This is a genomic window from Enterococcus sp. E5-37 (assembly GCF_035726925.1).
Classification (GTDB): domain Bacteria; phylum Bacillota; class Bacilli; order Lactobacillales; family Enterococcaceae; genus Enterococcus_B; species Enterococcus_B faecium.
The window spans coordinates 115,343-198,383 of the sequence record NZ_JAPMLG010000006.1; the positions used below are offsets into that span (position 1 = coordinate 115,343).

Sequence of the window (83,041 nt, forward strand, 5' to 3'; positions counted from 1 at the left end):
AAGTATGTAAATAAACATTATCCACATGTTCGTATTATTATTTGGTATAGTAATCCTGTTTCAGTAGATACACCTATTGACTTCTTTGATGGACTAAATTGCGAAATCTGGTCATTTGATAAAAAAGACGTTGAACAGTTTTACTTAAATTATAATAATCAATTTATTGATACTAGTAGCTTAAAAGTCGTTTCACATGAGAAAAAATATAAGTCTGATTTGTGCTTTATAGGAATAGATAAAGGACGATTAACTTATTTAACAGAACTTCAAACTTTTTTCAAAGAAGTAGGTATAGATTCAATGATCTATATTGTAGATTCCAGTCGAAATTCTTCTTCAACTTATCAATACGAAAAGCCGTTAAGTTATCAAGAGGTAATCAACTATGAAGGAAATTCGAAAGCGATATTAGATATTGTTCAAGAAAATCAAACAGGACTGTCTCTTAGACCTATTGAGTCGATTTTTTTGGGAGTAAAATTAATAACCAATAATAATATGGTAAAATATCAGGATTTCTATAATGAGCAGAATTGTTTTTTACTAACAGAACGACCTTTATCTGAACTAAAACAATTTTTAAATACCCCATATGTTCCGGTACCAGATAAAATATTAGAAAAATACACTCTAAAGAATTGGATCAACAACTTTATACGATTTGATTCAGATAAATGATTATAGTTTTTTAGAAAGATGATGTGATAAAACTTGAACACGAAGGCAAAAATGGTTTTTCGTAACTTATATTATACGGTTGGAGCAAATTTCATAACATTAGCTATTTCCGTACTATTGAATTTATTTGTGCCTAAATTGCTTGGAGTAAGGGAATATAGTTATTGGCAACTGTATGTGTTTTATTCTTCTTATGTTGGTTTTTTGCATTTAGGATGGATAGATGGTATCTATTTAAAAATTGGCGGTGAAGAATATGAAAATCTAGATAAAGATAATCTAGGCTCGCAGTTTTGGTATTTATGCCTTTTTGAGACCCTATTATCTGTAGGTGTTATTATCTTTAGTCAGTTCTTCATGCCTCCATCGTATAAGAAAATGATTTTGACTTTAACAGCAGTAGTTTCTGTTATTACGATAATGAAAACATTTATATTATATGTATTACAATCAACAAACAGAATAAAAGAGTATGCTCAATTATCTCGTGGCGACAGATATTTATATGTAATAATGATAGGAATTTACTTTTTTATAGGCGGACGAAACTTTTTTTGGCTGATTATATTAGATATCATTTCAAAACTAATCATCACTTTATGGGGAATGATGCAAATTTCTGATATGGTTTGGCAAAGAAATATACTTAAATTTAAATCTGTTTTAAGAGAAATTGTTGATAATATCAATATTGGTAGTAAATTGATGTTATCAAGTATTGCAGGTATGCTTATTATTGGTTCAATTCGTTTTTTTGTAGAACAAAGATGGACAATTGAAATTTTTGGTAAACTATCTTTTACTTTGAGTATCTCTAATATGTTTTTGACGTTTATTAATGCAATAGGTATAGTAATGTTTCCACTGCTACGTCGTTCGAATAAAGAGAAACTTCCATGGTTATTTAAAACAATAAGAGACTTGTTTGTACCAATTACGTATAGTTTTTTAATTTTTTATGTTCCAGCTAGATATATTTTAAGCATGTGGTTACCAGAATATGCTGATAGTCTTCAATATATGGGAATTCTATTTCCTATTGTTATTTACGAAGGAAGAATGTCTTTATTGATAAATACCTATTTAAAAACAATACGTAAGGAAAAAACAATTTTGTTTGTAAATATACTTACTTTATCATTAACATTGTTGTTTGCTATAGTTATTATTTTCTTAGTTGGAAATATAATGCTTGCAGTAGGACTAATTTTATTTAGTTTAGCATTAAGATGTAATCTTGCAGAATTTTTCTTATGCAAATACTTAGATGTAAAAGTAGGAAGTAAAATTATATTAGAAACCGTATTAACAATCTTGTTTATTATTGGTAACATAGTATTCGACGGTGGGTTCTTAAGTATGGTTGTTTATTTAATTAGTTTCTTAGTATATATATTTATTATTAGAAAAAATTTGGTAAAAAGTGCTAAAGAATTTTGGCATCTAATGAAAGCCGATAATTAGTTTGATATTTAAGTTAATAGAAAATAAATATGTGCAATTGGAGTGAATTTGATGGATACTATATTGATTACTGGCGGAGCTGGTTTTATCGGCTCAACGCTAGCGAATTATTTAGGAAAAGAAAATAAAATCGTAGTAGTCGACGATTTGTCAATGGGAAAAAAAGAAAACTTGGATATGGAGAAACAAGTGATTTTCATTGAGGGGGATGTATCAGATCCTCAATTGATGGAAAGAATCATGAAAGAGTATCAGTTTGCCTATATTTTTCATTTAGCTGCTGTAGCTAGTGTGGCAGATTCTGTAGAACGTCCTCTAGAAACTCATCGTGTAAATTTTGACAGTGCGCTTTTATTGCTTGAATTGGCACGAAAATATCAATCTGGTTTAAAACGATTGGTATTTAGTTCATCAGCTGCAGTTTATGGCGATGAACCAACGTTGCCAAAAAAAGAAGAATCGGTCATCCGTCCTTTAACACCATATGCCATCGATAAGTTTGCAGCAGAACAATATGTTTTGGATTACTGTCATTTATATGATGTTCCGACTAGTGCTGTCCGATTTTTTAACGTTTATGGTCCAAATCAAAATCCTAACTCTCCATATAGCGGAGTTATTTCGATTCTAGTAGACCGATACAAAAAACAATTGGCAGGAGAAAAAGCAGAATTTACTTTATTTGGTGATGGTAGCCAATCTAGAGACTTCGTTTATATAGAAGATGTTATACAAGCACTTTTACTTGTTGCTAAGGAAGAAAAAGCATTAGGGCAACAATTCAATGTCGGTACAGGAAAAAGCACTACGCTACTTGAATTGATTCATTCAATTGATCAAATCCTAGGAACAGAGCTAGCACTTAAATATGAAGCGGAGCGTTCAGGGGATATTCGTGATTCTTTAGCGGATGTTTCAAAGATCCGTTCTTTAGGTTATCAACCCAAATTTGATATATTGAACGGAATGGAACGTTATTTAAAGACAGAAATCGATTAAAACAAAAAACCAGCAGGATGCTGGTTTTTTTGTTTCGACTTAGCTTTTTAAATTAACACCTTCCATCAGTTCGTAAATCTGATTTCTTAAATCAGTGGCCGGCAATTTGATGTTTTTATCAGATTGGATATTACTTTCCATGACGATTGCATCTTTTGTGTCTTTTTTCATCGCCGCTACTGCATGGAATCGATTGATATTTCCCTGAGCAAGGATATAATCATTTCCACTGTAAACACCGCCGCTATAAGGATGTTTATCACCATTATTTTGCCACAATGAGAAAAGTAGTTCTTTTGGTATAATATCGCCAGACAGAACACTGGTAAAGAATTTGTTCAAGTCATAAACAGACATACTTATATTTCCTGTGCCTAATTCATTTCGGATGTCTGTTTCAGGCTCGACCAATGCTTTTGAATAATCGTCAGTTGCAGACATTTGGTAAGATACAGCATGCTGAGGGGAATTTTTTACATTTTCATAAAAATCTGTATGTTTTAGATGGAGTGGCCGAATGATTTCTTTTTTTAAAAGAGTTTCATAAGGCTGTTTCGTTAGTTTGATCAATATCCCTGTAAGCAATGTATAATTTAATGGTTCATAATGATACGTATCATAATCAGTAAATTTCAAATGATGAAGGGCAAACTGAATGATCTCACTATCTGACATAGGTTTTTTTGGAGAAGCGGTTCGATGAAGACCAGAGCGCATGTAAAGCATATTTTTGATTGAGATTTGCTGACTTCCAGGAATCTGAGGATAAAATTCAGATAGCTTTGTGTCAAAAGTTATCTTGCCAGATTGAATTTGTTTTAGGATAAGTAAAGCAGTCATCGCTTTTTGGATCGAACCGATTTGATAGTAAAGAGAAGGAGAATTCGATTCTTTTATGCGTAGATTTGCGTACCCATATCCTTTTTCTAATATCACTCGATTATTTTTGCGTACATAAATCGAACCGATATAATCTGATTTTTGCAGTAATTGATCAATTTTGCTGGCAAGCATCTGCTCATTAGATGTTAAATTGGAAGCAAGTTGTGCGGGTTCCGTTTTATAAATTTGTGGTTGAGGTTGTTTTGTTAATTGCCATCCTGTAATGATGCCTGTTGAAAAGAAGCTGACAGCCAGCAACAAAACTGCGAGAAAAGAAAGAGAGATCTGCTGTTTTTTTTGATGTTTTCCTTTTGCCATGTTAATTCCTTTCTATCCATTTTTAACTATTTTTCATTGTAATCCTCAAAAAGAGCATTTGCCACTTACAATTTTGACATAATATTTGGTAAAATAATTCACGGCAGTAGAAATTTCATGTATAATAAACAGAGTTACGAAGATGATAGTAAGGAGGAGTTGTTTTGTCAGGAAACAAACAACACCCAAGCAAAGACAAAAAAGAAGCCAGTAAGGCAGCTACAGCAGATATAATCGACAAGCGGAGAAATCTGCGTAAAAAAGAAGATAAGATCGTGAGGAAGATCATTTTAGTGATCGCTCTTACATTATTGATTATTGGCGGATTTCTCGGGTTTACCGTATATCGTTATGTAGATAGCGGGTTGAAGCCTTTAGATAAATCGGACGACCAATTAGTCCAAGTGGAAATCCCAAGCGGCTCTTCTAATAAGCAGATTGGCGAGATTTTGGAGAAAGACAATATTATTAAAAGTGGGATTGTTTTCAATTATTATACAAAATTTAAAAACTTAACTGGCTTTCAAGCTGGTTATTATCAGTTAGCGCCTAATATGACTCTTGATGAGATTGGCAAGCAGTTGCAAGAAGGCGGTACATCTGAGCCAACAAAAGTTGCAGATGGGAAAATTGCCATTCCAGAAGGCTACGACATCGATCAGATTGCTGAGCGGGTAGCGAAGATAACTGGTAAAGACAAGAAGGAATTTTTAGATTTAGTAAATGATGAGACTTTCTTTAACGAGTTGTATCAAAAATTCCCAGAATTGTTGGAAAGTGCCTCTAAAGCTGAGAACACAAAATACCGTTTGGAAGGCTACTTATTCCCAGCTACTTATGATTACTACACGAGTACTTCGCTTAAGGATCTTGTGATTGAGATGGTGAACAAGACAAATACGGTCATGCAAAACTATTATTCAGCTATCAAACAGAAAAATTTGACTGTACAAGAAGTTTTAACTTTGGCTTCTCTAGTTGAAAAAGAAGGCGTAAAAGAAAATGATCGTAAAAATATTGCACAAGTCTTCTTTAACCGAATCAAGGCAAATATGCCACTTCAGTCAGATATCTCTGTTTTATATGCATTAGGAGAACATAAAGAATTGGTGACGTATGAAGATACAGCTGTAGATTCACCATACAATTTGTATACCAATACCGGCTATGGGCCTGGTCCTTTTGACAATCCAAGCGAAGAGGCAATCAAGGCAGTATTAGAACCAGCAGAAAATGACTATTATTATTTCGTAGCAGATACGAGCACTGGAAATGTTTATTTCGCTAAAACGTATGAAGAACATATGGAACTAGTGCAAAAATATGTAAATAATTCTTAGAAAAACAGGAGCTAGTCATTGATCATTTTTAGAAAAACATTTACATTTTAAGAAAAGCGTGGTAATCTTTTTTGGACTATATTCCTCAAAAGATTACCTTTTGCGGTATTTTATCGAAAAAAGGAGACGTTACACATGGTAGAGAAAGTTTATCCAATGACTCTAGAAGGTAAAGAAAAATTAGAAAAAGAATTAGAAGAACTAAAAACAGTCAAACGCGGAGAAATCATTGAACGAATCAAAATCGCTCGCGGTTTCGGAGATCTTTCCGAAAACTCCGAATACGAATCAGCTAAAGATGAACAAGCATTTGTTGAAGGAAGAATCACAACAATTGAAAATATGATCCGTTTTGCACAAATCATCGATAATGACGGCGTAGATGCAGATGAGGTATCGATCGGTAAAACAGTTACGTTCATCGAGTTGCCTGATGGAGATGAAGAAGAGTACACGATTGTCGGAAGTGCTGAAGCAGACCCGTTTTCTGGAAAGATTTCCAATGATTCTCCTATCGCGCAAGCATTGATTGGCAAACGTAAAAATGATGAAGTAACCATTGCTACACCAGGTGGCGATATGTTAGTTAAAATCGTCAAAGTAGAACAAGCGTAGTCTGACTGAAAGATCTAGAGAGTTCATCTTACTGATGACGCACTCTAGATCTTTTCTCTTTGAGTATTGCAGGTTTCACTGAACGATCTTACATCTAAAGTCCTATAGCCAACAGTCAAAAAAATAGGTATGATGAAATGAGAATGTGTCAGGAGGGAGAAAAAGCGATGAATAGTTCTTGGCGTTTTTTTGTGGTAGTCGAAGCACTGCTGCTGTTATTTGCTGTTTGGCAAATCGTAAACAATACTGGACTTTTGCTTTTAGTAATATTCGGTATTTTCAATATATATCTAGCTATGCGCAAATATCCTCGTACTAAATTTCAAAATTTTCAATTGATCTTAGGGAGCTTGGTCATTTTTTTTAGCTTAGTCAACAGTCCTGCTTTATGGATGATGGTTGTATTGGCCATTTTATTTATCGGACTGAAAGGTGTAGAGATTTCAGGAATAGATTTGACAAAAAATGCTTTTTGGCGAAAAAAACAGATCATGATGGTCCAAACAGAGCAATTAAAAACACATAATAATGAGCGTAAAAGACAGCAATTATTTGGTAACCAACGTATTGGAAACGACGTCTATGAATGGGATGATATCAACATTGCCATCATTTCTGGTGATACTATCATCGATTTGGGCAATACACTTTTGCCAAAAGATGATAATATTGTGATTGTAAGAAAAGGGATAGGCAGAACACGGATCTTAGTACCCCTGGGAGTGGCTATTCGATTAGAGCATGCGACATTAGTAGGAAATGTCTTGTTTGAAGAAGAGCAGTTTTCCTTAAAAAACGAACAGATCAAAATCTGCAGCAGTGATTATGATGAAAATCCTCGCAGATTGAAGATCATTACCAATACCTTGGTTGGAGATGTCGAGGTGATACGAATATGATGGGAAGAATTTCCAAAGCAATGCTAGCTGTTTATTCGGGGATTGCGGCTTTCCTTATTATTCTATTTTCACTTTTCACTTATTTTTATGCCAGTAACCAAAGTCATTGGTGGGGAGAATTGCTGCGTGCGCGTTTATTATACGTTCCGCTTATCTTCCATTTGATGGCCATTTCATTAGGTGTAGGATTGATCGTATTTCTATTGTTATCACTTATTCAAAAGGCAAAATACGGGAAAATCGAAGAAAAGCTTCGTGCACTTTCTTCTGGCAATTATGAATCCAAACTTTTGCATCAGCCGATCCCAAGCGCGTCGGATGATCTGTACATCAAAGATATTGATATAGAAATTACTAAAATAAAAGAAAAAATGATCGAAGTATCCAGTGAATTACAGATTATGACTAGCCGTCCTCAATATGTAGATGGACAAACCAAAGAAGAGATTTTAGAATTAGAAAGGCATCGATTAGCTCGTGAGCTTCATGATTCAGTTTCACAGCAATTATTTGCAGCGATGATGATGATGTCGGCATTGACGGAGCAAGCAGAAAAAAGTGAGACACCAGAAATGTTCCGTAAGCAGTTGAAAATGGTGGCAGAGATCATCAACGCTTCCCAGTCTGAGATGCGTGCGCTGCTTCTTCATCTGCGTCCAGTCAATTTAGAAGAAAAAAGTTTAAAACAAGGCATTGAGCAGTTATTGAAGGAATTGCAGAATAAAATCCAGATTTCGCTAAAATGGGATGTAGAAGATGTAAAATTAACTAGTTCCATTGAGGATCACTTGTTCCGAATCGTTCAAGAATTGTTATCAAACACATTAAGACATGCTAAGGCTAATGAATTAGAAGTCTATTTGCATAAAATAGATAACAATCTTTTATTACGTATCATTGACGACGGGACAGGATTTAATATGAATGAAACCAAAACGGGAAGTTATGGATTGAACAATATCAAAGAACGAGTAGCTGGTATTGGTGGAACAGTAAAAATCATTAGTTTTAAAGGGCAAGGTACGAGCGTGGAGATCAAGGTCCCTTTGATGAAGGAGGCATAGATAAAGATGATAAAAGTTTTATTAGTAGATGACCATGAAATGGTACGCTTAGGCGTCTCTTCTTATTTATCTATCCAAGAAGACATTGAAGTGATTGGAGAAGCTGAAAATGGACGTCAAGGCTATGAAAAGGCGATGGCACTTCGACCGGATGTCATTTTAATGGATCTAGTCATGGAAGAAATGGATGGCATCGAATCAACAAAAGCAATCTTAAAAGATTGGCCAAAAGCCAAAATCATTATCGTCACAAGTTTTATTGATGATGAAAAAGTTTATCCTGCAATTGAAGCAGGAGCAGCAGGATATTTGTTGAAGACGTCTACCGCACATGAAATAGCTGATGCTATAAGGGCTACGCAACGCGGCGAGCGAGTATTGGAACCTGAAGTGACAACAAAAATGATGGAAAAAATGAGTCGGCGAAATGATCCAGTATTGCATGAAGAATTAACGAATCGAGAAAATGAAATTTTGATGCTGATTTCTGAAGGGAAAAGTAATCAGGAAATCGCGGATGAATTGTTTATCACACTGAAAACAGTCAAAACGCATGTGTCGAATATATTAGCTAAGTTAGAGGTAGAAGACCGAACTCAAGCAGCTATCTATGCGTTTAAACATGGTTTGGTGAAATAAAAACGATGATAAAGAGGATAATCAAAAGCTGAGAAAATAACTATTATTTTTCTTGGCTTTTTTACAATAATGATGCTTGCTTTTGTTTTTGGAAAGGCTTTGTTATACTGAGAAAAGAAGATACTAAAGGAGGAAAATGGTGAAACAAAATTTTGCAATTGTAGGCCTTGGACGATTTGGCGGAAGCATCTGCCGTACACTGATCGAAGCTGGACAAGAAGTACTGGCTATTGACAGTAATGAAGATCGAGTCAATGAATATATGAATATAGCCACTCATGCTGTTGTGGCAAATGCACAGGATGAGATGACACTTCGTTCATTAGGTATAAGAAATTTCGATCATGTAATTGTCGCTATTGGAGAAGATATCCAAGCCAGTATCTTAGTTACTCTGATGGTAAAGGAAATGGGCGTACCGAATATTTTAGCAAAAGCCCAAAATGAGTACCATGCCCGTGTACTAGAGAAGATCGGAGCAGATCGTGTCGTACACCCTGAGCGAGACATGGGGATACGGATTGCACATAACTTAGTATCAAAGAATATTCTAGACTACTTAGAGCTGTCAGATAAATATTCTTTAGCAGAAATCCGAGTCTCCAATCCTAAATTTTTCAACAAAACATTAGCTGAATTAAATTTCAGGCAACGTTTTGACTTAACAGTAGTCGCCATACGAAGAGTAGATCAAACGGTTATCGCTTCTCCTGCAGCAGATGAATATGTTCGCGAAAATGATAATCTACTGGTGATTGGAGAGACAGGCGATGTGGATATTCTAGACGATAAGATGAATCAATAGAAAGAAAAGAGAAAGTAGGTTGTTGGGATGGAATTAACGGTAACGCCAAAAGCACAAAAGTGGTTTGACTCAGAAATTGATCTGCCAGAAACTTACGGAATACGTTTTTTTGGAAAAGTCTACGGCAAAACAGAGGTTCATGATGGTTTTTCGATTGGAATGTCAGTTGAACAGCCAGAACATCCTGTAAAGAAAGTGGAAATGGATGGGACACTTTTTTTTATCGAGGAAGCAGATGAATGGTTCTTTAAAGGATATGATTTACTTGTTGATTATGATCCCAACCTGGAGGAGCCAACCTATCACTTTAAAAAACAATAAAAAAAGAGAGGGTGACACAAGTTTTGTCACCTTCTCTTTTTTCTTTTGAAAATATTGTTTTCAGCTATTAATATCCTGCAGACAATTTTACTTGATTGGTTTGAAGCTCATGGGTGGCAAAGTAGCTTTTCAGATTGGTTAAAAAAATAGCCATTAATTTCTTTTGAAAATCAGGTGTCAAACCTGCAATGTGGGAAGTAATCAGTACATTGTCCATTTTCCAAAGAGGATGATCTTGTGGAAGAGGCTCTTCCTCAAAAACGTCTAATGCTGCAAAGGAAAGTTGCTGGTTATTTAAAGCCTGCACCAGATCTTGTGTCTTAACAGAAGCACCACGGCCAACATTGATGAATACAGATTTTGGATCAAAGTGTTCAAACATATGCTGATCAAAGAGCCCAGTTGTTTCCTCCGTTAGAGGTAAGATATTGACTACGAAATCTACTTCAGGAAGAACTTCCGTTAGTTGATTTAAAGAAAAAGTCTTTTCCATTCCTTCTGCTGGATGACCGGATGTATTGATTCCATAGCAGTTCATGTCTAATGCTTTGCATTTTTTTGCAATCATTTTTCCAATATGGCCAGTTCCAATGATTAGTATTTTTTTTCCTTGGATAGATTGGTAATGGACCGATGAACCTAACCATTTCATGTCACTCTGTGCCTTTTGTGCTTGAAAAAGACCACGAGAATACCCAAGGATGATTCCTAAGACATGCTCCGTAATCGATTCACTGTGGATGCCACTACCATTTGAAAGTAAAATATGTTTCTTTGAAAAAGTCTCAAGGGGTAGCTGATCAACACCAGCTGAGATAGATTGGACCCATTTCAAGGTAGAAGAGGCTAATAGTTTTTCTTGGTAGTCTGAGTTCCAGCCCAAACTGATCTCTACATTTTGTAGATCCTCTGGTTGTAATTCTGTTTTAAAGATATAACCAGGCGCTATAGTATGGATTTCTTCGATAAATTCATCACGAAATGGACGATCTGCATAAATGATTCTTTCTGACATAGTTAATTTCCCGCCTTTCTTTACTCTAAGTGTAGCGCATACAAGAAGAACTTTGAAGCGCCTTGCTTGTTTTTTGAGAAAGAAATATTTTTCAAATAAAAAAGGGGCTGTGACAAAAAAAATGTCACAACCTCTAAAAGGGTCTATTGAAGTAGAAATAACGAGTTGTCTTTATTTCTTAATTGATCGATATTTTTGCCCATCCTTTGACAGCTTGAGCAAAAATAAAGATTCCTGCAAAAGCAATGAAGGCGCTTGTGTCAAAAGAAGGAAGAAAGACCATCAAGATTGTTGCAATTATAGTAGGCAATGAAATTGAATAGATCAATGTTTTTAAACAATCAAGAAAAGTAGCTTTTGTTAGTCGAAAGCGTGCATAGAGAAAAGCAGCAATGTTGGTAAATAGCAAAGTGATCAGCAGATTCAGAAAACTAGGATAAATAGAAAATATAAATGTCAGGACTTTTATCCAAAGTGGTATAGATGCTTTACTTAAAAAAGAACGGAGCTGCTTACCTGTTAAGTTTTTTAAAGATTCATTGGTGTAGGGAAGTTCTAATTGGTTATTGTTCAACAAAGCAGAAGTCGTGCCTGTATTAGGAAGAGCTATGATAAGTTTGTTTTTTAACATCCCGACACTAACAAAATTCCCCATCAAATCAGTAGAGATGTCCTGTTCTGTTCGTTTTCCCTCTGGATCAAATGTGAAGATAATGGAGTTTGTTTGGTAAATGAATCCTTCTTTTTCTTCGGTTTGAAGCTGCCCGTTTTGGATTGTAAAATCAGGAATGCGAGTAGCAATCTTTTGCCCATCCAATTGAATGTTGTTTAAGACTTGAAAAACTTGAAAAGAGATTGGCAAAGCCATAATTATACTCAAAACTAAAAGATAGACAATGGCTTTCCAAAATGGGACATTTCTCGCCTCCTTTAGGTCTTTGAATCGTATAAAGGAACTGATAATTAATTGTTTTGTTGTCATAAGTACTCCTCATCTAGTAGTGTCATCACTTGCAATTCTAGCGAAGTATCAAGTGAAATACAAGTGCTTTAGGGAAACAGCTGAATGATTGGTGAAATATCAAAAAAATGTTATTCTTGTCTAAAGACTATCCAATATAAATAAAATGGAGGAAGGAATAGTGCCTACACAGCCACAGAGATCATCAAAAAAACTATTTGGAGTAGTGGTTTTGAATGCGGTGATCACTTTATCAGAATTTATTGGAGGGATTATGTCAGGGAGTTTGTCTCTTGTTTCAGATACTTTCCATAACCTTAGTGATACATTGGCAATTATTTTTTCTTACGGGGCACAAAAAATGGCCCGAAAAGAAGCAAATAAAAAACGTACGTATGGCTACCAGCGTTTAGAAATATTGAGTGCTTTCATCAACTCATTCATATTGATCATATTATCCTTGTTTTTAACCGTTGAAGCATTCAAGCGGTTCACTTCACCAGAAAAGATAAATAGTCATTTGATGCTAACAGTAGCAGTTATTGGATTGCTCGCGAATTTGTTCTCAGTATTATTATTACGACAAGAAGCAGATGAAAGTTTGAATATAAAATCTAGTTATTTGCATTTGTTAAGTGATACACTGTCTTCGGTAAGTGTGATTATCGGAGCAATTTTGATCCGTTTTTTCGATATCTACTGGATCGATCCAGTTATTACACTGATCATTTCGATATATATTGATAGAAGCGATAATGGTGATCAAAAAAGCTGCCGCTATTTTGATACAAAGTGCACCTGCTATCGACTATGAAAAAATGGAACAAGAAATTGAAGCAATCGATGGGGTAAAGGATGTTCATCATGTCCATATTTGGCAGTATAGCGAAAAGATAATTATTTTCGACGGACATATTGATTTTGAAGATCAGCTACTAAGCGAGATTGAAAAGATATATCCTCGTATAATTTCTTTATTAAAATTAAAATATGGTATTACACATGTGACGATCCAAGCAGAGACAAAGGCAAAGGATCAAAAAAATTAATTTTTTTAAATAAAGATGAAAGTTATTGAAATATAGAGTATGATAAATAAGAATTTTTAATAAGGTAGGTTGGCTCATGAAGCAGTATCGACAGTTAAAAGGATATTTAGAAGCAAAAGGATATTGGGAGATACTAGTCTATCTCTTTTTTGGTGGTTTGGCTACGATTGTAAATTTTGTTAGTTTTGCTCTCGCACGCCAATATTTTGATTTAAGTATGGCCTTATCCAATTCTATTTCGTGGTTTTGTTCTGTATTGTTTGCTTTTGTAACGAACAAACTTTGGGTATTCCATTCAAAATCACCGAATTTTACACATGCACTTATTGAATGCGGTAAGTTCTTCTTCTACCGTATCCTTTCTTACGGATTGGACATGGGGGCAATGGTATTGTTGATCAATGTTATGAACAGCAATGAGTATGTGGCGAAAATCATCACTCAAATTATTGTTATCCTAGCGAACTATATTTTCAGCAAGTTGTTTATTTTTAAAGAAACTGAGGTTTTTGAAGAAGAAGTAGGTCAAAGTGAAAAAGACGACTAGGCATAACAATTGAAGAATTTCCTTCTCTTTGTTACTCTTTGTAATGTAGACATTATTAAGAAAACATTGAGGAGGAATTTTTTTATGACTTACACATTACCAGATCTACCTTATGCATATGACGCATTGGAACCTTATATTGACGAAGAAACGATGCATCTGCATCATGATAAGCATCACAATACTTATGTGACGAATTTAAATGCAGCAATTGAGAAATACCCAGAATTAGGCGAAAAAACAATAGAAGAATTATTATCTGATATGGACGCTATTCCAACAGATATCAAGACAGCTGTACGTAACAATGGTGGCGGACATGCTAACCATTCATTTTTCTGGGAAATCATGGCACCAAATGCTGGTGGCGAACCTACAGGAGAAATAAAAGAAGCGATTAATGAAGCTTTTGGTGATTTTTCTTCTTTTAAAGAAGAATTCAAAAAAGCAGCCGCTGGACGATTTGGTTCTGGATGGGCTTGGCTTGTAATGGAAAATGGAAAATTAGCTATTACCTCTACTGCAAATCAAGATTCTCCATTGATGGAAGGAAAGACACCAATTCTAGGTTTGGACGTTTGGGAACATGCTTATTATTTGAAATATAAAAATGTCCGACCAGATTATATTGCAGCATTCTGGAATGTTATTAATTGGGATGAAGTAAACAAACGTTTCGAAGCAGCAAAATAACCATTTCCTCCGTCATATCAGTCTTAAAAATAATTTGGAAAATAAAAGAGCGAAAGCTTGCTAGCGTTTTCTAAATTGGGTATAATGTTCTTGCAAGGTTACTTGCAAGAACTTTTTTGGAGGCTATACATTTATGGAACACGGAACGGTTAAATGGTTCAACAATGAAAAAGGATTTGGGTTTATTACAGTAGACGGCGGAGATGACGTATTTGTTCATTTCTCAGCAATTCAAGGAGACGGCTTCAAGAGCCTAGAAGAAGGTCAAGAAGTAGAATTCACGATTGTTGAAGGTGCACGCGGACCTCAAGCTGCTGAAGTGACTAAATTATAATAATTTGTTGAATAAAGACACGACTTCTTAGAGAGTCGTGTCTTTTTGTCTATTTATGAAGTTTTTAGATTTTTTGGCTAAGTAAATGCATTTGTTCACTTGACATGTCCTAACTAATTATCAAGCAAGGAACATTTTCTTCGTTAGTAATGGATTTTAAAGAAATTTCAGTTTTTTGGATGTTGAATAAAAGACCATTTGTGAAACCACTAGTATACATACTCATTACCATGTCAATTCTATTACTTTAAAAGAAAATCGTTTTACTTTGAAGAGGAGCATATTTATCCATTAAAAGATGATGGTAATGCAATCACTAGTTCGAGTTATTTTAATAGCCATGCAGTGAGCTGGAAATAAAACGAATAGAAGATGGGTTTAACAAAAGGAACAGTCATAGGAAGAAATTTTCGTGAAATCGAATGATAATCTGAACGGTAGGCAAAGACTGTTAAAAAGATGAGAAAGGTATGTGCGATCATTTTACTGCACGATTATTTGGAAAATACCTTGTTGTTCGCTTTTTCTGGAAAAAATACATAAAAAAAGATAAAACGATTGCGAACTGCGTGTATTCGGTCTTTCGATCTTTTTCACGGTATGGTATGATAGTTAAGAATTTTGAGAAATTTTAAAAAATAATAATCGTTACACAAAAATGTTTTTTAAAGTTTTCTTATGATTAAAAAGTGAATTTGCTGATTGAACAGTTATATGAGACAATATTTTAGAAAATGTGAAACAGAGGTGTATTATGAAGCGATGGCAAAAAGTTCTATTAACCTTGTTAGGGGTATTCGTTTTGCTGATTGCCGGATTATCAGCATACGGAATCAGATTTATGGGAGAAGCGAGCCAAACAGTAAACAAAATTTCTAAAAACTCTAATCGAATATCCTCCAAACGTTCTGAGAGAGTAAGCATTGATGACAAAGAACCTTTTTCGGTTTTGCTATTAGGTTTAGATACCGGTGGATTAGGAAGAACGGAACAAGGACGTTCTGATACGATGATGGTAGTAACAGTTAATCCGAAACAAAAAAAATCAACGATCATCAGTTTGGACCGAGATATTTATACGAATATCGTAGGTTATGGAACGGTAGATAAATTAAATCATGCCTATGCATTTGGTGGTGTCGAAATGGCCATGGATTCAATTGAGCAACTGCTCGATATTCCTATTGATCATTATGTAACGATCAATTTGGATGGCATGGAAGATTTGATCAATGCGGTCGGTGGCATCAAAGTGAATAATAAAATTGACTTTACTTTGGATGGTGTCCATGTACCAGTAGGTGAACAAACATTGAATGGAGAAAAAGGTTTAGCCTATTCTCGAATGCGACACGAAGATCCAGAAGGCGATATCGGTCGACAACGTCGTCAGCGGGAAGTAGTGACGAAAATCGTCAATAAAGTTTTAAGTTTAGATGGCGTAAGCAATTATAGAAAAATTTTAAAAGCAGTTGAGAACAATGTGACGACGGACTTAGATTGGGATGACATGCTTGATGTAGCGACGAACTACACCCCGGCGTTTGAAACAATCAAACAAGACCAGTTGCAAGGCGAAGGACAAATGATCAATGATATCTACTATCAAATTTTAGGAAAAAATGATCTTCTTTCGATCCAAAATGAACTGAAGAAACAATTAAATATAAAAACAAGCGATACATTACCTAATTTGAAAAATGAGAATGCTTCAATGATGTTCTTTGATGATTCGGAAGATGGCGATTCGACAAACGGTGATGGATCGAATAGTGAAGGGTACACCGATTATTCTTCCTATTCAGAAAACACATATGATCAGTACCAAGATCCGAATACCTATTATCAGCAAACAGAAGATACAAGTCAGTACTATACACCAAGTCAAGATACTCAAAGTTATGATCCTTACGCTGGACAGGAACAAAATGGTTATGGTTATGACCAGAATAATGAGTATGGAACAACAAGTGGGTACTAGAAAAAATAGTTTGGTTAATAAAGAGTGCCACCTAAATTAGACAAAAAATCTAACTTAGGTGGCACTTTTTCTATGTGTTAAATTACAGGACGTCTCTTTTTAGCGCTTAGTTTAAAAAATAAATTGAATAATTCAATAGAGTTGCGAATAGTACCCATAAATAATAAGGAATCATGAGCCACATTGCCAGGCGATGATGCAGCCACAACTGATACATAAGCACTGACAAGAAAATAACTAAAAGTGTAATATCGATTGCTGCAATGAAAATATTTCTTAAATTAAAAAATAGAGCAGACCATATAAAATTAAAAATGAACTGAATCACAAAAAGACCGACAAGATTGTTTCGCTGTTTTTTGTTGTTGTGATTAAGTAACAAATAAAGAGAAATACCCATCAATATATACAGTAAGGTCCACATCGGCCCAAATATCCAGCTAGGTGGTGCAAATGGTGGAAGTTGCAAAGAATAGTAATATTCTCCGGGATTTCCGCTAAGCAGCCCTGATAAAAAGCCTAATATGACAATTCCTATAACACAAACCCAAAAACGAATATCTTTTATCATCTTCATTTTACTAACTCCTTTCTATAATATTAGTTTACCATGAAGGCTCACAGCAAGACCTGTATTTAGTTTGTGAAGTAAGAAAAAAATTGATGATTGTTGTTATTAAAAAGTTGAACATTTGTTTATATGAATGATGTTTTTGAAAAAGATCATATGATTTAATTCTCATGTTTTCTATTTGTACTTTTCTCGTCTACTTCTGTTATAATCTCCATCTTACTTTTTTCACCTTTTTTATTTCAACATAAAATTATAAAAGCATAATGTTTGTGTTAATGAAATAAAGCGTTTACAATGTGGTTATCAAATGAAGGAGGTTTCTACATGAAAAAGATTAGTACGTTATTGTTTATTGGGTTAGTTAGTTTAGGGTTGTTCGGTTTTAGCATTCCAGGTTTTGCGCATGGTTATATTACTTCTCCAGGAAGCCGTGCATACCTAGGAACATCAGCAGCAGGAAACTTAAATCAAAATGTCGGAAGAGCACAATGGGAACCGCAAAGTATCGAAGCTACCAAAAATACATTCATTGATGGAAAAATTGCTAGTGCAGGAGTCAGCGGCTTTGAGCCTTTAGATGAACAGACATCTAACAGATGGCATAAAAACATGGTTAATCCAGGAACATTAAATATTACTTGGAATTTAACAGCACAACATCGGACAAGTACTTGGGATTACTACATTACCAAACCAACTTGGAATCCTAATCAACCTTTGAAATTTAGTGATTTTGAATTGATCACAAAAATAGACGACAAAGCAACTGTTCCACCAAAAACAGTCAACCAAACGATCACACTTCCGCAGGATCGAAAAGGATATAATGTGATTTTAGCAGTATGGAATATCAGCGATACGACAAATGCATTTTATCAAGTGATAGACGTGAATATCCAATAATAATCAAAAAGGGCTGTGACAAAAACTATGTCACAACCCTTTTTTTAAATAAATAGTGCCCTCCTGTTAACTCTTCGGTCACAAGTACAGTATTCATAAAACATGAAGAGCTATTTTTGTTTGGCTGTTCTTATTACTTGATACAGGGCAGACTTTTTCACAACCTCTTTCATTTAGTCAGCGAGTCTCGTCATCTTCACGACAACTTCACAACGTGCAGTCTGAGGAAACATGTCGACAGACTGTAAATATTCAATCTTGAACTTTTTACTTAAATCAACCAGATCTCTGGCAAGTGTAGAAACATTACAGGAAATATAAACAAGTTTTTTTGGAGGGTATTTCAATAATGATTGGATCAATGCGTTATCCAAACCCGTACGTGGTGGATCTACGATGATACCATCAGGTTGAAAACCTTCATTCAACCATTTAGGCAGAACTTGCTCTGCTGTCCCGACTTCATATCGAGTGTTGTGATATCCTAATCTTTCCGCATTTTTTTTTGCATCAGCGATTGCTTGAGGAACGGTATCCATTCCCCGTACTTCTTTGGCTTGTTTTGCTACACTTAAGCCGATCGTCCCAACTCCGCAATAAGCATCCACGATCGTTTCATTAGGCTGGACATCTAATGCTTTAATTCCTTCGCCATAAAGCAATTCGGTCTGCTGAGGATTGAGTTGAAAGAAGGCACGAGGAGAAAGATCGAAAGTCACTTCATTGATTTGTTCTTCAATGGCTTCTTTTCCCCATAAGTGGATCGTTTCATCCCCCATCACGAGAGACGTTTTTTGTGCCTGGACATTTTGCATGATTGAAACAACTTCGGGCAGTCGTTCATTGATCTCACGGATCATTGCATTTTTTTGCGGGAATTTTTTACTGCGAGTAATAAAAACAACTTGTAACTCCCCAGTTTTGACACCGATTCTAACCATGATTGTGCGGAAGATTCCACTGTTTGTCCGTTCATCATAGATGGGTGCATCAAATTTATTCAATAGTTGAACAACAGTATTCATTACTTTTTGTGTTCGAGGTTCTTGAACCAAGCAGTCTGTTATAGGGACTAACTGATGAGAGTTTGCTTCGTATAAACCAGCTTCAATTTTTTGAGTCTGCTTATTTTTTCGTAACTGAAATTGTGCTTTGTTTCTATAATGCCAAGGCTCATCCATCCCGATCGTCGGCAAAAGTTGATAAGATCGAAAGCCTGCTGGTTTGAATTTTTCCAATGCTTGCAAAAGCAGATCCTTTTTAAAATCCAATTGGGCTTGATAAGCTAAGTGTTGTAATTGACAGCCACCGCATTCATAGTAAACAGGACATGGTGCCACTACCCGATCTTTGCTTGTTTTTTTGACTTTTATTAATTCTCCTTCTGCATAGCGAGGAGTTGCTTTCGTGATTTTCACTAGTACTTCTTCTTTTGGTAGTGCATATGGAACAAATATGATCAACCGTTTGAAATAACCGATTCCTTCACCATTTATGCCTAAACGCTTGATTTTCAAAGGAACCGTTTGTCCAGTTTTGACAATTGTTTCTGCCATAAGTATCTCCCTTTTTCTTTTTTCTGTGGTTTATTCTAACATATAATATCTGATTACGGGGATTTTCTGTGGTATGATAGAGAATATATGTTCGAGGAGGATGTTTATGTTAACCGTTACGAGAATCAGTAAAGGCAAAGGCCCTTTCTATCGCGTAGATTTATCTGAAGGAGAAGCTTTACAAGTATCTGAAGATGTATTAGTACGCTATCGATTATTAAAAGGACGGGAATTAGACGAAGAAACTATCCAAGAGATCAAGAAGAGTAGCGGAGCTGATTTCGGTTTTCACCTAGCAATGAATTACTTAAGTTATCAGTTGCGATCGGAAAAAGAAATCCGAACATACTTAAAAGAAAAGGAAATCCTTCAAGAAGATCGAAATAAAATCGTAGCCCGCTTAAAAGAATTGGACCTTGTCGATGATTTGGTCTATGGGGAAAGTTATGTGCGCACGAATATGCGCTTAAGTGACAAAGGACCAAAGAAATTAGCGCAGCAGATGCAGCAAAAAGGTTTGAAACCTGAAATCATTGAACAAGCGCTCAGCCAATATACATTTGAAGACCAAGTTCAAAATGCACATCAGACAGCCGAAAAAGCGTTTGGAAAAAATCACGGAAAAAGCCAAAAAGAATTATTGAGAAAAATCCAACAAACATTGATGACGAAAGGCTTTTCTCAAGAAGTGATCCAACAAGCGATGGCTGATCTTCCGCAAGAAGCAGATCAAGAAATAGAATATGATTATTTAGTCAAACAAGGAGATAAACTATGGCGAAGAAATTTAAGGTTTGAACCTAAAAAAAGAAATCTAAAAGTAAAGCAAAGCTTATATCAAAAAGGATTTGATTTGGATATGATCCAGCGATTCATTACGGAAAAGGAAGAGGAAAGTGAATAAAGAATGGGAAAAATGGACAGATAAAGAAACAAAAGAATTTCAAGATCAGTTCATTCAATGGTATGAACAAGAAAAAAGAAACCTGCCTTGGCGCTATAATCGTGATCCTTATCGTATCTGGATCTCTGAGATCATGCTTCAGCAAACCAGAGTAGACACAGTGATCGATTATTTTTATCGTTTCATGGAATGGTTTCCTACAATTGAAGAGCTAGCAAATGCTCCAGAAGAAAAGCTTTTAAAAGCATGGGAGGGCCTTGGTTATTACTCAAGAGCCCGGAACATCCAAGCTGCTGCTAAACAGATCATGTCAGAATTTGATGGGGAAATGCCGCAAACGCCTGAAGAAATTAGCTCATTGAAGGGAATAGGACCATATACGACAGGCGCGATTGCAAGTATCGCATTTGGACTTCCAGAACCCGCGGTTGACGGCAACGTGATGCGAGTAGTCAGCAGATTGTTTTGCATTGAAGCAGACATCGCAAAAGCTTCTAGCAGGAAAATCTTTGATGAAGCGATGCGGAAAATCATTGATGAAAAGCATCCAGGTGAATTCAACCAAGCAATGATGGATCTAGGTTCAGCTATCTGTACACCAACTTCTCCAAAGTGTGAGACTTGTCCGATCCAAGCCTTTTGTTTAGCTAACAAACGAGGAATCCAAACGAGTTTTCCTGTAAAAACAAAAAAAGCAAAGCCAAAAGACGTTTATTATATCAGTGCGGCTCTTCAAAATCATTCTGGAGCGTATTATTTTGAAGAAAGAGATAGCCAAAAATTGCTGGCGAATATGTGGACATTTCCAATGATGGAAGTGACACAAGAGGAGTATGAGCGATTGAAAAAAGAATGGGAAACAAAGCCAGAAATCGATCTGTTTGATGACCTAGTAGCAGAAGAAGAGCAAAATCTCCCATTTGAAAAGCAGGAACTCTTTGTTTGGCAGACACGACATTTAGGAGAAGTTACTCATATTTTTAGTCATCTGAAATGGCATGTTCTCCTTTTTTACGGACGGGCAACCGAGGGAGCAGAACAAGAATTTACCGAGAACAAAACTTCGAAGTGGTTGAAGCCTGATGCATTTGATTCGGTCGTTTTTCCTAAGGTCCAAATGAAACTGGTAGATCAGTTAGAGAAAAATCGAAACAATAGGAATCCTTTCTAGGCAAAGCTCATTTTTATTGATATAATAATTATGATGTCGGTGTAATGAACACCCAAACACAAAGCACAAAATGCTGCTTAAGGAAGGGTTGCTATGGGAGTTCCAAAAGAAGGAGAGTTTGTGACGATCCAAAGTTACAAGCACGACGGCAAATTGCATCGAACGTGGCGAGATACCATGGTATTAAAAACAAGCGAACACTCTATGATCGGCGTGAATGATCACACATTAGTCACTGAATCTGATGGACGCCGATGGGTAACGCGCGAACCAGCGATTGTTTATTTTCATAAAAAATACTGGTTCAATGTAATAGCAATGATCAGAGAAAAGGGGGTTTCCTATTATTGTAATCTAGCTTCACCTTTTTTGCTGGACGATGAGGCCTTGAAATATATCGACTATGACTTGGATATCAAGGTATTTCCTGACGGCGAGAAACGACTATTGGATGTCGATGAATATGAGATGCACAGCAAAATGATGAATTATCCGAACGATATTGACTTCATCCTAAAAGAAAATGTGAAGATTCTGGTTGACTGGATCAATAATGGAGATGGCCCGTTCTCGGAAGGCTATATTGATATTTGGTATAACCGTTACAAGCAATTGTCGCGTAAGTAAACACAAAAAAGAACAGTAAGCCAGTGAGAGATTTTTCTCAAAAGCTTGCTGTTTTTTGCTTTTTTCGAAATAAATTTTTATAAAGTCTTTTTCATATAAATATGAGGCATGCCAGCATCTTCAAAAGGATCGCCGTAAGCTGTATATCCTAGTTTTTCGTAAAAAGTTTCAGCTGTGGACTGTGCCCCTAATAAAATCGTATTATAGCCTTGATTCTTAGCAAAGTTTTCTGCTTCTTCAATCAATATTTTTCCTAACCCTTGGTGTCTGTATTCAGAAAGAATCGCCATCCGCTGTAATTTCATTTTTCCGTTTTCTAAAGGCAAAAGACGTACAGTTCCTTGCGGTTCTTTTTTATCTGAGTACAGGACGAAGTGGATACAATGGGCTTCATCTTTGTCTATTTCTCGAGACAAAGGCACACCCTGTTCGACTACAAAAACTTGATGCCTGATCCGTACAGCATCTAAGTAGATATTGCTCATTGTATCTTTTGTTTGTACAACTTTCATGGTCTAGCCACCTTCCTTTCGTATAGTATACTGGAAAATAAAACAAATAAAAAGTATGGCAAGTTTTCAAAAATAAAAAAAGAATAAAAGAATTTTTAACGAATATAATATATACTAGTAAGAAAGAAAGGAGGAAATCTATTGTTTGAAAAACTTAGACAGTCTAAACTAATGTTTTGGTCGCTTGAATTATTGATCATAGCTGCATTGATCATGATTTCATCAGAAATAAACTTTATTTTCGAACCGATCGGGACATTTTTTTCCACGTTATTTGCACCTGTACTGATTGCAGGCTTTCTTTACTATTTATTGAATCCTATTGTCAAGCTGTTGATGAAAGCAAAAATCAAAAGAATATGGGCTGTCGCAATTGTGCTGCTCCTTTTAGTTGCAGCAATTATTTGGATTTTACTTAGTGTCATCCCAAGTCTAGTACAGCAAATTTCCTCATTGGCATCTAATATGCCTGATTTCATCAAACAGGTAGAAAGCTGGTTAAAAGAGGTAGCCGAATTGCCTTTGTTCAAGGAAGTAGATATCAATAAATATTTTGAGCAATTAGACATTTCTTACGGGACAATCATTCAGCAATTCCTTAGTGGAGTATCCAATAGTTTAGGTTCGATCGTTGGAACGATCGCTTCGGCAACCGTAGTAATCATTACAGCACCATTCATCTTGTTCTATATGTTGAAAGACGGAGAAAAACTAGTGCCAAACATCCAACAGTTTTTCCCAGAAAAAAGAAGAAACCAAATTGTGGAGTTATTGGGGCAACTGAATAAAACATTGGCTAATTACATTAGCGGACAAGCAATCGAATGTTTATTCGTTGGTACCTTCACATTTTTAGGATATATGGTAATTGGTGTGGATTATGCTTTCTTATTTGGGGTCATTGCGGGATTGACAAACCTAATTCCATATTTAGGACCTTATCTAGGACTAGCACCTGCATTTCTAGTAACAGTCTTCAATGATCCGGTAAAAGCATTACTTTGTTGTGTGGTTGTGCTAATCGTCCAACAGTTGGATGGGAATATCATTTATCCTAATGTAATTGGGAAATCACTGAAAATCCATCCATTAACGATCATTATCGTTCTTCTAGTAGCTGGAAATATTGCCGGATTGCTTGGTATCTTCTTAGGTGTTCCTTTTTACGCAATCTGCAAGACGATCATTTCCTATATAATCAAAATCGTCAAAGAAGACAAGCAAAATGAAAACAAGAAGAAAATTGCTACGACCTCGTAGGTAGTTTTAGTACACTTGTTTTTATTGCAAAGAAAATTGCTTTGTGATACCATTTTAACGTGGCTATAGTGCCACGTTTTTTTCTATCGTAAACTAAAAATTAATTTTATAAGGAGAGAATGCGATTATGAATGCTGACCCTGAGAGTCAGTCGCTGTTAGCGCAGATTTTATTATTGATCGTTTTGACATTGATCAATGCTTTTTTAGCAGCTTCCGAAATTGCTGTTGTTTCGATCAATAAGAATCGAATCGAGCAAAAAGCTGATGAAGGAGATGTGAAATCTCAAAAGCTTTTAAAAATATTGCAGAATCCAAATAATTTCCTATCGACAATCCAAGTAGGAATCACTTTGGTCAACATTTTGTCTGGTGCTTCACTAGCTAATACTTTATCGGAACGGTTAGCTCCGGTATTAGGTGGCGGCACAGCGGCAAAAAATATTGCAAATATCATTGTGCTGGCTATTTTGACCTATGTATCGATTGTTTTTGGAGAATTGTACCCTAAACGTATTGCTTTAAATAAATCAGAAGAAGTCGCAAAGTTCACTTCAGGGCTGATACGCTTGATTGGTGTAGTAGCTAAGCCCTTCGTCTGGCTGCTTTCTGCTTCCACAAGTTTATTGGCGCGTATCACGCCGATGACCTTTGATGATGAAGATTCAAAAATGACCAGAGATGAAATGCGTTATATGCTTGAAAACGAAGGCGTATTGAATAATGAAGAATTAGAAATGCTCCAAGGGGTTTTTTCTCTTGATACGAAAGTTGCCCGAGAAGTCATGGTCCCACGAACGGATGCATTTATGATTGATATCAACGACACTGTGGAAGAAAATGTGAATGAAGTTTTATCCGAAAACTATTCAAGAATCCCTGTTTATAACGAAGACAAAGATAAAGTAGTCGGAATCCTTCATACAAAGAATTTACTAAAAGCTGCCCATAAATTCGGCTTTGATAATTTAGATATCAAGAAAATCATGCAGGAGCCTTTATTCGTTCCTGAAACGGTCTTTATTGATGATCTGTTATATGAAATGAAAAAGACGCAGAATCAGATGGCTATTTTATTAGATGAATATGGCGGCGTCGTTGGGTTAGCAACACTAGAAGACCTTTTAGAAGAAATCGTCGGAGAAATCGATGATGAATCAGATGAAGTTGAGAATCTTTATGAAAAAATCGATGAACACGAATATATCATCCAAGGACGTATGCTGATTGATGAGTTCAATGAAGCTTTTGACAGCGATCTGCATATGAGTGATGTAGATACGATGGCTGGTTATTTGATTACAGCATTAGGCATGATTCCGGATGAAGGCGAAAAGTTATCGTTTGATGTCGATAATATTACGCTGGTTTCTGAAGAAATGGAAGGTTCTCGAATCCTTAAAATCCGTGTCATTTTTCATGATCCGGAAGAAACAGAAGCGGAACCTGAAGAAGAACGAAGATACTTCAGAAAAGAATTCGAAGATGACGAGCCAAGAAGATAATTGGAAACTTGGTTATGAAAGACGTGTTGCTTGAATAAACAAGCAACACGTCTTTTCTTTTAGTCAGCTGACAAAAAAATATTTGACTCTTATGGTTTGGTGGCTTTTTCATTCGCTGAATCCATGCTATACTGATTCAGTTGTAGTAGTTGACAAAGGTTGTGAAAAAGCTATCCTGCATTAAGTAATAAGAGCAGCCAAGCAAAAACAGCTTCTCGTATTTTTGGCTTGGGTGGGCTTATTGCTGATAGGCTGTCTCTAGAACGCCGTTTACTCGGAAAAAGAGACTGCTACACGGCTTTTGTCACAGCCCTATATGAAATTGTCTTTCTTTAAGAGATCGGACAATCTGTGCCTAGAGAAAATATAAATAATTGAATGGAAGAAATGGAGTTAGGTTATGAATAATCCAGAATTAAAGCAACAAGTGGACAATCGCAGAACTTTTGCGATCATTTCCCATCCGGATGCTGGGAAAACAACGATTACAGAACAATTACTATTGTTTGGTGGGGCTATCCGTCAAGCCGGGACCGTAAAAGGCAAAAAAACAGGTAATTTTGCCAAATCAGACTGGATGGAAATCGAGAAACAACGTGGGATTTCTGTTACTAGTTCTGTTATGCAGTTTGATTATCAAGGGAAACGAGTAAATATCTTGGATACACCAGGACATGAAGATTTTTCTGAAGATACTTATCGTACTTTGATGGCCGTGGATAGTGCGGTTATGGTAATCGATAGTGCAAAAGGGATCGAAGCACAGACAAAGAAATTATTCCAAGTTGTAAAAAAACGTGGCATCCCGATATTTACTTTTATCAACAAACTAGATCGTGATGGTCGTGAACCATTGGAATTGTTAGAAGAATTAGAAGAGCTATTAGATATCGAATCTTATCCGATGAATTGGCCAATCGGTATGGGTAAAGGGCTAGAAGGTCTTTATGATATCTACCATAATCGTGTAGAGTTTTATCGTCCGGAAAATTATCAGGATGAACGATTAGTAGAATTGGATGAAGATGGACTGCTTCCCGAAAATCATCCTCTAACTGAAAATTCCTTATATGAACAAGTCTTAGAAGAAGTAGAACTAATCAAAGAGGCTGGAGATGCATTTAATCAAGAAAAAATTGCTCGTGGCGATCAGACACCAGTATTTTTTGGTTCTGCATTGACTAACTTCGGTGTACAGACTTTTTTAGAGACTTTCGTTGAATTGGCACCAGCTCCTTATGGACACAAAACACAAGATGATCAGATGGTAAGTCCTTATGAGGAAGAATTTTCAGGTTTCGTATTCAAGATCCAAGCAAATATGAATCCAGCCCATCGTGACCGAATCGCTTTTGTCCGAATCTGTTCTGGAACATTCGAACGAGGAATGGATGTCTGGTTGGAACGTACAAATAAAAAACTGAAATTAAGCAATGTCACACAATTTATGGCAGATTCGAGAGAAAACGTCGAAAAAGCAGTAGCAGGCGATATCATCGGTGTATATGATACAGGTAATTATCAGATTGGGGATACATTGTTCGAAGGAAAACTAAAAGTTGCTTATGAAGAACTCCCTTCATTTACTCCAGAGCTATTTATGAAAGTGACTGCAAAAAATGTCATGAAGCAAAAATCCTTCCACAAAGGAATCTATCAATTAGTTCAAGAAGGAGCGATTCAGCTTTATAAAACATATCTAACGGAAGAATATATCATTGGAGCTGTTGGTCAGCTACAATTCGAAGTATTCCAATATCGTATGTTAAATGAGTATAACGCCGAAGTAATCATGTCTCCAATGGGACACAAAATCGCTCGCTGGATCGATCCAGAAGATTTGGATGAGAAGATGAGTTCAAGCCGCAATATCTTGGCTCGTGACCGTTTCGACCAACCATTGTTCTTATTCGAGAACCAATTTGCAGAACGCTGGTTTGCGGATAAATATCCTAATGTAAAATTAAAAAGTTTGATGTAAAGAAGTCTTTACAAGCTGCCCTGCATCAAGTAATAAGAATAGCCAAACAAAAACAGCTTCTCATATTTTGTTTAGAGCCGTGACGGATTTTCCGTGACGGCTCTTTTTACTATTTAAAATCATAGAAATGTCTAATCAAAAAAATATAAAAATTATTTTGCGTACATATGATTAAAGAAAGGAGAGTGTGACACATGGAAACAGAATGGCAAAGACGTGAAAGAAAAAAACAGAAAAAAGAAGAGATGTTACAATTATGTCAATTATTAGATGTAAAAGACTGGGACAAAAACGAGCAGATTGCACAAAAAGTACGATCAATCATCCATAAAGAGGAAAAAGTTAAAAATAAAGACACGCGTAGAACTGAAAATGAAAAGAGAAAAGTACAAAAGAAAAGAGAAAAATCAAAAAGCTAGAAAGAAAAAGAGGCTGGGACAGAAGCGTTTAACTCCAAGAAATAAGAAGAAATTCACGAAAATTGCTTTTCAAATTTTTGTGAATTTCAGCTTATTTCCGAAGGAGTTGCTTCTGCTTCCGCCGTTTATACGTGTCTAGAGCGTGAGACAAAAGTGTTCTTTACTTTTGTCCCACGCTCTTTAATTATTATGTTCAAAATTTGTTTACACGGCTAATGTAGCGCCTAATTCATGTTTTGGAATCGAGATCTCAACAAGGCCTGCCAATTCGATTACTTTGATTTCATCCTCGTGGTAAACGGCGTCTTTGATTTTATCTAAGAAATAATTTTTAGCATCTTCGATTTCTTTCGGCTGGATTTTACGTTTGTCATTGATCAGCAGAATTTCATTATGTTCAGGGGCTTCAGTGTAGACAATAGTGGTATTTCCGGCTGTGTAGACCTTGACTAGATGGGCATCAGTGTTTTCAAGCTGGTTTAATACAAGACGGGAATGGCTGTTTGTTACATTTACCAATTTCATGGCGCTCACCTCTTTTATGTATTTTTAATTGCTTGTTTCTCTTATTATAATTTCTTTTTTATAAAATGAACAGTATTTTGACTTTTCTGAAAAAAGAATGAGACGGCATTTCTCAAAGAAATACCGCCTCACGCTATAAAACTGGATTTATTCAGCCGTTTCTTCGGCTGATTCTTTTGCCAAACGTTCTGGTTTAGAAGTAACGATGATTTTTCCATCTTTATCCAGTTTTGCTTTCAACTCATGGATAGAAGGGTGATCAAGATAAAATTCAGCGATACCATCTTCGATTTGTTCTTGGATCGTGCGTCGAAGAGGACGAGCACCCATAGATGGATCATAGCCTAAGTCAACTAATTTTTCTTTGACATTCGTAGGAACTTCGATGTGAAGTTGCTGTGCTGCCAGCATTTGGTTGACATCGTCTAGCATTAGTGTGACGATTGTCATCAAGTTTTCTTTTGATAATGCACTGAATTCGATGATCCCGTCAAAACGGTTCAGAAATTCTGGTGTAAAGTAGTTGTTTAATTGGTTCAATACAGAACGAGTAACACCTTCGCGTGCCGCACCAAAACCAACGTTTGCTTCTACTTTACCAGTTCCGGCATTACTTGTCATAATGATGATCGTATCTTTAAAGCTGACCGTTCTTCCTTGTGCATCTGTCAATCGACCATCATCTAAGATTTGCAAGAACATATGCAAAACATCTGGATGAGCTTTTTCTACTTCATCTAACAAGACAAGACTGTAAGGATTTCTCCGTACTTTTTCTGTTAATTGACCAGCTTCTTCGTATCCGACATAACCTGGAGGAGAACCAATCAATTTAGAGACACTATGTTTTTCCATATATTCAGACATATCGAAACGAATCATTGAATCTTGTGAACCGAATAGTTCGTAGGCAAGTTGTTTCGCAAGCTCTGTTTTACCTACACCAGTTGGTCCAACAAATAAGAAGGAGCCGATTGGACGATTCTGTTTGTTTAATCCAACACGGTTTCGGCGAATCGCTTTCGCTACTCGATCTACAGCGTTATCTTGTCCGATGACATGAGCTTTCAAGTCATCTGCTAAGTTTTTCAGTTGTGTCTGTTCTTTTTCTTTTAATTCACCCACTGGAATACCTGTCCGTTGTTCAACGATTTTTTCCATATCTTTTTCGGTAATCACAGGTGTTTCCTCTTCAGTGAGCTGACGTTCTTTCATTTTTTGAAGTTTATTGATCTGATCGCGATAATAAGCTGCTTTTTCGAAATCTTCTTCTCGAGAAGCTAAAACTTTTTGTTCTTCTGCTTCTTGCAGTTTTTTCTCGATTGTTTTAGGATCAACGATTTGGATCGTCAAGTTTTTCTTAGAACCTGTTTCATCTAGCAAATCGATGGCTTTATCCGGCAAGAAGCGATCTTGGACGTAACGATTGGATAAAGTTGCGGCTGCTTCGATGGCCTCATCAGTATATTTTACATGATGATAGTCTTCATAACGTTTTTGCAAACCTTTCAAAATACTGATCGTTTCTTCGACAGTTGGTTCATCTACCCGTACAGGTTGCATACGACGTTCTAAAGCAGCGTCTTTTTCGATGATGCGGTACTCGTTTAAGGTAGTAGCACCAACCATTTGCAATTCTCCTCGAGCTAAAGCTGGTTTTAAAATATTACCAGCATCCATATTTCCATCACCAGCAGAACCAGCACCGACGATTTCGTGAACTTCATCTATGAATAGGATCACATTTTCTGCTTGACGGATCTCTTCAATCAATTTTTGCATACGTTCTTCAAATTGTCCTCGTATACCAGTACCTTGGACTAAAGATACGACATCTAAACGAATGACTTCTTTGTCCATTAATTTTTGCGGTACATCACCATCTACGATTTTTTGTGCTAAACCTTCAACAACTGCTGTTTTACCAACACCTGGTTCTCCAATCAAGACAGGATTGTTCTTGGTTCGGCGATTTAAAATTTCAATGACTCGTTTGATTTCGTCATCGCGTCCGATCACAGGATCGATATCACCTTGTCGTGCTTGTTCTGTGATATTGATTCCGTATTCTCCCAATAAACCTTCTGTATTGCCTTGAGGTGGCTGACCACCATTGAAGTTGTTGTTTCCGCCAAATTGTGTTGGTGGTGTTTGCTCATAATTTCCTTGCTGTTGCATTTGGCGAGACATGGAACGGAAAAGATCGTCCAAACTGCCAAATCCAAATGGATCATTTTGGGCCATATTAGTCAGACCTCCATTTTGTTGATTTTTGATTTTTTGATAACAGCTCTGACAGTAATCGAGTTGTGTCCGCTGACCATTGACAGTGGCATACAAGTGAATCGTTGCCTCATTCTTGCCGCAGTTTTGACAAAGCATGAATCATTCACGTCCTTTCACAAAAATGGGTACATCCATATTTTACATCTCGTTTTTCATGAGGTAAAAGAATAACCCCTAGTTTTTTAAGAGATTTATGAGGTAGAAAAGGTGAAATCTCTATTGACCATTCCTGACCTTTGACTCTTATTATACTAAAAATAAAAAGGGAAGCAAGTAATTCGTTTCATATGAAAACAAAGAGGGTCAAAGGAAAGAATGATAAACGTCAGGAGAAGAGAAAGCGACAAGAAAAAGAAAATAAACACGTTTGTTATAAAATGTGAAGAAAAGGATGAAAAAGAATCTGGAATAATTTGAATACTTTTATCTGAAATTGAATGAAAACTGTTGTATCTAACGAAAAAAAATGTTAATCTTTACAGATGAAAGGGTGGCATTTGTTAGGATTCTCTGAATTACTAAAAAAGAAAACCCTCACATAAAAACAACACTCACTTAAAGGAGACCGATTAATATGGAAAAGAAAGAATTTCACGTAGTAGCAGAAACTGGGATCCACGCTCGTCCAGCTACACTATTAGTACAAACAGCAAGCAAATTTAACTCTGATGTAAACTTAGAGTATAAAGGTAAATCAGTAAACTTGAAATCAATCATGGGCGTTATGTCTTTAGGTGTAGGTCAAGGTTCTGATGTTACTATTACTGCAGAAGGTGCTGACGAAGCTGATGCAATGGCAGCAATCGTTGAAACAATGAAGAAAGAAGGCTTATCTGAATAATGGTTGAAATGCTAAAAGGGATTGCCGCTAGTGACGGTGTAGCCGTTGCAAAAGCTTACCTGCTAGTTCAACCGGATTTAACATTCAGTAAGGCAACAGTAGAAGATACTGCGGCTGAAGAAGCTCGTTTGGATGCTGCATTAGCTAAATCTACTGAAGAATTGCAGCAAATTCGTGAAAAAGCAGCGCAAAGCTTAGGTGAAGCAGAAGCGCAAGTATTTGATGCCCATTTGATGGTTCTTTCAGATCCAGAAATGGTAGGTCAAATCAAGCAAAATATTAAAGACAACAGCGTAAATGCTGAATCAGCGCTAAAAGAAGTAACGGATATGTATATCGGTATGTTCGAAGCAATGGAAGATAATGCTTATATGCAAGAGCGTGCTGCAGATATTCGTGACGTTGCTAAACGTATTTTAGCGCACTTATTAGGCGTTACTTTACCAAATCCATCAATGATCAACGAAGAAGTGGTCGTTGTTGCACATGACTTGACTCCAAGTGATACAGCACAATTAGATCGCAATTTTGTAAAAGCGTTTGTAACAGACATTGGTGGACGTACTTCACATTCTGCTATCATGGCACGTTCTTTAGAAATTCCAGCAATCGTTGGGACAAAAGAAATTACTGCTAAAGTCAAAGAAGGCGATATTTTGGCTGTCAACGGGATCGAAGGCGATGTAATCATCGATCCTACAGATGAACAAAAAGCTGAATTTGAAAAAGCAGGTGCAGATTACGCAGCACAAAAAGCAGAATGGGAAAAATTAAAAAATGCAGAAACTGTCACAGCTGACGGCAAGCATTTTGAATTAGCTGCAAACATCGGAACACCAAAAGATCTAGTTGGTGTCCATAATAATGGTGGAGAAGCAGTTGGTCTGTACCGTACTGAATTCTTGTATATGGATTCTCCAGACTTCCCAACAGAAGATGACCAATATGAAGCTTACAAAGCTGTATTAGAAGGTATGGAAGGAAAACCTGTAGTTGTTCGTACAATGGACATCGGTGGAGATAAAGAACTACCATATCTGCAATTACCTCATGAAATGAATCCATTCTTAGGATATCGTGCATTGCGTATCAGTTTATCTGAACAAGGCGACGAAATGTTCCGTACACAAATGCGTGCATTGCTTCGTGCATCTGTTCATGGTAATTTACGTATCATGTTCCCTATGGTAGCTACACTCAAAGAATTCCGCGCAGCAAAAGCGATCTTTGAAGAAGAAAAACAAAAATTGATCAGTGAAGGCAAGGAAGTATCTGATACGATCCAAGTCGGCATCATGATCGAGATTCCAGCAGCAGCAGTCTTAGCAGACAAGTTTGCAAAAGAAGTAGATTTCTTCTCTGTAGGTACGAACGATTTGATTCAATACACAATGGCAGCAGACCGTATGAACGAACGCGTTTCTTACTTGTACCAACCATATAACCCATCAATTTTACGTTTGATCAAAAATGTAATTGATGCAGCACACGCTGAAGGAAAATGGGCAGGTATGTGTGGAGAAATGGCTGGAGATCAAACAGCTGTTCCATTGCTAGTAGGTATGGGTCTAGATGAGTTCTCAATGAGTGCGACATCTATTCTTAAAACGCGTAGTTTAATGAAACGCTTGGACACAGCGAAAATGGCTGAACTTGCTGATCGTGCATTGAAAGAATGCGATACGATGGAAGAAGTCGTTGAACTTGTTCATGAATATGTAAAATAAACAACGTATCAAAAGCTGGTGTGGCTTGTAAAAGAGCTACGCCAGTTTTTTTGTTCTTTTTTAAGAAAACGTTTTTGTCAGTAAGAATAGATAAAAATAGGGCTTAAGTTTGAGTGACAGTTTGTAGGCTATGTTATACTATATAAGTGAAGGGGGACGTAAGGTGAAGGTATTATTATATTTTGAAAGTGAAAAGATGCTTGCAAAATCTGGAATCGGGCGTGCGCTTGATCATCAAAAACGTGCTCTGACGGAAGTCGGTATCTCTTATACACTAGATGAAAAAGAAGATTATGACATCCTGCACATCAATACATACGGAATCAATAGTCATAATATGGTCAATAAAGCCAGAAGAGAAGGGAAAAAAGTTGTCTATCATGCGCATTCTACAGAGGAAGATTTCCGAAATTCCTTTATCGGATCGAACCAGCTTTCTCCTATCGTAAAAAAATATCTGGTAGGATTGTACCAAAAAGCGGACTATCTGATCACGCCAACACCTTATTCAAAACAGTTGTTGGAAAGCTATGGTATCCGTGTGCCGATTCAAGCTATTTCCAATGGGATCGACTTAGAGAAATATCGCCCTGATCCAATGAAAGAACAAAAGTTCAGAGAATATTTCAAACTGTCTCCGGATCAAAAAGTAATCATTTGTGTCGGTTTGTTTTTCGAACGTAAAGGAATCATTGATTTCGTAGAAATTGCTAAGAAGATGCCCGAATACACATTTATTTGGTTTGGTCATGTTCCCATGTACTCGATTCCTCGGAACATCCGGAAAATTGTAAAAGAAGATCATCCTGAAAATGTCCTGTTTCCTGGTTACATTCGTGGAGAGATCATAGAAGGTGCGTATTCAGGTGCAGATCTATTCTTTTTCCCTTCTTATGAAGAGACAGAAGGGATCGTTGTTTTAGAAGCTTTAGCAAGCAAACAAAACGTACTTGTTCGAGATATTCCAGTGTATAATGGCTGGTTAGAAGATAGCAAGAACTGCTATATGGGGAAGACAAACGAAGAATTTATCCGACTGATCCAACAGATTACCAATCAAGAACTACCGAGTACGACACAAGCCGGTTATCAAACAGCAAAAGAGCGAAGTATCAATAAAATCGGTGAAGAACTTAAAAATGTATACGAAAGTGTACTGAATGAAAAAGTCTCTAGCAAATTAAAAAAAGTAAATCAGATCAAGGACTAGTTTGGAGGCGAAAAACATGAAAATCGGCTTTTTTACCGATACCTACTTTCCGCAAGTCAGCGGAGTTGCTACATCGATCAAAACATTAAAACAAGAATTAGAAAGACATGGGCATGAAGTCTATATTTTTACAACGACCGATCCTAATGCGGATAAGTTGGAAAAAGATGTGATTCGAATGCCAAGTGTACCATTTATTTCTTTCAAGGATCGAAGAGTTGTTGTTAGAGGCATGTGGTATGCTTATTTGGTTGCCAAAGAACTAGAACTAGATCTTATTCATACCCATACAGAATTCGGAGCAGGGATACTTGGGAAGATGGTAGCTAAGAAGTTGAAAATACCTCTGATCCATACTTACCATACGATGTATGAAGATTACCTTCATTATATCGGTAAAGGAAAAGTGATCAGGCAATCCCATGTAAAATACTTGTCTAGATTATTTGCAAATCATACGACAGGTGTAGTTTGTCCAAGTGAACGTGTTATTGATACATTACGCAGCTATGGTGTAATAGCACCGCTTCGCGTGATTCCTACTGGTATCGACATTGAAAAATTCAAACGTTCTGATATCACTCAGCAGGATATCAGCAAATTAAGGGAGTCACTAGGTCTTCAGGAAAACCATTTGATGATTCTTTCTTTAAGCAGGATTTCTTATGAGAAAAATATCCAAGCCTTGATTAAAGGGTTTCCTCAGGTCATCTCCGCTTATCCTAACGCCAGATTAGTTATCGTAGGAAAAGGACCTTATGTAGAAGAGTTAGAGGAATTGATCTCAGAACTGCAGTTAGAAGAATTTGTGCAGTTCACAGGAGAAGTGGACAACAATGATGTAGCACTTTATTATAAAGCGGCAGATTATTTTGTCAGTGCTTCTACTTCAGAAACACAAGGGCTTACTTATACAGAAGCGATGGCAGCCGGAACACCTTGTGTCGTGGAAGGAAATGCTTATTTGAACCGATTGTTCGATCATCCTTCATTAGGGAAAACTTTTGAAACCGACGAAGACTTTGCACCAGCACTTATTGATTATATTTCCAGTGAATTTCCTAAATATCCAAAGGTTTTAGAAGCTAAACTTTATGATATTTCATCTACACATTTCGGCGAAGCTATGATCGAATTTTATCAAGACATGGTTGTTTATCATGAAGAAGAGATGCGAAGAAAAGAAGAAGAAGACTCGATTGAACGAATCAAAATAAAATTAAATTCATTTAAAAGATAAAATTCAAACATTTTTTATGAAAAAATCCTTGTTTCTAGCGTATACTAGCATAGAAGCAAGGATTTTTGATTTTTAGGAGGTCGAAAAAATGAAACTTGGTTTTATCGGAACAGGCGTCATGGGAAGTGCTGTCGTACGCCATCTACTAGAAGCAGGACACGAAGTAGCTGTCTATAATCGGACAAAAGCAAAAGCTGATCCTTTAGTAACAGAAGGAGCTAACTGGGCAGATACACCAAAAGCGGTAGCAGAACAAAGTAATATTCTCTTTACAATGGTAGGTTACCCCAAAGATGTAGAAGAAGTCTACTATGGACAGTCGGGGATTTTTTCTGCAGATATCTCAGGACATATTTTAGTTGACTTGACTACAAGTACACCAAGCCTGGCAGAAAAAATTGCAAAAACAGCAAAAGAAAAAGGCGCAGATGCGTTAGATGCACCGGTATCCGGTGGTGACTTAGGAGCAAAGAATGGTACACTGACGATCATGGTCGGTGGAGAAGAAGCCGTTTATGATCAAGTACTGCCTTTATTCAAAGAATTTGGTACGACATTTACATTGCATGGTTCTGCTGGGAAAGGTCAGCATACAAAAATGGCTAATCAGATCATGATTGCAGGTACGATGACAGGAATGACGGAAATGCTTGTCTATGCACAAAAAAACGGACTTGATTTAAAGAAAGTGATTGAGACGCTTTCAGGTGGAAGTGCAGCTAACTGGTCTTTAAGTAATTATTCTCCTCGTATTTTAAAAGAAGATTACACACCTGGTTTTTTTGTCAAACATTTTATCAAAGATTTAAAGATTGCATTAGAAGAAGCAGAAAAAATGGACCTTGTATTGCCAGCAACTACCCAAGCATTGAAACTATATGAAGAGTTGGCAGATAAAGGTTTTGAGAATGACGGAACCCAAGCTTTGATCAAACTTTGGTGGCCTGAAGGAAAAATACCAGAAAAAAAATCATAAAAAACGAGTTTTTTTAGAGAAAATCAATGCAAGTAGGCTATGCTTTTGATACAATATAACAGAAATAAGAAAAGGAGGACCTCCGATGACACATTCACAATTAGTCGCAATCATAAAACGACTGGAGGCTATGGTCGAGTCAGCAGATAATGAACTGCAAGTTCGCCGTTTTGAAAAAGAAGGCGTAGAGAAGTGTACAGTAACTTATGATAAAGCGACCGATACATTTGAATTAACTGAAACAGATACTCATCAGCAATACGAATTTGATAATATCGATATCGTAGCGATGGAAATCTATGACTTAATCCAATAAATTTTAGGATAATTGACATTTGAAGTTGAAGATGCCTAAAAGAAGCCGAGAAGCAACTAATTTAGTTGCTTTTCAGCTTCTTTTTTGTTTAACAGTTCAATTTCAGACTGTTCTTTTTCTAATTTTTTGCGGTAACTGATCAAGATTTGTACAGGATCGATTTCTTCTTTTGATAATTGACGTTTCAAAGATAAATGAGCTTCTTTCTTTTCATAATAGAAGTCAGGAGAAACGTCACCAGAGGCAATCATTGTTTCTACAAGTTGACCATGACAAACGAGGTAGTGCTTTTTCTGACTCTCATCTGCTGCTAATGGCATGCTGAAGGTGAGCGATGGTGTTCTTAAAAACTGCTTTTGTTCCTGGATCCGTCTAATAAAATAAGTAACTAATTCGATATCTTTTTGAAGCATACCGGCTTTTTCGAAATTCAACTGATAGATGAAATGTTGTTGTCTTTTTTTCAAGTAAGTCAGTAGCTTTTTGTTTCGGCCTTGAAACAGCCCTTGGAGTTCCTTTTTTTTCTGTTCAAAAGTCATTTCCTGTAGGTCAGGAAGCTGGACTCGCAAAGCTAACAAACTAATTTCAGACAACCAAGGCATTTGATAAGTTTCTTCCATTATACGCAAAATAGACGGCATTTTTTTATAGAGACGAAAAGGCCCGTATGTTCGAGCCGTAGGAGTATCTGTTAATACAAATCCCTTATTGGTAATATGTACATAATTATAATTACTGAAATAATTCATTTGTCGGTTATAAAAAGGTCGGTAATGTTGGATCAATTGACACTCGAGCAATAAAGCATCTAATTCCGTGTCTACTACGACGAAATCAAAATCTGTTATATGATGAATCATGCGTAATACTTTTTTCGAATGCTGTTTATTCTGATGAAAATAGCTGCTTACTCTATTTTTGAGCCGTTTTGCTTTACCAACATAGATGACCTTACCATCTCGGTCTTTCATAAGATAGACACCCGGCAGCATGGGGAGAGTTTTCATTTTTTCTTTTAACATAGGATCTCCTTTTACGCTTTGAATAAAAAGACTATAACAAATTTTGAAATAATGGACAAGTTTTAGGGAATTCTATAGTTCTGTTCACAGAAAATACTTTGATAATCAAAATATGTGAGATAGATGATTTTTCTAATAAAAGAAATTATAAATGCTGATTTATCAGTTGTTTTAAATGAGTAAAATCTTAAAAAAAGCTCATATAGTAAAAAAATGATCTTTTAAGGTTGCATTTTGAAAAAAGTTAAGATATAGTTTGAACATCAAAAGATTTGATAATCAAACTAATTAGTGGACGGTGGAACATGGAACCAGATTTAAAAACAGTAAATGATTATCTTGTTAGTGTCTTCAATGATATTTTGACAATCGAAGAGTCTGAGCTGAAAAAATCTCAATTCAAAGATCTGTCAATCACAGAGATGCACACGATCGAGGCAATCGGGATGTACAAGAAAAAAACAACTTCAGAAGTAGCCAAAGAACTATCAATTACTGTTGGGACCTTGACCACTGCTATTAACAAGTTAGTAAAAAAAGGCTATGTCGAACGTATCCGCAGTGAAGATGACCGCCGCGTTGTAAAGTTGGGACTAACGAAAAAAGGAAAGTTACTATTTCGGGTCCATCAGCATTTTCATCGTGAAATGGTCAAGAACATCTTAGACGGAATGGCTACGGAGGAACAGCATGCCTTGCTGGATGCACTGAAAAACTTGCACGACTTCTTGCAAGACTATAAGTGAGGATATTTAATGGAACAATTTGGAATGATTACTGCAACAGCCAGCGTCCTTCCTGAAAAGATTATTACTAATAATGATCTTTCCAAGATGATGGATACCTCTGATGAATGGATTTCGTCAAGGACGGGTATTCGTGAACGAAGATGTGTAACAAATCAGGAGACTTCTGATTTATGCATTTTAGTGGCGGAAAAATTGATAAAACAGAAAAATCTAAACCCTAAAGATTTGGATTTTATTTTAGTAGCAACAATGTCGCCCGATTACACGACACCATCTGTAGCAGCACAAGTACAAGGGAAATTGGGAGCAACTCATGCTATCGCTTTTGATATCAGTGCTGCGTGCTCAGGATTTGTTTATGCGTTAAGTATGGCTGAAAAAATGATCCGCTGCGGCTCAACTAAGGGACTGGTGATTGGTGGTGAAACACTATCTAAGCTAATCGATTGGTCTGATCGTACGACTGCTGTGTTGTTTGGCGATGGAGCAGGTGGGATTCTCTTAGAAGCGAATCCACAGAAAAAATTGCTGAAAGAAAAATTAGCAGCTGACGGAACCAGAAGTAGCTCATTGACCGCTGGCTACCAGCAAAATAAAAATCCGTTCTATTCAGAAGATTCAGAAGGTTCGTATTATTTGCAAATGACTGGCAGAGATATTTTTGATTTTGCCGTACGAGACGTTGCAAACAATATCCAAGAAGTCATGAAAGACAAACCAGTTGATTATCTGCTTTTGCATCAGGCAAACCTCAGAATTATTGAGAAAATTGCCCGAAAAGTAAAGATGCCGCAAGAAAAGTTCCTGACCAATATGGATAAATATGGGAATACATCTGCTGCAAGCATCCCTATCTTATTGGATGAAGCAGTTTCTAGTGGAAAGATCACCTTGGGAAAACAGCAGAAAGTAATATTTACAGGCTATGGCGGAGGTTTAACATGGGGAAGTATTCTCATGGAGTTGTAGACTGTTAAATTATAAAAATAAAAAGCAAACAATATCGGAGGAATATATTATTATGGTATTCGAAAAAATTCAAGAAATCATCGCAGAAGAATTAGGAAAAGAAACTGAAGAAATCAAATTGACTACTGACATCCAAGAAGACTTAGAAGCTGACAGCTTGGATTTATTCCAAATCATCAATGAAATCGAAGATGAATTTGACGTGAAAATCGAAACAGAAGACGGAATCAAAACGGTTCAAGATTTAGTGACTTACGTAGAAAAACAAACTGCATAATCATTAAAATTAGGTTGGGGGCTGGGACATTTCCTGAAATAGGAATGTCTCGGCCTTTTTGAATAAAAAGAATCAAACATATATTCTGGATATATTGGAGAAAAACATGAAAACAGCATTCTTATTTAGTGGCCAAGGTGCACAATATCAAGGTATGGGAAAAGATTTGTATGAAGAAGTCATTGTAAAGCAGACATTTGATGAAGCAAGTGAAATTCTTGGCTACGATATGGCTGAACTTTGCTTTACAGAAAATGAACATTTGGATCAGACGCAATATACACAGCCAGCTATTCTAACAGTCAGCATCGCGTATTATCGCTTATTGAAGGAGCACGGAATCATCCCAGATGCAGCTTTAGGACTGAGTTTAGGAGAATATTCGGCATTAGTAGCTAGTAATGCGTTATCCTTCACTGAAGCAGTTGCGTTAGTAGCAAAAAGAGGCGCTTATATGACAGAAGCGGCCCCAGCTGGAAGCGGGAAAATGGTTGCAGTGATGAATGCGCCGATTGAAACGATCGAGGAAAGCTGTCATGAAGCTAGTAAGTACGGCATCGTATCTCCTGCAAATTATAATACACCTCAGCAGATCGTGATTGGTGGCGAAGAAAAAGCAGTAGACGAAGCTGTTTTACTATTAAAAGAAAAAGGGTTCAAAAGAATGATCCCTCTAAATGTCAGCGGGCCTTTTCATACAGCTATTTTAGAACCGGCAGCAAAAAAACTGGCGAAGGACCTAAGTCAGATTCAATTCTCTGAACCTTCTTTTCCTATCATAAGCAACACAACAACGGAAATAATGAAGAAAGAAACGATCGCGGGACTACTTGAACAGCAAGTCATGCAACCTGTTCGTTTCTATGAGAGTATCCATAAGTTAAAAACAATCGGCATCGAGCAAGTCATCGAAGTCGGCCCCGGAAAAGTATTAAGCGGATTTATGAAAAAAATCGATAAAACAATACCAGTTCTGCGTGTTGAGAATAAGCAGACATTTGATGAAACAATAGCAATACTATAAGGAGGAACGTTATGGATGTAAAAGGAAAAAATGTATTTATCACAGGTAGTACAAGAGGAATCGGCAAAGCGATGGCCTTAGCTTTTGCAAAAGCTGGAGCAAATATCATTTTGAATGGTCGCGGAGAGATTCCAAAAGAAAAGATAGAAGAAATCGAAGCATTCGGTGTAAAATGCGTAGGAGTTTCCGGTGACATCTCTGATTATGAGAAAGCGGGACAAATGATCAAAGAAGCAGAAGAAAAGCTTGGATCGATCCATGTGTTAGTAAACAATGCCGGAATCACAAATGACAAACTTGTGATGCGGATGGATGCAGAAGATTTCAAAAAATGTCTTGATATCAATTTGATTGGAACCTTCAATATGACGCAGCACGTATTGAAAAAAATGATGAAGCAGCGAGAAGGGGCCATCATTAATCTCTCTAGTGTATCTGGGTTGATTGGAAATATTGGTCAAGCAAATTATGCAGCTAGTAAAGCTGGCGTAGTAGGATTAACAAAATCTGTGGCACGAGAAGCTGCAACTAGAGGCATTACATGTAATGCCATTGCGCCAGGATTCATCACAACTGATATGACGGAAGTTTTAGCAGACAAAGTCAAGGAACAAGCGGAAAAGCAAATTCCGATGCAGCGTTTCGGACAAGTAGAAGATGTTGCACAAACAGCAGTTTTCTTAGCACAAAATCCATATATCACCGGACAAGTCATCAATGTCGATGGCGGATTGGTCATGCACGGATAAGAAAAGGAGAGCAAATAAATGAATCGAGTGGTAATTACTGGCTATGGAGTCACTTCACCTATTGGAAATGACGCAGACAGCTTTTTGAATAGCTTAAAAGAGGGGACGAATGGCATCGCACCGATCACTAAATTTGATGCTTCAGAAACAGGGATTACCTTAGCGGGCGAGGTCAAAGATTTTCCTTACGATAAATATTTTATTAAAAAAGATAGCAAACGAATGGATATGTTTTCAATCTATGGAATCTACGCTGCTTTAGAAGCAATGGAGATGAGCGGTTTAGATAAAGAAAAAATGAATCAAGACCGGTTTGGCGTCATCATCGGATCTGGGATCGGTGGTCTTCCAACAATCGAAAACCAAGTTATTCGTCTACATGAAAAAGGTGCAAAACGAGTTTCTCCAATGTTCGTGCCAATGGCGATTGCCAACATGGCAGCTGGAAATATTGCTTTGCGCGTAGGTGCAAAAGGTATTTGTACAGCTATCGTAACAGCTTGTGCTAGCGGAACGAATTCAATTGGGGAAGCATTCCGTAACATCAAACATGGCTATTCAGATGTCATTCTTGCTGGAGGAACAGAAGCAACGATTTGTGAGATGGGGATTGCTGGATTTGCAGCTTTAACAGCACTCTCAGAATCAACTGATCCTAATCGTGGTTCGATTCCGTTTGACGAAAATCGGAATGGTTTTGTGATGGGTGAAGGAGCAGGTGTTCTAGTTCTTGAATCTTTAGAACATGCACAAGCTCGCGGTGCCAAAATCTATGGAGAAATCGTTGGATACGGTGCAAACTGTGACGCTTACCATATGACAGCTCCTACTCCAGATGGTTCTGGTGCATCTAAAGCAATGAAGCTTGCGATGGAAGAAGCTGGTGTACAGCCGGAACAAGTCGGATATATCAATGCTCACGGAACAAGTACACCAGCCAATGACCAGGCAGAAGCAAAAGCAATCCAAATCGCATTAGGTGAAAATTTCAGAGATACTTACGTCAGCAGCACGAAATCGATGACTGGACATTTATTGGGAGCAGCCGGCGGGATCGAAGCCTTGGCAACTTTGCTGGCATTAGAACATCAATTTATCCCACCTACGATCAATGTAGAAAAACAAGATCCTGAGATTGACTTGACAGTTGTCAAAAACGAAAGCAAACCTGCAAGTTTTACTTATGCAATGAGTAATTCATTAGGGTTTGGCGGACATAATGCGGTTCTGTGCATGAAACGCTGGGAGGAATAATTTTGGATATCAATGAAATCAGAGAATTAGTCAGTCAATTTGATCAATCCTCGCTAACGGAATTCGATTTGCGTGAAGGTCAATTTGAATTGTATATGAATAAAAATAAAACAAGTCGAGGCATGAATATGGTTCAAACAAACGAAACGTTGCCAGTTTCGGAGCCAGTCAATGTCATACCTGAACAAGCAACAACTGCTCCAGAAACAATGAAAGAAAAAGAATCGGCAGTATTTGATGGAATCGAGGTTGTTTCGCCAATCGTGGGAATCGTTTATCTGCAACCGGCGCCCGACAAACCAGCTTTCAAAAAAGTAGGTGATCAAGTTGCCAAAGGAGAAGTTATCTGCATTATTGAAGCGATGAAACTAATGAATGAGATAACTAGTGAGGCCGACGGAGTAATCACAGAAATCCTTGTAGAAAACGAGTCAGTTGTTGAATATGGACAGCCACTCTTTAGGATCCAGCAAAAATAAGCAAAGCAGGAAAGAGGGAAATCAATGAACATACAAGAAATAAAAGAAATCATTCCACATCGTTATCCAATGCTTTTGATTGATCGAGTGGAAGAAATGGTTGAAGGAGAACGGATCGTTGCTAAGAAAAATGTAACGATCAATGAGCCCTTTTTTCAAGGACATTTTCCAGAAGAACCTGTTATGCCAGGGGTATTGATTGTTGAAGCAATGGCTCAAGCAGGAGCAGTTGCATTACTTTCTCTTGAACAATTCAAGGGAAAGACGGCTTATTTCGGCGGATTGGACAAAGCAAAATTCCGTAAGAAAGTTACACCGGGAGATACCTTATACCTTGAAGTTGAGATATTGAAAGTGAAAGCTTCAGCCGGAATAGGCAAAGGAATCGCTAAAGTAGACGGTAAAAAAGTAGCCGAAGCGGAATTAACCTTTATGATTGGATAGGTGAAATATGTTTTCTAAAGTATTGATAGCTAACCGCGGTGAAATCGCTGTACGTATCATTCGTGCATGCCGCGAACTAGGGATCCAAACCGTAGCGATATATTCAGAAGCAGATGCCGAAGCACTTCATACACAGTTAGCAGATGAAGCAATTTGCATTGGCCCGGCAAAAGCCGTTGATTCATATCTGAATGTTCAGGAAGTACTGAGCGCTGCAATCGTGACAAAAGCCGAAGCAATTCATCCAGGATTTGGTTTTTTATCTGAAAATAGCCGATTTGCCTCCATGTGTGAGGAGTGCAATATCACATTTATTGGTCCTAAAAGTGCAACGATCGATGCAATGGGAAATAAGATCAATGCGCGTCAATTGATGCAAGAAGCAAATGTCCCAGTCATTCCAGGAAGTACTGGTGTATTATCTACAGTAGAAGAAGCATTGGAAATAGCAGACAGAATTGGTTATCCAGTGATGCTGAAAGCAGCTGCAGGCGGTGGTGGGAAAGGCATTCGGAAAGTTCAATCAAAAGAAGAGCTCCCACAGCATTTTTCTTCAGCTCAGCAAGAAGCAGCAGCGGCATTTGGAAATGATGATATGTATTTGGAAAAAATCATTTATCCTGCTCGCCATATAGAAGTTCAGATCTTAGGTGATCGATTTGGTCATGTCATTCATTTAGGCGAGCGAGATTGTTCTTTGCAACGCAACAATCAAAAAGTACTGGAAGAATCTCCTTCTGTAGTGATCTCACAAACAAAAAGAGAAGCACTAGGAGACGCTGCTGTTCGAGCAGCTAAAGCAGTCAATTATGAAAATGCCGGAACGATCGAGTTTCTGATGGATGAAGAAGGCGATTTTTATTTCATGGAAATGAATACTCGAATCCAAGTGGAACATCCAGTAACAGAAATGGTCACAGGAATCGATTTAGTAAAAAAACAGGTGGAGATAGCAGCCGGTGAGCCTTTGAATGTACGTCAAGAAGAAGTAGTATTCCAAGGACACGCAATCGAATGCCGGATTAATGCAGAAAATCCTGCTTTCCATTTTGCTCCTTCTCCAGGGAAGATCCAAAACTTACTGCTTCCAGCAGGTGGGATGGGACTGCGGGTAGACAGTGCAGTTTACCCGGGATATACGATCCCGCCATATTATGATTCAATGATTGCAAAAATAATCGTCCATGGAAATACGCGTTTTGAAGCATTAATGAAGATGCAGCGAGCCTTAAGTGAATTTATCACAGAAGGAATCATCACGAACGCAGAATTTCAGATGGATTTGATTAGTCATCCTGCAGTCATAGCAGGTGATTACAGCACAGCATTTTTACAAGAAGAATTTTTACCGAATTGGACACCAGAAACGGAGATAGGAGGCGCATAGATGGCTCTGTTTAAGAAAAAGAAATATATTCGGATCAATCCTAATAGAGAGAGCAAACCTGCTAACTCGCCATCTGTTCCTGATAACATGTGGGCAAAGTGTCCAAATTGCAAACATATCCTTTATACGAAAGACATCGGTGAAGAAAAAGTATGCCCTCATTGCGGATACGCTTTTCGAATCGGTGCATGGCAGCGTCTAGCTTTGATTATTGATGAAAAAAGTTTTGAAGAATGGGATACGGATCTTGTAACCAAAGATCCGCTAGCATTTCCCGAATATACGGAAAAAATTAAAAAGATGCAAGATAAAACAGGACTTCATGAAGCAGTCCTCACTGGTAAAGCAACCATTCAGGGGATTCCCTTCACTATTGGAGTGATGGATCCTAATTTTATCATGGGAAGTATGGGAACGATTGTCGGAGAAAAGATCACCAGATTATTCGAACGAGCAACAAAGGAAAGACTTCCAGTCGTCTTGTTCACAGCTTCAGGTGGTGCACGGATGCAAGAAGGAATCTTTTCTCTAATGCAGATGGCAAAAATCTCTGCTGCTGTCAAACGGCATAGTAATGAAGGTCTTTTTTATCTAACTGTTTTGACAGACCCGACGACCGGAGGAGTAACTGCCAGTTTTGCAATGGAAGGTGATATCATTTTAGCAGAACCCCAAAGCTTGATTGGTTTTGCTGGAAGACGTGTCATCGAACAGACGATCAAGCAGGAACTTCCAGAAGATTTCCAAAAGGCTGAATTCTTATTGTCTCATGGTTTTGTCGATCAGATTGTTCCCCGCATAGAATTAAAGCAGAAAATCCATACGCTTCTTGAATTGCATACACAGAAAGGATGGATAGATCGTGGATAAAACAGCACATGATGTCGTTCAGTTAGCAAGAGCTAAAGAACGATGGACAAGCTTGGATTTTTTTGAAGAGATCTTCGATTCTTTCGAGGAATGCCATGGTGATCGTTTATTTGCAGATGACGAAGCGATTGTTGGTGGAATCGCTCGATTAGATGGCAAACCGGTAACAGTGATCGGTATTCAAAAAGGACGGGATCTGCAGGAAAATATCCGCAGAAATTTTGGTTCTCCCCATCCTGAAGGCTATCGAAAAGCTTTACGACTGATGAAACAAGCGGAAAAGTTCAATAGACCGGTGATTACATTGATCAATACAGCAGGTGCATATTGCGGTGTAGGAGCAGAAGAGCGCGGCGAAGGAGAAGCTATTGCCAGAAATCTGCTCGAAATGTCTGATTTAAAGATACCGATCATCGCCATCATCATTGGTGAAGGTGGAAGTGGCGGTGCCCTTGCTCTAGGTTTAGCGGATGAAGTCTGGATGCTGGAAGAAACGATTTATGCTGTGCTTTCTCCAGAAGGATTTGCGTCGATTTTGTGGAAAGACGGTAGTCGCGCCGCAGAAGCAGCTGAGTTGATGAAAATTACTGCGCCAGAACTACGCGAGTTAGGAATCGTTGATCGAGTTATTCCTGAAACGTTCAACGGCGAGCAGTTGCCACGATATAAAGTCGCACACATTATGAAAAAAGCGTTGATTGAAAGGTTGACGGAACTTGTTCGATTCGACCAGCATGAATTACTGGAAAAACGATACAAGAGGTTCCGCCAATATTAGGTGTTTAACAACTAAGCAAAGAGTAAAGAATGGTCTTGCTCGCTTAGTTGTTTTTTGTTTCTAAATTTTTCTGTGATCAATCTTTATTTTTGGTCATTTTGTAAAGAAATGCTTTTTCTGAAAGACGAACGAGTATAGAGGTAGTTTTTTTTGCTGATATGCAGTATAATACGGGGTTGAGGAGTACTTTATGTGCTCCTTCATTTTTTGCAGATGAGGAGACAGCATGTTTTCAAATTACAAACCAACATGGATGGTAGAAGCCATCTATCAGATTACACCTGCCCAATTAAAGAATCTAGGCATCAAAGCAGTATTGACCGATTTAGACAATACGTTGATTGCATGGAATAATCCAGATGGAACAGAAGAGTTGCTTACTTGGATTTTAGAAATGAAAAATGCAGGAATCCCTGTTGTTGTTGTTTCAAACAATAATTCAAAACGTGTCGCGCGAGCGATTGAAAAATTTGATCTTTTGTATGTTGCACGAGCAATGAAACCTTTAGCAAGAGGGATCAACATAGCAAAGAAACAATTGGATTTAGCAGATGATGAGATAGTAATGGTAGGCGATCAGATTATGACTGATATACGTGGAGCCAATCGTGCAGGGATACGTAGCATCCTTGTAAAACCCATTATCGCAACAGATAGTTGGAAGACACAATTTAATCGTTTTTGGGAAAAAAGAATTATGGCCTATCTATTAGCAAAACACCCTGATATGGGCTGGCGAGGTGGAATCGAATGACAGAAGAATTACAATGTATCGGCTGTGGTGCCGTTATACAAACAAACAAACCCGGTGAATTAGGATACACGCCGCAAACGGCTTTGGAAAAAGGTTTAGCTTCCGGGGAAGTCTATTGTCAGCGTTGTTTCAGATTACGCCATTATAATGAGATCCAAGATGTCTCATTGACGGATGACGACTTTTTGCGCTTACTGAATGAATTAGGGCAAAAAGATGCATTGATCGTCAATGTGGTGGATATTTTTGACTTCAATGGTTCACTAATCCCAGGACTACACCGTTTTGTCGGTGACAATCCAGTACTTTTAGTTGGGAACAAAGTGGATATATTACCTAAATCATTGAAAAAAACTAAATTAACACAATGGATGAAGGAACGTGCTTACGAAGCAGGAATTCGTCCAGTAGATGTATTATTAACTAGTGCTAAGAAATCTCATGAGATGACGGAACTATTAGAAAAAATCGAAGAATACCGCGATGGACGGGATGTCTATATCGTCGGAGTAACAAATGTCGGAAAATCGACGCTTATCAATCAAATCATCAAAAATACAGCGGGAGTACAAGATGTAATCACAACTTCGCAGTTTCCAGGAACGACCTTGGATAAAATCGAGATTCCTTTAGATGACGGGCATTTTTTGATTGATACACCGGGAATTATCCATCGCCATCAAATGGCGCACTACTTAGGTAAAAAAGATTTGCGGATCATTGCACCGTTAAAAGAAATCAAACCTAAAGTTTATCAGCTGAATGAAGGGCAAACACTTTTCTTGGGCGGACTTGCAAGATTTGATTTTATCAGCGGCAATCGTGCTTCATTTATTGCTTATGTGTCGAATGATGTTAATATTCATCGAACAAAACTGGAAAAAGCAGACGAATTTTATCAAAAACACGTAGGTGGGTTATTGCAGCCGCCTCGTCCTAATGAAGTCGAGGAATTTCCCGAGCTTGTTCGTTTTGAATTTTCCGTGAAAGAAAAAACAGACATCGTTTTTGCCGGTCTAGGCTGGATCACCGTAACAGCACCAGCAGTAATTGCTGGCTGGGCGCCAAAGGGTGTAGATGTCTTGAAGCGAAAAGCATTGATTTAAGGAAGAAGGAAAATTATGAGTTTAAGAGGAAAACAAAAGCGTTTTTTACGTAGCCAAGCACATCATCTTCAGCCGATTTTTCAAATCGGAAAAGGTGGGATCAATTCAGCAATGATCGTTCAAATTGAAGAAGCTTTAGAAAAAAGAGAACTGATCAAAGTATCGTTACTTCAAAATACAGATGAGATTGCAGAAGAAGCAGCTCAAGTATTAGAAAAAGAAATAGATTGCGAAATCGTCCAAATCATTGGACGTGTTATCGTATTATACAAACCTTCCACAAAAGAAAAGTATCAAAGGCTATCAAAAGAAGTAAAAGCAATATAAGGAGTGACCATGATGAATACGCAAGCTAAGACATTTGTTCGTTCACAATTATTTCCTGAAGAAATGCCTCAATTCTTAGAGAAGAAAAAGCAAGTAGGGATCTTGGGCGGAACATTTAATCCCGTTCACCTTGCACATTTAGTGATGGCTGAACAAGCTGGCCGGAATTTAGGTCTTGACCGCGTATTTTTGATGCCTTCTTATCAGCCACCTCATGTTGATGAGAAACAGACGATTGATGCAAAACATCGACTCAACATGTTGGAATTAGCTGTGGAAGACAATCCTTTTTTGCAGATTGAAACGATTGAATTAGCTCGTGGTGGGAAAAGTTACACCTATGATACTATGAAGGAATTGACGCAAAACAATCCGGATACAGATTATTACTTTATTATCGGTGGGGATATGGTAGAATATTTGCCAAAATGGTATAAAATCGATGAGCTGACTTCTATGGTCAACTTTGTGGGTATACGTCGACCAGGATACACAACGGATACTCCATATCCTGTAATTTGGGTAGATGTACCTGAGATCGACATCAGTTCCACGAAAATACGTCAAAAGATCAAAGAAGGCTGTTCTATCCGCTACCTTGTTCCAGATAAAGTAATTGATTATATTCAAAATGAAGGGTTGTATGAATATGGACTATAGTAATGAATATACTGCTTATTCTAGAGAAAACCTGATGCAAAAAATACAGATGAGAATGAGCGAACAACGCTTCAAGCATGTGCTTGGAGTAGAAGAAACAGCCGTGGCTCTTGCCAAAAAATACGGTGCTTCTCCTGAAAAAGCTAGTATTGCTGCATTGACACATGATTATGCAAAAGAACGACCAGATGAGGAATTCAAAATGGTAATCGTAAGAGACGGTTTTGATCCAGAGTTATTGAATTATAATAATGCAATCTGGCATGGTCTTGTTGGCGCTTCGTTTGTAGAGCGGGAATTAGGAATCACCGATGCAGAGATTCTTCATGCAATCCGGGTGCATACGACTGGGGCTGCTAAGATGAGTCTCCTTGACAAAATCATTTATGTAGCAGACTATATTGAACCAGGTCGAGATTTTCCTGGGGTACAAGATGCACGAGCCATTGCATGGGCTGATCTAGACGAAGCTGTAGCATTTGAAACAAAACATACATTGGCCCATTTGCTTGCGCAAGAACAACAGATTTATCCAAAAACAATCGAAACATATAATTACTGGGTAGCAAAAAAATAAGCTGCTCATATTAGGAGGAAATCATCATAGATAGTAAAGAACAATTAAAAATTGCGGTTGAAGCAGCAGATTCAAAACGGGCAGAAGACATTATCGCTTTAGACGTTCGAAATGTTTCCTTGTTGGCAGATTATTTCATGATCTGTTCAGCAAATAGCGAACGTCAAATCAACGCAATTACAGAAGAAATCATTGATAAAGAAGAAGAAAACAAATATGAAGTAAAACGTATTGAAGGAAAAGAAGGCGGAAAATGGGTATTGATCGATCTTGGAGATTTGATCGTACATGTTTTCCATGCGCCAGAACGAAGTTTCTATAATCTGGAAAAACTATGGTCAGATGCTCCGCTAGTCGATCTTAGTGAATGGTTGGATTAACATATGGCTTATGAAACATTTGCTTTCATTTACGATGAAGTGATGGACGAAACACTTTATCAGCAATGGCTAGCTTTTTCGAAACGTCATTTACAAGAAGACACAAAAAATATTTTGGAACTGGCATGTGGTACTGGAGCATTAGCGGTTGCCTTTGCAAAAGATGGATATAAAGTGACAGGGTTAGACCTTTCAGAAGAGATGTTGATGATTGCCAGCCAGCGAGCATATGAAGAAGACGCATCGATCCAATTTGTGGAAGGCAATATGCTCGATTTATCAGAAATCGGACAATATCAGGCAATTACCTGTTTTTCTGATTCGCTGTGCTATATGAAAAATAGACAAGAGGTACAGCAAGTGTTTGATGAAGTCTATCAAGCGTTAGAAGAAAATGGCCGATTTTTATTTGACGTACACTCCATCTATCAAGTAGATGAGGTTTTTCCAGAATATAGCTATCATTATCAAGGGGATAATTTTGCTTTTTTGTGGGATAGTTATCCAGGAAGCGAGAAACACAGCATCGAACATTTTCTTACCTTTTTCGTTGAAGAACAAGAAGGGTCTGGTCGATTTATTCGTGAAGATGAACTACATCAAGAGCGTACCTATCCATTGGAAAGTTATTTAAGAATGCTGGAAAACAGCGGCTTTTCGAAAGTCGAAGCATTTTCTGATTTTACAGACGAAGCAGCATCAGAGAAATCAAAGCGCTGGTTCTTTGTAGCATACAAAGACTAGCGGTTTTGCCTGCTCGAGTTAACAAGAAAAGAATAAATCTTCAACATAAATTATATATCCGAACGATATAGGCATTGCTCTTGCAGTGCAGCTTTTCGTCGCAGAAGTATTGTGTTTGCGAGAATAGTTTATATAGTTCGGGTATTTTTTCCGATTTTTGTCTTTTTTTTACTTGTCTCTATTTCTTTTTTATCGATAACTATGAAGGAGGATGCGCATGAAAAGCTGCGGGATTATCGTAGAGTACAATCCTTTTCACAATGGACATCGCTATCATGTGGAAATGGCACGAAAAACAACAGGAGCAGAGGTCGTCATTGCTGTAATGAGCGGGAATTTTTTGCAACGAGGCGAACCGGCTATCATCGATAAATGGCATCGCGCGAATGAAGCTTTACAAAATGGTGTGGATTTAGTAGTGGAGCTTCCCGTCGAATGGGCGGTTCAGTCAGCTGACTATTTTGCTAAAGGTGCAGTAAAAATCTTGCAAACACTGGACTGTGACAGTTTGTGTTTTGGAACAGAAGAAGAGACTTCGTTTGATTACAGCAGTTTCGGACGCTTTGTCCAAGAGAATCAAGATAGGATAGAAGAGGCATTTCAAGAACTGTCTGATCAAACGTATAGTTATCCGCAAAAAATGACTGAGGTTTTTCGCAGTCTGTACCCCGATATTATGCTTGATTTTTCTTCGCCAAATCATATCTTAGGATTAAGTTATGCAAAGGAAAATGCCAAGTATGTCCACCCTATGGAATTACATCCGATCCGACGTAAAAGTGCAGGCTATCATGAAAAAATCATCACAGATCAGACGATAGCCAGTGCAACAGCCATTCGCCATGCGTTAGAAGAAGGAAAAAGGATAGCTGGACTTGTGCCGCCTCAGACAGAAGAAGATCTTTCAACTTGTTCGCTGCAGACTTGGGAATCTTATTGGCCGTATTTGCGTTATCGGTTGTTATCTTCTACTTTGCTGGAACTGACAGATATCTATCAGATGACCGAAGGAATAGAATCGCGCATGAAAACAGCAGCTGCAACTGCTGATAGTTTTGAGGATTTTGTGTCAAAGGTAAAAACAAAAAGATATACATGGACACGGATCCAACGATTATCTTGTTATGTCTTGCTGAATATCAAAAAGCAAGAGATTCCTGTCCAACAAAATAAAAATTATCTTCGACTACTTGGATTTACCGATGTTGGAAGAAGATTCTTAAAAGAAAAAAAAGAGATTTCTATTTATTCCCGAATCGGAAAAAAAGAGGCACAAGAAGCGGAACTGTTAGTTAGAAGTGATCAAATCTATCAATTGGGAGGCAATATTCCGGAACAGAATTTCGGGCAAATCCCAATCCGAGTATAGATAATTGACTAAAAATGAGAAGAATGAAGGAAGAAAGAAAAAAAGCTTCACAGAATCGTGATTCACAAGTATAATGGAACAGGACGTTTTTGCGTTATGAAACTATCAAATCAGAAAGCGAAGTGAAAATATGGGACGTAAATGGGCAAATATCGTAGCAAAGAAAACTGCTAAAGATGCTAATAATAGCCGGATTTATGCAAAATTTGGGATTGAAATCTACGCGGCAGCAAAATCAGGTGATCCTGATCCGCATGCAAACCAAAAACTACGTTTCGTCATTGATCGCGCTAAAACTTATAATGTACCAAAACATATTATTGACCGAGCAATCGAAAAAGCAAAAGGTGCAGGAGATGAAACATACTCTGAATTGCGCTATGAAGGATTTGGACCAAGCGGCTCAATGGTGATTGTTGATACATTGACGAACAATGTGAATCGAACAGCAGCAGACGTACGGGCAGCATTTGGGAAAAATGGCGGGAACATGGGTGTTTCCGGAGCGGTTTCTTACATGTTTGACAATACAGCAATCTTTGCTTTTGCAGGAGAAGACGCTGACGAGATCCTTGAATACCTAATGGAAAAAGACATCGATGTTCGCGATGTAATGGAAGAAGAAGGACAAATCATCGTTTACGGTGAAGTAGCGGATTTCCATAGTATACAAGAAGCGTTAAAAGAAAAAGGAATCACTGATTTTTCAATCGCTGAGATCCAAATGATCCCTCAAAACGAGGTAACACTATCTCCAGAAGATCAAGAAACATTTGAAAAAATGATTGATGCACTGGAAGATCTAGAAGATGTACAGCATGTGTTCCATAATGTGGCATTAGAAGACTAAGCAACCAGTTTTAACGAAAAGTATTCAGTCTTTTTCGAAAAGCAAGACAATCTGTTGTGAGATTGTCTTGCTTTTTTGTGTGATTTATTTTCTTTTCTAATTCAACCTGTGGTATGATGAGAGCATAAGTATCATGTGAAATGATATGAAGTATGTGGAAGATGGACGGGGAAGAATATGGAAGCAAAAATCACTTTAGAACCTTTTGAACGTATCTTAAGCGGTTACCGCAAAGTAGAAGAGTTAGCTGTGAACGTAACTGATTGTTCAAAATTAGCGCAAAAATACGCAAGATTCGGCGTTGAAGGCTATCGATTAGGAAACTATGTCGGTACAGGGTATCTGAACCGTTATTTAGAGTGTATGGTGGACCGCGCACCAATGCTGATTTATAGACAAAAATATTTGATTCCGCTGCTTTTTCGTCGTTCTGATTCAGCCTTTCGGTTATTTGAAGAAGAGTATCGGATGGAGGCTTTCTTTCTACTATTAGAGTGGAGCTTGAAGCATCGTCCTGAAAAAATTCTTATCGAAAGAAATGAGAAGATAGACACGAAAAAAAATAAAGTGATCGATAGTGCATACCTAGCATTTCGTGTATCAGAGATTTTGGATTGTGGCGGCTATCCAATCAGCAATTTCCAATCAATTGACCAGTTCATTGAATGGAATCGAATTTACCGATTGATCGACAATGGCGGGATTGGCCGTCATAGCAAGGTATTTGACCCAGAATATCCAGAAAACATGGAAGAACTGAAAATGATTATTTCGCTTGTCAAATTAAAATATCCTGAAACAGATTTGGATTTATATATAGAATAAATGACCTTAAATGATTGAATTACTTTTTCTGCAATTATTATTGTAAATAAAAAGACAACTGCTAACATTAATGATAGCAGTTGTCTTTTTACTTACAGTACTTTTTTCTCATAAGATGAAATATCCATATTGTTTAACAAAGGACTTTCATTATTGGAGGTAAAAAGGGTCAATTCATGCATCGCACGTGTACACATGGTGTAAAGGATCAATTTGTCTTGCTGAGAAGAAAAATGTTCTGCATCTACATCCCACAAGAAAACTCGGTCAAACTCCAGACCTTTTGCTAAAAAGGCTGGAAGTAAAATAATGGAACGCTTCATAAAGTCACTCTCATTTAAAATCAGCTGGACTTGTTGTTTCAACTCGTCTGGCAGTTGAGCATAAAGAGCTTCGCATTCTTCTTGTGTTTTAGCTATGATTGCTGTACGCCAATACCGGGCTTTTCCCTGAGTCGTTCGAATGGTATCTGCTAACCAATTCAATTTGATATCATCTGTTGTTCCTTGGATGAGCAAAGGAAGGTCTCCTTTTCTTGCTGTTGTTTCTACTTGATGTTCTTTCACAATAAAATGATTAGCAAAATCAGTGATTTCTTTTGTGGAGCGATAGCTTGTCGTTAATTGGAAACGAGTGACTTCACGGTCCACGAAAAGGTCTTCCAATGATCCAACGATCGTTTCATTTCCAAAGACATTTTGATTTAGATCTCCACAGAAAGTCAAATTTGCTTTTGGGAACAAGGCTTGCAGCAATGCCACTTGTGATGGTGCGAAATCCTGCATTTCATCAATAAAGATATAGCGAGCTTTGTGTGTAACCGTCACTGGATATGTTCGGCGCATCAGTAAAAAGAATAGTACAGCATCCTCTTGACGCAATTCTCTTTGACGCAAGTGTGTACGAACAGTTGTCAAATGTTCCTGCCATCTGGTCTCGCTGATTTTATGTCGTGTTAGAAGAGAAAGTGGCACAGTTTGTAGAAAGTGGAGATATTGTTTCGTTATATTGACAAATTGATAATTCATGATCCCTCGATGGATTCGACGGAATCTTTTACGTACGATTTGGTTGGCCAGTTTTTTACGTAATGAACGCTCCTTTTGTTCTGTATATTCAAGATTAGGATCTGTTGCGTATAGTTCTTGGAGCTGTTCTTCCGCTAGATCTTTGACCCATTGCTGACGTGTTTCGTCTTTTTGCAGACCGCCTAATTTTTTCAGGAGCTTCGTTTGTAATAGAGAGAGTCTATGATGTAAAGGTAATTGTTCATTTGTTTCTTTATACCATTGGCGAATCGATTCCTTTGATAGGATCGTACGGCCATTTATTTTCATATCACGGAACAAGGGACCGTAGTTTGTGATGCCTTGGATATAGCGATCAATCTGATCGACTAAGGTCAATCCGCTTTTCATCACTTGTATCGGATCTTTTTCCCCTAGCAAAAACCCACTTTCTTGTTGCTGTTCATCTAGTAAAGAAAACTCTGGCAGCAGCTGCACCAAATAATTTTTGAATGTCTGTGTAGGCACGCCGCTTTCACCTAATGAAGGCAATACAGTCGAGATGTAATCAGAAAACAAATGGTTGGGTGAAAATAGAAGAACGTTTTCAGCCTCGAGCCACTTGCGATTATGATACAACAGAAAAGCAATACGTTGAAGCAAAGCGGATGTCTTTCCACTTCCGGCGATTCCTTCAATCAGCATTACTTTACTTGTTGTGTCCCGAATGATTGCATTTTGTGCTTTTTGTATCGTAGAGACGATGTTTTTCATATGGTTGCTTGATGATTCATCCAATATCTCTAGCAAAAAGTCATCATTGATTACTTCCGACGTATCTACCATAGATAAAATACGTCCTTCTTGGATTTTAAATTGTCGTTTCAACTGCAGATCGACATCTATTCTATCTGTTTCAGTTTCATAAAATGCGGGACCAATCTCACCTTCATAATAAAGATTGGCAATTGGTGCGCGCCAGTCAATAACGATTGTTTCTTCTGCCAGATCTCTTAAAGAAGCGATACCTAGATATAATGTTTCTGTTTCACGGTCTTCTTTAAAGTCGATACGGGCAAAATAAGGACTATCTTTCATGACAGACAACGTTTGCAGGCGTTTTTGCTGTGCTTCAAGAGTATGGTATTTCAAAAGCAATTCCTGCTCATGTTGGCGATATTCAACAGCAGATTCATAAAAAGCTTCATTGGAACCAGCTCGAATCTTGTGATTAGCTGTGTCTTTTGTCGAATGATTCATTTCCTGAGTCAATTCTTGTTGTTTTGTATCCAGCATATTTTGTTCGATCTGGATTAGTTCGATCGTTTCATCCACGTGCGTTTGTTCTAGTTGTTTCTCATTCATCGCATGTTTGCTCCTTCCGCCGTAAATAACGAATTAAAAGTATAGCATAGTTTTTCGAAAAAAGGTACTTTTTAACTGATGAATCGAAAAAGTCATCCTTGCTGAATATTTTTGTTTGTAGAACTGATGAATTTTGGAAACGCTGATAGTGATAGTTGTTTTCAATTAAGACCTATTGTTTTAAAAAGTGCTAATCAAGGACTATGCTTAAGATGAAAGAGGCAGCTGGAAATTTATTACTAACCTCTCTAAGTCACATAAAAGAGGAGAAAAAACAATGACACATTTCAAAAAATTTTTACTTACTTTGCTTATTGGTGGAATAGCTTTATTAAGTGAATTTGTTTTTCACCAGCCGGCCCTTGCATTTGCGATTGTCGCATTTACTGGAGGGATTCTCGCCTTCTTGATGTTTTTGGAAATGATCAAGACGTTACGTTCAGGAAGATATGGCGTAGATGTATTAGCGATTACCGCAATCCTTGCAACATTAGCCGTCAAAGAATACTGGGCTAGTTTGATGATATTGATCATGCTTACGGGCGGAGATAGTCTAGAGGATTACGCGAATAAACGAGCGGGTAAAGAACTGCAGTCTTTGTTAGATAACACCCCAAGAATTGCCCATCGATTCAAAGAAGGAAATTTGCAGGATATAGTGATCGATGAAATAAATATTGATGACCAGTTACTAGTCAAACCTGGCGAACTTGTACCTGCAGATGGTCGAGTGATCAAAGGAGAATCTTCGGTCGATGAATCTTCTTTGACAGGTGAGTCCCGCCCGGAAACCAAGAAACCTGGAGATCAGATTATGTCAGGGTCTTTAAATGGAGACGGATCGATCCAAATGATCGCTGAAAAACGTGCCGCAGACAGCCAGTATCAAATGATTATTAAACTAGTCGAAGAATCAAAAGAAAAGCCTGCCCGATTTGTCCGTTTAGCTGATCGTTATGCAGTCCCTTTCACGTTGATTGCTTATTTGATCGGTGGTATTTCTTGGTGGTTCTCAAAAGACCCTTTACGATTTGCTGAGGTACTGGTAGTGGCATCACCTTGTCCACTGATTCTAGCTGCGCCCATTGCTTTAGTTGCAGGAATGAGCCGTTCAAGTAAAAACGGGATCGTTGTAAAAACTGGAACAACGATTGAAAAGCTCGCACGTACAAAAACGATTGCTTTTGATAAAACAGGAACGCTTACCAAAGGGATATTGGAAGTAGAGGCGATTCAGCCAGTCAATGGAATAAAAAAAGAAGAGCTACTTCTGTATGCAGCTAGTGCAGAACAGGAATCTAGCCATATCTTAGCTCGTTCGTTAGTGAACAACGTGAAAAACAGCCAACTGTATCCTGTTAGTCAACTGAAAGAAGTGACCGGTCAAGGAATCCAAGCAGTAGTCAATAATCATGAAGTAAAGATTGGACGTGCCTCTTTTGTTTCAGCTGAAGAAATAGAAACGTCCAATACAGCAATCTATGTAACAATTGATCGATCTTTTGCAGGAACGATCCTATTTTCGGATCAGATTCGCCCAGAAGCAGCAAAGACAATCAAGGAGCTAAGAAAACTTGATGTGAAAAATTTGATGATGATCACCGGGGATGGATCTGCCATTGCTCAAACGATTGCAGAAAAAGTCCAATTAGATTCTGTACATGCCCGTAGCTTGCCTCAAGATAAACTGACCATTTTAGAAAGTATCCCTAAAGATCAAAGACCTGTTGCGATGGTAGGAGACGGCGTGAATGACGCTCCAGCACTTGCTGCTGCAGATATCGGTATTGCAATGGGAGCTCATGGTTCTACAGCTGCTAGTGAAAGTGCAGATGCGGTCATCTTGAAAGATGATCTCTTGCGTGTAGCAAAAGCAGTAGTGATTTCAAGAGATACGATGAGAATAGCTAAACAGTCTGTACTGATTGGCATCTTTATTTGTATTTTTTTGATGTTAATTGCAAGTACGGGACTAATCCCCGCATTATTCGGAGCTGTTTTGCAAGAAGTCGTGGATACGGTCTCTATTTTGAGTGCCTTGAGAGCAAAAAAAGATCCAGCCATTTTTCCTGATTCAGTACCCAAGACAAACATAGTATGATAGAATCGAGTTGAAAAAAGAACGATCAGAAAGAGGAGAGAGCATTATGCCATTCGTACATGTCGAATTAGTAGAAGGTCGCAGTCCGGAACAATTAGAAAATATGATGAAAGATATCACGGAAGCTGTTCATAAAAACACGCAGGCACCAAAAGAACACATCCATGTCATCATCAATGAGATGAAAAAAGGAACATACGGTGTAAATGGGGAATGGAAAAAATAAGTTTAGTTTCCCACTTGATTTTTCTATTTATTAGTGGTTAAATAAACACATAATTGATTGATGAGAAAGCCAACTGAATTTGAGAGTCTTCGATAAGAGAGGAAAAGCTAGGCTGAAACTTTTCCAGGAGAAAACCAAAGGATGACCACTTTCGAAACCCTTGTTGAAGCAAGGGCGGTCGGACCGTTACAACGCTTGAGGAACGCATTTGCGTTTGAACATTAGGTGGAACCACGAACTTTTCGTCCTAGTATCTCTTTTCAAGAGATGCTAGGATTTTTTTGTTTTTCAGCTTGATGATCTGATCAATCAAAACATTTCAAGGAGGAAACTATTATGATAAAAATTACTTTTCCAGATGGTGCAGTCAAAGAATTTGAGTCTGGAACAACAACATTGGCAATTGCTGAAAGCATTTCAAAAAGCTTAGCAAAAAAAGCTTTAGCTGGTAAAGTGAACGGCAAACTCGTTGATTTGACTCGTCCAATCGAGGAAGATGCAAGTATTGAGATCATCACACCAGACCATGAAGATGCACTTGGCTTAGTCCGTCATTCAGCAGCTCATTTGATGGCCCAAGCCATGCGTCGCCTCTATCCAAATATCCACTTTGGCGTTGGACCAGCTATCGATTCAGGGTTTTACTACGATACAGATAATGGACAAAACCAAGTAACTGCAGAAGATTTGCCAGCAATTGAAGCAGAAATGATGAAAATCGTCAAAGAAAATCTGCCAATCGAACGCCGTGTTCTTTCAAAACAGGAAGCATTAGAAATTTTTGCAAGTGATCCGTACAAAGTAGAACTGATTAGTGAATTGCCAGAAGAAGAAGTGATTACTGCTTATCAACAAGGCGAATTCATCGATTTGTGCCGTGGACCACATGTTCCATCCACTGGCCGTATACAAGTATTCAAATTATTATCAGTGGCAGGTGCTTATTGGCGTGGAAACTCAAACAATCAAATGATGCAACGAGTATACGGGACAGCCTTTTTTGACAAGAAAGCTTTGAAAGAATATATCCGTCTCCGTGAAGAAGCAAAAGAAAGAGACCATCGTAAACTAGGAAAAGAACTTGACTTGTTCATGGTTTCCCCAGAAGTAGGTTCTGGCTTGCCATTCTGGCTTCCAAAAGGGGCAACAATCCGACGCACGATCGAACGTTATATCGTAGATAAAGAAGTTAGTCTAGGTTACCAACATGTGTATACACCGATAATGGGGGATGTTGAGTTGTACAAAACATCTGGACACTGGGATCATTATCAAGAAGACATGTTCCCGCCAATGGATATGGGAGATGGCGAAATGCTTGTTCTTCGTCCAATGAACTGCCCTCATCACATGATGGTCTACAAAAACACGATCCATTCTTATCGTGAATTACCAATTCGTATCGCTGAATTAGGAATGATGCATCGCTATGAAAAATCAGGTGCTTTGTCAGGTTTACAACGTGTACGAGAAATGACGTTGAATGATGGTCATACATTTGTTCGTCCTGATCAAATCAAAGATGAATTTAAACGTACGCTTGAATTGATGGTGGCAGTATACGCTGACTTCAATATTACAGATTATCGTTTCCGCTTGAGCTATCGCGATCCAAACAATACAGATAAATATTTTGATGATGACGCAATGTGGGAAAAAGCCCAAGCAATGCTGAAAGCCGCTATGGATGAATTAGAATTAGATTACTTTGAAGCAGAAGGCGAAGCAGCCTTTTACGGACCAAAACTAGATGTTCAAGTCAAAACAGCTCTTGGTACAGAAGAAACATTATCAACTATACAATTAGACTTCTTATTGCCAGAGCGCTTTGATTTGACATATGTTGGAGAAGACGGGGAAAATACGCATCGTCCAGTAGTTATCCACCGCGGAATCGTTTCTACAATGGAACGTTTTGTCGCTTATTTAACAGAAGTATACAAAGGCGCTTTTCCAACATGGTTGGCACCTATACAAGCAACAATCATCCCTGTTTCTGTTGATGCACATGGCGATTATGCTTATGAAATCAAAGAACGCTTGCAAATGAAGGGTTTGCGTGTAGAAGTTGATGATCGTAATGAAAAAATGGGCTATAAGATACGTGCCTCTCAAACACAAAAGATCCCTTACCAATTAGTTGTTGGAGACAAGGAATTGGAAGATGCAACAGTAAATGTACGTCGTTATGGAAGTAAAGAAACAGCTGTAGAAGATTTGAATATCTTTATTGATGCTATGGAAGCAGAAGTCAAAAATTACAGCAGAGAAAACTAATAGGTAAATTTCCTGTAAAAAAGTAGTAGATAGAAAACAATCCGAACAATAGATAACAGGTATTCCTCAAAGACACAGATGCTCAATAGAATCTGTGGGATTGATGGAATAAGATATTCTGTTGGGCGGATTGTTTTTTTGTTTTTTTATCCAGTATACGACCGTGAATAAGGGTCTGATATGGTATACTTACATAGACTATCATTAAAAGGGTGGAGGAACTTATGAGCGTAATTAGTCGTATTGAAAGTATGATGGAAGATTATTCTTCAGCAGAAAAAAAGTTGGCCAACTACATTATCGGTAATATTGAGAAGGTCCCTACAATGACAGCTAATGAATTAGCAGAAGCTTCCGGGTTGAGTGCGCCGACAGTTGTACGTTTTTCCAAAAAAATCGGTTTTCAAAGTCTGACGGACTTCAAAATCACGATTTCAACAGAACTACAGACTGGAATCGATGAAGGTTTTAGTGATATAGAAGCAAATGAGTCCTTTTACTCTATCAAAAACAAACTTGGTAACAATGCACAAGTAGCGATAAAAGAAACAGTAGATATTCTAGAAGAAGAAACGATCCAAAAAGTCGTAGAGTGTTTGGAATCGGCAGAGACTGTTTTTTTATATGGGGTTGGCGCCTCTTCTTTAGTAGTAGAAGATATTCTGCAAAAATGGTCTCGTGTCGGTAAGCCAATCATTTTTGAAAAAGATATCCACGTCTTGCTCCCGCAACTTGTCAGCAATGAGAAAAAGAAAGTGCTTTGGCTTGTTTCAAACTCAGGTAGAAGTGCAGATGTAGTCGCATTAGCCGAGCTGGCGAAAAGCATGAATATCGAAATCATTGCGTTGACGCAATTTGGAAATAACCCGCTTAGCAAGATAGCCGATGTACTCGTACAAACATCTAGACCAAAAGAAATCACGAATCGAAGTGCGGCAACTAATTCACTTTTGGCCCAATTTGCTACGATCGATATCATTTTTTATTTCTATATGGCTAAAAACGAAAAGCTTAGCGAAAAAGTGAAAAAAACACGAGAAGCAATCCAAGAATATTTTATGGATTCGAAATAAAAACCTTACTATTTTTTATATAAGTTTTTTAGAATAACAAAACGTAGTTTTCCACAAATAAATGATCCATCAAAGTGTTTCACGACTTAAGAAAACATAATTTTCAAAAATAAGTTTATTTTTTAATGAAAAAAATAGTTGGATATGTAACTTTAAGTGATTGCTGTGAAACAAAAAGTTGATTTTATCTTGAAATTAGGTAAAGAATTTCTTGCTCCGCCCATTTTTTCTTTTTTATTAAGAAGTTTTTGGGTACAATGAAGCATGAATGTAAATAGGCGGAAGGATAGGAAATGATGAAAGATTTTATGAAAAAACTATTAAATACTTCTTGGTTAGAAAAAATAAGAAAAGGTGCACAAGAACCTAAGAACAAAACGTTTCGCCGGTCCCATGTTCCTTTTCGCTTAAATTTTCTTTTTTTCATTATATTTACGTTATTTGTTGCGTTGATTGCTAGATTGGGTTATTTGCAGATCGTGAACGGCGAAGAGATGGAGGCGCGAGTGAAGTCTACTTCTACGATTACGGTCCAAGAAAGTACTCCTCGCGGAATGATCTACGACTCCACAGGAAAAGCTTTAGTTACGAATAAAGCGAATCAGGCCATCACATATACGAGAGGAACACAAGTTACGGCTAAAGATTTGCTTGAAATCGCAACGAAGCTGAACTCGCTGATCGATGTTCCGGTAGATGAAAATCTGACAGATAGAGATAAAAAAGATTTTTGGCTGGCTGATCCCAAACATTTGAAAGAAGCCACAAAAAGACTTTCGGCAAAAGAAAAGCAATTAGGGAACAGCGAACAATATAGTGCGATGGTCAATAAAGTCACAGCTGATGAGATTAATTTAAACGAGGAGCAATTAAAAATTGCTACCATCTTTAAACGGATGAATAGTGCATATGAATTAAACACTGTCTATATCAAAAACTCTGGTGTTACTGATCAAGAGTTAGCTGTTGTGGCAGAACGCGCTTCTGAACTTCCAGGAGTTTCGACTGGCACAGACTGGACACGAGAATATAATGCAGCAAGTTCACTGAAAAGTATTCTTGGCAGTGTGACGACTGAAAAGCAAGGACTTCCAGCAGATGAAGCAGAGAAATACCTAGCAAAAGGTTATTCTCGGAATGACCGTGTAGGACAAAGTTATTTGGAAAAACAATATGAAGATGTCCTGCAAGGAACCAAAACCCAATATGAAGTTTCCCTTGATAATGAAGGAAATGTTTCGAATCAAAAAGAAATCTTCTCTGGGGAAAAAGGTTCTAATTTAATGTTATCTATGAATGCAGAATTCCAATCAAAAGTAGAAGAAATTTTGAAAAGGAATTATCAAACATTGATCAACAACGGCAAAGCACAGTATTCGCCTGGTGCTTATGCAGTGGCTATGAATCCTCAGACAGGAGAAGTGCTAGCAATGACTGGTTTCAGTCATGAACAAGGTTCCAAAGAAATCACCGAGAATGCTTTAGGCACGATTACTAGCGCCTTTGCTCCAGGGTCTGTAGTCAAGGCTGGTACTTTGACAGCAGGCTGGGCAAGTAACGCGATCAGCGGAAATCAAGTTTTGATTGATGAGCCGATTCGTCTGCAAGGTGCTTCAGAAAAAAGCTCTGTCTTTAATCGAAGCGGACAAGTTGCTCTTGATGCAGTCAAAGCATTGGAATTGTCTTCTAATACGTATATGATCAAAGTGGCGTTAAAGATGTTAGGACTAGACTATACACCTGGAATGGGACTACCTAGTTTAGATGAAGAAGCTAAAGCTTATCAGCAATTGAGAGACTCTTTCAAAGAGTTTGGTCTTGGTACAACGACTGGAATCGATTTGCCGAATGAATCTCCTGGGATCTCACGTTCTGTTGATTATATGAAGAAGTTCAATGCGGATAATGGCAAAGAATGGTATACTCCAGGTAACTTTACCGATTTGGCATTTGGACAGTTTGACACATATACACCAATCCAATTAGCTCAATATGCTTCAACAGTCGCTAATGGAGGGAAACGAGTACAGCCGCACCTAGTCAAAGCGATCTATGGCAATGACGAAAATGGAAACTTGGGTGAAGTGAAGAAAGAAATTGGCACAACAGTAGAAAATACGGTCAATATTTCTGCAGAAAATATGGCGATCCTCCGTGAAGGATTCCACCAAGTTGTCCATGGTACTGATCCTTACACAACAGCCAAACCATTAGCCAGTGCGAAAATGGACCTTTCCGCAAAAACAGGGACTGCAGAAACGGTTGCGGAAGGTCATCCAGATATTACGACAGTCAATAGTAATATCGTGGCATACGGACCAACAGACAATCCGGAAATTGCCATCAGTGTTGTCTTGCCGAACTTATTAGACGAACAAGACCACATGAACTTGACGATTGCTAAAGAAATAATGGACGCGTATTATGATATGTTCATGGCAAAATAAAAAAGAGGTCGTGAAAAAGCCGCTTAGTTTCGAGTATGAAGAAAAATTTTGTGAAAATAGCTTCTCACATTTTTGCTTAAATTTGACTTCATACCGAGAAACTGGCTTTTGAACACCGTTTAAGGAAGAGGTTGTGAAATCAGCGCCCTGACCTGAGTATTAGAGAAACAAAACGGAAAAATAGCTTCTCATATTTTGCCGTTTTTGAGCTAATACCGAAGGACAGCTGATTGAACGCCGTTTATCAAGAGGTCGTGGGCCTGCCGTTCAGCTCCGAGTCACAAGGAACAAGTTCAAAAAAACAGCTTCTCATGTTTTATGAATATTGTGACTTGTGATTGAGGAGTTGGCAGGAGAACACCGTTTACTCGGCAAAAAAGGTTGTGACAAAAATTGTCACAACCTCTTTTTTGTGGAATCTAATTCTCTATTATAGTTTAAGTAGTTTTTCCAGATAAACAGCTAAACCGTCTTCCTGATTGCTCAAAGGAGTGACATCATTTGCAATGCCTTTGAGTTGATCAGTACCGTTAGCCATAGCTACTCCCCAACCTGCATAATCCAACAATTCCAAATCATTATGCTCGTCACCAAAGGCAATGACGTCTTTTTGATCGATAGACAGGTAGTTAGCAATCTCTTGCACGCCTTTTGCTTTTTGGATTCCTTTTGAAACAATCTCTAAGATGGCAGTAGGTCCACCCCATGTCCGAACATCGACATAACTGCCAAATTGACGTGTTAATTCAGCAGATACAGCTCCTGCAAAACGTTTGTCTGTTCGGACAAGCAAAGACGTAGGATTTGTCGTCAAATTTTTAGGAGAAAGCAAATTCTTCTCTCCTGGACGAGAAGAAGCAAAAATTTTTTCATCAAAGAAATCAAAACTGTCAATAAAAAAAGTATCACGATTTTCAGCAGCGATAAAATCTAAATTTAGCTGCTTTTTTTGCGATAAGATTTCAAAAGCAATTTCACGATTGATCAACGTTTCTCTTTCACCATCCCAGTGCTGATTAGGGATGTGTACTAATGCGCCGTTAAAATTAACCATCGGTGTTGTTAATTCTAATTGTTGGTAAAACTGATGGCTCATTCGGAATGGGCGTCCTGTAGCAATACTGACATGATGACCGGCATTGATTGCTTTTTTCAGAGTCTCTTTTGTTTTAGATGTAATCATCGAATCTTGATTGAGGGTAGTTCCGTCCAGATCGATGGCAATTAATTTTTTATTCAATAAGGGTCCTTCCTTCCTCAACTAGCATTTGTTTTAGTCTAGCATATTTTAGGTAATTAACAAGAGCAATCAGCTATTCCTAACAAAAACTACAGTTATGGCTATATAAATAGCTAAACACAAGCTAAACACGAACGTTAAGTATTATTTTCGCTTTTTTTGTTAAAAAAACGTTGAAAAGCGAATGAAACGTCTATATAATTTGAAATTGTTCGATGGATTTGCCCTATTTTACTTATTTTTTATTATTATAGTTTTCCATCAGAAAAAAATTCAGGGAGTGGAACTTTTTATGGAAAAGTTTTTCGGTTTAAAGAAAAACAATACAAATGTATCAACTGAAATAATGGCGGGAGTAACGACATTCTTTGCCATGAGTTATATCTTATTCGTAAATCCGACGATTTTGTCAGCATCAGGTATGCCCTTCCAAGCAGTATTTCTAGCGACAATCATTGCATCGATTATTGGTACGCTGGTAATGGGATTGTTCGCAAATGTACCATATGCTCAGGCACCAGGTATGGGATTGAACGCATTTTTCACTTTTACGGTCGTTTTTGGGCTTGGTTATTCTTGGCAACAAGCCTTGGCGATGGTGTTTATTTGCGGATTAATCAATATTTTTATTACTGTCACAAATATTCGAAAAATGATTATTCGGGCGATTCCCGAAAGTCTTCAACATGCGATTGGTGGCGGGATCGGTATTTTCGTTGCGTATGTCGGAATCAAAAATGCAGGATTCTTATCTTTTTCAGCAGACCAGTCAGCTATTTCGAGCTCTGTCGTTGAAGGCGGAAAAGCGACAAATGTTACGATAAATGGTGGAATCGTCCCTGCGTTAGCCAACTTTGACAACGCTCCTATCTTATTGGCTGTGATTGGTTTGGTACTGACAGCCATTTTAGTTGTAAAAAATGTCCGTGGGGCTATTCTTATCGGTATCGTAGCGACCACAGTCCTTGGTATCTTTATGGGGGTTGTTGATTTAAGTTCCATTGATTGGCAAACGAATTCGTTAGGTAATTCATTTAAAGAATTAGGAACAACTTTCGGTGCAGCATTTGGCTCTGAAGGCATGCAATCTTTATTCAGTGATTCTTCCAAGATTCCTCAAGTATTGATGACGATCATCGCATTCAGTTTATCTGATACTTTCGATACGATCGGAACATTTATCGGTACAGGACGCCGCACAGGCATTTTCTCAAAAGAAGACGAGATCGCGTTGGAAGATGGTCGTGGGTTCAAAACAAAAATGGATAAAGCACTATTTGCCGATGCGATCGCTACTTCCGTGGGGGCTATCTTTGGTACATCGAATACAACAACTTATGTCGAATCTGCAGCTGGGATCGGGGCCGGTGGACGTACTGGTTTGACTTCAGTAGTAGTGGCAGTGCTATTCGCATTAAGTAGTTTATTCTCTCCACTGATCGCCATTGTACCAAATCAAGCAACTGCGCCAGCATTGATTTTAGTTGGAGTAATGATGATGGCTTCTTTTGCAGACATCAAATGGCTAGATATGGAAGAAGCTTTACCGGCCTTCTTTGCATCGATCTTTATGGGATTGTGCTATAGCATTTCCTATGGGATTGCAGCAGGATTTATTTTCTATACAATTGTGAAAGTAATCAAAGGAAAATACAATGAAGTTTCTGTTGCTTTGTGGATCGTTGATATTTTATTCATTATCAACTTCATCATTCTAGCAACAATTTAACTAAAGAGAAGGGATTGGAACAGTATTTGTTCCGATCTCTTTTTGTTTTACATAAAAAGAACGTTACATATAAAATGACCTTTGCGGGATTTTTCTCTTTTTACTGGCGAGATCGTTGCTTGTTTATTCGAAAATAGGTATGATAAAAGAGACGAAAGAGGGATGATAGATGGAGATTAATTGGAGAAAAAATTTAGTGATTGCGTGGATTGGCTGTTTTTTCACTGGTGCAAGTATTAGTTTAGTTATGCCATTCATACCAGTTTATGTCGAGCAACTAGGAACACCAAAAGATCAAATCGAATTGTTTTCGGGACTAGCAATCTCTGTGACTGCTTTTGCATCTGCCGTGGTTGCACCAATCTGGGGAAATCTAGCTGATCGAAAAGGCCGAAAACTCATGATGATCCGTGCAGCAGCAGGGATGACATTAACAATGGGATCTTTGGCTTTTGTACCGAACGCGTATTGGCTTTTGATCATGCGGTTTTGGAATGGGATTTTGTCTGGATATATTCCAAATGCCACAGCGATGATTGCTTCACAGGCACCTAGAGAAAAGAGCGGATGGGCGTTAGGAACATTGTCTACCGGAGCGATTGCTGGAAATCTGATCGGACCTTCAATGGGCGGTGCACTGGCTCAGTGGTTTGGTATGGAAAATGTATTCTTGATCACAGGGGCTTTGTTGATGATCACAACGGTGCTGACCATCTTCTTAGTCAAAGAAGATTTCCATCCAATCGAGAAAAAAGATCTGATAAGCACCAAAGAAATTTTTTCAAAAATGGATCATCTCTCTATTTTGATCGGTCTCTTCATTACGACCTTGATTTTACAGATAGGAATCACTACGATCAGCCCTATTTTGACCTTATATATTCGTGAATTGAGCGGAAGTACAGAAAATATCCTTTTTGTCAGCGGCTTGATTGTTTCGATAGCTGGTGTTTCCGCTGTCTTTTCTTCACCGAAACTAGGAAAACTAGGGGATAAGATTGGGAATCAAAAAGTTCTAATTGGAGGACTCATTTTATCATTTTGCTGTTATTTACCTATGGCATTCGTCACTACACCGCTCCAATTAGGTATACTTCGCTTTATTTTAGGCTTTTCAACTGGCGCTTTGATGCCTTCTGTCAATACACTGATCAGTAAGATTACGCCTCAAGAAGGAGTCAGCCGAATCTATAGCTACAATCAGATGTTTAGCAACTTTGGACAAGTTTTAGGTCCCATGCTAGGATCGACAGTCGCGCATGCTTATAATTACAGTGCTGTTTTTATTGTGACAAGTTTGTTTGTTCTGTCAAATATTCTTCTTTCTTTATTCAACTTTCGTAAAGTTCTTCGCAGCAGATTATAATGGTGGTGAGGAGTAGAAAATAAAAAAGAGCTTGAGATATCTCAAGCTCTTGGCTGTTTTTTTACGAATGGGCAGAGGTTTCTTTTCTTGGCGCAACTGCACCAATCAAAAGGATAATGACACCCGCAATGAATGAAATGATTGTTGTCAAAGTAAAATCATATGTTCCGCTTGTTAATGCAGCACCAATATAACCGACTACTTGACCTAGAACGACAGCCCAGAATAATGTAACGATATATCGCATAAAGAACACCTCTTTTCTATCTTAATTTTACCAGATTTTCTTTGAATGTAAAGAAACGAGACCAAATCTCAATAAAATTTGAGTTCTTGCGAAAGAACTCATTCCTACAGATTACAAGCAAGCAAATGAAGTGGAATAATCAACTTCAGCGCCTGCTATCTTAATGAAAGTAAAAGGATCAAACCTTTTAACGCTAGTGAATTTTAACGAAAAAAAAGGCGGAATGCAAGATGTTTTTCCCACAACTTTATACAATTACTTCTTATTCTCTTTTACAAAGTACGATACGTATTCGAGAATATGTACAAGAAGCAAAAAAACAAGGCTACACTTCATTAGCCATAACGGATAAAGATGTCTTATACGGTGCACCTGAATTCTATCGTATTTGTGTAGAAGAAGGAGTACAGCCAATCATTGGATTACATCTTAGTTATACTTATGAAGAAAAAAATTATGGCTTGCTTGCGTACGCAAAAGATGAAATAGGTTATCAGCAGCTGATGAAACTTTCCAGCCGAAAAATGATCCAAGAAAAATTGGAACTTGCAGAAATGACAGAAACCGACCATCTAGCGTTTGTTGTTCCGGCAAATCATTCTGTTTCTGAGGCTTTCAATAAAGAGGATAACTTTTTCGGTCATTGGCAGTTTTTGCTTGAAAATGTTTTTACTAGAGATTTTTATATCGGATTGACAGAAAACACGCCTGATCAATTGCCTGAATGGTATCAGTATGTGATAAAAGAAAATTATTCGCTTTGTGCATTACATCCCATCGCTAGTTTACAGCAAGAAGAACTTTTTGCACTTGAAGTGATGAAACATATCAAAGATGGAAGCCAAATACCTTTAGAAAATTTATCTGCATCTTTACCACTAACAGCAAATGGCTATCTTCTTTCAGAACAAGAAATGATCAAACGATTCGAAAAAGCGGGTCTTTCCCAAGCTGTAATAGGCGCCCAGCGTTTAGCTGAATCGATTTCATTTGAATTCCAGTTCCATCTGAAATTACTTCCGCATTATCCAGTTCCTAATGGAAAACAAGCTGGAGAATATTTAAGAGAGTTATGCTATTCGCAAGTGGAACGCCGAATCACTGATTATACAAAGGAATACCAAGAACGTTTGGACTACGAGTTATCTGTCATCCATCAAATGGGATTCGATGATTATTTCTTGATCGTATGGGATGTAATGGCTTTTGCTCATAGAAACAAAATCGTTACCGGTGCAGGTCGTGGTTCTGCTGCGGGTTCATTAGTAGCCTATGTGTTAGAAATCACAGATGTGGATCCATTAGAATATGATTTGCTGTTCGAACGCTTTTTAAATCCCGAACGCTTTACGATGCCAGATATCGATTTGGATATTCCTGACAATCGACGTGAAGAAGTATTGAATTATGTTCGAGAAAAGTATGGACAATATCATATGGCACAAATCGCAACATTTGGCACAATGGCAGCAAAAATGGTTCTTAGAGATGCAGCTAGAGTGTTTGGTTTATCGCAAAGTGAAGCAAACCGCTGGTCAAAAGCAATACCCAATCAATTGAAAATCACATTGACCCAAGCTTATAAAACTTCGCATCAATTAGTAGAATTAGTTCAGGCAAGCGAAAAAAACCAACTTTTATTCAAAACTGCAGTGATTTTAGAAGGATTGCCAAGACATGTTTCGACTCACGCAGCAGGTGTAGTTATCAGCGATAAGAATCTACTTGAACTAGTTCCGCTCCAACGCGGTTCTGATGAAGCTTTTCTGACCCAGTATACGATGAATGAGGTAGAAGCAATCGGTCTTTTGAAAATGGACTTTTTAGGACTACGCAACTTATCGATTATTGATTTTACTTTGAAAGCTGTTAAGCGAGTAGAAGGGTATGAGATCCGATTAAAAGAGATCCCGCTAAATGATGCAAAAACGCTGCTCTTGTTTCAACGAGGCGAAACCTCAGGAGTATTTCAATTTGAATCTGCTGGTATCCGGAACGTTTTACGAAGATTAGGTCCAGAAAACATCGAAGATATTGCCGCAGTCAATGCATTGTATCGACCAGGCCCTATGCAAAATATAGATACCTTCATTGCCAGGAAGAAAGGAAAAGAAGCCATTCGCTACCCAGATGATTCACTGATCCCGATTTTGAAAAACACATATGGAGTGATCGTCTATCAGGAACAAATCATGCAGATCGCCTCGACTATGGCTGGATTTACATTAGGGCAGTCAGATATTCTGCGACGGGCAGTGAGTAAAAAGAAAAAAGACGTATTAGATGAAGAAAAGTCGCATTTTGTATCAGGAGCATTACAACAGGGATATTCGGAAAAAACAGCAGCGACCGTATATGAATATATCGAAAAATTTGCAAACTATGGATTCAATCGGTCACATGCATTTGCTTATTCATTCGTGGGATTCCAAATGGCGTATCTAAAAGCCCATCATCCAGGTGCTTTCTTTACCAGCCTGATGAATTCTGTTCGGCATAACACATCAAAATTGAAAGAATATATTGCAGAAGCACGTAAAAATAAACTCAAACTTTCCTCGCCGTCCATTAATCAAAGTAATTCCAGTTTTGAGTTGGTCAATAAGGAAGAAATCAGATTCGGACTGACAGCGATAAAAGGTATTCGGCGTGATTTTGTAGAAGATATATTAAACGAAAGAAAACAAAATGGCCCGTTCCAGTCAGTGGATCAATTCCTCATACGGATCGATAAGCGTTGGCTGAAATTAGAGTTACTGCAATCACTGACAGCAGTAGGCGTTTTTGATGAATTATCTCCTAACAGGAAACAATTGATGCTTGATCTCGAAGGAAAAATCCAAAATATCGTTTACAGTGGTGGAAGTCTTGACTTGCTGGGAATCATGGCATTAAAAGAAGAAGAAGTCGCTGACTATACACTAGAAGAACGCTTGAAGCTGGAAGAGGAGTACTTAGGTATTTATTTGTCAGGTCATCCTGCAGAAGGGTTTGATCGTCTTCGTTTAGCTAAACAAGTTCAGCTGATTACAGATATCGTCCCTAATCAACCAGTCAATTTATTAGTGATGATCAAGGAAGTTAGAGAAATTCGGACAAAAAAAGGAGAACTGATGGCCTTTGTTGAAGGAACCGACAGTAGTGGAGAAATTTCTGTCACAGTTTTTCCAACTCTTTATCGTAAATATCGTAATTTGTTTGCCGTTGATCGAGTGATCTTTGTTCAAGGGCGGAGCGAAATCAGCAAATATAATCAGGAACTGCAACTAATTGGAGAAAGCTTTGCTGATCCTAACCAGTTAGAAGCCCAGTATCCTTCACAAACTTGCTATTTGCGTATTACAGAAGAACGGGAAGATCCCGAGATAATGAAACAATTACAAGTGATTTTTCAGAAACACCCAGGATATATACCAGTAGTTATGTATCACGAAAAAACGCAACGAAAAGTAGTTCTGTCAGATGCTTATTGGGTGGATGACAGCAAGAGTATAAAGGGGCAACTTATTTATCTGCTTGGCGAAGATAATGTGGTTTTCAAATAACTTACGGTAAAAAATACTACTTGCTTTCATTTTTTTTTCATTTTTTTATCCGTAAATCAAGACAAGTGAGAAAAATAATGTTAGAATGTTAGTCGTGGTTAACGCAAAAATGGTTGTAAACCTAAGTCATACTTAGGATAAAGTATTTTAATGAGGTGAATGTTTATTATGAAACGCATCGGAATTTTGACCAGTGGCGGAGACGCACCTGGAATGAATGCAGCTGTTCGTGCCGTTGTTCGTAAAGGTATTTACGAAGGACTGGAAGTATACGGGATCAATTATGGTTTTGCCGGTTTAGTTGCTGGAGATATTCGTCGTCTTGATGTGGCAGATGTAGGTGACAAGATCCAACGTGGTGGTACATTCTTGTATTCTGCACGTTATCCAGAATTTGCAACTGAAGAAGGTCAATTAAAAGGAATCGAACAATTGAAAAAATTCGGAATCGAAGGTCTAGTGGTTATCGGAGGAGACGGCTCTTATCATGGCGCAATGGCTTTGACAAAACGCGGTTTCCCAGCAGTAGGTATTCCTGGAACAATCGATAATGATATTCCTGGGACTGATTTCACAATCGGTTTTGATACAGCAATCAATACAGTACTAGAATCAATTGACCGTATTCGTGACACAGCGACTTCTCATGTTCGTACATTCGTTATCGAAGTAATGGGACGCAATGCAGGAGACATCGCTTTATGGTCAGGTGTGGCTGGCGGAGCGGATGAAATCATCATCCCAGAACATGATTTTGATATGGCTTCAGTTGCTAAAAAAATCCAAGAAGGCCGCGATCGCGGGAAGAAACATTGCTTGATCATCTTGGCTGAAGGTGTAATGGGCGGAAATGAATTCGCTGAGAAACTTTCAGAATTTGGCGACTATCATACACGTGTATCTATCTTGGGACACGTTGTCCGTGGTGGAGCACCAAGCGCACGCGACCGCGTGTTGGCAAGTAAATTCGGTGCTTACGCTGTCGAATTGCTTCAAGAAGGAAAAGGTGGATTATGTGTCGGTATCCATGACAACGAAATCGTTGCGTCTGACATCATTGATACACTTGAAAACAACAAACATAAACCAGACTTATCACTATATGATCTAAATAATTCACTTTCATTTTAAGAGTGAAAGAAACCAAGCTATTTAAGCTGTGTACAGCTTTAAATAAACAAAATTGAATGGGAGAGTTTTTTAAATGAAAAAAACCAAAATCGTTAGTACATTAGGACCAGCAAGTAACTCAGTAGAAATTATTTCTCAATTGATTGAATCTGGGGCAAATGTCTTCCGCTTTAACTTTTCTCATGGTGACCATGAAGAACAATTATCACGTATGACTATGGTCCGTGAAGCAGTTAAAAAGACAGGAAAAGATGTCGGTATTCTTTTAGATACAAAAGGAGCTGAAATCCGTACAACTGTTCAAGGCACAACAGAAGCTGATTTTGGTCGTGCAGGATACATCAAATTTGAAGTAGGAGATCAAACACGCATCTCTATGGATCCTGAACATGTAGGTTCAAAAGAAAAAATCGCGGTTACTTACCCAGGATTATTTGACGATGTTCACGTTGGCGGACACATTTTATTTGATGATGGTTTGATCGATATGCAAATCATTGAAAAAGACGAAGCAAACCGTGAATTAGTCGTAGAAGTTAAAAATGCAGGTATGCTAGGATCACGTAAAGGGGTAAATGCACCAGGCGTTTCTATTAGTTTGCCAGGTATTACTCCAAAAGATGCTGACGATATTCGTTTTGGTTTAGACAACGATATCGACTTTATCGCTGCAAGTTTTGTACGTAAAGCACAAGACGTTCTAGATATCCGCGAAATCTTAGAAGAAAAAGACATGACTCATGTTCAAATCTTCCCTAAAATCGAATCTCAAGAAGGTATCGACAACATTGACGAAATCATCAAAGTTTCTGACGGTGTTATGATTGCCCGCGGAGATATGGGTGTTGAAATCCCAGCTGAACTAGTACCAATGGTTCAAAAACGCATCATCAAAAAATGTAATGCTGCTGGTATCCCAGTTATCACTGCTACACAAATGTTAGAATCAATGCAAGAAAACCCACGTCCAACACGTGCGGAAGCTTCTGACGTTGCTAACGCTGTATTTGATGGCACAGATGCAACAATGCTATCTGGTGAATCTGCAAACGGGGACTACCCAGTTGAAGCTGTTTCAACAATGGCACGTATCGACCAAGAAGCTGAAAATGCATTATCAGAATTAGGTACATTCCAATTGAACGAATTCGATAAAACAGATGTAACTGAAACAATCGGTTTATCTGTAGCTCGTGCTGCAAAAAATCTAGGCGTGAAAACAATCGTTGCTGCAACTGAATCAGGATACACTGCAAAAATGATTTCAAAATATCGTCCAGACGCAGATATCTTGGCTGTTACTTTTGACGAACGCACAAAACGTGGTTTGATGTTAAACTGGGGCGTTTACCCAACAGTTGCTGAAAAACCATCAACAACTGATGAAATGTTTGAACTAGCAGCTAAAAAAGCTGTTGAATTAGGTTTCGCATCAGAAGGCGATTTAATCTTGATCACTGCTGGTGTACCAGTTGGTGAACGCGGAACAACTAACGTGATGAAAATTCAAATGATTGGTTCTAAATTATTAGAAGCTCAAGGCGTTGGACAAAAATCTGTCGTTGCAAATGCAGTTATTGCTTCATCTGCTGAAGAAGCTGTAAAAAAAGCAAAAGATGGAATGGTTCTAGTTGTACCATCAACTGACAAAGAATATATGCCTGCAATCGAAAAAGCAGCTGCTGTTATCGTTGAAGAAGGCGGATTGACTTCTCACGCTGCAGTTGTAGGAATTGCACAAGATATTCCTGTAATCGTTGGTGCTAAAGGCGCAACAACAACAATTACAGAAGGTGAATTGATTACCGTTGATTCACGTCGCGGCATCGTTTACCGTGGCGAAACAACAGCTATCTAATTTAGCTTAATAAAAAATAAAAACAGCTCTTCTTTTACGAAGAGCTGTTTTTTTGTGCTGTAACGAATTCATGGATAACTTGGACTACTTGTTCTTGAAGAGGCGTGACGATCTGCTGTGTTCGTTTTGCCAATGAAATCAAGAAGCGAGGCTGAACTTCATCTGAAAGAGGGAGGCAAACTAAATGATCTTCAGGATGGACAGCAATCTCTGCCAAAAAACCGATACCCACATTTTCTCGGACCATACTCTTTAAAATCATCAAGTCATTGCTTTGATAAACAACTTTTGGATGAGTATGTGTTTGTTTAGAAAGCTTAGTGAATGCTGCGGGGTGGACATAATGTTCATTCAATAGTACAAACTGTTCATCTGCTATATCTTTGAAAGAGACAGTATCCTGCTTGGAAAGAGGATGTGTAGGTGGCACGACGATCATGAAACGTTTGTCCAAAAGTAACTCTGTTTCTAAATATTGATCCACGATTGGCTGTGTTGAGCCTAATACAGCTAAATCGATCCTCCCTTGTCGGATCATCCCGTATAAGTCCCGAGAGCCTCCATCGGTAATCTCAATTTGATTCATCAATTCATGCTTGATAAAGTAACTTGACAGTTTAGGAAAGTATTCATTGCCGATAATAGGAGGCATCCCAAAACGAAGCTTTTTCTTTTGCAACTGAGTGATTTCAGCTCTTGCAGTAGAAATCTCTTGGAGAATGGTTTGTGCATGGAGAAACAGCTGCTTTCCAGAAGGCGTGACGATTAATTCGTGATGCGATCGATCTCTTGTAATAAGTACGGTATCAAACTCTTTTTCAAGACGTTGTAATGCATATGTAATAGTAGGTTGGCTCACACGGAAATAATTAGCCACTTTCGTAAAGTTTTTTTGTTTGACGATTTGGACATAGTATTCGATATCTTTCGTGTTCATGAAGATCATCCGCTCCTTTAATGGAATAATGATTATTGTAAATGATTCTGAGGGTGATAGCAAACAGAGGCTTTCTAATAAAGATTTTTCTGTTTTTTTATGAACTGCAAGGTGTCAAGAAAATTTCATTGACAACATGCTTTTTGCCCTGTATAATTGCTTTTGTTGCTTAGGAGTGATGAAAAATGAAATGGTCTTTATTGGAATTGAGAAAATACCAGGAGACACCGTTAACTTTTCATGAGACGCTCGACTTGAAAGCCGCTCTCATGAAGCGAGACAATTTAATACTTGATGTTGCGCCAGTGGAAGTCGAAGGTTTGGTCTCAGTTGATAAGAAAGGCTATATCGTTCATTACACTGTGCAGACGACTTTGACAGTTCCTTCAACACGTTCACTAGAACCTGTTGAACTGCCCATGGATTTTTCTGTAGACGAAGTATTCATGACAGAAGAACAATTCCAAAGTAGAGATGAACAAATGTCTGCGGATGAGATTTTGCTAATTGAAGGTCCATTATTGAATTTAGCAGAGTCGATTGAAGACAACATCTTATTGGCGATTCCAATGCGGGTATTGACAAAAGAAGAGGAAGCAGCAACAGAACTTCCAAAAGGCAATGATTGGGAAGTTGTTTCCGAAGAAGAATACCAGCGCAGAAAAATGGAAGAAGCCGAGAATAAAATTGATCCTCGTCTTGCAAAACTATCTGAACTTTTTGATTCTAAATCAAAAGACGACGATAACAAGTAAGATTGGAATATATTGTGTCTAATTTAGATACAAGACTTTACAAGGAGGTGTAGCAAAATGGCAGTACCAGCTAGAAGAACATCAAAAGCTAAAAAAGCAAAACGTCGTACACACTACAAATTGACAATCAAAGGGTTAAACGAATGTCCAAACTGTGGTGAAATGAAAAAAAGCCATCACGTATGTGCAAATTGTGGTTACTATGATGGTAAGGACGTAATGTCAAAAGAAGCTTAATACATTTTAATTAGAAAATGTAAAACCTCAAGGCTAACCATGGAGCCTTGAGGTTTATTTTTTGTAGTCGGTAAATAAAAAATATGTTGTTCTTTAGTTTGCAATGTAGCCGTGTTAAGCTATAATGTAAGAGATTAGGGAGAAATCCCGTATGTAGGAGGAGTTCATATGTCAAAACAACAAATCGGCGTTGTCGGTATGGCCGTTATGGGTAAAAATCTAGCCTTGAACATAGAAAGCCGCGGCTATTCAGTGGCTTTATTCAATCGTACAGGGGCTAAAACAACCGCTGTAGTAGAAGAACACCCAGATAAAAATTTCAAAGCAACATATACAATCGAAGAATTTGTAGAATCTATCGAGAAACCACGTCGGATCTTGCTAATGGTCAAAGCAGGACCGGCAACAGATGCAACAATCCAAGAGTTGCTTCCTCACCTTGATAAAGGCGATATTTTGATTGACGGAGGAAATACATTCTTTAAAGATACGATGCGTCGTAATGAAGAGTTAGCCAACTCTGGCATCAACTTTATCGGTACAGGCGTTTCCGGTGGTGAAGAAGGAGCTTTAAAAGGACCTTCAATCATGCCTGGTGGACAAAAAGAAGCCTATGCGCTAGTTGCACCAATCTTAGAGCAAATTTCTGCAAAAGCAGAAGACGGAGCACCATGTGTCACATATATTGGCCCAAATGGAGCCGGACATTATGTGAAAATGGTACACAACGGTATTGAGTATGGAGATATGCAACTGATTGCTGAATCTTATGACTTAATGAAGAATATTTTAAACCTTTCAGTAGAAGAAATGGCTGATATCTTTAAAGAATGGAATCAAGGCGAATTAGACAGCTATTTGATAGAAATCACTGCTGACATTCTGACACGTAAAGACGATGAAGGAACAGGTAAACCAGTAGTAGATGTGATCCTTGATGCAGCTGGGAATAAAGGAACAGGTAAATGGACAAGCCAAAGCGCGCTTGACTTAGGTGTGCCACTTCCATTGATCACTGAATCTGTATTTGCCCGCTATATTTCTGCTTATAAAGAAGAACGCGTACAAGCAAGCAAGATTTTGTCTCGTACGAACGATTTTGAGTTCACGGGAGACAAAAAAGAATTGGTCGAAAAAATCCGAGAAGCGTTGTATTTCAGTAAAATCATGAGTTATGCCCAAGGATTTGCTCAATTACGTGTCGCTTCAAAAGAATTTGATTGGGACTTGCCATTTGGTGAAATCGCAAAAATCTGGCGCGCTGGATGTATCATCCGAGCTCGATTCTTGCAAAAAATTACGGATGCCTATGACAAAAATCCTGAGATCGAAAATTTATTGCTAGATGATTACTTCGTTGAAATCACGAAAAAATATCAGCAATCAGTCAGAGACGTCGTTGCCTTGGCTGTCCAAGCTGGCGTACCTGTACCGACTTTCTCATCAGCCATCGCTTACTTCGATTCATACAGAGCAGAACGTCTGCCTGCAAATATAATCCAAGCCCAACGCGATTACTTTGGCGCACATACCTATGAACGTGTCGACAAAGAAGGAATCTTCCATTACTCATGGTACCATGAAGAATAATAGTCTTTCGGCTGTTAGGAAATGAGAAAATAAAAAGAGGACGAAAGAGCTGAAGTCGATTGTTATGAGTAGACTTCAGCTCTTTTTTAAAATTGCTATCCATGATAAAATGACTATAGATTTTTAAGCATATTATCGGTATAATGATAGAGTTTTTAAAAAGCCAGTAGAATAGAAAGGATAAAATAATAAATGAGCAATATTCTAATCATTGAAGATGAAAAGAACTTGGCACGATTTGTCGAGCTAGAGTTGAAGCATGAAGGGTATAACGCAGAAGTCCACTACAACGGCCGAACTGGTTTAGATGCGGCATTAAATAATGAGTGGGATGCCATATTGTTGGATCTGATGCTCCCAGAATTGAACGGTTTAGAAGTCTGCAGACGTGTACGCCAAGTCAAAAATACACCAATCATTATGATGACTGCAAGAGATTCTGTGATCGATCGTGTATCTGGACTTGACCACGGAGCAGATGACTACATCGTCAAACCATTTGCTATCGAAGAATTATTAGCACGTCTTCGTGCATTGTTGCGTCGAATCGATATTGAAGGCGATAAAAATGTGGCTAAACAAACTACTATTACTTATCGCGATTTGACTATCGAAAAAGAAAACCGTGTCGTACGTCGCGGAAATGAAGTAATTGAACTAACAAAAAGAGAATACGAGTTGCTGCTTACTTTAATGGAAAACGTGAACGTGGTATTAGCACGTGACGTTTTACTAAATAAAGTGTGGGGATACGAAACAGAAGTTGAAACAAACGTAGTGGACGTATATATTCGTTATCTTCGCAACAAAATTGACGTTCCCGGGGAGGAAAGCTATATCCAAACTGTACGCGGAACAGGTTATGTGATGCGCTCGTGATAAAGCCGAAAAAATCGGAAAAAAGAGAACTGAAAGGGCCCTCCTTGACAATCAAGTGGGCCTTTGCGAGTTCTTTCTTCATATTCGTTGTGTTTACAATTTTCGCTGTCATTACCTATAAATCATCTATCAATCTGATTGTGGCAAAAGAAAGAAACAATGTAGAGCGTACGATTTCAGAAGTAGCTTCTCGTTTGGCTAACTCGGATGAAGAACTGACATTAGTAAATACGTATCGTAATCTGACGAAAGCGACAAATGACGGAGATGAGGTCGTAGATCATACTTCACTGGTCGAAGGAAACTTAATGAAGATCGATTCCTTTATAGCTGAGCTAGGGCAGCCATCAATGGATCTTTATGTTTATGATTTGGACGAGAACTTGATTTTTAAAACCCATGAAAACAGTCGAAACCTGATTCAGACTACACGTAAAGTTCCAACGATCGTTACACTAGAAGGAAAAACTGGCTTTTTATCTATCCAGCCTATATATTCTAAAGGTACAAGAGAAAAGATCGGCTATGCGCAAAGCTTCTATGAATTATCTTCTTTCTATGATATTCGAAATAAGCTATTATTGACTCTTATTGTTTTAGAAGTTGTTTCTTTGATCTTAAGTAGTATTTTAGGTTTCTTTTTATCTTCTTATTTCTTAAAACCACTCAAGGTACTCAGAGATACAATGGATACTATACGTAAAGATCCGCAATCAGATATCCACATGCCTGAAATCGACACAAATGATGAATTGGCAGATTTAGCTGAAATATTCAATGAGATGCTTGACCGTATGCGTTTGTATATTGAACAACAAGAGCAATTCGTGGAAGACGTATCTCATGAGTTAAGGACACCTGTTGCAATTATTGAAGGGCATCTTAGTCTGCTAAATCGTTGGGGGAAAGATGATCCTGAGATATTAGAAGAATCATTAAGCGCCAGCATGCAAGAAATCAGCCGTATGAAAAGCTTAGTTCAAGAGATGCTAGACTTATCAAGAGCAGAACAAGTAGATGTTCATTATGCGAATGAAACAACTAAAGGAAAAGAAGTCACCTATCAAGTTTATAATAATTTCAAGATATTATATCCAGACTATGTGATCACTTTAGATGATGATTTGACAAAAGAAGTGACCCTGCAAATTTATCGTAATCACTTTGAACAATTAATCATTATCATATTGGATAACGCAGTAAAGTATTCAACTACACGAAAAGAAGTCCATATCTCTATTTCTTCCACTCTGAATGAATTTGAGATCGCGATTCAGGACTTTGGCGAAGGAATACCCAAAGAAGACCTTAATAAGATCTTCAATCGTTTTTATCGAGTGGATAAAGCAAGAGCTAGAACGAAGGGTGGAAATGGTCTGGGGTTGTCTATCGCTAAACAACTGGTTGAAAACTATAAAGGACGTATCTTAGCAGAAAGTGTAGTAGGGCAAGGGACAATTTTTAGAATCTTTATTCCTATCGCAAAGGCAGAAGACAAGTAAAGCATGTGCTTTACTTGTTTTTTTATATATCCAACAAAGAATAAGGTACAAAATACAAGCAAGTGAGAAATTCAGGGATGTCATTATAAAAAACTAGCGAACAATTAAATAGAATAACATCCGTTAATTAAATGTAAGTAGCTTTTAGATGAACGAAAAAACAATAAAATACTGTAATATTCGTGTTTAAAAATAATAAATAAAAATAGGGAATTTTCTATTGCAATTTTATAAAGAGATTGCTATATTATTATTTGTTCTAAATGATTCCTTTAAGGTGTCACTAAAAATTATAAAAAATAGTGTTGACGCACTTTTGATGTCATGTTATAATAACGAAGTCGTTTAAATGAGATAGCTAATAAAGCTTGATTTTATCGAAAAAAACTTCAAAAAAGTTATTGACAAATAACAATAAAGATGATATGATAATCAAGTCGCTGCTAATGAGTGATAAAGACGTTTAGAAAAAATAAACAAAGAAGTTGTTGACATTCTCTTTTGAATCTGATAAGATTAAAGAGTTGTTGAAACAAAAAGATTAGACCTTTGAAAACTGAACAAAGTAAGACAAACCAAATGTGTAGGGCGTCTTGATTCAATTCAAGACAACAAACATTTTTAACAAGCAAGCAATATGCTAGCAAACAAATTGAGCTTAACAATCGTAAGATTGTTCGAACTTTTTATGAGAGTTTGATCCTGGCTCAGGACGAACGCTGGCGGCGTGCCTAATACATGCAAGTCGAACGCTTCTTTTTCCACCGGAGCTTGCTCCACCGGAAAAAGAAGAGTG

At 37.8% G+C, this 83,041-nt stretch carries 77 protein-coding genes, 1 rRNA gene and 1 pseudogene (1 of these 79 only partly in view); 66 read left to right on the top strand and 13 right to left on the bottom strand.

Features of this window, described 5'->3' with window-relative positions:
• The 3 genes in view from OS138_RS06860 to OS138_RS06870 are tightly spaced (at most 51 nt apart) and all read left to right on the top strand, a layout consistent with a single transcriptional unit that may run on beyond the window.
• A protein-coding gene (locus tag OS138_RS06860) for a lipopolysaccharide biosynthesis protein (protein WP_104884939.1) crosses the window boundary here: on the top strand, window positions 1-681 show its 3' portion. The gene continues 255 nt to the left of window position 1, outside the view; 681 of the gene's 936 nt are visible here — the last part of the coding sequence; the start codon falls outside the window, past its left edge; the stop codon is at window positions 679-681.
• Window positions 682-714: 33 nt separating this feature from the next.
• Window positions 715-2,145, top strand: a complete 1,431-nt coding sequence (locus OS138_RS06865; protein ID WP_181040935.1) for a lipopolysaccharide biosynthesis protein — start codon at window positions 715-717, stop codon at window positions 2,143-2,145.
• A gap of 51 nt (window positions 2,146-2,196) precedes the next feature.
• The gene (locus OS138_RS06870; protein WP_002323484.1) at window positions 2,197-3,144 is read left to right on the top strand and encodes an NAD-dependent epimerase/dehydratase family protein; all 948 of its coding nucleotides are present in this window, start codon (window positions 2,197-2,199) and stop codon (window positions 3,142-3,144) included.
• A 39-nt stretch (window positions 3,145-3,183) separates the two neighbouring features.
• Here OS138_RS06870 and OS138_RS06875 read toward each other — a convergent pair whose 3' ends face one another.
• Window positions 3,184-4,344, bottom strand: coding sequence for a serine hydrolase domain-containing protein (locus OS138_RS06875; RefSeq protein WP_104884941.1), 1,161 nt, complete (start codon window positions 4,342-4,344; stop codon window positions 3,184-3,186).
• A 164-nt stretch (window positions 4,345-4,508) separates the two neighbouring features.
• Here OS138_RS06875 and mltG point away from each other — a divergent pair, with 164 nt between their 5' ends.
• The 7 genes from mltG to OS138_RS06910 all read left to right on the top strand — a co-directional run bounded on the left by mltG (window position 4,509) and on the right by OS138_RS06910 (window position 10,027).
• Window positions 4,509-5,684, top strand: coding sequence for an endolytic transglycosylase MltG (gene mltG, locus OS138_RS06880; protein ID WP_002323482.1), 1,176 nt, complete (start codon window positions 4,509-4,511; stop codon window positions 5,682-5,684).
• Between the two features lie 135 nt (window positions 5,685-5,819).
• A complete protein-coding gene (gene greA / locus OS138_RS06885) occupies window positions 5,820-6,299 on the top strand; it encodes a transcription elongation factor GreA (RefSeq protein WP_002295409.1) in 480 nt (159 codons plus the stop codon).
• A 167-nt stretch (window positions 6,300-6,466) separates the two neighbouring features.
• A complete protein-coding gene (gene liaF / locus OS138_RS06890) occupies window positions 6,467-7,198 on the top strand; it encodes a cell wall-active antibiotics response protein LiaF (protein ID WP_002323481.1) in 732 nt (243 codons plus the stop codon).
• A complete protein-coding gene (liaS, locus tag OS138_RS06895) occupies window positions 7,195-8,262 on the top strand; it encodes a two-component system sensor histidine kinase LiaS (protein WP_002326482.1) in 1,068 nt (355 codons plus the stop codon). Before liaF ends, liaS begins: the two co-directional genes overlap by 4 nt.
• A 6-nt stretch (window positions 8,263-8,268) precedes the next feature.
• Entirely contained in the window at window positions 8,269-8,901 is a 633-nt protein-coding gene (locus OS138_RS06900; protein WP_002295404.1) for a response regulator transcription factor, read from the top strand.
• A 139-nt stretch (window positions 8,902-9,040) separates the two neighbouring features.
• Window positions 9,041-9,706, top strand: a complete 666-nt coding sequence (locus OS138_RS06905) for a potassium channel family protein (protein WP_002289151.1) — start codon at window positions 9,041-9,043, stop codon at window positions 9,704-9,706.
• Between the two features lie 27 nt (window positions 9,707-9,733).
• A complete protein-coding gene (locus tag OS138_RS06910; RefSeq protein ID WP_002318627.1) occupies window positions 9,734-10,027 on the top strand; it encodes a HesB/YadR/YfhF family protein in 294 nt (97 codons plus the stop codon).
• Between the two features lie 67 nt (window positions 10,028-10,094).
• Here OS138_RS06910 and OS138_RS06915 read toward each other — a convergent pair whose 3' ends face one another.
• A complete protein-coding gene (locus tag OS138_RS06915; RefSeq protein WP_325069882.1) occupies window positions 10,095-11,042 on the bottom strand; it encodes a phosphoglycerate dehydrogenase in 948 nt (315 codons plus the stop codon).
• A gap of 178 nt (window positions 11,043-11,220) precedes the next feature.
• A complete protein-coding gene (locus OS138_RS06920; RefSeq protein WP_325069883.1) occupies window positions 11,221-12,024 on the bottom strand; it encodes a DUF1189 domain-containing protein in 804 nt (267 codons plus the stop codon).
• Window positions 12,025-12,169: 145 nt separating this feature from the next.
• Between OS138_RS06920 and OS138_RS06925 the strand changes: the two are divergent.
• The 5 genes and pseudogenes from OS138_RS06925 (at window position 12,170) to OS138_RS06945 (ending at window position 16,607) form a co-directional block, all read left to right on the top strand.
• A pseudogene (locus OS138_RS06925) lies at window positions 12,170-13,081 on the top strand (cation diffusion facilitator family transporter).
• Between the two features lie 47 nt (window positions 13,082-13,128).
• Window positions 13,129-13,599 carry a GtrA family protein gene (locus OS138_RS06930; RefSeq protein ID WP_002292862.1) on the top strand — a complete coding sequence of 157 codons (471 nt, stop codon included), beginning with the start codon at window positions 13,129-13,131 and terminating at the stop codon, window positions 13,597-13,599.
• Between the two features lie 84 nt (window positions 13,600-13,683).
• Complete coding sequence (locus OS138_RS06935) at window positions 13,684-14,292, top strand: superoxide dismutase (protein ID WP_002298541.1); 609 nt, start codon at window positions 13,684-13,686, stop codon at window positions 14,290-14,292.
• 133 nt (window positions 14,293-14,425) lie between these two features.
• A complete protein-coding gene (locus OS138_RS06940; protein WP_002292860.1) occupies window positions 14,426-14,626 on the top strand; it encodes a cold-shock protein in 201 nt (66 codons plus the stop codon).
• A gap of 754 nt (window positions 14,627-15,380) precedes the next feature.
• On the top strand, window positions 15,381-16,607 hold the full coding sequence (locus tag OS138_RS06945; protein ID WP_002295400.1) for an LCP family glycopolymer transferase: 1,227 nt from the start codon (window positions 15,381-15,383) through the stop codon (window positions 16,605-16,607).
• 106 nt (window positions 16,608-16,713) lie between these two features.
• Here the strand turns inward: OS138_RS06945 and OS138_RS06950 are convergent, their stop codons facing one another.
• Entirely contained in the window at window positions 16,714-17,184 is a 471-nt protein-coding gene (locus OS138_RS06950) for a TspO/MBR family protein (RefSeq protein ID WP_002292857.1), read from the bottom strand.
• A gap of 321 nt (window positions 17,185-17,505) precedes the next feature.
• On the opposite strand from OS138_RS06950, the gene OS138_RS06955 reads away from it, so the two are divergent.
• Complete coding sequence (locus OS138_RS06955; protein WP_002292856.1) at window positions 17,506-18,084, top strand: lytic polysaccharide monooxygenase auxiliary activity family 9 protein; 579 nt, start codon at window positions 17,506-17,508, stop codon at window positions 18,082-18,084.
• 173 nt (window positions 18,085-18,257) lie between these two features.
• Here the strand turns inward: OS138_RS06955 and rlmD are convergent, their stop codons facing one another.
• Window positions 18,258-19,640 (bottom strand): 23S rRNA (uracil(1939)-C(5))-methyltransferase RlmD, encoded by a 1,383-nt coding sequence (gene rlmD, locus OS138_RS06960; RefSeq protein WP_002318633.1) that lies wholly within the window; start codon window positions 19,638-19,640, stop codon window positions 18,258-18,260.
• A gap of 106 nt (window positions 19,641-19,746) precedes the next feature.
• Here rlmD and recX point away from each other — a divergent pair, with 106 nt between their 5' ends.
• The 3 genes from recX (at window position 19,747) to ntdP (ending at window position 22,342) form a co-directional block, all read left to right on the top strand.
• On the top strand, window positions 19,747-20,544 hold the full coding sequence (gene recX / locus OS138_RS06965) for a recombination regulator RecX (RefSeq protein WP_002326064.1): 798 nt from the start codon (window positions 19,747-19,749) through the stop codon (window positions 20,542-20,544).
• On the top strand, window positions 20,537-21,715 hold the full coding sequence (mutY, locus tag OS138_RS06970) for an A/G-specific adenine glycosylase (protein WP_002296955.1): 1,179 nt from the start codon (window positions 20,537-20,539) through the stop codon (window positions 21,713-21,715). Before recX ends, mutY begins: the two co-directional genes overlap by 8 nt.
• 93 nt (window positions 21,716-21,808) lie before the next feature.
• Window positions 21,809-22,342 carry a nucleoside tri-diphosphate phosphatase gene (gene ntdP / locus OS138_RS06975; RefSeq protein WP_002290817.1) on the top strand — a complete coding sequence of 178 codons (534 nt, stop codon included), beginning with the start codon at window positions 21,809-21,811 and terminating at the stop codon, window positions 22,340-22,342.
• 77 nt (window positions 22,343-22,419) lie between these two features.
• On the opposite strand, the gene OS138_RS06980 is transcribed toward ntdP, so the two are convergent.
• Complete coding sequence (locus OS138_RS06980) at window positions 22,420-22,854, bottom strand: GNAT family N-acetyltransferase (RefSeq protein WP_002290819.1); 435 nt, start codon at window positions 22,852-22,854, stop codon at window positions 22,420-22,422.
• Between the two features lie 141 nt (window positions 22,855-22,995).
• Between OS138_RS06980 and OS138_RS06985 the strand changes: the two genes are divergently transcribed.
• The 4 genes from OS138_RS06985 to OS138_RS07000 all read left to right on the top strand — a co-directional run bounded on the left by OS138_RS06985 (window position 22,996) and on the right by OS138_RS07000 (window position 28,018).
• The gene (locus OS138_RS06985; protein WP_002290821.1) at window positions 22,996-24,114 is read left to right on the top strand and encodes an AI-2E family transporter; all 1,119 of its coding nucleotides are present in this window, start codon (window positions 22,996-22,998) and stop codon (window positions 24,112-24,114) included.
• 127 nt (window positions 24,115-24,241) lie between these two features.
• Window positions 24,242-25,618 (top strand): hemolysin family protein, encoded by a 1,377-nt coding sequence (locus tag OS138_RS06990; RefSeq protein ID WP_002295395.1) that lies wholly within the window; start codon window positions 24,242-24,244, stop codon window positions 25,616-25,618.
• Window positions 25,619-26,018: 400 nt separating this feature from the next.
• The gene (locus tag OS138_RS06995; protein ID WP_002298237.1) at window positions 26,019-27,599 is read left to right on the top strand and encodes a peptide chain release factor 3; all 1,581 of its coding nucleotides are present in this window, start codon (window positions 26,019-26,021) and stop codon (window positions 27,597-27,599) included.
• Between the two features lie 194 nt (window positions 27,600-27,793).
• On the top strand, window positions 27,794-28,018 hold the full coding sequence (locus tag OS138_RS07000) for a hypothetical protein (protein WP_002290824.1): 225 nt from the start codon (window positions 27,794-27,796) through the stop codon (window positions 28,016-28,018).
• 204 nt (window positions 28,019-28,222) lie between these two features.
• On the opposite strand, the gene OS138_RS07005 is transcribed toward OS138_RS07000, so the two are convergent.
• The gene (locus OS138_RS07005) at window positions 28,223-28,543 is read right to left on the bottom strand and encodes a DUF1827 family protein (protein ID WP_002290825.1); all 321 of its coding nucleotides are present in this window, start codon (window positions 28,541-28,543) and stop codon (window positions 28,223-28,225) included.
• Between the two features lie 147 nt (window positions 28,544-28,690).
• Window positions 28,691-30,925, bottom strand: a complete 2,235-nt coding sequence (locus OS138_RS07010) for an ATP-dependent Clp protease ATP-binding subunit (RefSeq protein WP_002287598.1) — start codon at window positions 30,923-30,925, stop codon at window positions 28,691-28,693.
• Between the two features lie 478 nt (window positions 30,926-31,403).
• Between OS138_RS07010 and OS138_RS07015 the strand changes: the two genes are divergently transcribed.
• The 6 genes from OS138_RS07015 to OS138_RS07040 all read left to right on the top strand — a co-directional run bounded on the left by OS138_RS07015 (window position 31,404) and on the right by OS138_RS07040 (window position 37,139).
• On the top strand, window positions 31,404-31,670 hold the full coding sequence (locus tag OS138_RS07015) for a phosphocarrier protein HPr (RefSeq protein WP_002287602.1): 267 nt from the start codon (window positions 31,404-31,406) through the stop codon (window positions 31,668-31,670).
• Window positions 31,670-33,397 (top strand): phosphoenolpyruvate--protein phosphotransferase, encoded by a 1,728-nt coding sequence (gene ptsP, locus OS138_RS07020; RefSeq protein WP_002295388.1) that lies wholly within the window; start codon window positions 31,670-31,672, stop codon window positions 33,395-33,397. Before OS138_RS07015 ends, ptsP begins: the two co-directional genes overlap by 1 nt.
• A gap of 163 nt (window positions 33,398-33,560) precedes the next feature.
• Window positions 33,561-34,607 (top strand): glycosyltransferase family 4 protein, encoded by a 1,047-nt coding sequence (locus OS138_RS07025; protein WP_002319376.1) that lies wholly within the window; start codon window positions 33,561-33,563, stop codon window positions 34,605-34,607.
• A 16-nt stretch (window positions 34,608-34,623) separates the two neighbouring features.
• Window positions 34,624-35,847: a glycosyltransferase family 4 protein gene (locus tag OS138_RS07030; protein WP_325069884.1), complete on the top strand. Its 1,224-nt coding sequence runs from the start codon at window positions 34,624-34,626 to the stop codon at window positions 35,845-35,847.
• An 88-nt stretch (window positions 35,848-35,935) separates the two neighbouring features.
• The gene (locus OS138_RS07035) at window positions 35,936-36,823 is read left to right on the top strand and encodes an NAD(P)-dependent oxidoreductase (protein ID WP_325069885.1); all 888 of its coding nucleotides are present in this window, start codon (window positions 35,936-35,938) and stop codon (window positions 36,821-36,823) included.
• A gap of 85 nt (window positions 36,824-36,908) precedes the next feature.
• Entirely contained in the window at window positions 36,909-37,139 is a 231-nt protein-coding gene (locus tag OS138_RS07040) for a YkuJ family protein (RefSeq protein WP_002287607.1), read from the top strand.
• A 56-nt stretch (window positions 37,140-37,195) separates the two neighbouring features.
• On the opposite strand, the gene OS138_RS07045 is transcribed toward OS138_RS07040, so the two are convergent.
• A complete protein-coding gene (locus OS138_RS07045; protein ID WP_325069886.1) occupies window positions 37,196-38,161 on the bottom strand; it encodes a GIY-YIG nuclease family protein in 966 nt (321 codons plus the stop codon).
• Window positions 38,162-38,466: 305 nt separating this feature from the next.
• Here OS138_RS07045 and fabT point away from each other — a divergent pair, with 305 nt between their 5' ends.
• The 21 genes from fabT (at window position 38,467) to OS138_RS07150 (ending at window position 54,733) form a co-directional block, all read left to right on the top strand.
• On the top strand, window positions 38,467-38,907 hold the full coding sequence (gene fabT / locus OS138_RS07050) for a fatty acid biosynthesis transcriptional regulator FabT (protein WP_002287610.1): 441 nt from the start codon (window positions 38,467-38,469) through the stop codon (window positions 38,905-38,907).
• Between the two features lie 9 nt (window positions 38,908-38,916).
• Window positions 38,917-39,879, top strand: coding sequence for a beta-ketoacyl-ACP synthase III (locus OS138_RS07055; RefSeq protein WP_002287612.1), 963 nt, complete (start codon window positions 38,917-38,919; stop codon window positions 39,877-39,879).
• A gap of 52 nt (window positions 39,880-39,931) precedes the next feature.
• Window positions 39,932-40,156, top strand: a complete 225-nt coding sequence (locus OS138_RS07060; RefSeq protein WP_002287614.1) for an acyl carrier protein — start codon at window positions 39,932-39,934, stop codon at window positions 40,154-40,156.
• A 106-nt stretch (window positions 40,157-40,262) separates the two neighbouring features.
• The gene (gene fabD / locus OS138_RS07065) at window positions 40,263-41,180 is read left to right on the top strand and encodes an ACP S-malonyltransferase (protein ID WP_002324392.1); all 918 of its coding nucleotides are present in this window, start codon (window positions 40,263-40,265) and stop codon (window positions 41,178-41,180) included.
• Between the two features lie 11 nt (window positions 41,181-41,191).
• Window positions 41,192-41,929, top strand: a complete 738-nt coding sequence (fabG, locus tag OS138_RS07070; protein ID WP_002326070.1) for a 3-oxoacyl-[acyl-carrier-protein] reductase — start codon at window positions 41,192-41,194, stop codon at window positions 41,927-41,929.
• Between the two features lie 18 nt (window positions 41,930-41,947).
• Window positions 41,948-43,183 (top strand): beta-ketoacyl-ACP synthase II, encoded by a 1,236-nt coding sequence (gene fabF, locus OS138_RS07075; RefSeq protein WP_002287619.1) that lies wholly within the window; start codon window positions 41,948-41,950, stop codon window positions 43,181-43,183.
• Between the two features lie 2 nt (window positions 43,184-43,185).
• On the top strand, window positions 43,186-43,662 hold the full coding sequence (gene accB, locus OS138_RS07080; RefSeq protein ID WP_002290844.1) for an acetyl-CoA carboxylase biotin carboxyl carrier protein: 477 nt from the start codon (window positions 43,186-43,188) through the stop codon (window positions 43,660-43,662).
• 24 nt (window positions 43,663-43,686) lie between these two features.
• Window positions 43,687-44,106: a 3-hydroxyacyl-ACP dehydratase FabZ gene (gene fabZ, locus OS138_RS07085; RefSeq protein ID WP_002287621.1), complete on the top strand. Its 420-nt coding sequence runs from the start codon at window positions 43,687-43,689 to the stop codon at window positions 44,104-44,106.
• Window positions 44,107-44,113: 7 nt separating this feature from the next.
• The gene (locus OS138_RS07090) at window positions 44,114-45,493 is read left to right on the top strand and encodes an acetyl-CoA carboxylase biotin carboxylase subunit (protein WP_325069888.1); all 1,380 of its coding nucleotides are present in this window, start codon (window positions 44,114-44,116) and stop codon (window positions 45,491-45,493) included.
• Window positions 45,494-46,363 carry an acetyl-CoA carboxylase, carboxyltransferase subunit beta gene (accD, locus tag OS138_RS07095; RefSeq protein WP_325069889.1) on the top strand — a complete coding sequence of 290 codons (870 nt, stop codon included), beginning with the start codon at window positions 45,494-45,496 and terminating at the stop codon, window positions 46,361-46,363.
• A complete protein-coding gene (locus OS138_RS07100) occupies window positions 46,356-47,141 on the top strand; it encodes an acetyl-CoA carboxylase carboxyl transferase subunit alpha (protein ID WP_325069890.1) in 786 nt (261 codons plus the stop codon). The genes accD and OS138_RS07100 overlap by 8 nt, the downstream gene beginning before the upstream one ends.
• A 226-nt stretch (window positions 47,142-47,367) precedes the next feature.
• Window positions 47,368-47,895, top strand: coding sequence for a YqeG family HAD IIIA-type phosphatase (locus OS138_RS07105; RefSeq protein WP_002287626.1), 528 nt, complete (start codon window positions 47,368-47,370; stop codon window positions 47,893-47,895).
• Window positions 47,892-49,001: a ribosome biogenesis GTPase YqeH gene (gene yqeH / locus OS138_RS07110; protein WP_002290850.1), complete on the top strand. Its 1,110-nt coding sequence runs from the start codon at window positions 47,892-47,894 to the stop codon at window positions 48,999-49,001. The genes OS138_RS07105 and yqeH overlap by 4 nt, the downstream gene beginning before the upstream one ends.
• Window positions 49,002-49,016: 15 nt before the next feature.
• On the top strand, window positions 49,017-49,328 hold the full coding sequence (gene yhbY / locus OS138_RS07115; protein ID WP_002290852.1) for a ribosome assembly RNA-binding protein YhbY: 312 nt from the start codon (window positions 49,017-49,019) through the stop codon (window positions 49,326-49,328).
• A 9-nt stretch (window positions 49,329-49,337) separates the two neighbouring features.
• Window positions 49,338-49,988 carry a nicotinate-nucleotide adenylyltransferase gene (locus OS138_RS07120; protein ID WP_002287632.1) on the top strand — a complete coding sequence of 217 codons (651 nt, stop codon included), beginning with the start codon at window positions 49,338-49,340 and terminating at the stop codon, window positions 49,986-49,988.
• The gene (gene yqeK, locus OS138_RS07125) at window positions 49,972-50,565 is read left to right on the top strand and encodes a bis(5'-nucleosyl)-tetraphosphatase (symmetrical) YqeK (RefSeq protein ID WP_002287635.1); all 594 of its coding nucleotides are present in this window, start codon (window positions 49,972-49,974) and stop codon (window positions 50,563-50,565) included. Before OS138_RS07120 ends, yqeK begins: the two co-directional genes overlap by 17 nt.
• 20 nt (window positions 50,566-50,585) lie before the next feature.
• Entirely contained in the window at window positions 50,586-50,945 is a 360-nt protein-coding gene (rsfS, locus tag OS138_RS07130; protein WP_370531476.1) for a ribosome silencing factor, read from the top strand.
• Window positions 50,946-50,948: 3 nt separating this feature from the next.
• Window positions 50,949-51,689 carry a class I SAM-dependent DNA methyltransferase gene (locus tag OS138_RS07135; protein ID WP_325069891.1) on the top strand — a complete coding sequence of 247 codons (741 nt, stop codon included), beginning with the start codon at window positions 50,949-50,951 and terminating at the stop codon, window positions 51,687-51,689.
• Window positions 51,690-51,906: 217 nt separating this feature from the next.
• A complete protein-coding gene (locus OS138_RS07140; protein ID WP_087626537.1) occupies window positions 51,907-53,058 on the top strand; it encodes a nucleotidyltransferase in 1,152 nt (383 codons plus the stop codon).
• 130 nt (window positions 53,059-53,188) lie between these two features.
• Entirely contained in the window at window positions 53,189-53,908 is a 720-nt protein-coding gene (locus OS138_RS07145) for a YebC/PmpR family DNA-binding transcriptional regulator (protein WP_002287641.1), read from the top strand.
• Between the two features lie 177 nt (window positions 53,909-54,085).
• On the top strand, window positions 54,086-54,733 hold the full coding sequence (locus tag OS138_RS07150) for a hypothetical protein (RefSeq protein ID WP_002319388.1): 648 nt from the start codon (window positions 54,086-54,088) through the stop codon (window positions 54,731-54,733).
• 92 nt (window positions 54,734-54,825) lie between these two features.
• On the opposite strand, the gene helD is transcribed toward OS138_RS07150, so the two are convergent.
• Window positions 54,826-57,105, bottom strand: a complete 2,280-nt coding sequence (helD, locus tag OS138_RS07155) for an RNA polymerase recycling motor HelD (RefSeq protein WP_002287644.1) — start codon at window positions 57,103-57,105, stop codon at window positions 54,826-54,828.
• A gap of 277 nt (window positions 57,106-57,382) precedes the next feature.
• Between helD and OS138_RS07160 the strand changes: the two genes are divergently transcribed.
• From OS138_RS07160 to OS138_RS07180, 5 genes are all read left to right on the top strand, one after another.
• Window positions 57,383-59,206 carry a heavy metal translocating P-type ATPase gene (locus OS138_RS07160; protein WP_002319390.1) on the top strand — a complete coding sequence of 608 codons (1,824 nt, stop codon included), beginning with the start codon at window positions 57,383-57,385 and terminating at the stop codon, window positions 59,204-59,206.
• Window positions 59,207-59,252: 46 nt separating this feature from the next.
• Entirely contained in the window at window positions 59,253-59,432 is a 180-nt protein-coding gene (locus tag OS138_RS07165) for a 2-hydroxymuconate tautomerase (protein WP_002287649.1), read from the top strand.
• Window positions 59,433-59,768: 336 nt separating this feature from the next.
• Window positions 59,769-61,709 carry a threonine--tRNA ligase gene (gene thrS, locus OS138_RS07170; RefSeq protein ID WP_002287651.1) on the top strand — a complete coding sequence of 647 codons (1,941 nt, stop codon included), beginning with the start codon at window positions 59,769-59,771 and terminating at the stop codon, window positions 61,707-61,709.
• A 224-nt stretch (window positions 61,710-61,933) separates the two neighbouring features.
• Window positions 61,934-62,782, top strand: coding sequence for a MurR/RpiR family transcriptional regulator (locus OS138_RS07175; RefSeq protein WP_002287653.1), 849 nt, complete (start codon window positions 61,934-61,936; stop codon window positions 62,780-62,782).
• Window positions 62,783-63,075: 293 nt separating this feature from the next.
• Window positions 63,076-65,229, top strand: a complete 2,154-nt coding sequence (locus OS138_RS07180; protein WP_325069892.1) for a peptidoglycan D,D-transpeptidase FtsI family protein — start codon at window positions 63,076-63,078, stop codon at window positions 65,227-65,229.
• A 430-nt stretch (window positions 65,230-65,659) separates the two neighbouring features.
• Here the strand turns inward: OS138_RS07180 and OS138_RS07185 are convergent, their stop codons facing one another.
• A complete protein-coding gene (locus tag OS138_RS07185) occupies window positions 65,660-66,469 on the bottom strand; it encodes a Cof-type HAD-IIB family hydrolase (RefSeq protein ID WP_002296740.1) in 810 nt (269 codons plus the stop codon).
• 292 nt (window positions 66,470-66,761) lie between these two features.
• On the opposite strand from OS138_RS07185, the gene OS138_RS07190 reads away from it, so the two are divergent.
• A complete protein-coding gene (locus tag OS138_RS07190) occupies window positions 66,762-68,198 on the top strand; it encodes an NCS2 family permease (protein ID WP_002298256.1) in 1,437 nt (478 codons plus the stop codon).
• Window positions 68,199-68,367: 169 nt separating this feature from the next.
• On the top strand, window positions 68,368-69,564 hold the full coding sequence (locus OS138_RS07195; RefSeq protein WP_002290958.1) for a multidrug efflux MFS transporter: 1,197 nt from the start codon (window positions 68,368-68,370) through the stop codon (window positions 69,562-69,564).
• 61 nt (window positions 69,565-69,625) lie between these two features.
• On the opposite strand, the gene OS138_RS07200 is transcribed toward OS138_RS07195, so the two are convergent.
• A complete protein-coding gene (locus OS138_RS07200; protein WP_002295359.1) occupies window positions 69,626-69,811 on the bottom strand; it encodes a YjzD family protein in 186 nt (61 codons plus the stop codon).
• A 230-nt stretch (window positions 69,812-70,041) separates the two neighbouring features.
• Here OS138_RS07200 and dnaE point away from each other — a divergent pair, with 230 nt between their 5' ends.
• The 3 genes from dnaE (at window position 70,042) to pyk (ending at window position 76,345) form a co-directional block, all read left to right on the top strand.
• On the top strand, window positions 70,042-73,356 hold the full coding sequence (gene dnaE, locus OS138_RS07205; protein WP_325069894.1) for a DNA polymerase III subunit alpha: 3,315 nt from the start codon (window positions 70,042-70,044) through the stop codon (window positions 73,354-73,356).
• Between the two features lie 168 nt (window positions 73,357-73,524).
• On the top strand, window positions 73,525-74,487 hold the full coding sequence (gene pfkA, locus OS138_RS07210) for a 6-phosphofructokinase (protein WP_002304759.1): 963 nt from the start codon (window positions 73,525-73,527) through the stop codon (window positions 74,485-74,487).
• A gap of 73 nt (window positions 74,488-74,560) precedes the next feature.
• Window positions 74,561-76,345 (top strand): pyruvate kinase, encoded by a 1,785-nt coding sequence (gene pyk, locus OS138_RS07215; RefSeq protein ID WP_002295355.1) that lies wholly within the window; start codon window positions 74,561-74,563, stop codon window positions 76,343-76,345.
• A 34-nt stretch (window positions 76,346-76,379) separates the two neighbouring features.
• Here the strand turns inward: pyk and OS138_RS07220 are convergent, their stop codons facing one another.
• Window positions 76,380-77,282, bottom strand: coding sequence for a LysR substrate-binding domain-containing protein (locus OS138_RS07220; RefSeq protein WP_325069896.1), 903 nt, complete (start codon window positions 77,280-77,282; stop codon window positions 76,380-76,382).
• Between the two features lie 185 nt (window positions 77,283-77,467).
• Between OS138_RS07220 and OS138_RS07225 the strand changes: the two genes are divergently transcribed.
• From OS138_RS07225 to OS138_RS07250, 6 genes are all read left to right on the top strand, one after another.
• Window positions 77,468-78,037, top strand: coding sequence for a YceD family protein (locus tag OS138_RS07225; RefSeq protein ID WP_002295352.1), 570 nt, complete (start codon window positions 77,468-77,470; stop codon window positions 78,035-78,037).
• Window positions 78,038-78,094: 57 nt separating this feature from the next.
• Window positions 78,095-78,274 carry a 50S ribosomal protein L32 gene (gene rpmF, locus OS138_RS07230; RefSeq protein WP_002290970.1) on the top strand — a complete coding sequence of 60 codons (180 nt, stop codon included), beginning with the start codon at window positions 78,095-78,097 and terminating at the stop codon, window positions 78,272-78,274.
• 168 nt (window positions 78,275-78,442) lie between these two features.
• Window positions 78,443-79,864 (top strand): NADP-dependent phosphogluconate dehydrogenase, encoded by a 1,422-nt coding sequence (gene gndA, locus OS138_RS07235; protein ID WP_002295350.1) that lies wholly within the window; start codon window positions 78,443-78,445, stop codon window positions 79,862-79,864.
• A gap of 192 nt (window positions 79,865-80,056) precedes the next feature.
• Entirely contained in the window at window positions 80,057-80,743 is a 687-nt protein-coding gene (locus OS138_RS07240) for a response regulator transcription factor (protein WP_002290973.1), read from the top strand.
• A complete protein-coding gene (locus tag OS138_RS07245) occupies window positions 80,740-82,245 on the top strand; it encodes a HAMP domain-containing sensor histidine kinase (RefSeq protein WP_002298265.1) in 1,506 nt (501 codons plus the stop codon). The genes OS138_RS07240 and OS138_RS07245 overlap by 4 nt, the downstream gene beginning before the upstream one ends.
• A gap of 684 nt (window positions 82,246-82,929) precedes the next feature.
• Window positions 82,930-83,041: ribosomal RNA gene (locus OS138_RS07250) — 16S ribosomal RNA — on the top strand; the annotation flags it as partial.

Excerpts from the sequence above, each read along its gene's own strand:
- OS138_RS06870 (WP_002323484.1), top strand. The coding sequence starts at position 2,197 with ATGGATACTATATTGATTACTGGCGGAGCTGGTTTTATCGGCTCAACG.
- OS138_RS06875 (WP_104884941.1), bottom strand. The coding sequence starts at position 4,344 with ATGGCAAAAGGAAAACATCAAAAAAAACAGCAGATCTCTCTTTCTTTT.
- greA (WP_002295409.1), top strand. The coding sequence starts at position 5,820 with ATGGTAGAGAAAGTTTATCCAATGACTCTAGAAGGTAAAGAAAAATTA.
- liaF (WP_002323481.1), top strand. The coding sequence starts at position 6,467 with ATGAATAGTTCTTGGCGTTTTTTTGTGGTAGTCGAAGCACTGCTGCTG.
- liaS (WP_002326482.1), top strand. The coding sequence starts at position 7,195 with ATGATGGGAAGAATTTCCAAAGCAATGCTAGCTGTTTATTCGGGGATT.
- OS138_RS06900 (WP_002295404.1), top strand. The coding sequence starts at position 8,269 with ATGATAAAAGTTTTATTAGTAGATGACCATGAAATGGTACGCTTAGGC.
- OS138_RS06910 (WP_002318627.1), top strand. The coding sequence starts at position 9,734 with ATGGAATTAACGGTAACGCCAAAAGCACAAAAGTGGTTTGACTCAGAA.
- OS138_RS06915 (WP_325069882.1), bottom strand. The coding sequence starts at position 11,042 with ATGTCAGAAAGAATCATTTATGCAGATCGTCCATTTCGTGATGAATTT.
- OS138_RS06920 (WP_325069883.1), bottom strand. The coding sequence starts at position 12,024 with ATGACAACAAAACAATTAATTATCAGTTCCTTTATACGATTCAAAGAC.
- OS138_RS06930 (WP_002292862.1), top strand. The coding sequence starts at position 13,129 with ATGAAGCAGTATCGACAGTTAAAAGGATATTTAGAAGCAAAAGGATAT.
- OS138_RS06935 (WP_002298541.1), top strand. The coding sequence starts at position 13,684 with ATGACTTACACATTACCAGATCTACCTTATGCATATGACGCATTGGAA.
- OS138_RS06940 (WP_002292860.1), top strand. The coding sequence starts at position 14,426 with ATGGAACACGGAACGGTTAAATGGTTCAACAATGAAAAAGGATTTGGG.
- OS138_RS06945 (WP_002295400.1), top strand. The coding sequence starts at position 15,381 with ATGAAGCGATGGCAAAAAGTTCTATTAACCTTGTTAGGGGTATTCGTT.
- OS138_RS06950 (WP_002292857.1), bottom strand. The coding sequence starts at position 17,184 with ATGAAGATGATAAAAGATATTCGTTTTTGGGTTTGTGTTATAGGAATT.
- OS138_RS06955 (WP_002292856.1), top strand. The coding sequence starts at position 17,506 with ATGAAAAAGATTAGTACGTTATTGTTTATTGGGTTAGTTAGTTTAGGG.
- rlmD (WP_002318633.1), bottom strand. The coding sequence starts at position 19,640 with ATGGCAGAAACAATTGTCAAAACTGGACAAACGGTTCCTTTGAAAATC.
- recX (WP_002326064.1), top strand. The coding sequence starts at position 19,747 with ATGTTAACCGTTACGAGAATCAGTAAAGGCAAAGGCCCTTTCTATCGC.
- ntdP (WP_002290817.1), top strand. The coding sequence starts at position 21,809 with ATGGGAGTTCCAAAAGAAGGAGAGTTTGTGACGATCCAAAGTTACAAG.
- OS138_RS06980 (WP_002290819.1), bottom strand. The coding sequence starts at position 22,854 with ATGAAAGTTGTACAAACAAAAGATACAATGAGCAATATCTACTTAGAT.
- OS138_RS06990 (WP_002295395.1), top strand. The coding sequence starts at position 24,242 with ATGAATGCTGACCCTGAGAGTCAGTCGCTGTTAGCGCAGATTTTATTA.
- OS138_RS06995 (WP_002298237.1), top strand. The coding sequence starts at position 26,019 with ATGAATAATCCAGAATTAAAGCAACAAGTGGACAATCGCAGAACTTTT.
- OS138_RS07000 (WP_002290824.1), top strand. The coding sequence starts at position 27,794 with ATGGAAACAGAATGGCAAAGACGTGAAAGAAAAAAACAGAAAAAAGAA.
- OS138_RS07005 (WP_002290825.1), bottom strand. The coding sequence starts at position 28,543 with ATGAAATTGGTAAATGTAACAAACAGCCATTCCCGTCTTGTATTAAAC.
- OS138_RS07010 (WP_002287598.1), bottom strand. The coding sequence starts at position 30,925 with ATGCTTTGTCAAAACTGCGGCAAGAATGAGGCAACGATTCACTTGTAT.
- OS138_RS07015 (WP_002287602.1), top strand. The coding sequence starts at position 31,404 with ATGGAAAAGAAAGAATTTCACGTAGTAGCAGAAACTGGGATCCACGCT.
- ptsP (WP_002295388.1), top strand. The coding sequence starts at position 31,670 with ATGGTTGAAATGCTAAAAGGGATTGCCGCTAGTGACGGTGTAGCCGTT.
- OS138_RS07030 (WP_325069884.1), top strand. The coding sequence starts at position 34,624 with ATGAAAATCGGCTTTTTTACCGATACCTACTTTCCGCAAGTCAGCGGA.
- OS138_RS07035 (WP_325069885.1), top strand. The coding sequence starts at position 35,936 with ATGAAACTTGGTTTTATCGGAACAGGCGTCATGGGAAGTGCTGTCGTA.
- OS138_RS07040 (WP_002287607.1), top strand. The coding sequence starts at position 36,909 with ATGACACATTCACAATTAGTCGCAATCATAAAACGACTGGAGGCTATG.
- OS138_RS07045 (WP_325069886.1), bottom strand. The coding sequence starts at position 38,161 with ATGTTAAAAGAAAAAATGAAAACTCTCCCCATGCTGCCGGGTGTCTAT.
- fabT (WP_002287610.1), top strand. The coding sequence starts at position 38,467 with ATGGAACCAGATTTAAAAACAGTAAATGATTATCTTGTTAGTGTCTTC.
- OS138_RS07055 (WP_002287612.1), top strand. The coding sequence starts at position 38,917 with ATGGAACAATTTGGAATGATTACTGCAACAGCCAGCGTCCTTCCTGAA.
- OS138_RS07060 (WP_002287614.1), top strand. The coding sequence starts at position 39,932 with ATGGTATTCGAAAAAATTCAAGAAATCATCGCAGAAGAATTAGGAAAA.
- fabD (WP_002324392.1), top strand. The coding sequence starts at position 40,263 with ATGAAAACAGCATTCTTATTTAGTGGCCAAGGTGCACAATATCAAGGT.
- fabG (WP_002326070.1), top strand. The coding sequence starts at position 41,192 with ATGGATGTAAAAGGAAAAAATGTATTTATCACAGGTAGTACAAGAGGA.
- fabF (WP_002287619.1), top strand. The coding sequence starts at position 41,948 with ATGAATCGAGTGGTAATTACTGGCTATGGAGTCACTTCACCTATTGGA.
- fabZ (WP_002287621.1), top strand. The coding sequence starts at position 43,687 with ATGAACATACAAGAAATAAAAGAAATCATTCCACATCGTTATCCAATG.
- OS138_RS07090 (WP_325069888.1), top strand. The coding sequence starts at position 44,114 with ATGTTTTCTAAAGTATTGATAGCTAACCGCGGTGAAATCGCTGTACGT.
- accD (WP_325069889.1), top strand. The coding sequence starts at position 45,494 with ATGGCTCTGTTTAAGAAAAAGAAATATATTCGGATCAATCCTAATAGA.
- OS138_RS07105 (WP_002287626.1), top strand. The coding sequence starts at position 47,368 with ATGTTTTCAAATTACAAACCAACATGGATGGTAGAAGCCATCTATCAG.
- yqeH (WP_002290850.1), top strand. The coding sequence starts at position 47,892 with ATGACAGAAGAATTACAATGTATCGGCTGTGGTGCCGTTATACAAACA.
- yhbY (WP_002290852.1), top strand. The coding sequence starts at position 49,017 with ATGAGTTTAAGAGGAAAACAAAAGCGTTTTTTACGTAGCCAAGCACAT.
- OS138_RS07120 (WP_002287632.1), top strand. The coding sequence starts at position 49,338 with ATGATGAATACGCAAGCTAAGACATTTGTTCGTTCACAATTATTTCCT.
- yqeK (WP_002287635.1), top strand. The coding sequence starts at position 49,972 with ATGAATATGGACTATAGTAATGAATATACTGCTTATTCTAGAGAAAAC.
- OS138_RS07135 (WP_325069891.1), top strand. The coding sequence starts at position 50,949 with ATGGCTTATGAAACATTTGCTTTCATTTACGATGAAGTGATGGACGAA.
- OS138_RS07140 (WP_087626537.1), top strand. The coding sequence starts at position 51,907 with ATGAAAAGCTGCGGGATTATCGTAGAGTACAATCCTTTTCACAATGGA.
- OS138_RS07145 (WP_002287641.1), top strand. The coding sequence starts at position 53,189 with ATGGGACGTAAATGGGCAAATATCGTAGCAAAGAAAACTGCTAAAGAT.
- OS138_RS07150 (WP_002319388.1), top strand. The coding sequence starts at position 54,086 with ATGGAAGCAAAAATCACTTTAGAACCTTTTGAACGTATCTTAAGCGGT.
- helD (WP_002287644.1), bottom strand. The coding sequence starts at position 57,105 with ATGAATGAGAAACAACTAGAACAAACGCACGTGGATGAAACGATCGAA.
- OS138_RS07160 (WP_002319390.1), top strand. The coding sequence starts at position 57,383 with ATGACACATTTCAAAAAATTTTTACTTACTTTGCTTATTGGTGGAATA.
- OS138_RS07165 (WP_002287649.1), top strand. The coding sequence starts at position 59,253 with ATGCCATTCGTACATGTCGAATTAGTAGAAGGTCGCAGTCCGGAACAA.
- thrS (WP_002287651.1), top strand. The coding sequence starts at position 59,769 with ATGATAAAAATTACTTTTCCAGATGGTGCAGTCAAAGAATTTGAGTCT.
- OS138_RS07175 (WP_002287653.1), top strand. The coding sequence starts at position 61,934 with ATGAGCGTAATTAGTCGTATTGAAAGTATGATGGAAGATTATTCTTCA.
- OS138_RS07180 (WP_325069892.1), top strand. The coding sequence starts at position 63,076 with ATGATGAAAGATTTTATGAAAAAACTATTAAATACTTCTTGGTTAGAA.
- OS138_RS07190 (WP_002298256.1), top strand. The coding sequence starts at position 66,762 with ATGGAAAAGTTTTTCGGTTTAAAGAAAAACAATACAAATGTATCAACT.
- OS138_RS07195 (WP_002290958.1), top strand. The coding sequence starts at position 68,368 with ATGGAGATTAATTGGAGAAAAAATTTAGTGATTGCGTGGATTGGCTGT.
- OS138_RS07200 (WP_002295359.1), bottom strand. The coding sequence starts at position 69,811 with ATGCGATATATCGTTACATTATTCTGGGCTGTCGTTCTAGGTCAAGTA.
- dnaE (WP_325069894.1), top strand. The coding sequence starts at position 70,042 with ATGTTTTTCCCACAACTTTATACAATTACTTCTTATTCTCTTTTACAA.
- pfkA (WP_002304759.1), top strand. The coding sequence starts at position 73,525 with ATGAAACGCATCGGAATTTTGACCAGTGGCGGAGACGCACCTGGAATG.
- pyk (WP_002295355.1), top strand. The coding sequence starts at position 74,561 with ATGAAAAAAACCAAAATCGTTAGTACATTAGGACCAGCAAGTAACTCA.
- OS138_RS07220 (WP_325069896.1), bottom strand. The coding sequence starts at position 77,282 with ATGAACACGAAAGATATCGAATACTATGTCCAAATCGTCAAACAAAAA.
- OS138_RS07225 (WP_002295352.1), top strand. The coding sequence starts at position 77,468 with ATGAAATGGTCTTTATTGGAATTGAGAAAATACCAGGAGACACCGTTA.
- rpmF (WP_002290970.1), top strand. The coding sequence starts at position 78,095 with ATGGCAGTACCAGCTAGAAGAACATCAAAAGCTAAAAAAGCAAAACGT.
- gndA (WP_002295350.1), top strand. The coding sequence starts at position 78,443 with ATGTCAAAACAACAAATCGGCGTTGTCGGTATGGCCGTTATGGGTAAA.
- OS138_RS07240 (WP_002290973.1), top strand. The coding sequence starts at position 80,057 with ATGAGCAATATTCTAATCATTGAAGATGAAAAGAACTTGGCACGATTT.